Source organism: Youxingia wuxianensis (genome assembly GCF_014385085.1).
Lineage (GTDB): Bacteria > Bacillota > Clostridia > Oscillospirales > Ruminococcaceae > Youxingia > Youxingia wuxianensis.
This window is the reverse complement of record NZ_JACRTD010000001.1, coordinates 115,343-230,685: the sequence shown is the minus strand read 5'-3', so window position 1 is coordinate 230,685 and position 115,343 is coordinate 115,343. Positions and strand designations below refer to the sequence as shown.

At 45.3% G+C, this 115,343-nt stretch carries 106 protein-coding genes and 1 tRNA gene (2 of these 107 running past the window's edge); 32 read left to right on the top strand and 75 right to left on the bottom strand.

The features are described from left to right. From H8705_RS01120 to allB, 4 genes are all read right to left on the bottom strand, one after another. Window positions 1-474, bottom strand: partial view of an ABC transporter permease gene (locus tag H8705_RS01120; protein ID WP_262394038.1) — the 5' portion only. 636 nt of this gene lie to the left of the window's left edge; 474 of the gene's 1,110 nt are visible here — the first part of the coding sequence; its start codon is at window positions 472-474; its stop codon lies beyond the left edge, outside the window. Continuing rightward, window positions 471-2,003: an ABC transporter ATP-binding protein gene (locus tag H8705_RS01115; RefSeq protein ID WP_262394037.1), complete on the bottom strand. Its 1,533-nt coding sequence runs from the start codon at window positions 2,001-2,003 to the stop codon at window positions 471-473. The genes H8705_RS01120 and H8705_RS01115 overlap by 4 nt, the downstream gene beginning before the upstream one ends. Before the next feature lie 25 nt (window positions 2,004-2,028). Further along, entirely contained in the window at window positions 2,029-2,799 is a 771-nt protein-coding gene (locus tag H8705_RS01110) for a FadR/GntR family transcriptional regulator (protein ID WP_262394036.1), read from the bottom strand. An 86-nt stretch (window positions 2,800-2,885) separates the two neighbouring features. Then, window positions 2,886-4,253 (bottom strand): allantoinase AllB, encoded by a 1,368-nt coding sequence (gene allB, locus H8705_RS01105; RefSeq protein WP_262394035.1) that lies wholly within the window; start codon window positions 4,251-4,253, stop codon window positions 2,886-2,888. Window positions 4,254-4,575: 322 nt separating this feature from the next. Here allB and H8705_RS01100 point away from each other — a divergent pair, with 322 nt between their 5' ends. Continuing rightward, window positions 4,576-5,727 carry a sialidase family protein gene (locus tag H8705_RS01100; RefSeq protein WP_262394034.1) on the top strand — a complete coding sequence of 384 codons (1,152 nt, stop codon included), beginning with the start codon at window positions 4,576-4,578 and terminating at the stop codon, window positions 5,725-5,727. A 43-nt stretch (window positions 5,728-5,770) separates the two neighbouring features. Here H8705_RS01100 and H8705_RS01095 read toward each other — a convergent pair whose 3' ends face one another. From H8705_RS01095 to hprK, 16 genes are all read right to left on the bottom strand, one after another. After that, complete coding sequence (locus H8705_RS01095) at window positions 5,771-6,472, bottom strand: hypothetical protein (protein WP_262394033.1); 702 nt, start codon at window positions 6,470-6,472, stop codon at window positions 5,771-5,773. A 92-nt stretch (window positions 6,473-6,564) separates the two neighbouring features. Then, window positions 6,565-8,157 (bottom strand): NAD(P)/FAD-dependent oxidoreductase, encoded by a 1,593-nt coding sequence (locus tag H8705_RS01090; RefSeq protein WP_262394032.1) that lies wholly within the window; start codon window positions 8,155-8,157, stop codon window positions 6,565-6,567. A gap of 58 nt (window positions 8,158-8,215) precedes the next feature. After that, the gene (locus tag H8705_RS01085; RefSeq protein ID WP_262394031.1) at window positions 8,216-9,472 is read right to left on the bottom strand and encodes a CdaR family protein; all 1,257 of its coding nucleotides are present in this window, start codon (window positions 9,470-9,472) and stop codon (window positions 8,216-8,218) included. Then, entirely contained in the window at window positions 9,469-10,338 is an 870-nt protein-coding gene (cdaA, locus tag H8705_RS01080) for a diadenylate cyclase CdaA (RefSeq protein ID WP_262394030.1), read from the bottom strand. Before cdaA ends, H8705_RS01085 begins: the two co-directional genes overlap by 4 nt. Window positions 10,339-10,432: 94 nt before the next feature. Then, window positions 10,433-11,590, bottom strand: a complete 1,158-nt coding sequence (locus H8705_RS01075) for an aminotransferase class V-fold PLP-dependent enzyme (protein WP_262394029.1) — start codon at window positions 11,588-11,590, stop codon at window positions 10,433-10,435. 6 nt (window positions 11,591-11,596) lie between these two features. Continuing rightward, complete coding sequence (locus H8705_RS01070; RefSeq protein ID WP_262394028.1) at window positions 11,597-11,818, bottom strand: putative Se/S carrier-like protein; 222 nt, start codon at window positions 11,816-11,818, stop codon at window positions 11,597-11,599. A gap of 221 nt (window positions 11,819-12,039) precedes the next feature. After that, entirely contained in the window at window positions 12,040-12,516 is a 477-nt protein-coding gene (gene ispF / locus H8705_RS01065) for a 2-C-methyl-D-erythritol 2,4-cyclodiphosphate synthase (RefSeq protein ID WP_262394236.1), read from the bottom strand. Window positions 12,517-12,518: 2 nt separating this feature from the next. Continuing rightward, complete coding sequence (ispD, locus tag H8705_RS01060; RefSeq protein WP_262394027.1) at window positions 12,519-13,247, bottom strand: 2-C-methyl-D-erythritol 4-phosphate cytidylyltransferase; 729 nt, start codon at window positions 13,245-13,247, stop codon at window positions 12,519-12,521. Window positions 13,248-13,379: 132 nt separating this feature from the next. After that, window positions 13,380-14,369 carry a 6-phosphofructokinase gene (pfkA, locus tag H8705_RS01055; RefSeq protein ID WP_262394026.1) on the bottom strand — a complete coding sequence of 330 codons (990 nt, stop codon included), beginning with the start codon at window positions 14,367-14,369 and terminating at the stop codon, window positions 13,380-13,382. Window positions 14,370-14,562: 193 nt separating this feature from the next. Further along, window positions 14,563-18,030, bottom strand: coding sequence for a DNA polymerase III subunit alpha (locus H8705_RS01050; protein ID WP_262394025.1), 3,468 nt, complete (start codon window positions 18,028-18,030; stop codon window positions 14,563-14,565). A 1-nt stretch (window position 18,031) separates the two neighbouring features. Next, a complete protein-coding gene (gene whiA / locus H8705_RS01045) occupies window positions 18,032-18,958 on the bottom strand; it encodes a DNA-binding protein WhiA (protein WP_262394024.1) in 927 nt (308 codons plus the stop codon). Window positions 18,959-18,984: 26 nt separating this feature from the next. Next, on the bottom strand, window positions 18,985-19,845 hold the full coding sequence (rapZ, locus tag H8705_RS01040) for an RNase adapter RapZ (RefSeq protein WP_262394023.1): 861 nt from the start codon (window positions 19,843-19,845) through the stop codon (window positions 18,985-18,987). A gap of 14 nt (window positions 19,846-19,859) precedes the next feature. Further along, on the bottom strand, window positions 19,860-20,768 hold the full coding sequence (gene murB / locus H8705_RS01035; protein WP_262394022.1) for a UDP-N-acetylmuramate dehydrogenase: 909 nt from the start codon (window positions 20,766-20,768) through the stop codon (window positions 19,860-19,862). Window positions 20,769-20,821: 53 nt separating this feature from the next. Further along, window positions 20,822-21,778 (bottom strand): ROK family protein, encoded by a 957-nt coding sequence (locus tag H8705_RS01030; protein ID WP_262394021.1) that lies wholly within the window; start codon window positions 21,776-21,778, stop codon window positions 20,822-20,824. 12 nt (window positions 21,779-21,790) lie between these two features. Continuing rightward, window positions 21,791-22,516: a phosphatase gene (locus tag H8705_RS01025; protein WP_262394020.1), complete on the bottom strand. Its 726-nt coding sequence runs from the start codon at window positions 22,514-22,516 to the stop codon at window positions 21,791-21,793. A gap of 21 nt (window positions 22,517-22,537) precedes the next feature. After that, the gene (hprK, locus tag H8705_RS01020; protein WP_262394019.1) at window positions 22,538-23,497 is read right to left on the bottom strand and encodes an HPr(Ser) kinase/phosphatase; all 960 of its coding nucleotides are present in this window, start codon (window positions 23,495-23,497) and stop codon (window positions 22,538-22,540) included. Between the two features lie 208 nt (window positions 23,498-23,705). Between hprK and H8705_RS01015 the strand changes: the two genes are divergently transcribed. After that, the gene (locus tag H8705_RS01015; RefSeq protein WP_262394018.1) at window positions 23,706-24,848 is read left to right on the top strand and encodes a prenyltransferase/squalene oxidase repeat-containing protein; all 1,143 of its coding nucleotides are present in this window, start codon (window positions 23,706-23,708) and stop codon (window positions 24,846-24,848) included. A gap of 13 nt (window positions 24,849-24,861) precedes the next feature. On the opposite strand, the gene H8705_RS01010 is transcribed toward H8705_RS01015, so the two are convergent. The 11 genes from H8705_RS01010 to H8705_RS00960 all read right to left on the bottom strand — a co-directional run bounded on the left by H8705_RS01010 (window position 24,862) and on the right by H8705_RS00960 (window position 34,641). Then, window positions 24,862-26,040, bottom strand: a complete 1,179-nt coding sequence (locus tag H8705_RS01010) for a DHHW family protein (protein WP_262394017.1) — start codon at window positions 26,038-26,040, stop codon at window positions 24,862-24,864. 14 nt (window positions 26,041-26,054) lie between these two features. Next, on the bottom strand, window positions 26,055-27,434 hold the full coding sequence (locus H8705_RS01005) for an MBOAT family O-acyltransferase (protein WP_262394016.1): 1,380 nt from the start codon (window positions 27,432-27,434) through the stop codon (window positions 26,055-26,057). 131 nt (window positions 27,435-27,565) lie between these two features. Then, window positions 27,566-28,087 (bottom strand): DUF4358 domain-containing protein, encoded by a 522-nt coding sequence (locus H8705_RS01000; RefSeq protein WP_262394015.1) that lies wholly within the window; start codon window positions 28,085-28,087, stop codon window positions 27,566-27,568. Between the two features lie 162 nt (window positions 28,088-28,249). Next, on the bottom strand, window positions 28,250-28,996 hold the full coding sequence (locus H8705_RS00995; RefSeq protein WP_262394014.1) for an amino acid ABC transporter ATP-binding protein: 747 nt from the start codon (window positions 28,994-28,996) through the stop codon (window positions 28,250-28,252). 12 nt (window positions 28,997-29,008) lie between these two features. Then, window positions 29,009-29,665 carry an amino acid ABC transporter permease gene (locus tag H8705_RS00990; RefSeq protein WP_262394013.1) on the bottom strand — a complete coding sequence of 219 codons (657 nt, stop codon included), beginning with the start codon at window positions 29,663-29,665 and terminating at the stop codon, window positions 29,009-29,011. A gap of 126 nt (window positions 29,666-29,791) precedes the next feature. After that, window positions 29,792-30,700, bottom strand: a complete 909-nt coding sequence (locus H8705_RS00985; protein ID WP_262394012.1) for an amino acid ABC transporter substrate-binding protein — start codon at window positions 30,698-30,700, stop codon at window positions 29,792-29,794. A gap of 225 nt (window positions 30,701-30,925) precedes the next feature. Further along, complete coding sequence (locus tag H8705_RS00980; RefSeq protein WP_262394011.1) at window positions 30,926-31,264, bottom strand: DUF805 domain-containing protein; 339 nt, start codon at window positions 31,262-31,264, stop codon at window positions 30,926-30,928. Window positions 31,265-31,302: 38 nt separating this feature from the next. Further along, window positions 31,303-32,331 carry a 5-oxoprolinase subunit C family protein gene (locus H8705_RS00975; RefSeq protein ID WP_262394010.1) on the bottom strand — a complete coding sequence of 343 codons (1,029 nt, stop codon included), beginning with the start codon at window positions 32,329-32,331 and terminating at the stop codon, window positions 31,303-31,305. A gap of 24 nt (window positions 32,332-32,355) precedes the next feature. Next, the gene (pxpB, locus tag H8705_RS00970) at window positions 32,356-33,051 is read right to left on the bottom strand and encodes a 5-oxoprolinase subunit PxpB (protein ID WP_262394009.1); all 696 of its coding nucleotides are present in this window, start codon (window positions 33,049-33,051) and stop codon (window positions 32,356-32,358) included. Window positions 33,052-33,065: 14 nt separating this feature from the next. Beyond that, a complete protein-coding gene (locus H8705_RS00965; protein WP_262394008.1) occupies window positions 33,066-33,836 on the bottom strand; it encodes a LamB/YcsF family protein in 771 nt (256 codons plus the stop codon). Between the two features lie 16 nt (window positions 33,837-33,852). Then, entirely contained in the window at window positions 33,853-34,641 is a 789-nt protein-coding gene (locus H8705_RS00960) for a putative hydro-lyase (protein ID WP_262394007.1), read from the bottom strand. 227 nt (window positions 34,642-34,868) lie between these two features. Between H8705_RS00960 and H8705_RS00955 the strand changes: the two genes are divergently transcribed. Beyond that, window positions 34,869-36,116 (top strand): Nramp family divalent metal transporter, encoded by a 1,248-nt coding sequence (locus H8705_RS00955; protein ID WP_262394006.1) that lies wholly within the window; start codon window positions 34,869-34,871, stop codon window positions 36,114-36,116. A 49-nt stretch (window positions 36,117-36,165) separates the two neighbouring features. Here H8705_RS00955 and H8705_RS00950 read toward each other — a convergent pair whose 3' ends face one another. Then, window positions 36,166-36,942, bottom strand: a complete 777-nt coding sequence (locus H8705_RS00950) for a biotin--[acetyl-CoA-carboxylase] ligase (RefSeq protein WP_262394005.1) — start codon at window positions 36,940-36,942, stop codon at window positions 36,166-36,168. Between the two features lie 20 nt (window positions 36,943-36,962). Further along, window positions 36,963-37,754: a Cof-type HAD-IIB family hydrolase gene (locus tag H8705_RS00945; RefSeq protein ID WP_262394004.1), complete on the bottom strand. Its 792-nt coding sequence runs from the start codon at window positions 37,752-37,754 to the stop codon at window positions 36,963-36,965. Between the two features lie 196 nt (window positions 37,755-37,950). On the opposite strand from H8705_RS00945, the gene H8705_RS00940 reads away from it, so the two are divergent. From H8705_RS00940 to H8705_RS00925, 4 genes are read left to right on the top strand one after another with little or no spacing between them, the layout of a single operon-like run. After that, a complete protein-coding gene (locus H8705_RS00940; protein WP_262394003.1) occupies window positions 37,951-38,454 on the top strand; it encodes an RNA polymerase sigma factor in 504 nt (167 codons plus the stop codon). Between the two features lie 3 nt (window positions 38,455-38,457). Continuing rightward, window positions 38,458-38,940 (top strand): hypothetical protein, encoded by a 483-nt coding sequence (locus H8705_RS00935; protein ID WP_262394002.1) that lies wholly within the window; start codon window positions 38,458-38,460, stop codon window positions 38,938-38,940. Further along, on the top strand, window positions 38,927-39,466 hold the full coding sequence (locus H8705_RS00930; protein ID WP_262394001.1) for a hypothetical protein: 540 nt from the start codon (window positions 38,927-38,929) through the stop codon (window positions 39,464-39,466). Before H8705_RS00935 ends, H8705_RS00930 begins: the two co-directional genes overlap by 14 nt. Next, complete coding sequence (locus H8705_RS00925; RefSeq protein WP_262394000.1) at window positions 39,459-40,538, top strand: hypothetical protein; 1,080 nt, start codon at window positions 39,459-39,461, stop codon at window positions 40,536-40,538. The genes H8705_RS00930 and H8705_RS00925 overlap by 8 nt, the downstream gene beginning before the upstream one ends. Window positions 40,539-40,567: 29 nt before the next feature. On the opposite strand, the gene H8705_RS00920 is transcribed toward H8705_RS00925, so the two are convergent. The 3 genes from H8705_RS00920 to H8705_RS00910 all read right to left on the bottom strand — a co-directional run bounded on the left by H8705_RS00920 (window position 40,568) and on the right by H8705_RS00910 (window position 43,519). Beyond that, window positions 40,568-41,401 (bottom strand): glycosyltransferase family 8 protein, encoded by an 834-nt coding sequence (locus tag H8705_RS00920; RefSeq protein WP_262393999.1) that lies wholly within the window; start codon window positions 41,399-41,401, stop codon window positions 40,568-40,570. Between the two features lie 67 nt (window positions 41,402-41,468). After that, window positions 41,469-41,861 (bottom strand): putative ABC transporter permease, encoded by a 393-nt coding sequence (locus H8705_RS00915; protein ID WP_262393998.1) that lies wholly within the window; start codon window positions 41,859-41,861, stop codon window positions 41,469-41,471. 47 nt (window positions 41,862-41,908) lie between these two features. After that, complete coding sequence (locus tag H8705_RS00910; RefSeq protein WP_262393997.1) at window positions 41,909-43,519, bottom strand: amidohydrolase; 1,611 nt, start codon at window positions 43,517-43,519, stop codon at window positions 41,909-41,911. A gap of 135 nt (window positions 43,520-43,654) precedes the next feature. On the opposite strand from H8705_RS00910, the gene H8705_RS00905 reads away from it, so the two are divergent. Continuing rightward, window positions 43,655-44,332 carry a nitroreductase family protein gene (locus H8705_RS00905; protein WP_262393996.1) on the top strand — a complete coding sequence of 226 codons (678 nt, stop codon included), beginning with the start codon at window positions 43,655-43,657 and terminating at the stop codon, window positions 44,330-44,332. A 280-nt stretch (window positions 44,333-44,612) separates the two neighbouring features. Here the strand turns inward: H8705_RS00905 and H8705_RS00900 are convergent. After that, window positions 44,613-44,705 (bottom strand) — tRNA-Ser (locus tag H8705_RS00900). A gap of 157 nt (window positions 44,706-44,862) precedes the next feature. Between H8705_RS00900 and H8705_RS00895 the strand changes: the two genes are divergently transcribed. The 6 genes from H8705_RS00895 (at window position 44,863) to H8705_RS00870 (ending at window position 49,366) form a co-directional block, all read left to right on the top strand. After that, window positions 44,863-45,339, top strand: coding sequence for a pyridoxamine 5'-phosphate oxidase family protein (locus H8705_RS00895; RefSeq protein WP_262393995.1), 477 nt, complete (start codon window positions 44,863-44,865; stop codon window positions 45,337-45,339). Between the two features lie 99 nt (window positions 45,340-45,438). Then, window positions 45,439-45,672: a hypothetical protein gene (locus H8705_RS00890; protein WP_262393994.1), complete on the top strand. Its 234-nt coding sequence runs from the start codon at window positions 45,439-45,441 to the stop codon at window positions 45,670-45,672. Between the two features lie 268 nt (window positions 45,673-45,940). Next, window positions 45,941-46,789, top strand: a complete 849-nt coding sequence (locus tag H8705_RS00885; protein ID WP_262393993.1) for a pyridoxamine kinase — start codon at window positions 45,941-45,943, stop codon at window positions 46,787-46,789. Continuing rightward, window positions 46,786-47,325: a TIGR04002 family protein gene (locus tag H8705_RS00880; protein ID WP_262393992.1), complete on the top strand. Its 540-nt coding sequence runs from the start codon at window positions 46,786-46,788 to the stop codon at window positions 47,323-47,325. The genes H8705_RS00885 and H8705_RS00880 overlap by 4 nt, the downstream gene beginning before the upstream one ends. 6 nt (window positions 47,326-47,331) lie before the next feature. Next, entirely contained in the window at window positions 47,332-47,934 is a 603-nt protein-coding gene (locus H8705_RS00875) for a TIGR04100 family radical SAM protein (protein ID WP_262393991.1), read from the top strand. 76 nt (window positions 47,935-48,010) lie between these two features. Beyond that, window positions 48,011-49,366, top strand: coding sequence for an aldehyde dehydrogenase (locus H8705_RS00870; RefSeq protein ID WP_262393990.1), 1,356 nt, complete (start codon window positions 48,011-48,013; stop codon window positions 49,364-49,366). Window positions 49,367-49,409: 43 nt separating this feature from the next. On the opposite strand, the gene H8705_RS00865 is transcribed toward H8705_RS00870, so the two are convergent. Next, window positions 49,410-50,504 (bottom strand): DUF4432 family protein, encoded by a 1,095-nt coding sequence (locus tag H8705_RS00865; protein ID WP_262393989.1) that lies wholly within the window; start codon window positions 50,502-50,504, stop codon window positions 49,410-49,412. 168 nt (window positions 50,505-50,672) lie between these two features. Beyond that, window positions 50,673-52,004, bottom strand: a complete 1,332-nt coding sequence (locus tag H8705_RS00860; protein ID WP_262393988.1) for a CCA tRNA nucleotidyltransferase — start codon at window positions 52,002-52,004, stop codon at window positions 50,673-50,675. 79 nt (window positions 52,005-52,083) lie between these two features. On the opposite strand from H8705_RS00860, the gene H8705_RS00855 reads away from it, so the two are divergent. Beyond that, window positions 52,084-52,263 (top strand): hypothetical protein, encoded by a 180-nt coding sequence (locus H8705_RS00855; RefSeq protein WP_262393987.1) that lies wholly within the window; start codon window positions 52,084-52,086, stop codon window positions 52,261-52,263. 43 nt (window positions 52,264-52,306) lie between these two features. Here the strand turns inward: H8705_RS00855 and H8705_RS00850 are convergent, their stop codons facing one another. Continuing rightward, window positions 52,307-52,696 (bottom strand): hypothetical protein, encoded by a 390-nt coding sequence (locus tag H8705_RS00850; protein ID WP_262393986.1) that lies wholly within the window; start codon window positions 52,694-52,696, stop codon window positions 52,307-52,309. Between the two features lie 92 nt (window positions 52,697-52,788). After that, window positions 52,789-53,406, bottom strand: coding sequence for a DUF4364 family protein (locus tag H8705_RS00845; protein ID WP_262393985.1), 618 nt, complete (start codon window positions 53,404-53,406; stop codon window positions 52,789-52,791). 138 nt (window positions 53,407-53,544) lie between these two features. Between H8705_RS00845 and H8705_RS00840 the strand changes: the two genes are divergently transcribed. The 3 genes from H8705_RS00840 to H8705_RS00830 all read left to right on the top strand — a co-directional run bounded on the left by H8705_RS00840 (window position 53,545) and on the right by H8705_RS00830 (window position 56,457). Further along, window positions 53,545-54,258 (top strand): TVP38/TMEM64 family protein, encoded by a 714-nt coding sequence (locus H8705_RS00840; protein WP_262393984.1) that lies wholly within the window; start codon window positions 53,545-53,547, stop codon window positions 54,256-54,258. Window positions 54,259-54,358: 100 nt separating this feature from the next. After that, window positions 54,359-55,660 carry a putative DNA modification/repair radical SAM protein gene (locus H8705_RS00835; protein WP_262393983.1) on the top strand — a complete coding sequence of 434 codons (1,302 nt, stop codon included), beginning with the start codon at window positions 54,359-54,361 and terminating at the stop codon, window positions 55,658-55,660. Next, window positions 55,639-56,457, top strand: coding sequence for a TIGR03915 family putative DNA repair protein (locus H8705_RS00830; RefSeq protein ID WP_262393982.1), 819 nt, complete (start codon window positions 55,639-55,641; stop codon window positions 56,455-56,457). Before H8705_RS00835 ends, H8705_RS00830 begins: the two co-directional genes overlap by 22 nt. 20 nt (window positions 56,458-56,477) lie before the next feature. On the opposite strand, the gene H8705_RS00825 is transcribed toward H8705_RS00830, so the two are convergent. From H8705_RS00825 to spoVG, 9 genes are all read right to left on the bottom strand, one after another. Further along, window positions 56,478-58,436, bottom strand: coding sequence for a GTP-binding protein (locus H8705_RS00825; RefSeq protein ID WP_262393981.1), 1,959 nt, complete (start codon window positions 58,434-58,436; stop codon window positions 56,478-56,480). 149 nt (window positions 58,437-58,585) lie between these two features. Continuing rightward, entirely contained in the window at window positions 58,586-60,121 is a 1,536-nt protein-coding gene (locus H8705_RS00820) for a Na+/H+ antiporter NhaC family protein (protein WP_262393980.1), read from the bottom strand. A gap of 272 nt (window positions 60,122-60,393) precedes the next feature. Next, on the bottom strand, window positions 60,394-61,722 hold the full coding sequence (locus tag H8705_RS00815; protein WP_262393979.1) for an MATE family efflux transporter: 1,329 nt from the start codon (window positions 61,720-61,722) through the stop codon (window positions 60,394-60,396). Between the two features lie 185 nt (window positions 61,723-61,907). Continuing rightward, complete coding sequence (locus tag H8705_RS00810) at window positions 61,908-62,777, bottom strand: DMT family transporter (protein ID WP_262393978.1); 870 nt, start codon at window positions 62,775-62,777, stop codon at window positions 61,908-61,910. Window positions 62,778-62,795: 18 nt separating this feature from the next. Beyond that, a complete protein-coding gene (locus tag H8705_RS00805; RefSeq protein ID WP_262393977.1) occupies window positions 62,796-63,791 on the bottom strand; it encodes a LacI family DNA-binding transcriptional regulator in 996 nt (331 codons plus the stop codon). A 316-nt stretch (window positions 63,792-64,107) separates the two neighbouring features. Next, window positions 64,108-64,677, bottom strand: a complete 570-nt coding sequence (locus H8705_RS00800; RefSeq protein ID WP_262393976.1) for a dipicolinate synthase subunit B — start codon at window positions 64,675-64,677, stop codon at window positions 64,108-64,110. Further along, window positions 64,677-65,558, bottom strand: a complete 882-nt coding sequence (gene dpsA / locus H8705_RS00795) for a dipicolinate synthase subunit DpsA (protein ID WP_262393975.1) — start codon at window positions 65,556-65,558, stop codon at window positions 64,677-64,679. Before dpsA ends, H8705_RS00800 begins: the two co-directional genes overlap by 1 nt. 64 nt (window positions 65,559-65,622) lie before the next feature. Next, a complete protein-coding gene (locus H8705_RS00790; RefSeq protein ID WP_262393974.1) occupies window positions 65,623-67,059 on the bottom strand; it encodes a D-alanyl-D-alanine carboxypeptidase family protein in 1,437 nt (478 codons plus the stop codon). A gap of 154 nt (window positions 67,060-67,213) precedes the next feature. Next, window positions 67,214-67,513 (bottom strand): septation regulator SpoVG, encoded by a 300-nt coding sequence (spoVG, locus tag H8705_RS00785; RefSeq protein ID WP_262393973.1) that lies wholly within the window; start codon window positions 67,511-67,513, stop codon window positions 67,214-67,216. A 165-nt stretch (window positions 67,514-67,678) separates the two neighbouring features. Between spoVG and murC the strand changes: the two genes are divergently transcribed. Together murC and glmS are read left to right on the top strand one after the other, a co-directional pair. After that, window positions 67,679-69,043: a UDP-N-acetylmuramate--L-alanine ligase gene (gene murC, locus H8705_RS00780; RefSeq protein ID WP_262393972.1), complete on the top strand. Its 1,365-nt coding sequence runs from the start codon at window positions 67,679-67,681 to the stop codon at window positions 69,041-69,043. Window positions 69,044-69,608: 565 nt separating this feature from the next. Next, on the top strand, window positions 69,609-71,429 hold the full coding sequence (gene glmS, locus H8705_RS00775; RefSeq protein WP_262393971.1) for a glutamine--fructose-6-phosphate transaminase (isomerizing): 1,821 nt from the start codon (window positions 69,609-69,611) through the stop codon (window positions 71,427-71,429). A gap of 51 nt (window positions 71,430-71,480) precedes the next feature. Here glmS and H8705_RS00770 read toward each other — a convergent pair whose 3' ends face one another. Then, window positions 71,481-72,218 (bottom strand): YitT family protein, encoded by a 738-nt coding sequence (locus tag H8705_RS00770; protein WP_262394235.1) that lies wholly within the window; start codon window positions 72,216-72,218, stop codon window positions 71,481-71,483. 343 nt (window positions 72,219-72,561) lie between these two features. Between H8705_RS00770 and H8705_RS00765 the strand changes: the two genes are divergently transcribed. Both H8705_RS00765 and H8705_RS00760 read left to right on the top strand, forming a co-directional pair. Then, window positions 72,562-73,731, top strand: a complete 1,170-nt coding sequence (locus H8705_RS00765; protein WP_262393970.1) for an iron-containing alcohol dehydrogenase — start codon at window positions 72,562-72,564, stop codon at window positions 73,729-73,731. A 698-nt stretch (window positions 73,732-74,429) separates the two neighbouring features. Then, window positions 74,430-75,104, top strand: a complete 675-nt coding sequence (locus H8705_RS00760) for a CAP domain-containing protein (protein ID WP_262393969.1) — start codon at window positions 74,430-74,432, stop codon at window positions 75,102-75,104. A gap of 73 nt (window positions 75,105-75,177) precedes the next feature. On the opposite strand, the gene H8705_RS00755 is transcribed toward H8705_RS00760, so the two are convergent. From H8705_RS00755 to H8705_RS00735, 5 genes are read right to left on the bottom strand one after another with little or no spacing between them, the layout of a single operon-like run. Beyond that, the gene (locus tag H8705_RS00755) at window positions 75,178-75,597 is read right to left on the bottom strand and encodes a PPC domain-containing DNA-binding protein (protein ID WP_262393968.1); all 420 of its coding nucleotides are present in this window, start codon (window positions 75,595-75,597) and stop codon (window positions 75,178-75,180) included. Window positions 75,598-75,614: 17 nt separating this feature from the next. Continuing rightward, the gene (locus H8705_RS00750) at window positions 75,615-76,043 is read right to left on the bottom strand and encodes an N-acetyltransferase (protein WP_262393967.1); all 429 of its coding nucleotides are present in this window, start codon (window positions 76,041-76,043) and stop codon (window positions 75,615-75,617) included. 4 nt (window positions 76,044-76,047) lie between these two features. Next, window positions 76,048-76,425: a VOC family protein gene (locus tag H8705_RS00745; protein ID WP_262393966.1), complete on the bottom strand. Its 378-nt coding sequence runs from the start codon at window positions 76,423-76,425 to the stop codon at window positions 76,048-76,050. Between the two features lie 3 nt (window positions 76,426-76,428). Then, complete coding sequence (locus tag H8705_RS00740; RefSeq protein WP_262393965.1) at window positions 76,429-77,226, bottom strand: dihydropteroate synthase; 798 nt, start codon at window positions 77,224-77,226, stop codon at window positions 76,429-76,431. Next, entirely contained in the window at window positions 77,223-78,992 is a 1,770-nt protein-coding gene (locus tag H8705_RS00735; RefSeq protein ID WP_262393964.1) for a bifunctional homocysteine S-methyltransferase/methylenetetrahydrofolate reductase, read from the bottom strand. The genes H8705_RS00740 and H8705_RS00735 overlap by 4 nt, the downstream gene beginning before the upstream one ends. A gap of 157 nt (window positions 78,993-79,149) precedes the next feature. On the opposite strand from H8705_RS00735, the gene H8705_RS00730 reads away from it, so the two are divergent. From H8705_RS00730 to H8705_RS00710, 5 genes are all read left to right on the top strand, one after another. Then, window positions 79,150-79,521, top strand: a complete 372-nt coding sequence (locus tag H8705_RS00730; protein WP_262393963.1) for a BlaI/MecI/CopY family transcriptional regulator — start codon at window positions 79,150-79,152, stop codon at window positions 79,519-79,521. Window positions 79,522-79,525: 4 nt separating this feature from the next. Then, entirely contained in the window at window positions 79,526-81,163 is a 1,638-nt protein-coding gene (locus H8705_RS00725; RefSeq protein ID WP_262393962.1) for a M23/M56 family metallopeptidase, read from the top strand. Between the two features lie 149 nt (window positions 81,164-81,312). Further along, window positions 81,313-81,771, top strand: coding sequence for a MarR family winged helix-turn-helix transcriptional regulator (locus tag H8705_RS00720; protein WP_262393961.1), 459 nt, complete (start codon window positions 81,313-81,315; stop codon window positions 81,769-81,771). Continuing rightward, window positions 81,768-83,498, top strand: a complete 1,731-nt coding sequence (locus H8705_RS00715) for an ABC transporter ATP-binding protein (protein WP_262393960.1) — start codon at window positions 81,768-81,770, stop codon at window positions 83,496-83,498. The genes H8705_RS00720 and H8705_RS00715 overlap by 4 nt, the downstream gene beginning before the upstream one ends. Continuing rightward, complete coding sequence (locus tag H8705_RS00710; protein ID WP_262393959.1) at window positions 83,498-85,384, top strand: ABC transporter ATP-binding protein; 1,887 nt, start codon at window positions 83,498-83,500, stop codon at window positions 85,382-85,384. The genes H8705_RS00715 and H8705_RS00710 overlap by 1 nt, the downstream gene beginning before the upstream one ends. Window positions 85,385-85,468: 84 nt before the next feature. On the opposite strand, the gene H8705_RS00705 is transcribed toward H8705_RS00710, so the two are convergent. From H8705_RS00705 to H8705_RS00650, 12 genes are all read right to left on the bottom strand, one after another. Further along, the gene (locus H8705_RS00705) at window positions 85,469-87,076 is read right to left on the bottom strand and encodes a Na+/H+ antiporter NhaC family protein (protein ID WP_262393958.1); all 1,608 of its coding nucleotides are present in this window, start codon (window positions 87,074-87,076) and stop codon (window positions 85,469-85,471) included. A gap of 253 nt (window positions 87,077-87,329) precedes the next feature. Beyond that, window positions 87,330-88,994 carry an amidohydrolase gene (locus H8705_RS00700; RefSeq protein ID WP_262393957.1) on the bottom strand — a complete coding sequence of 555 codons (1,665 nt, stop codon included), beginning with the start codon at window positions 88,992-88,994 and terminating at the stop codon, window positions 87,330-87,332. A gap of 252 nt (window positions 88,995-89,246) precedes the next feature. Continuing rightward, entirely contained in the window at window positions 89,247-90,644 is a 1,398-nt protein-coding gene (locus tag H8705_RS00695; protein WP_262393956.1) for an APC family permease, read from the bottom strand. Between the two features lie 147 nt (window positions 90,645-90,791). After that, window positions 90,792-91,415 (bottom strand): V-type ATP synthase subunit D, encoded by a 624-nt coding sequence (locus H8705_RS00690; RefSeq protein ID WP_262393955.1) that lies wholly within the window; start codon window positions 91,413-91,415, stop codon window positions 90,792-90,794. Window positions 91,416-91,448: 33 nt separating this feature from the next. Next, window positions 91,449-92,852: a V-type ATP synthase subunit B gene (locus H8705_RS00685; RefSeq protein ID WP_262393954.1), complete on the bottom strand. Its 1,404-nt coding sequence runs from the start codon at window positions 92,850-92,852 to the stop codon at window positions 91,449-91,451. Window positions 92,853-92,866: 14 nt separating this feature from the next. After that, window positions 92,867-94,618: a V-type ATP synthase subunit A gene (locus H8705_RS00680; RefSeq protein WP_262393953.1), complete on the bottom strand. Its 1,752-nt coding sequence runs from the start codon at window positions 94,616-94,618 to the stop codon at window positions 92,867-92,869. Then, window positions 94,619-95,227 carry a V-type ATP synthase subunit E gene (locus tag H8705_RS00675; protein ID WP_262393952.1) on the bottom strand — a complete coding sequence of 203 codons (609 nt, stop codon included), beginning with the start codon at window positions 95,225-95,227 and terminating at the stop codon, window positions 94,619-94,621. A gap of 55 nt (window positions 95,228-95,282) precedes the next feature. Further along, complete coding sequence (locus H8705_RS00670) at window positions 95,283-95,591, bottom strand: V-type ATP synthase subunit F (protein WP_262393951.1); 309 nt, start codon at window positions 95,589-95,591, stop codon at window positions 95,283-95,285. A gap of 46 nt (window positions 95,592-95,637) precedes the next feature. Continuing rightward, on the bottom strand, window positions 95,638-96,099 hold the full coding sequence (locus H8705_RS00665; RefSeq protein WP_262393950.1) for an ATP synthase subunit C: 462 nt from the start codon (window positions 96,097-96,099) through the stop codon (window positions 95,638-95,640). Window positions 96,100-96,124: 25 nt separating this feature from the next. After that, the gene (locus tag H8705_RS00660) at window positions 96,125-98,062 is read right to left on the bottom strand and encodes a V-type ATP synthase subunit I (RefSeq protein ID WP_262393949.1); all 1,938 of its coding nucleotides are present in this window, start codon (window positions 98,060-98,062) and stop codon (window positions 96,125-96,127) included. 50 nt (window positions 98,063-98,112) lie between these two features. Continuing rightward, complete coding sequence (locus H8705_RS00655; RefSeq protein WP_262394234.1) at window positions 98,113-99,177, bottom strand: V-type ATPase subunit; 1,065 nt, start codon at window positions 99,175-99,177, stop codon at window positions 98,113-98,115. A gap of 43 nt (window positions 99,178-99,220) precedes the next feature. Beyond that, window positions 99,221-99,532, bottom strand: coding sequence for a hypothetical protein (locus H8705_RS00650; RefSeq protein WP_262393948.1), 312 nt, complete (start codon window positions 99,530-99,532; stop codon window positions 99,221-99,223). A 345-nt stretch (window positions 99,533-99,877) separates the two neighbouring features. Between H8705_RS00650 and H8705_RS00645 the strand changes: the two genes are divergently transcribed. Both H8705_RS00645 and H8705_RS00640 read left to right on the top strand, forming a co-directional pair. Continuing rightward, complete coding sequence (locus H8705_RS00645) at window positions 99,878-100,591, top strand: LytR/AlgR family response regulator transcription factor (protein WP_262393947.1); 714 nt, start codon at window positions 99,878-99,880, stop codon at window positions 100,589-100,591. Further along, window positions 100,588-101,922 (top strand): sensor histidine kinase, encoded by a 1,335-nt coding sequence (locus H8705_RS00640; protein WP_262393946.1) that lies wholly within the window; start codon window positions 100,588-100,590, stop codon window positions 101,920-101,922. The genes H8705_RS00645 and H8705_RS00640 overlap by 4 nt, the downstream gene beginning before the upstream one ends. Window positions 101,923-101,964: 42 nt before the next feature. Here H8705_RS00640 and clpB read toward each other — a convergent pair whose 3' ends face one another. From clpB to fba, 3 genes are all read right to left on the bottom strand, one after another. Beyond that, on the bottom strand, window positions 101,965-104,568 hold the full coding sequence (clpB, locus tag H8705_RS00635) for an ATP-dependent chaperone ClpB (protein WP_262393945.1): 2,604 nt from the start codon (window positions 104,566-104,568) through the stop codon (window positions 101,965-101,967). 34 nt (window positions 104,569-104,602) lie between these two features. Then, complete coding sequence (locus H8705_RS00630) at window positions 104,603-105,271, bottom strand: hypothetical protein (RefSeq protein ID WP_262393944.1); 669 nt, start codon at window positions 105,269-105,271, stop codon at window positions 104,603-104,605. Between the two features lie 140 nt (window positions 105,272-105,411). After that, window positions 105,412-106,275 carry a class II fructose-1,6-bisphosphate aldolase gene (gene fba, locus H8705_RS00625; RefSeq protein ID WP_316248636.1) on the bottom strand — a complete coding sequence of 288 codons (864 nt, stop codon included), beginning with the start codon at window positions 106,273-106,275 and terminating at the stop codon, window positions 105,412-105,414. A gap of 109 nt (window positions 106,276-106,384) precedes the next feature. Here fba and H8705_RS00620 point away from each other — a divergent pair, with 109 nt between their 5' ends. Both H8705_RS00620 and H8705_RS00615 read left to right on the top strand, forming a co-directional pair. Beyond that, window positions 106,385-107,758, top strand: coding sequence for an alanine/glycine:cation symporter family protein (locus H8705_RS00620; protein WP_262393943.1), 1,374 nt, complete (start codon window positions 106,385-106,387; stop codon window positions 107,756-107,758). Window positions 107,759-107,824: 66 nt separating this feature from the next. Continuing rightward, the gene (locus tag H8705_RS00615) at window positions 107,825-108,448 is read left to right on the top strand and encodes an HAD family hydrolase (RefSeq protein WP_262393942.1); all 624 of its coding nucleotides are present in this window, start codon (window positions 107,825-107,827) and stop codon (window positions 108,446-108,448) included. Window positions 108,449-108,486: 38 nt separating this feature from the next. On the opposite strand, the gene pheA is transcribed toward H8705_RS00615, so the two are convergent. From pheA to H8705_RS00595, 4 genes are all read right to left on the bottom strand, one after another. Then, window positions 108,487-109,605 (bottom strand): prephenate dehydratase, encoded by a 1,119-nt coding sequence (gene pheA / locus H8705_RS00610; RefSeq protein ID WP_262393941.1) that lies wholly within the window; start codon window positions 109,603-109,605, stop codon window positions 108,487-108,489. 8 nt (window positions 109,606-109,613) lie between these two features. Continuing rightward, window positions 109,614-110,630: a 3-deoxy-7-phosphoheptulonate synthase gene (gene aroF / locus H8705_RS00605; RefSeq protein WP_262393940.1), complete on the bottom strand. Its 1,017-nt coding sequence runs from the start codon at window positions 110,628-110,630 to the stop codon at window positions 109,614-109,616. 400 nt (window positions 110,631-111,030) lie between these two features. After that, on the bottom strand, window positions 111,031-112,065 hold the full coding sequence (locus tag H8705_RS00600) for a sugar kinase (protein WP_262393939.1): 1,035 nt from the start codon (window positions 112,063-112,065) through the stop codon (window positions 111,031-111,033). Between the two features lie 752 nt (window positions 112,066-112,817). Continuing rightward, on the bottom strand, window positions 112,818-114,092 hold the full coding sequence (locus H8705_RS00595; RefSeq protein WP_392392054.1) for a chloride channel protein: 1,275 nt from the start codon (window positions 114,090-114,092) through the stop codon (window positions 112,818-112,820). A gap of 249 nt (window positions 114,093-114,341) precedes the next feature. On the opposite strand from H8705_RS00595, the gene H8705_RS00590 reads away from it, so the two are divergent. After that, window positions 114,342-115,343: the 5' portion of a hemolysin family protein gene (locus tag H8705_RS00590; RefSeq protein WP_262393937.1), read on the top strand. The gene runs 351 nt beyond the window's last position; 1,002 of the gene's 1,353 nt are visible here — the first part of the coding sequence; the start codon lies at window positions 114,342-114,344; the stop codon falls past the right edge of the window.

Genomic DNA, 115,343 nt, shown 5'->3' with positions numbered 1-115,343 from the left:
AAAATCACAAAGATTCATCGCAACATAATTGAGCATCATGGCTGGGATTGCTTCGTTTCCTCCCAGCTTTACTCGAATGATCGCCGGCAAAATCGCCCATACCAGCCCCGCTGCCATCGCCGCCAGCATACAGGCTAATATATGGATAATTTTAGGAAGCCCTGCGCCGTAAATACCTACCAGCGCGGCGGCCAATGCGCCTACATACAGCTGCCCCTCTACACCGAAGTTGAACATTCCTCCCCGGAAAGCGATCGTAGCCGCAAGTCCCGCATAAAGAAGTGGAGTCGCCCAACGAAGTGTGGAAGCGATAGAGGACGCGCTTCCGAAAGCGCCTTTAAACATATATCCATAAATCACCAACGGATTATTTCCGGTAAACAGAATAAGGACCGCGCCTGCAAGAAGTCCCAGCATAACAGCGAATAACGCGGTTTTTACTTTAATCGGTTTTTGCCTGAAGTCGAAATTCACTGTACTTCCCCCTTGCTGTTGTGAAGTCCTGCCATGAGAAGGCCGATATCTTCCTCTGTACTTTCTTTGGGCGTAGTTTCGCCGATGATACGGCCGTTATACATAACTAAAATCCGGTCGCTTAAAGACATAATCTCCGATAGTTCATAAGAAACCAGCAGAATGGCGGTTCCTTCTCCACGCCTGTCCAGCAGCCGTTCATGGATAAAGATAGTTGCTCCGATATCCACCCCTCGGCTCGGCTGCGCCGCGATAAGAACTTTTGGGCCCATCTCCATCTCCCGGGCTACAATAGATTTTTGTAAATTACCCCCGGAAAGTGAATAAGCGGGGATTTCTACCTTATCAAACTTTACTTTGAAATCATTCAGGCATCTTTCCGCTCGCTTTTTCTGTTTGCCCCAATTGATAAAATACTTTTTCTTTTCTCCTTCTCCTTCAAAGTTTGACATAGTATAGTTTTGTAAAAGAGAAGCGTCCAATGCCGCGCCCCGGGTCTGTCGGTCTTCGGGAATATGAGAAAGCCCTTGCCTGCGCCTCTGGGCCACCCCATTGCTGGGAGAAAATACGGCATCATTAATAACAACCGTACCTTCATAATCTCTTTCAAATCCGGAGATTACATCAATAAGTTCCGTCTGTCCGTTTCCCTGTACTCCGGCAATTCCCACAATTTCTCCCGCTTTTACCTCAAAAGAAACATCATTAAGCATCTTTACGCCAAATTTATTATAATAGTTAAGATTCTCTACCTTGAGTTTCACCTGTCCTGTAGGATTGTCCTGCTTAGTCACAGTAAGCTTAGTATCCTTGCCCACCATCATACGGGCGATTTCTTCTTCGTTGGTTTTTTCTGTTTGCAGATGACCGGTTACGATACCATTGCAAAGAATGGTAATATCATCAGTTACCGACATCATTTCCGCCAGCTTATGAGTAATCAGAATAATGCTTTTCCCTTTATTTTTCAGTTCCGTCAGAGTGAGAAAAAGCTGATTGATCTCCTGGGGGGTTAAAATAGCTGTCGGCTCATCAAGGATGAGGATATCCGCGCCAAGATAAAGCGCTTTGAGGATTTCTACCCGCTGCCGGATGCCCACCGGAAGATCGTCTACAATAGCGTAAGGATCTACTTTCAGGTTATAAGCTTCCGACATCTGAATTACCTGCTGGGCGGCAGCCTTCATATCAATGACATCTCCCGTCTTTTTAGGCGGACGTCCCAGGATGATATTCTGTACCACCGACAGGGACGGAACTAAGGTAAAGTGCTGATGCACCATGCCAATTCCGTATTTAATAGCCGTCTTGGGGCTGGTGAGCTTTACTGGCTCCCCATTTATATGTATTTCACCCTCGTCGGGAGTGTACATTCCGTATAAAATCTTCATCAACGTAGTTTTTCCTGCGCCGTTTTCTCCTATCAGCCCATGGATGTGTCCCGGACTACAAGTAAAATTAACCTGGCTGTTGGCAGTTACATCACCAAAGCGCTTGGTAATTCCAATCATCTGTACACATTTATCCATCTGCTGTTTTCCCCCCTTCTTTTTATTAACTTCTTAAGCTGATTCCTTTCAACGCATTATCCCGCAAAGCTTCCAGATGCTTGCGCATCCTTTTTGCCGCTTTCTCCGCATCCCCTTGCTGCATCGCTTCTAAAATCATTTTATGGTAATGATCGTTAGCTTCATTGTTATAACCTTCCCGCATTTCATGATGATCGGTTTCAATCCCCCACTGTTCATCCATCAGGATATTAATGCTGGAAATTAAAAACTGATTGTCCGCTATACGGGCGATCTCCGTATGAAACTGAGCGTTTAGTTTGGTCACCAGCGGGATATTATCCAGGTTAGCGTTAGCCTCTTCCACAATCTCCTCCAGATACTGTAAATCTTTTTGATCTGCCGCTTGAGTCGCCATTTTTACCACTTCTGTCTCAATAATGATACGGGCCCGAAAAAGATCCATAAGCTGCTTTACGGAAGCGATCTTTACGGAGTCAAGCAGTTGATTGTTAAGCTTTGTCTTTCGTATTTCCTCCACCTTGGCGGTTAAGTAAAGATTTCCTTCAGGAGTAATCACACGTCCTTGCCCATTTTCCTGAAGGGTAAATTCTTCCCCATCCAGTGTCTTTAAAATACGTCCTACTGTAGCCAAACTGGTTTTGACGCCCACTCGGTTGAGCTGGTCGTTTAAAATCCAGCTTCCTACCGCATTTTTTGCTTGTGAAAGATAATAAAGGATTAAAAATTTTATCAATTCCGCATTGGTTTTAAATACACCGCTTTCCTGGATCTCTTTTAAATTTAATTCGTGCATAGTTTTACTCCTCAGTTGTCTGTATTGATGTTTATGAAGAATATTATATCACATACGCAAAATTCTCCAGGTCAGCTTGTCCTCACTTATTTTTCTATCTTACGAGGATTGATATACTGTCCAAACCCCTTATCAGATTTTACCACGCCGTCCTCAAACACTACTGTACCCCGGATAATGGTTTTATCTATTGCTCCTTTGATTTTCCACCCGTCATAAGGACTCCAGCCCTGCTTATAATACAGTTTCTTTCCATCCACTACCCATTCCTTCTCAAGATCCACCAGGGTAAAATCCGCATCCGCACCTGGGCGGATGATTCCTTTTCGGGGGAACAGACCAAACAGCTTCGCAGCATTGGTGGAAAGCAGCTGGGCTACCTTCTGGGCAGGAAATCCTCGTTTATTCATACATTCATCCAAGACCATTGGCGCTAAGGTGGCCACGCCGGTCATACCATTTTCACAGTTCCAGATATCGTCCTTCGCCGCTAATTTTTCTTCATACAGGTAATCTGTGTGGTCGGAAGTAATCATATCGATGGTACCATCTTCCACGTACTCCCATAATTTTTCCGTATTTTCTTTCCTGCGCAAAGGCGGTGTGCATTTTGCAAAACCGGCCCTTTCTTCCAACAGGCTGCAGTCTGCGGCGATAAAATGGGGGCAGGTTTCCGCCGTAATATGTACCCCTCTTTGTTTTGCTTTGCGGATCAGTTCCCCGCCCTTAGCGATGGACATATGTACAATATGCATGTGCCCGCCGGTCTGTTCTGTAAAAAAGATTACCCGGTTGATCGCTTCCAGTTCCACGATCTCATCCCGGCTTTCCATATGGGCCAGAGGGTCCCTTCTGCCCATGGCTTTCATCTTCTCTTCCCCGGTAGCGGCCATTTCCGCATTTTCCGCGTGTACCGCCAGAAGATAGCCTTTTTCTTTGGAGATCTTCAGAGCTTCATAGAGGAGGGAATCCGGTATATGAGGGTAATCCTCGTTGCAGTAAGAAATAAACCCTTTAAACGCTACCGCTCCTTTTGCATGAAGCTCTTCCAATTGATCTAAGTTGCCTGGAACCAATGCTCCCCACAAGGCAAAATCTACGCATGCCTTTTCACTGGCGGTTTTCAGTTTTAAATCAAAAGCAGGTCCATTTTTCACCGGAGGGATGCTCAATGGATGTTCAATAACAGTGGTAATCCCGCCAGCCGCCGCTGCCTGTGTAGCATGAAACCAATCGTCACGGATTGCTTTTCCCGGATCCCACATATGTACATGGGGATCAATAAATCCCGGAAATACATATTTTCCCTGGGCGTCGATCGCTTTTTTCGTTTCCCATAAGCCATCCTCTTCCTGTCCCAACAGTGAAATCTTTCCATCTTTTACTCCCACAGAACCCAGGAATACTCCATCTTCCAATACGACAAAACCATTACGAATAACCAGATCCAACATAACTTATAGTACTCCTTCTCCCGCCATAAAACTTATTCCTTCCACGTGGTATTGCTTACAACCAAAGGATAACTTTCTTCAGGCTTCATTAAATTTACCTCATCATGGATGAGTAGGTTGACTTCAGTATATTCCCCTTTTTTCGCAAAGTCAACTTGCTCAGTCCACTTTTCGTCTAAAAAATAAAATATGAGAAGGTAGTTTTAGGTATTTTATCACAATTATTTTTATAAATTGACAACCGACTTTTTTTCAGATACAATAAAATCGCTTACAACTATTATCATTGTCTGAAGGCTTCTTTTGAAAAGGAGCATTTTTTATGATGTATAATAACGATCCGGCAATGTGTCCGGCGACCATATTCATAAATCCGGAATCCCCCCTGTTTTCTGATTCTGTTCGGAAATGGCAGGCGGCCCCTTCTGTAGAAGTGACCAAGGGAGGCCGGGTTTTTGTTGATTTTTACGGCGGCGATCAGCCGGAGGTTCCTGGGAATTATGTCAAAGCCATTATCAGTGATAACGGTGGAAAATCCTTTGAAGACGGATGTATTGTCGTCTCCCACCCCAGCGCGGAAATTCGCCTTTATGATCCCAATTTATGGATTGATCCTCTGGGACGGTTGTGGCTGCTGTGGAACCAAAGCCGGGGATTTAACGACGGCCGTATTGGAGTTTGGGGATCGATATGTGAAAATCCTGACGCGGATGTCAACGAGCTGTCTTTCTCTTTGCCCAGGCGTCTAGCGAACGGTATTATGATTAATAAGCCTACGGTCCTTTCCAATGGAGATTGGCTGTTCCCCTGTGCAATCTGGTCCTGTGAGAAAGCCACAGAAGACCACGGTTTGCAAAACGAGTTTTTTTCCAATGTTTATATCTCCAAAGACCAGGGGGAAACCTTCTCACTTTTGGGACATGCGGATATTCCCAATCGCAGCTTTGACGAACATATGCTGTATGAGAAAAACGACGGCGTCATCTGGATGCTGGTGAGAAGTTTTGATGGGATCGGAGAAAGCTTTTCTTCCGATGGCGGACGTACCTGGAGTCCGGGAAAAAAATGCCATATTGACGGGCCCTGTTCCCGGTTCTTTATCCGGCGGCTGCGTTCCGGGCGGCTTTTGATGGTAAATCATTACCAGTTTAAAGAGCGAATCGACTTAGAGGATATTAAACGGCAGGGTCCGGTAAAATCCTGGAGAGGACGCACCAACCTGACCGCTATGATCAGCGAGGACGAGGGCCAAACCTGGAAAGGCACTTTGCTGTTGGACCCACGCAACGACGCCGCCTATCCTGACGCCAAAGAAGGCGACGACGGCTTTGTTTATATTACCTACGACTGGCAACGGGTAACCCAGCGGGAGATTTTGCTGGCGAAGGTGACAGAGCAGGAAATCTTGGAAGGCCATCTCTCCCATTCCAATTCTTTTCTACGGCACGTGATTAATAAGGCCACTGGGGTATAGATGCAACAGCCGTGTAAGCGTTTAAGCTTACACGGCTGTTTTTTCAAAACAACAATTTTTCATAAATTTCTGAAATATGCTCCCTTACAAATTGTCGGTTTGCTTCTTCTATTCTGGCAATCCGTTTTCTTTTGGGCGCCGGAAGTGAATAATGCAGATCGGAATTTTTTCCTGTCAGCAGAGAGAGACTGTCCGCGGCCACCTGTACCGGCTGGTATCCGCCGCAAAAGGAAACAGACAAAATTTTTTCCACTCCGGCCATTTTCAGCGGAAAGCAAGGACATCCATACTGTACCGAAAAATCGCACAGAAGCATGTCGTCTAAACACAGTGGCTCCAGCCCCTTATAAGGACTTAAGGTGGAAAGAAGCGCCTGCCTTTCCCTTCCTGCGAGGGGATATGTCTTTAACTTCCAAGCGTCTGAATGTAGCTGGTCGCAATAAACCACCGACACCCCTGTTAGCACATCCACACTGTTCACTGCCAATGGACAACGATATCCTTTTTCTTTTGGAGCAAGCGTAAAATCCAGCTCCTCCCATGAGGGGCTTTTCATCAGCCCGGCCATATATTTTCGAATTTGTCCCTCTTCCTGGCCATAGCTCCAAAGCAGTGAGGATATGGCGGACAGGGATGTCACCGATAATAAATCTATCTTTAAAGAATACTTTTCCAGTTCATCTGCAAACGCCCAAGCACCTAAAGCACTGTCGCCGCAGCCGGAAAATGCTACGCCGATCTTCATGGTAGCCCTCCAATCAATAAGGTTCTACCCTATTATACTCGTGCCGGGAAGCACAGGTGCAAAAGAAACCCGGCATATGCCGGGTTTCTTTTTTATTCCATAGGCCCATACTCTTCTATAATCGACAGAGCCACCCGCAAACCATCTACTGCCGCGCTCATAATACCGCCGGCATAGCCTGCCCCCTCCGCACAAGGGTATATCCCCTGTACCGCGGAAGACTGGAAATTTTCTCCCCGTACTATCCGTACCGGAGAGGATGTCCGGGTTTCCACACCCGTCAGCACCGCATCTGCCGCCGCAAACCCTGGCAGTTTGCGCTCAAATACTGTCAGGCCAATTTTTAGCATTTCAGTTACATAATCAGGAAAAATTTCCGTAAAATCACACCCTTGCACTCCCAGCGCATAGGTCGGTTTTACCGTGCCTAGGGAAAAACCGCCTTTTCCCCGCAAAAAGCTCCCTGCATCCTGTGCGGGCGCCTGATATCCTGTGCCGCCCGCCTGAAAAGCCGCCCGCTCCAAGTCCTGCTGAAATCGTATTCCATCCAAGGGATCCGTTCCAAAATCCTCAGGCGTTACCCCGACGACAAGAGCGCTATTTGCGTTTTCTCCCTCGCGGGAAAAGTAACTCATCCCATTGGTAACCGTCATCCCAGTCTGGGAGGCCGCCGGCACTACCACTCCTCCAGGGCACATGCAAAAGGTGTATACTCCCCGATCATTTATTCGATGGGAAAGCTGATATTCTCCTACCGGAAGGGCTTTATGTCCGGCAAATTCTCCATATAGCCCCCGGTCAATATCCTTTTGCAGATGTTCAATCCGGACTCCCACAGAAAACGGCTTCGCCTGCATTTCCAAACCTCTGGTATGAAACATACCAAACGTATCTCTGGCGCTGTGCCCAGTAGCCAGTATGACAACCTGCGCCGGCAGGTTTCCCATAGGAGTAAGCAGAGAGTCTATCTTTCCATGATGTACAGAAATATCCATCAGCGGCGTATGAAAAAAGACTTCCCCGCCAAGGCGAATGATCTCCTGGCGTATTTTTTTTACAATTCCCCGCAGTTTATCAGTGCCAATATGCGGTTTGGCCTTTTGTAAAATTTCTTTTGGCGCCCCGAAATTCACTAGTTCCCGGAGTACCCAGGAGCATTTTGGATCGCCGATGCGAGTGGTCAGTTTTCCATCGGAAAAAGTGCCCGCTCCGCCTTCTCCAAACTGGACGTTGGTGGTTTCATCCAGCCGACCGGTATCCCAAAATCGCTGCACGGCTTGGATTCGTTCCTCTACCTCCCCGCCCCGTTCCAAAATAATCGGCCGATAACCATATCTTGCTAAAAGCAGTCCCGCAAACATCCCTCCAGGACCGAATCCCACGATCACCGGACGCTTTTCCAGCGGCCGGCTGCCAGGAGTTACTCTCAGCGGCTCCTCCCGACGGACAACCACATTTTTATCTTTGGCCGCCCTGACAACGGCCTCTTCCTCCCCTGCCACCATCAGCGCTACCGAATGGACAAAATGAATATCTGTGCGCTTTCTGGCATCCAGAGATGTTTTCACTATACAGCTGTCTGTTACCTGTCCCATTGTCAACCCGGCCTGACGCACCGCTTTCTCTATTGCGGCAGAACTCTCTTCCGAAAGGGATGTTTTGACAGAATTTACTATGATCGCCATACGTTCCTCCAAAAAAAGAGGACATCCCATTGATGCCCTCTTAGTTATCATGTTAGGGTTATTTTTCCTGAATGGTCACTACCGCCGTGTATTCTCCATTCGCCCATACAAGACCCTTGCCCGGAGCATAAATACTTACCGGCGGGCTATATGGCCCTGGAGTAAGCTCCCAACTGGAAAAATCGATCTCTGCTACCAGATCGCTGGCGGACAGGTTTTGCATGATATCTGCAGGCCCTATCATTTTCACCCCATTAATCTGGGAAGTTTTTACTGTAACCTCAAAGTTTGCCGGAATTTTGACAGGCTTTATGGTTGTAACGTTAAAATACTTTTCTTCCATGTCGGAAAGGTCAAACTCCGCAATTACTTTTTTGAGATTTTCGAGATTTCTAAATTCACTGGGCAGGCTGACGTCAAAGATGAATACATCTCCCTCTTTTCCCACCTCGTTTAAATCCACATACCCCACTTCCAACTTATCGAAAGCGTCTATAGCGCTTTCCGGCCCTGCGATTTCAATCACCGACGGTTCCAGAGTATATTCCAATTCCTCGATTGGGAAGGTGGAGGGCACATTTAAGAAATCAATGGTAATGGGCACCTCTTTTTGCTTTAATACGGGTATAGTGATATCCGCCGTTTCTGAATCCATAACCAGCAGCTCCGTGGACAGCTCATGCCCCTCGCTGTCATACAGAACGATTGGGCTGTTTACTGTGGTGCTTTTTGTCAGCGGCTGATCGAAGGTAGCTGAAACCGCACACCGGTCGATCTTATTCACATCGCCTTCCGGTCCGGTAATCGTTACTTCTTTTGGATTAGTAACCGTTTCTGAACGAATATATTCTTCTGGAGTTAAAAGTCCTTCTACATCCGTGTTGATGACAAATTTTTTCGTCAGCAAACGATCCACGCGAATTTTCATGGTAGGAGGGTTGATGCTTACCACTTCAAATCCTTTTCCATACTTATCCATGCCGGTGAGCTTTACTTCATTATAGGTTCCCGCGCTGGTAATCCCAGAAAGATCTGCGACAATTTCAATATCCGAGCCGGTCACACCGCCTACAATATACCGCTCCCCTTTTACCGCTACGCTTACTTTAGTGGCAGCGCCTTCTACAATACTCAGGCTTAAGGGTTCCAAAATCGACGACTGACTGCTCAAGTCGATAGGAACATCGGAAATATCCGTAGTAGTCTCCGGCTTAATAGCGATAACCACAATAAACCAGGACAAAACAGCCAGTACAATAGAAAAAATAATTAAAAAACGTTTATCATCAAAGAGTTTTCCAAAACTGATTTTCATGCTTTCTTTTTCCCCTTCCTTCGAACTTTACGTTCTGATTTTTTCTCGGAAGGATCGGTAGAATCCGGAATCAAGGCGCCGATAAGCACCTTTGTCAGACTTTCAGCGGTAAATCCCCTATCCAGCTTGCCGTTGCGGCATAGGGTAATCGTACCAGTTTCCTCAGAAACCACAATCACTACCGCATCGCTCAATTCACTCATTCCCAGCGCCGCCCGATGGCGGGTACCAAGCTCACGGCTGATCTGCGAATTATCCGACAAAGGAAGGAAGCAGCCTGCCGCATATAATCTTCCATCACGGATAATCATCGCTCCATCATGTAACGGGGAATTTGGAAAAAATATGTTTCCTATCAGCTCAGCGCTGGCATCACTGTCAATAATTGTACCGGTTTTTATAATATCGCCTAGTTTTGTTTTTTGTTCAACTACAATCAGCGCGCCTATCTTTTGACGGGAAAGGGAGGAACACCCGTCTACAATGGCATTGATCGTATGCATCCAGCGGTCCCGGGTCTGCTGTTCGCTCAGTCCGGAAGAAAATACATTTAAATCCGTAATCCGGGTACGCCCTACCTGCTCCAGCGCTCGCCGAAGTTCCGGCTGGAACACAACTACCAAAGCGAAAAGGCCTATCTGTAAAATATTCTCCATCAAAAAGCCCAAAGTTTTCAGTTCCAATTCCGTAGCAAAAATATTCACCAAAAGCAGCGCTAATATTCCCTTTACCAGCTGGGCCGCGCGGGTCTCGCGCACCAATTTTATACATTGATAAATCAAAAACGCCACAATCACAATGTCCAATATATCATTGGGCGTGATCGTACGAAAGACATCAATTCCGTATTTCAGATCTGTGAACATACCTACTATTCCCCTTCATTTGCGGAGTCAGCGGCTGAAACAGGTTTCAGCCGCATAATTCCCTTCTTATATTTTAACACAGAACTATATTAATTCAATCTTTTTTTTTATTGGCGATGAAAGATTTTACCGCGTTTGCCAATTCTACCGCTTGTTCACAGTTATTAAATGCCCCGATGCTTACTCTTGCCGTCCCTATTTTCTCCGTCCCCATTTTTTTATGGGCTAATGGAGCGCAATGCAGCCCTCCCCGTAAAGCAAACCCTTTTTCATTGAGTAAAGCAGTCGTTTCCTCTGAGGTATACCCTTCCACATTAAAGCTGATTACCGGAAGACTTTTTCCATACTGAGGTTTCGGGGTATACAGGATGACCTCTTCAATTTTGCTTAGATTTTGATAAACCGCTGAAGTCACTTTCATTTCCTGTCTGGCAATATTTTCCACTCCCATTCCCAGTACAAAACCAAGACCCGCTCCCAATCCAATTATTCCCATAGTGTTGACTGTCCCTGCTTCCAGCCGATCAGGCATAAAATCCGGCTGAAAAGGCTCCATTGACATGCTTCCGGTTCCGCCTTCCATCAGGGTGTTTAGCTTTTCGCCATGGGGGGTAATCAGCAGCCCGGTGCCCGTAGGTCCATATAACCCTTTGTGACCGGCGACGGCCAGAAAATCAATCCCCATGTTCTGCATATGGATCGGTTCACAGCCTGCTGTCTGGGCGGCGTCTACCAAGAAATATACCCCATACAGTCTGCTCATTGCCGCCAGTTTTTCTATGGGCATTTTTATCCCAAATACATTGGAGCCGTGAGTAACCGCGATCAATTTCGTGTTTGGACGGATCGCATTACGAAAAGCGGCAACCGTATTTTCTTCGCTGTGAAGGTCCGCCTTCACTACAGTATAAGTGATTGCCCCTTGCGCGGCCATCCCGTGAACCGGACGCAAAACAGCGTTGTGTTCTAAATCTGAGATGATCACATGATCCCCAAATTGTAAAATTCCTTTGATCGCCGCATTCAGCGCATGGGTACAATTCATTGTAAACACCACATGTTCCGGTTCTTTCGCGCCAAAGAGCTTCGCCGCTTTTGTGCGGGTCTCATATAACTGCCGGGCGGTCGCCAGGGACATATCATGCCCGCCTCTTCCCGGATTAGCCCCATATTGGGAAAAATAGCTCATGACTGCAGCCCTTACACACGCCGGTTTTGGATAAGTGGTGGCTCCGTTGTCAAAATAGATCATACTATCTCATCCCCCTATGACTTCCACTACCCTAATTCCTTCATCCGCTAGAATATCTACCGCTCTATCCACCGGAGCATCTATTTTAATTCCAAATCCGCATCCATATCTCCCGCTTACATCAGAATTTCGTACGATATAAGCGGTTACTCCCTGATTTTCCAAAAGCTTTTGCCCACGCATCGCATTTGTAATCGAGCGCACTATCAATACAGGTTTATTTGCCATCTTCTATTGTCCCCTAACATAATTTCTTTATAAATGCTGTGACCATACAAAACAGATGCACCCGACGAAAAATTACCGCCAATCCAGCGTATGCCCAGACCTTGCCGATTTACCGCCGGCGCCTTACATTTTTCTTTTCCAAGCGCGGCTGTAAAAAAATACAGTAACACTTATAAGTGTTACTGTATCATCATATGCTTTTAATCGCCGTTGCGCCCCAATTATTCACTTTTTATCAACAGGCATACACAATGAGCGGCAATTCCTTCCCCGCTCCCGGTAAATCCCATCTTTTCTTCTGTCGTGGCCTTTATACTGACATTTTCCGGCCGAGTATGGCAGGCCCCGGCAAGGTTTTCTTTCATCTGGATAAGATACGGCTTGAGTTTCGGCTCCTGCGCTATCAAAGTAGCGTCCAGGTTTCCCAACTGGTATCCTGCTGCTTCCATCAGACCGTATACCTTTTCCAACAAAACTATGCTGTTCGCATTTTTATACTGTGGATCGCTGTCTGGAAAATGAGCGCCGATATCTTCTAATGCCAGCGCTCCCAAAATACTGTCCATCACCGCATGGGTAAGCACGTCCGCATCCGAATGACCCAAAAGTCCCCTGTCATATTGAATTTTTACCCCGCCCAGAATCAGCGGTCTGTTTTCCACCAGCCGATGAGCGTCATATCCATGTCCTATACGCAGATTCATCCTTGCTCTTCCTCTCTCATTAGAAAGATCGCCTGTACTGTCAGAAGATCTACCGGGGTAGTTAGTTTTATATTTTCGTAATCACCTTTGGAAAGATGGATTCTGCCGCCTAGCTTTTCAATCATCTGGCAGTCGTCAGTATAATCTTCCCCCGCGTCCTTGGCGGCTGCCGCCGCATCGCGATAGAGCTGAGCCTGGAACACCTGGGGAGTCTGTACCATATAAAGTTTACTTCTGTCCGGAGTGCATTCCACCAGACCATCTTCGTCCGCTATTTTTATCGTATTGATCACCGGCACCGCCGCCGCGCACGCCTGATAGCGCACCGCATCGATAACGCAGTCGGCGATTATCTGCTGGGTCACCAGCGGCCGGTCACCATCATGGACGGCAATATACTCCGCCTGGGCGCTTACCGCTTCCAATCCAGCCAGTACGGATTGCTGACGGGAAGAACCACCGCACAAAACAGATTTTACTTTGGTGAGCTCAAACTCCTTAATCAACGCCATCATATCCGCAATATCGCCCTGCCGGACAACCAATACAATCTCATCTATCCAATCGCTCTGCTGAAATGCAGATAGGGTATAGATGATCACAGGGATATCCAAAATTTCCTCAAATAATTTATCGATTCCCTGCATACGGGAAGCCGATCCCGCCGCCGGAATTATCGCTGAAACGTAAGGTTTTTCAAATTCTACCTGATTTTTTTTCCACATATCTCAGCGCCTCCCCTGTTTGCTCAATGATACTAGTATAACATCAAATTCTCCTCCCTACAACCGAGAAAGGGAAAATTATGGCAGTTAAAAAAGCCTTCCGAATTTTTCGGAAGGCTTCTAAATTTGAGATTAGATACTGATCTCATCAGCAATTTGGTACAGCCGTTTATTAAATTCACGCTTCATATTCAAAGCTTCTAAAATATCATAGTCTACAATCTTATTGTCTTTGCTTGCAATTACGCGGTTGCCGATTCCCTGTTCTAAAAGTTCTACCGCATAATGCCCCATTTCACTGGCCAAGACCCTTTCGCGGGCAGTCGGCGCGCCACCCCGCTGAACATGCCCTAAAATAGTAGACCGGGCTTCTACGCCAGTCCTTGCCTGAATTTCATTGGCAATATCCTGAACGCTTCCAATACCGTTTACATTTACAACGCCTTCCGCCACTATGATGATAAAATGCTTTTTCCCTGTACTCAAGGTTCGCTGCATTTTTTCCACAATCGCATCAATAGAGAACGGAACTTCCGGCACCAATATCGCCACCGCTCCACAGGCGATTCCCGAATGTAAGGCGATATCGCCGCAACGACGGCCCATTACCTCTACGATGGTGCACCTGTCATGGGATTGGGAGGTGTCGCGAAGCTTATCCACCATATCCATTACCGTATTTACCGCCGTATCAAATCCGATAGTATAATCGGAACAAGCAATATCATTATCAATGGTTCCCGGGATACCGATACAGGGAATCCCCTTTATAGAAAGATCGCGTGCGCCCCGGAAAGAACCGTCTCCGCCGATGACTACTAAACCGTCAATACCAATTTCTACGCAAACTTCTTTTCCCCGCTCTACCCCAGCGTCATCCCGAAATTCAGGGCAGCGTGCGGAATAAAGCACCGTACCGCCTCTATGAAGCGTATCACAGACACTGCGCAGGTTCATTTCCACCATATCCCTCGCAAGAAGGCCGCTGTAACCGCGCCGAATGCCAATTACACGCATCCCTTTATACAGAGCGGTCCTAACTACCGAACGTACAGCAGCGTTCATCCCCGGAGCATCGCCGCCGCTGGTCAGAATCCCGATTGTCTTCTGCATTTTTTCCATTGTAAAATAGCCCTCCATTTCAGGCTTCCCACTTTGCCTGCATTTCTTCGTTATTTTTTTAACACATTAATGAAATGTCGCAACTTAACTGCATTATTATACCGCATTTTGTCGGGTTGTTCAAGGCTTTGCCAATATTTTTGGTAATAATGTCTATTATCCGTTCCTTGCCTAGTATCGTCTTGTCGATTTTTTAGGGTTTTCGCACTACGTTCTTATCGCCAAGAAGATTTTTTAATTCTTTCTGTAAAACTTCGTTGTAGTCCACCCAATAGGCAGCGGAAGCTACGTTATATTTTCCCGTATCCTCAAAGTAAAAATAAACCGCTTCCTGCCCTTCAAAAATAGACAGCAGATTAAGTACCTTTTTAAACACCGGCGCTTCACTGCTTTCTATGCGCAGATACAGCCCTGCATTGGTACTTTTTTTCTTTTCAGCCGTCTGCGAAGGGGTCGGTGTTTTCATTGCCCGCTCATAATCCTCCGGAGAACTTATCGATTCGCAGATAATTTTTGCCTCTTCCTCCTCGCGCATGGAGACCCGGCCCTTTACCACAACTACCGTACCCTCCGCCAACTGGGAAGAAAAGGAAGAAAGCACCTTGGGAAACACCAGCATTTCAATGGAAGCGCTGGTATCCTCCAGTATGGAAAACGCCATCATTTCTCCGCCCCGAGTAGATTTCAGCTTCTTAGAAGTGATAATTGCCGCCACAGACACAAAACTGCCGTCCGATATATTGCTTCCCCGCTCCTCGGCGGAAACAATATCAGCAATCAAAGTACAGCGGTAACGTTTTATCAACTCTCCATATCTTGCCATGGGATGACCGCTGATATACAATCCGGTAGTCTCTTTTTCCATTGCCAGCAACTGCGCCGGTTCAAATTCCGGCGTCTGAGGCAGTTCATATTCGGTATGCCCAGAGACCTGCGGATTATCAAATAAATTAGTCTGTCCAGCAATATTGCGCTTGTTGGTGGCGTCGATATCATCCAGCACCGCTTCATACCCGGAAAGCATCTGGCGGCGGTTTTTACACAGACAATCCAAAGCGCCGGATTTAATCAAGCTTTCTACTGCTCGCTTGTTCATGTCCTTTCCGTACATCCGTTGACAAAAATCGGTAAAGGTTTTAAACTCTCCATTTTCATTACGTTCTTTGATCAGCTCGCGGATAAAACCGCGTCCAATATTTTTTACAGCTAAAAGCCCAAAACGAATATTTTCTCCGCTTACAGTAAATCCATCGTAACTTACGTTTACATCCGGCGGCAAAACCTTAATTCCAATCCGGTTGCATTCCCCAATATATTCGATCACCTTATCCGTGGAGTCCAGAACACTGGTTAACAGCGCCGCCATAAATTCTTTGGAGTAATGACATTTTAAATAGGCGGTCTGATAGGCGACCAGAGCGTATGCCGCCGCATGGGATTTATTAAAAGCATAGGAAGCAAAGGAGCTCATCTCATCAAAAATCTGATTGGCAATCTCTCGAGAGACCCCGTTTTTTACCGAGCCTTCAATAAAGGTGGTCCGTTCCTTTTCCATAACGTCATGCTTTTTCTTGGACATGGCCCGGCGCACCAAGTCCGCCCGTCCGTAAGAATATCCCGCCATTTCCCGACAGATCTGCATCACCTGTTCCTGATACACAATACAGCCGTAAGTGACGTCCAAGACCGGTTTTAACAGCTCATGCTTGTAGGTGACCAGCTGCGGATTATGGCGGTTACGGATATAGGTGGGGATGGAATCCATCGGCCCCGGCCGGTACAAAGAGATTACCGCGATTAAATCCTCCAATGAGGTAGGTTTTAACTGAGCGATCACCGAACGCATACCAGCGGACTCGAACTGAAACACTCCCACACATTGACCCCGAGTCAGCATCTCTAAGGTATCCAAATCTTCCAAGGAAATGGAATTAATATCAAAATCCGGCTGACGCCTTTTTATCATCTTTTCTGCGTAACTGATTACCGTCAAGGTACGCAGTCCCAAAAAGTCCATTTTCAGAAGTCCCAGCTCTTCTAGGGTAGTCATCGTAAACTGAGTAACAATCGCCTCGTCTGACTTTTGCAATGGAACGTAACTGTCCACTGTATCCCGGGTAATCACTACCCCCGCGGCATGGGTGGAGGCATGCCGCGGCATCCCTTCAATTTTGCGCGCCATGTCCAAGAGCTGTTTGATTTGAGGGGAGCTTTCATAGTATCCCCTCAGTTCAGAGGATACTTTTAAAGCTTTATCCAAGGTCATATGCAGCTCCATGGGCACCAGCTTGGCGATGGTATCCACCTGCTGATAGGGTACGCCCATTACCCGTCCCACATCCCGGATGGCGCCTCTGGCCGCCATGGTACCAAAAGTAATGATCTGCGCTACATGGTCGGAGCCATATTTAGACACAACATAATCGATAACCTCCTGGCGCCGCTCATAGCAAAAATCAATATCAAAATCCGGCATACTGATACGTTCCGGATTAAGAAACCGTTCAAACAGCAGATGATAGCGCATAGGGTCAATACCCGTAATCCCGATACAATAAGCGGCAATACTTCCTGCGCCGGAACCCCGTCCCGGTCCAACAGGAATTCCCTGACTCTTCGCATAATTGATAAAATCAAACACAATAAGGTAATAATCCACATACCCCATTTTTGTGATAATATCCATCTCATAGTCGAGCCTTTCCCGGTAAGCCTTTGGAGGGTTCTCCCCATAATTTCGCCGGAACCCTTCTTCACACAGCCGCTTAAAATAGGCCGTATTGTCCTCTCCATCAGGAGTCACAAACAGCGGAAGCTTCGTTTTTCCAAACTCAAAGGTGACGTTGCACATTTCGGCAATCTTTTGCGTATTAGTCAGCGCTCCTGGATATTTACCGAATAACTCTTTCATTTCCTCGTAGGATTTGATATAAAATTCTTCCGTTTCAAATTCCAAATCCCCCGGCTCGTCCAAGGTATTGTTGGTTTGAATACAGATAAGCACCTTCTGCATCTGAGAATCCGCTTTTTCAATATAATGGGCGTCGTTGGTGGCCACCAGCCCAATTCCAGTTTCCTTGGAAAGTCGCAGAAGATCGGGCAATATCTGCCGCTGCAGAGCAATGCCATGATCCTGAATTTCTATATAATAATTTTCCTCTCCGAAAAGGTCCCGGTAGTAAAGAGCGGTTTCTTTCGCTTTTTCATAATCGCCGGCAGCCAAATTCCGGGGAATTTCCCCCGCCAGGCAGGCGGAAAGACAAATCAGTCCTTCATGATGGCTCTCCAGAAGTGCCCGGTCAATTCTTGGTTTATTGTAAAAGCCCTCCACAAACCCTGCGGAAACCATTTTAATCAGGTTTTGATATCCGGTATTGTTTTTGCACAGCAGCACCAGATGATAAGGGGAAGTGTCAATTTTATGCTGTTTATCAAACCGGGTACGGGGCGCTACATATACTTCGCATCCGATGATCGGCTTTATTCCCTGTTTCAAAGCGTACTTGTAAAAATCGACCACCCCATACATCACCCCATGATCGGTGATGGCCACAGCGCTCTGCCCCAGTTCTTTTACTCGGTCAATAAGCCTTTCCAAACGGCAGGCGCCGTCTAAAAGGCTGTATTCGGTATGTACATGTAAATGAGTAAATCCTTCCATATCAGGCGCCTCCCTGTTTTATTCGTATTTCTTGCGCAAATTGAGCGATTCTCTTAAGCCGGTGGTTTACCCCGGAACGGGAGATTTTTTCGCTCAGGTTCTCCCCCAGTTCTCGCAGAGACATTTCCGGATTTTCCATCCGCAGCCGGGCCAACTCTCTTAAATCCTCGTCCAATGCCTCCAGTCCGCCGTTTTCTGCAATTAATCGAATGTCCTGCGTCTGTTTCATCGAAGCGTCGATGACTTTGGTAATATTGGCGGTTTCGCAGTTCGTTGCCCGATTCACTTTATTGCGAAGTTCTTTCACAATTTTAACCTCCATCATCTCCAAGGAGGCCTTTCCTGCGCCGATATAGGTCAACAGATCCTCTATATGCTCGCTTTCTTTATAATAAAGGATGTAATCGTTTCTTCGTACGGTAATTTTAGGTTCCGCTAAATTTTCACATAATAATCGATACAGATCGTCGCACAGGGATTTCCCCGGAATACAAAATTCTACATGGTAGCTTTTTTCCGGATCGGTCACCGCCGCACATGCCAAAAACGCCCCGCTTAAAAAAGCGGGAATTTCTCCGGCGGACAGGTTGTCCCATAAAATATGGCCGGTATCCTCTCCAGAGACGTAACCGAAAAAGCGAAGGACCGCTTCCCTATCGGACGGGCTGTCCACTGTCACAACAAACATACTGCGTTTTCCATTGCGCTTTACTTCCCGTAAAGTGATGCTGTCGGTAATCCCGACTAGATCGGCGATACTGTCCGCAAACAGCCGCGCCACACTTTTATGCTCTGTGTGGATACTAATCCCCTGCGCATCGAACATTTTTCCATAAAGCAGCAGACCGTAAGCCTGCGCTTTTTTATAATGCTGGCGAAACGGTCTGTTTGAAGCAATTTCATTTTTTATTCTATATGCAAACGACATGGCTTTTCCGGTCCTTTTATGTGTAATTACTGCTTTGGGATATCCCGATGGGAGATCGTATACCTCATTTGAAGTTCCTGCATATGCTCGGCGACCAATTGGGCAAATACTACCGAGCGGTGTTTTCCTCCTGTACAGCCGATAGCGATTGTAAGCTGAGTCTTTCCCTCGTTGCAATACAGGGGCAAAAGATAATCCACCAGATCAAAAAGCTTGGGAATTAAATTCTGCGCCTGTTCCCATTTCAGTACATATTCCCGTACAGGGGCGTCCAAGCCGGTAAGATTTTTCAGTTCCGGCACATAAAACGGGTTAGGCAGACAACGTACGTCAAATACCAAATCCGCTTCTTTCGGTAAACCATATTTAAATCCGAAGGACATACAGTTTACCAGCATGGACTGTTTAGTATCATCCAAGAAAATGCCTACCACTTTTTCCCGAAGCTGGTTTACTGAAAGATAGGTGGTGTCGATAATATAATCCGCACTGCTTCGAATTTTTTTTAACAGTTCCCGTTCCGCCGCAATCGCTTCCTCAATGGAAGTAATCTCCCCATCCATCAAAGGATGGCTTCGCCTTGTTTCCTTATAGCGCTGAATCAGCGTGGCGTCGTCACAGTCCAAAAATAAAATTTTAAAGCCATTCTGCCCGCTGACAAAATCCTCGATTCCCTCAAAAATATTTCCAAAGATTTCTTTGCTTCGGGCGTCGATGACAATGGCTACCTTCTGAATTTTTCCATGAGCCTGCATACACAAGTCAGTAAAGGTTTTTACCAGCTTGGGAGGAATATTATCAACACAGTAATATCCAATATCCTCCATAGCGGCGATCGCCCGGGACTTTCCGGCGCCGGACATTCCTGTGATAATTACAAATTCCAAAGGCAGTTCCCCCTTTAGAGAATTTTCACTTCGCATTCCAATTCATATCCTGTCTTTTCTTTTACTTCTTTTTTGATAAACTCAATTAACTTTAATACGTCTTCACAGGTGGCGTTGTCATAGTTAATTACAAACCCCGCATGTTTTTCACTTACCATCGCCCCGCCGATCCGTTTTCCTTTGAGCGCGCACTGATCGATCAGCGCAGCGGCAAACGCCCCCGGCGGACGTTTAAACGTGCTTCCTGCACTGGGGTATTCCAACGGTTGTTTGGATTTTCTGGCGTCCATAAGTTCATCCATCTTGCGGCGGATCTGTTCTTTTTCTCCTTTTTTTAGGGAAAATACCGCTTCAGTGATGCAATAGCCTGGATAACTGGCATAAAAACTGTGGCGGTAAGACAGCTCCAATTGAGAAACGTCTGCTGTTTCAAACGTTCCCTCAGGCGTAATATGAACGGTTTCTTTTAAGACGTCTTTCATCTCGCCGCCGTAAGCGCCGGCGTTCATATATACCGCCCCCCCTACACAACCGGGAATCCCAAAGGCAAATTCCAGTCCCGTCAGTCCATGCTGGCAGGCAAAGGCGCATAACTGGCTTAATGGCGTCCCAGCACTGCAGCGGATAGTCGTTTCATCCACAAGTTCAACCTTGGCACAAGTAGCGTCAACAGCCACCACTGCACAGTCCAATCCCCTATCGTTTACCAGCAGGTCGGACCCTTTTCCAAGGACCATTACCGGCAGGGAAAGCTCTCTTGCCTTACCTAACACTTTCGCGGCGGTTTCTCCATTTTGAGGGCGGAGAAACAGCCGAGCCGGCCCCCCAATTTTAAAAGAGGTATGCAGTTTCATCGGCTCGTTTTCCAAACAGATACAGCCGATTTCTTCACAGTAGTTTTTTAAAGAGTTAAAATGATCCATTCCCTACTCCCTAGTTTTTATAAATAATACTAGTTTATGTGGAAAACGCTGTATTAGTACTGTTTGCCCAGCAGAGCGGCGCCGATAATTCCGGCGTCGTTTCCCAGCTGCGCCCGTACTATCGCGGTACAGTTGTCTGGGTCATGGTTAAAAGTCTGGGGATAGGCTTTTTCACGCAAAGGGGCGAATAAGGTTTCTCCTTCTTTGCTAATTCCGCCGCCAATGACCAGTGCCTGCGGCTGAAAACCATTGATCAGCCCGCTCACCGCAAAGGCAAGGTAGTCAATATATTGCTCTACCACCCTTTTGGCGGTTTCATCTCCCAAACGCATCGCGTCAAAGGAAGTCCTTCCATTGACCGCATCAAGACTTCCATTTGCTACCTGCCACATTTTTGAGCGGGCATTGAGCTGCATGGCTTCCCGGGTAATCCGGATTAAAGCGGTGACAGAACAGTATGCTTCAATACAGCCCTTTCTTCCGCAGGTGCAGGGGACCCCATGATAAACCATACTCATATGTCCCAGCTCCGCGCCCTTGTAATTAAAGCCGGAATAAATTTTTCCGTCAATAATAATGCCGCCGCCGACGCCCGTACCTAAAGTAATCACAACAACCGAGCTCATTCCCTTAGCCGCTCCCGCCATCATCTCGCCGTAAGCGGCTGCATTGGCATCGTTTTCAAGATAAACCGGTTTATTCATCCGCTTGTACACTAACTGCTTGAGCGGAGTATTTTCAAATCCCAAATTGGCCGCCAAGCCTACTATTCCTGTCTGTGGATTTACTGTTCCAGGGGTTCCTACTCCTATCCAATCCACCTGATCCATTTCAATTCCAGCGTCTTTTACCGCTTCCTGGGCGGTCTGCGCCATATCGTCGGCAATCTCCTGCGCCGGATGGAAAGCCTTGGTGGGCCGGTTGGCTTTCCCTATAATTTGATAGTTTTCATTTACCACCCCAACCGCTACGTTGGTTCCGCCAAGATCTATTCCAATATAATATCCCATAGGTTTTCCCCCTTACACTAAGCGTTTGCCGGATCGTTTCCTTGCCTCCGCCAAAAATCGATCATAGTCGATATTAAGTATCAGTTCCCTTGGATAATCTACTTCCTCCATCATTTTTAAAGACGCCTGGCAGTCTCCCAGGCTTTCAAAAAAATGCGCGTCTGAACTGGCTACTATTTTTACCCCATATTTCTTGCACAGCAATAAGATTTCCCGGCAGTTTTTTTCTGAACCAGGCCGGCACTCAAACGAATGGGCATTAATTTCCACAATCTTATCGTTTTTAGCAAACTCCTTCACGACCATTTCATAATCAAAACGAAACCGTTCATCCCCGCAGTGGCCAATAACATCTACAAGGGGATTTTTAGCAACCGCAAGCCAGCCTTTGGTGTGATCCTCTATTGTAGAAGGCTCGCAGCAGCAAGTATGATAAGAAGCGATTACCCATTCTAAATTCTCCAAAATCTTATCCGAAAGGTCTAACTTTCCTTCATAATTTAAAATATTCACTTCCGCTCCGCGCAGTAAAATGATTCCCTCTAATAGACTGGGCACCACTTTTACAAGATTTTTAAAAAACCAATAGTGAGGAGCGTCCGGAATATCCGGCCCATGTTCCGTAACACAAAGAAAAGGCAATCCCTTTCTTTTGCAGGCCAGTACATTTTCATACAATGTGCTGAAAGCATGGGAACAGGCGTTGGTATGCGAATGAGTTTCTGCTACAACATGCATGCAGTTTTTCCTCCCGATAAATTAAAATCCGCTCCAGTCGGCTTGCGGCTCGTCCTCCGGCTCTACCATACCCAATTTTTCCAGCAGATCCTGCGCCGCATTATATCCCATCTTTTTCTGGCGGTTATTCATCGCAGCTACTTCAATAATAATTGCCAGGTTGCGCCCTGGTTTCACCGGAATAGTCAAAGCAGGCACGGAAATTCCTAAAATATCTATATATTCATCATCCATGCCCATACGGTCATATACCTTATTCTGATCCCATTGTTCCAGCTGGACCACAATATTGATCTTCTCGGTCATTTTAACCGCGCCGATACCAAACAACCGGCGGGCGTTGATGATACCCACTCCCCGCAGCTCCATAAAATGGCGGATATTTTCTGGAGAGGACCCGACCACCGTTTTATTGGAAACTCGGCGGATTTCCACCGCGTCATCCGCAATCAGACGATGGCCTCTTTTTACCAGCTCAATCGCAGTTTCGCTTTTACCGACGCCGCTTTCTCCTAACAGCAGGATGCCTTCGCCGTATACTTCCACTAAAACCCCATGGCGTGTTACACGGGGGGCCAACTCCACGTTTAAAAGGGAAATTAGCCCGGACATAAAAGCGGACGTTCCATCGGAAGTGCGCATAAGGGCCACCCGATTTTTTTTTGCGAGCTCAATAATTTCTTGTGATACGGGAAGGTTTCTGGTAACTACCACCACCGGCGGTTTATGAGCAAAATAATCATCCAGACGTTTCATTTTTTCCTCGTTAGGAAGGTTGTCTAAAAAAGCAAACTCCGTTTTCCCTAAAATCTGAATTCTCTGGTTGTCAAAAAAATCATAAAATCCGCTAAGCGGCAGCCCTGGACGATTAATCTCCACGGTAGAAATATTGATATTGCCGGCATCCTCTGGAAGATATAGCGTTTCCAAATTAAAATCTTCGATAATTCTCTGCAGAGACACAATAAATTTTGTCGCCATATGTCAACACCTTCTTTACACATTATGCACAAGTATACATTTTATATTATACCGTAACTTATCCTATCTTTCAAACATTTATTTTCCTATTTGGAATCATTCCCCAGCCGGGAATGATTGAAAAAAAATGCAAAATGTATTATACTTTACAAATGAATTTAAGACAGAATAAAAACTTCCGATATTTAGATAGGAGTGTGAGTATTACATGCTCAAACGGACTTTATCGGTCCTGCTTTGCCTCTGCGCTCTTTTTTCGGTGTCCGTATCCGCGCAGGATACTGCCGATCCTTTTGAAAACACCTATCATTTTTTAGATAATAATCCCCCCGCTTCCATGAGTATCCCCGTTTATTCCTTGGATGGGCGCCAGCCAAAAAAGGAAGCTAGAAATGAATTATATAACATGTTGGACCGCGGCCTACATTCCGGGTTTTCTAACCCAGCGGATTTAGGAAAAGGGATTGTTTGTCTGCTTAAATTGGAGCAGGATCCCACCAGTTATCAAAAAAATAATCTGATCTCCATTCTTTATACCTATGAAAAATTATACGATGAGGGATTGGACGGCGCTGTCTGGGGGCTGATCGCTTATAACGCTATTGACCTGGAGGTTCCCGCCAATGCCAGAAATTCGGTTTCTTCTCTGATCGACGTTTTGGTCTCCGCCCAGGGAAAAGACGGAGGTTATGCTGTGCGCCTGGACAAGGACCCGGATCCATATTTTACTTCCCAGGTGTTGATGGCCCTTGCTCCAATGAAAGAAAATCAATATGTTTCCGACGCGATTGAAAAAGCGCTGGATTGGCTGGGTAACCAGCAAAATGACGATGGCAGCTTTTCCACCTCCGGCTCCCCTACCTCCCAGGTTACGGCCAGTGTACTTACTAGCATAACCATGTGCGGAGTAAGTTTAGACGACAGCCGGTTTGTAAAAAACGGCTTTACTCTCACAGACGCTTTGGCTCAGTTTAAAAACAGCGACGGAGGTTACTCTTACAAATTGGATGGAGAAAGCGATGTAGCCGCCACCGAGCAGGCGCTGCTTGCTCTGCATACATTAGACAGCGGTCTTTCCCCTATGCTGGCGCCTGCTGTTTATCCCGGTTATGTGAAACCACAGCAGGACCCCATAGTTACTTTTATAAAATTTTTAGGTGGATTTGTCCTGATCTTTGGTCTAATCTATCTCGCACTGATTTTTACCGGCAAGATCGGTAAGAAATTCTCTCCCCCCCAGGATCCCCCGTCTTCCGGGGAAGAAGATACCATGGAGATTAACATTCCTATGAAAGCCCGGGTTCCGGATTTTGATGGCCTGGAAAAAGAAGTGAAAACGCCTGCCGACTGACGGCAGGCGTTTTTTAATACTTGATTTTTGCAATATTGGTATCGCTGGCATAATTCATAAAATTGTACATGATCAGTATATCATCAAATTCATACTGCCCAAGCAGTTCGCTCATCTTCATAGGCAGAGAGCGCAGATCCACTACAAATACCTCGTCAAAATTGTAAGTGAGGAAAGGTACAAAACAGTTTGCATAACTGTCTTTTACCACCAGTACCCGGGAGACTTCTCCCGGCTGGGAATATTGATTATTTTTTGTTTTAATCACAGTAACCCCATGATTTCCATACAGAAACGCCGCATATTTATCCCGTTTTCCCCATTGCTCCTTGTCATAAAGCTCCGGTTTCTCCTCACCTTCGATTGTGACGCTTTCCACCGGGATTTCATAATAATCGATGGTATCCGGCAGTGTGGAAAACAGCTTTGCCTTACTGTAATAGGAGCCGTAAAACCCTTCCTGCTGACGTTTATACCCCTGAAGAAGATCCAGTTCTATCGGTTCCATTCCCAAAGAACGGACGTAATTGGCATAACCGTAATAAGCGCCATAGGTGGTCCAGTGGTGGTCTGTGCGGTAATAGGCCTGTTGTCCATTCTCCCCAAAACCGCTGGGGTTATCTTTTTTCGCATCTGCAACCGCTTGCTCCATGGCTGGAAACATGTCCAGCTTGGTTAAATTTTCACCTTCCAGCCGACTGTAAATCTGATTGATATACGACTGCTGATCAATATTGACAAGCCCTCTGGGCACCAAATCTTTTAGCACTTGATAAGAATTGGGGATCAGCGCAAAAGTAACATTTCCCTCATATCCGGATAAAAACTCATTGAGGTAGCCAGTGTTAGCCTTAATTCCCCGCTCATCGGTGGTACGGTATTTTTCAAACATGTGATGTTCTTTTCCATAGACAATCCCATTGTTTTCAATTTTTCCAAGGACGCTTTCACTAACAGATTTTAAAGTAATCCAGTGGTCGCGCCCTACAAACTGGTCGTTGATATACTTTTCATAATCCAGCGTGTACTGATTGCTCACGAGGGATTTCACCGTAAATTTAGGCCGTTGAGCCAGGTATCGGTTTTCCATTTCGCTGAACTCCCGGCGGGATATAAGCATGTCCGCAATACTGCACACAATCAAAAACGCCGCAAACAGAACCAGCAATGGATATTTTACTAATTTTTTCATTCCACCGCCTCCTGTTAAAATCGGAAATATAGAAATGGGTTGTAGGATGCGTCCACCAAATAAGCAACGCATACCAGAAATACCAGCAGCGTTATCGGAACTGACAGCCATCTCATCTTTTTGGGCGCCATTTCCCCTACTTTTTTGAGCGCCGGCGTGGAAAGCACCGCCCCCAACAAAAGTACCACTCCATAATTTCTTAGGTAAAAGATCCAGTCCTCTCCTCCGGTAAAACTAAACAGGCGGGAGAAATACTGTCCTACTACTGAAATATCTGTAATCGCAAACAACACCCAGCCAAAAATGACAATCAAAATTAAATAAATATGGGAAAGTATCCTGAACTTGTCCAGGTATTTTTTTAAAAACAGCCGTTCTATACTGATAAGAACAAAGAAGTACAGGCCCCATAATACAAAATTCCAATTTGCTCCATGCCAAAGCCCAGTAGAAAACCAAACCACAAACAGATTAAAGTACATTCTTGCCGGTTTTACCCGGTTGCCGCCTAAGGGAATATACAAGTACTCCCGAAACCAACCGCTTAAGGTCATATGCCAGCGGCGCCAAAACTCTGTGACACTGCGGGAAATATACGGATAATTAAAGTTTTGCGGGAAGGTAAACCCCAGCGCCTTGCCAAGTCCGATAGCCATTAAGGAATATCCCGAAAAGTCAAAATAAATCTGCAGGGTAAACGCCAGTATTCCCAGCCAGGCCAAGGGAGTGGAGATATTCGCTGCTCCAAGAGTTTCCACCTCGCTCCACAGCGCGCCGATATTGTTGGCGAGAAGCACCTTGCTGGCAAGTCCCCGAATAAAAATCGCCGTTCCCTCCTGCACCTTATCCAGTGTAACGGTGCGCTCCCGCAGCTCAGAACTGATGTCAGTATATTTTACAATCGGCCCGGCGATCAGCTGGGGAAACAAAACTACAAAGGTACCGAAATTGATGATATTTTTTTCTACCTGACATTTCCCAAAGTAAATATCAATGGTATAGGTCATAATCTGGAAGGTATAAAAACTGATTCCCAAAGGTAGCGTCAGCTTCAAATAAGGAATGGCAGTGCCAAAAAGCAAGTTAATATTTTGCAGCACAAAATCAGAATACTTGAAAAATGCAAGCCATCCCACGCTGAAAATAATAGAAATAATAAGCAGCAGACGGCATTTTGCTTTATTTCCGCGGAAGTGGTCAATTCCAATTCCCGCAGCATAGTTAACTAAAATAGAGACCAGCATCACTGGGAAATAGCGCACCTCTCCCCAAGAGTAGAAGATCAGGCTGGCGATTAATAATACCAGGTTCTTTATCTTTTTAGGGGCAAGGTAGTATACAAGAAAGGTCACTGGTAAAAAACGAAACAAAAATAAAATGCTGCTGAATACCATGCCACCCCTCCTTTTTTGTAAATTACATAATTAAAGTGTACTGAACTTTCTTGGTTATCCAGTACACTTTAACAAATTTTTACAAGAAATACAAGCTCATCTAAGCTAAATTTAAAAACCTTTGCGAGTTTTTAAGACCCAAACGCCTCGTTAATAAATCCCTGCGCCTTTTCCATATCTGAATCGAAAGTATCGTAATCCTGGCCGATAATCACCAAAAATACATAATCGCCCTTCTGGATCACCTGTCCCTTTTTTGCCTTTTCTCCCTGGTCCGGCAGATACTGCTCAAAGGAGGCACGTACGTCTTCCAGACGCTGGTTTAAGCTTTCTGCCACCGCATCCGCTTTTCCCTCTTTGGCCTTTACCGCCACGGCATTGTCCGCGCTGGTCATAGAGCCGCCGAAAATACCATAATACTCTTCGATATCATCCGGGTTTACATGGAAAATATCCTCCAAAACAGCGTCATCTACTGTCATGGGCATCTGAATACCGATTTCTTCATTCATTTTATCAATAATCGACTGCAGGGTATATCCCTCTTGTAATATGACGGTGGAAGCATCCCCTTCCGCTGGTTTTGAATTGCACCCAGCCATTGTCGAAACGATAAGTAGAAGCGCCATACATAGTACTGCTAATTTTTTCATGTGAGAACTCCTTTTAAAAATGAAATATGGGAATTTTTCCTTACCAGCTAAAATTTCCCATTGACAACTATATAGTGCGGATATCTGCTGGTTTTATTTCATTCTATTATAGATCTTCCGATAATTGTACTATTCCCCAGTTTTTTCCCATCTATACGGCGATCATTCTAGAATATTATGAAAGAAATCTGCTGTCCTGCGGTCTTTGGGTTGGCCGAACACCTGGGCCGGCGTCCCGCTTTCCACAATCATTCCATCGCACATAAACAGGATTTTATTTGCTACCTCCCGGGCAAAAGACATCTCATGGGTAACCACGATCATAGTCATATGATCCGCCGCCAGCGCCCGCATAACGCCCAGAACTTCCGAGGTAAGCTGAGGATCTAAAGCAGATGTTGGCTCATCAAACAGCATAATATCCGGATTGAGCATCAATGCTCTCGCGATGGCTACTCGCTGTTTCTGCCCGCCGGATAAGGTGGAGGGCATCGCGTCGATTTTATCCCTCAGTCCAACCTTATCCAAAAGGGATTCACACAAAGCATCGGATTCTTCTTTTGATTTTCCAAAAACGGCGGTAGGCGCGATCGTTAAATTTCTTCTTACAGAAAGATGGGGAAAAAGGTTAAAATTTTGAAACACCATTCCCATCTTTCTAGTGACAGCCTTTATCTGCTCATGGCTGGCATAAACGCCGTCTTTTACAAAGCTCTCTCCTTCTACAGTGATCGTGCCGCCATCTACCTTTTCCAGGTTGATCAGGCATCGCAGCATCGTGCTTTTCCCGGCGCCGGACGGCCCGATAACAGCAATTACGTCTCCTTTTTCCACTTCAAAGTTCACATCTGTAAGTACATTTAAATTTCCAAAGCCTTTTTTTAGGCTGGTTACTTCAATTAACTTCAATCCATTCCCCTCCTAGTAAGCCAACTTTTTCTCAAGCCAGTTGAACACAAGCTGGAGAATGGTATTCATAATCAAGTAGATTACAAAAGCCACAACAAACGCCATGGGATTTGCCGTGCGGCTGACGGCTACCTTAGCATAATGAAGAATTTCCGGCACCGCCACCGCATACATCAAAGCGGTGTCCTTTACCAGGGTAATGGATTCGTTGGTCACCGACGGCAGAGCCACCCGGATCATTTGGGGCATGACAATGCGCACTATCGTCTGCGCCTTGCTGAACCCCAGCACCTGCGCCGCTTCATATTGCCCTTTATCCACCGCCAGCAGTCCGCCGCGGAAAATTTCCGCAAAGTAAGCGGCATAATTCAAGGTATACCCTACCAATGCAGAGGAAAAACCGGAAAGCACCAACATTTTACCGACTACCGGGAGATAGGGAAGCCCGAAATATATGAAAAACAGCTGGAGCATCAAAGGCGTTCCCCGCACTACATAAATATAAGCGTTCACAACCCAGCGTACCGGCGCGATGCGGCAACGGCTTAACAACGTAAGTACAAACCCAAGCGGTATGGAGGCGATCAAAACCACAACAAACAGGATAGTCACTACCTCTACCCCTTGTAAAAGCGCCTTCGTTGTGGTAAGAATCTCACTCATATTCATAATATTTTCCCCCGCACTTTATATTTTCCGGCTCTTTTATGCGCCTCTTTTCAGGGCCGCATAAAACAACCCGCACTCCCGCCTGAAAACAAGCGGGAGTGCAGCTATTCAGCGTGTATATTTCGTTTATCTCAGGATCATGCCTTCCTTACCGAACCACTGGAGGGAAATTTTGTCCAGGGTTCCGTCCGCCTGCATTTCATCCAGAGTCTTATCGATGGCTTCAATCAGATCGGTTCTGCCTTTTTTCGCTGCAATGGCGTACTCTTCCGGAGACAAAGTTTCTTCCAGCACCGTCATGGGCTGAGCATTCTGCTCGATATAATAGCGAGCAACCACTTCGTCCATTACGATAGCGTCAATTCTTCCCAAAGCCAGGTCATTGAGCGCCGTTACATAATCCGCATACTGTTTGTGAGCGCCGTCTTTGATGGAGGCGTAAATTTCATCAGCCATCAAAACGCTTTCGCCGGAGGAGTCTGTCTGAGCGGCAACTACTTTGTCCGCCAAATCCGCTTTGGAAGCAATGGTGGAATCGTTCATGACCACAATTACCTGGGTATTATTCATGTAAGAGCGGCTCAGCTCGAACGCTTCTTTACGCTCGTCAGTTACAGTCATGCCGTTCCAGATAACGTCGATCTTGCCGGTATCCAGTTCCATTTCCTTGGTTGCCCAGTCGATAGGTTTCGCTTCAAATTCAATGCCTAACCGAGTGCAAACTTCTTTCGCCAGGTCGATATCAACACCAATAATGTTATTGTCCTGATCGGTAAAGCCCATAGGCGGGAAGCTGGCATCCAAGCCCAGCACCAGCTTGGTCATTTCTTCTACCGGAACAGTGTCGGAAGGCGCATCTTCCGCAGGAGTCTGCTCCTCTTCTGCAGGGGCTGCGTCGTCCGCAGGAGCTGCATCTTCTGCAGGAGCATCCGTAGACGGGGCATCTGCAGGCTGTGTAGCGTCGTTAGAGCCACAGGCCGCAAATAAAGTAGCGCACATCAGTACCGCTATAAAAATTGCAAGTAGTTTTTTCATTTTCTTTTCTCCCATATAAGTCAAATTTACAGCCGGCCTTTCGCCAAGCTGTCCTGGATATTTTACACTTTATTAAAGTAAATTGCTACTCTTGTAATTCGCTATTATGGCGAATTTTCTTTCATTCCCACGTCTTTTCTCCCAAAACCTTTCTTTTTCACAAATTTTATTAGTAAGGCCCCTTCGTATTTTTACAAAGGGGCCTTTGTATTCTTTTTGTATTTATTATCCGGGGCCTTCTCCCCAGCGGTTATTCCCGTCACTTTTCTGAAGCAGCAGGATCAGAAGTATCCCCCAGCCGACAACAGGCAGCAAAACCCACAAGAGGCTTGCTCCGCTTTTCCCCGCATCATGAACCCGGCGTATGCTCAGCGTGATGACCGGGAGCAAAGAAATTAAAATATACGCCGCCCCAAACACTGCTAAGTACTGATCCAGTCCCGCTAACAGCGTCAGCGCCACCCAAATCAGAAAATGCAGTCCGAAAGCAGGCCAAAACTCTTTTCTGGAAGACCGTCCGCTAAAATTCCCCCTGCAGAACCACATGCGCATATATGCTTTCATTCTCCATAACCTCCCCTTTCCCAGCCGCCTTTCTGTTTTTATCCTATTTCACTGATATCCACATGATATGCGGCGCCGTCCAGAGAAACGTTCATTACCTTGCGGGAAAGGATTGTGCTGCTATCCAGATTGTCCCGAATAAAACGCAGCGTAGTCAATCGTTCCACATACAGCTGCTGTGCCGTTCGGATATCTACAGGTGCGAAGCGCAGAGTATCCCCTGCTTTAAGCTGTGCAATCAGCGGCAGATCCACTGTAATCACTGTAGCAATTTTCGTATATCCGCCTGTAGTCTGCCGATCGGCCATCATAATAATCGGTTTCTTATTCGGGATCTGTATCGCTCCCAAAGAAATACCATCGGAAATAATATTTCCGTCTGTCCCAGGCTGGTACTCAATCTCCGGGCCCTCCAAACGGTAACCCATTCGATCGCTGTTTTGAGTCACTTCATATTCATAGGAAAATAAAGTGTCTATCCCATCCTTTGTAAAATGGTCGTCCTGAGGGCCCAGCACCACCCGAACAGTAGGGTGGGAAGAATATTGGGGCCCGCATTCCTTAGGCACAAACCGGTGTTCCATGTTGGGAAGCCAGGTTTTAGGCGCGCAAAATTTTATTATATCCCCATTTTGCGCCGCTCGGCCATGAATTCCTCCCATTTTCCCTTTGATATAAGTAGATTTGCTGCCCATCACCTCATCTACATCCAGCCCTCCGGCAAAAGCAATGTATGCCCGGCACATCTGCATCCCGCCGCCCAGCGCTAAAATACTCCCCGGCGCAGCGTAGTACGCACGGTTATTTTCAATAGGCACATTATTTAACACAGGAGAAAAATCTCCGCCGCTTAAAGCGAAAATATTTCCTGTATGAAATTTCAGCGTACATCCCAGGCCGGTAACCTCCAACGCCTCCGAGTTGCGATGGTTCCCTACCAGGATATTAGCGATATTCAATGAATACTTATCCATTGCCCCAGCTACCGGGACCCCAAATCTTTGATATCCAAACCGCCCGTTGTCCTGGACGGTGGTCAAAAATCCTTTATTCAAAAATTCAATCAATCCAATGTCTCCCTCCCAGGGCAGCTAGTTCCCCGCCTGTTTTATCCGATCAAACTCTTCCTGGGTGATCGGTACAAACCGGATACGCTGTCCGGCATTTAAAAGAATTGGCTCCTTGCGTCCCACATCAAATAAAGCCAGCGGCGTTTGCCCGATCAGCTGCCAGCCGCCCGGACTGTCAATAGGATAAATTCCTGTTTGGCTCGCGGCAATTCCCACCGATCCCGCCGGGATTAACGTTCTTGGGGTAGAAAGCCGCGGCGTGGCAATACGCTCGTCCATTCCGCCCATATAAGCAAAGCCAGGGGTAAACCCCAGCATATAAATTAAGTAAGTAGGTTTTGTATGGATATCAACAATTTGCTGCGGGGTCATTTTATGATACTGGGCGACATAGTCTAAATCCGGCCCGTACTTTCCACCGTAAAGCACCGGGATATCCATAACCTCGCTTTCCGGAATACTTACATTATGCAGATGCTGAATAATAGTATCCAAAATTTCAATTAGGCTGTCGTAACCGATAATATCCGGCTCATAATGAACAGTCACGGAGCGGTAAGTAGGCACCAGTTCTGTAATTCCCGGCACTCCATATTCCTCGATCATCAAGCAGAACCCTCGGATTTGAGTATTGATCTTTTCGCTGATTTCGTCGCCGAACTCTACCGTCAGCGCCCGATCAGCACATAATAAATAGTTTACTTCTACCTTTTCCAATAACCTGCTCCACCTTACTTACAAATATCATGCAAAGGCGCAATACAAATTCCTTCTTTGATTAGCCGCTCCCGAATGGTGCGGACAAATTCCACCGCGCTGCTGTTGTCCCCATGGACGCAAATAGAATCGCATTTTAAATTGATCTCTTTTCCCGTAAAAGAAACCACTTTTCCCGTCTTAATCATTGTGATCACTCGGGAAATCGCTACATTCGTGTCATGTATAACCGATCCCTCCATGCTTCTTGGAGCAAGGTTGCCGTCGTCGTCATACGCCCGGTCGGCAAAAAATTCTTGCGCCGCCTTCATTCCCAGCTCCTCAGCGGCTTCAATCATCCTGCTCCCCGCCAGCGCCAAAAGGATAATCTCCCGGTCAAAATCATAAATCGCTTTGCAGATAGCCTGCGCCAGCTTTTGGTCCTTCCCAGCCATATTATAAAACGCCCCATGGGGTTTTACATGCTGGATAGTCATACCGTTCGTTTTAGCAAAAGCGTAAAACGCTCCCAGCTGATATTTCGTATAAGCGTACGCTTCTTCTGTAGAAATTGCCATATTCCGCCGGCCGAATCCCAATAAATCCGGAAAGCCGGGATGCGCGCCGACAGCCACGCCGTTTTCCTTGGCCAGACGGATCGTTTTCTCCAGCACTACCGGGTCCCCCGCATGCCAGCCACAGGCAATATTCACAGAAGAAACAGACTGTATCACCTGTTCATCCAAGCCAATTTTATAATTGCCGAAGCTTTCTCCTAAATCACAGTTTAAATCTATCTTTAACATGACCTAATCTCCTTTGTCAATCGGACAGCTGACTGTTCTTCACATCCGTAATAAACATATAGCCAGGCGCGTGGGTAATCACAATGGATGGTTTCACATTCATTACCACCGCCTGCGGCGTAACCCCACAGGCCCAGAAAACAGGGACCTCCCCTTTTCTGATCTCCACGCTGTCGCCAAATTCCGGCTTATTGATATCCTTAATCCCAATATGGGATGGATCGCCTATATGAATAGGAGCCCCATGGACTTTAGGATACCGGGCGGTAGTCTGTACTGCTTTAACTACCTGCTCATAAGGAATAGGGCGCATACTGCACACCGTAGGTCCGCAAAAAATCCCGGCAGTTTTACAGGAAATATTGGTCACATACATAGGAACATTGCACCCCTGCTCTATGTGGCGGATGGATATTCCCTCGTCAATCAGGGCAGATTCAAAAGTGAAGCTGCACCCGATAAGGAAACTGACAAAATCTTCCCGCCAAAACTGTTCCACATTCTTATATTCCCCTGTCATAATCCCATTCTCATATACCCGGTAAAGCGGAAGATCTCTGGCAATGTCGCTGCCGGGCGCGGTCAGCTTAAACTCCCGCGATCCCGCGTCGCTTACCTCCAATACCGGGCAAGGTTTTGGATTGCGCTGGGTAAACAAAAGAAAATCATATGCCAGGTCTTTTGGCAGAATGACCAAATTTCCCTGGGCATAGCCGCCGCACATACCGGCAGTAGGTTTTACCAGAGTTTCCTGTCGGAACATTTCCCTTACCTGTTTTGGGCTGGCCGCGTATAGATTTTCCATCCGTTACCCTCCATAACATCTTTAGAATACCGCATACTTAATTTAATTATTATAGCACATTCTTTCCTAAATTTTAATAGAAAAGTGGCATATTTTACAAAAAATTATTTCTTATTTTTTAATAAATTGTGAAAAAATATTGATATTATCTGCATAAAATGCTATAATTATTTCAACTATTTGCGTGATATTTATGCAAAATTTATAGAAACAGGGGGATTTCAAATTTGAGTAAATTTTTTGAGAAGCTAAAGAACATTGGTCCCGGCGCTTTAGTCGCGGCAGCGTTTATCGGTCCTGGTACTGTTACTACCTGTACCGTTTCCGGCGCCAGCTTCGGTTATACGCTGCTTTGGGCGATGCTTTTTTCTACCATCGCTACCATTATATTTCAGGAAATGGCCGGCCGCCTTGGTGTAGTTACTCAAGAAGGGCTGGGGGAAGCCCTTCGTAAGAAATTCACCAATCCTGCGATAAAAATATTGGTGGCTATTTTAATTATTTCTGCAATCTTTATTGGAAACTGCGCCTACGAAACTGGAAATATTATGGGGGGCACTATGGGGATCAATATTGTGTTTCCATCGGTTCCCGCAAGGATTTGGAGCATTGTGCTGGGCGCGATCGCTTTTCTTCTGCTATGGTCCGGTTCCTACAAAAAAATTGAGAAAATTCTAGTTACCCTGGTGATTGTCATGAGTATCGTGTTTATCACTACCGCTATTGTAACTAAGCCGGATTTAGGCGGTATTATACAAGGGTTGTTTGTTCCCAAAACACCGGATACAGACAAAGCCTGGCTGACTATCGTTGGTCTTATCGGTACTACTGTTGTCCCCTATAACCTGTTTTTGCATGCATCCGCTGTTTCCCAGAAGTGGAAAAACAAGGAGGACGTTAAAACCTGCCGCCTGGACACCGCCGTTTCGATTGGTTTGGGCGGGATTATCTCCATGACCATTATTATTACCGCTGCCGCCGCATTTTACGGTACCAGTACGGAAATTACCAACGCCGGGCAGATGGCTACTCAATTGGAACCTCTGCTTGGTTCCTGGGCAAAATGGTTCTTTGGTATCGGTATTTTCTCCGCCGGTTTCTCTTCTTCCATTACCGCTCCCCTGTCCGCGGCCTTTGCTACTGCTGGTATTTTGGGCTGGAACAGTGATTTAAAAGATAAAAAGTTTAAAGCGGTGTGGGCGATTGTACTTCTTATCGGCGTAGGGCTGGCCGCCGCCGGCATGTCCAGCCCGGTTCAGGTAATTATGTTCGCCCAAGCGGCCAACGCAATTATTCTGCCGATTATCGCCATTTTCCTCACCATCGTTCTTAACGATAAAAAGAGTATGGGAGAATATAAAAACGGTATCCTCTCCAATGTACTTTCCATTGCGGTTATCGCCGTCACTCTGGTTATCAGCTACCGGTCCATGCTTCTCTTTGTAAACCAGCTAAAAGGGATGTTAGGGATGTAATCCGCTGAAATAAAAAGAGCCTTCCAGCTAAGCTGGAAGGCTCTTTGCGCTATTTCCAATCCCCTTGCAGGGTAACTTCCCCGGAACTTATGGTAAGATAGCGTTCATCCGCGGTTTTTACAATCAAATGGGCGTCATTGTCAATATCCACCGCTTTTGCTATGAAAGGTTCGCCCATATTCAGCACGGTTACCTCTTTGCCTATTACACACGACCGGGTCCGATATTCCTCCATAAACGCGCCGGTACCTAACTGGGAATACACCCCGTCCAGGTTATCAAGCACCCGGGCGATAAGCAGATCGCTGTCCACCTGTCCCGCCGCATGGGATAAGCAAGTAGCTTTTTCCTTTAGTTCCTGGGGAAACGTATCGGTCGAAACATTTATTCCAATTCCAACCACCGCATAATCAATCTTACCATTTTCAACGGAAGATTCCGTTAATATCCCACAAAGTTTTTTCCCTTGATAATATACGTCGTTTACCCATTTGATCTGAGTTTCTATTCCGGCGGCGTCCTTTATCCCCCGGCTGACCGCCACCGCGGCGGCGGAGGTAATTTGAAGGGCCTGCTGCACCGGCAGGGTAGGACGCAGGATCGCCGTCATATATATCCCGGTGGCCTCAGGAGAATAAAAACTTCTCCCCAGCCGGCCTTTGCCGCTGGTCTGCTGTAGGGCGATAACCACGCTGCCGTGGGGCGCTGCGTTTTTAGCCAAGAGCTTGGCGGCGTTGTTGGTAGAATCGATTTTGTCATAAATCACCATTTCTTTTCCAATTTCGCCTTTAAGGTAAGATTGGATCCGTTCTTTTGAAACCGCCAAATTCCACGCCCTTCTTTCCGTTATATGTTTAACACAAACTTTTCAATCAGCTCTCCTACGGCACCCTCGTCATTGGTGCGTTCGGTGACATAATCCGCTGCTTGCTTTACCTCTTCCAAGGCATTTTTTACCGCTACACCAAGTCCCGCTCCGCGAATTAGGTCGATATCGTTCATATAATTTCCCGCGGAGACAATGTCTTTTACAGAAATACCAAGGATTTGGGAAAGCTCTTTTACCGCCCCCCATTTACTCACTCCAAGGCTGACAATATCAAAGGTTGACTCCTCCGCCTGGACATACCGAAGGGGGAGGTTTTCCCGATCGATAAAGTCGATTATCCGGTCATGGTTTACATTGGCGACAAAGCCCTCTATCTCTTTAATAGGCACATCCTGAACCGATTGATAACGGCTGAGGGAATAGCCCACTATTTCCTCGTATTCCCGCGTATTTTCGGAAGTAAAGTTGATCCCAGTATAGTTCGGGCAGCACACATACAGGAGCACTTGGTTTTCCAAAGCGAAATTGATCACCTTCCTGGCAAGCTCTTGCTCAATAATCTTATGAGCAAGAATCGAGCGCTCCGGCAGCCGGATGGTCTTTCCTCCGTTATTTAAAATAAGATAATCCGCTACATAACATTGATCGATTACCGCCCCAATCTCTACGTCCTTGCGCCCAGTGACAAAACAAATAACGCATCCAGCGGCTTTTGCCTTTTCCAGCATATCTAAGGTATACGGGCTCATACGGCTGTCATCGCTCAAGGTAGTACCGTCCAAATCCAATGCTAATAACTTTCTCCCCATCGTTCACCCTTTTCCTTTACGCTAATTTTATTAGCTATATCTTACCATTTTTTCTGGATAAAGTATAGCTTCGACTTTTCACAAAAATAAAGTATAATGAAACAAAGAATTTTATTGATATTTTGAAGACAACAGGTATCTTTGTTCGTAATAACTGATGGAAGGCTTCTTAAAGGTGGTGAGCGCAAGGGGATCGATGACTACTGAAAAATTTAAAACGTTAATCTGTCAATATGAAAAGCTTGTGTTTACCATATGCTATCAGATGGTGAGAGATTACCAGGAGGCGGAAAACTTGACGCAGGAAACCTTCGTCTCCGCATTTACTCATATTGATAGCTGCCGGGAAGATACCATGAAGGCCTGGCTCGCGCGAATTGCTACCAACAAAGCAAAGGACCATTTAAAAAGCGCCTACAACCGAAAGGTCGCCCTTTCCCAAGACATGAGCGAAATGGATGTGATCCGTCAGGAAAATTCCCCTGAACAGCTCTATATGGGGGAGGAAGGCGCACAGCGTATTAAAGAAAAAATTCTTACTTTAAAGGAGCCTTATTCCAAAGTATCCATCATGTTTTTCCTAGAGGAAAAATCAATCGATGCCATTTCAGCCGCTTTAGGGCGGCCAAAAAAAACAGTTCAGACACAAATTTACCGGGCGCGCTCAATGCTGCAACAAATGATAAAGGAGGATACATAGGATATGAAAGAGTTATTTTATGCCGATGGGCATTTAACAGATGACGCCTTTCTCGCTTTGGTTCACAATGATGAAAATCTAACAGAACTTGAGCGGCTGGAAATTTCGGAACATCTGTCTTTCTGTGACGAGTGCATTATTCGTTATACCGCCTGTTTAGAGGACGATTCCTTACTGATCGCGCCTATGCTATCTTCCCAGGAAACGATTATCAAACGGATTAAAGAACGTGTGCGTAGAGTCTTTGTAAATAAATATGCTACAATGATTGTGGCCGCGTCTTTCGCCATAATCTTCTGGAGTATAGGGATATTTAATATTGATCTGGAAAATGGTAGCGGCAAAACCTTAAATAGCTTTGTGGGAAGCACCTATTCCATTTCGGAAAAAGCAAACGACTTCACCACGAAATTTTCAAATGCCATTAAAGATATTTTCGGCAGCATAGATTTGAGAGGAGTATCAAACACAAATGAAAAAGAGTAGTTTTTGGACTTTTATATTGGCGTTTATGCCCGGCGCCGCCCACATGTATTTGGGAATGATGAAAAAAGGCGTTCTGTTAATGACGGCATTTTTTCTGCTGATCGCCGTTGGAGGAATGATTCTTCCTCCAGGGTTGTTCCTGCTTCCCGTTATCTGGTTTTATTGCTTCTTTGACGCTTTAAATATGCGACATGTATCCGACGAAGAACGTAAAGTGCTGGATGAAAACTTTGTGGTGAAACTTGACACCATTGTTATTAAAACAGACTGGAAACAGTTTTTGACCAAACGTCATTTAGTTTTAGGAATTATCTTTATTTTCATAGGATTTTATATGATTATCGAGCGGGTATTAGGGGCCTTTTTATTCCAGTACGATTGGGTTTGGGAAATTTTCCACCGTCTGCCTACCCTGATTATTTCCTTTGCAATCATTTTCTTTGGAATTTATCTGATCCGTGGAAAGAAACAGCCTGTAAAAACAGAAGAGGACTTTGTAGAGTTTAAAGGAGAAGAACATGAATAACAAAAACGTAAATATAGAAAATGAGCAGCCCGCCTGCGACCTTAACTGTGAAGAAAATAACGTCTCTTCGTCTTTTGACGAAGAGGCCTCTTCCCCAGAAGATCAAACTCCGCCCCCAGAAGATACGGCGCCCCAAAAAGAACCCTATGTCTATCCGCCCATTGCGCCGAAACAGCCTGTTCGTCGGGTAGGCACGCTTACGATGGGCCTTTCTTTGATCGCTGTAGGTATTGTGGCCCTAATCTGCATGATCGACCCTAACTTTGATCTTACTTTAGTCGTTAAATTCGCCCCGTTAATCTTTGTTTTTTTAGGTATTGAAATCTTAGTAGGCTATTTTTTCGCCCGCAAAGGGGAGAAGCTGAAATATGATTTTCTAAGCGGCTTTGTCTGCTTTTTGCTTATCTGTGGGGCGGCTGGAGTTTCCACCCTGCCGTATCTATGGGACTATTGGGGGCCGCAGGTCTATCAGCAGCAGGAACAGCTAAGCGAGCAGATTGAGGAAACTATGTACAGCCGTCTTTCCTCCAATAAAGGGATCCGCTCCCTTGACGTTTATCTCAACCTAAACGACCGGTATTCCAAAGACACCACTTACGACACTCTGCCGGCCACCGCCAATATCCATATGAATATCGCTCTATTCGGTCCTTTTGAGGATGAAAAAGCCTTTGCGCGGGCGTGCAAAAATATTCTGACAAAAATAGCGGATTATCCGGTGAATTTTACTTCTATTAATTTTTCTTCCGACTGGGAGAACGACGGTTACGCTAACTTGGATATTTCTGATCGGTTCCAGCGGGATATGGATGCGGATACGCTGTCCCAGTTGGTAAACTTCCATCCTCCCTTTACAGAAAATGGGGATGGGGAGCTGTTTTTCGACGGCAAGGACAACATTATGGATTCTAACGGCAATTTAGTATACGGCAATATTGTCATTGGCGAGGATGGCAATATTTATGATGATGACGGAAATATTGTAGGATCTATCCTCCTTCCCTGGAGTGATTACGAGGAAAGCGGCCAATCCTCCGCTTCCTATGAAATTTCTATTTCAACAGAGGAGTAAATACATAATATAAAAAAGCCGCTGCTGGCTCAGTCCAGCGGCGGCTTTTTTTCTGTTTTTGGGAACAGTTTTCCAGCTACCTCACGGTAAAATATGCCCAGCTCTCCCAGATATACCTCATTCCATGGTTTGCTTTTTCCACAGAAATGTACGATCACTGTATTTTTCTTAATCCAGGCCATATCCACCTTTCCCAAAGATCTCACCCGCATAGCGTTATAATAGCGTGCATCGTAATTATAAATCAGAGGGTCTAACAAAATAGTTTTATCATAATATAAAGCGTTGAGCACATCCTGATCCGGAAGGTAGAGTTTTTCTCCCATCCGGCGGATAAATTCCAGCGGCTTTTGCAAATCCTGCGTTCGGCGAAGCTCTTTTAAATTCATAAGCAGAACCCCGGAGTTAAAGTAATTGCTGTCTTCCGGCATATTCAGACGCTTTTTAAATTCCATCTGGGTGACACTATTTACCGCCTGAGCCGCTGCGAAATAATTTTTTCCCATGTCAATATCATAAAGAGAATGGATCGGGTTGATAATCACCATATCCGGATCCAAATACAAGGCTTTCTCCGCTTCCAAAGGTAAAAGCTTTGCACAAAAGATACGATAGTACATCTCTTTTGTGAAGTGAAATAAGACAGGCGCGTCCGACATAAAATCCGCGGGAACGCCGATCTCCTGCAGATAAAAATTCCCCTTCCCTACTATTTGTTTTATGTAGTCGAAATGCTCTTGCGTTAACGAGGAGTGGATTACATATACGGTAAACTCCGTGTCCGGATTTTGATCGAGCAAGGAGCGAAGCATAACGCAAAGGGGTTTTACATAGTTGGTATTGATTGATACGACGATATTCATGCTTATCCTCCCCAAAACAGGCTACTACAATAATACCTCTATCACAAAAAATGTGGTAGAGGTATTATTAATTTTTTGGAAACATTTTTTGTTTTATAAACCGACTGAGCCCAAAAGTAGGAATACACAGAAAAAACCACAAAATAGAATACAATGGACATACCTGTCCCATGATATTTAAAAATTGTTTGGAATAATCCCAAACATTCATATGCAAAAGCCTGTTGACAATACAGCCCACAACAAATTCTATCAAGGTTATGATTGTGCTTCCTGCCAAACATTTTTTCCAAATATTTACTCCGGTCAGCCGAAAATTGGCGATATGGATAAATAAAAAGCAAACCCCACCGGTCAATGCCATCGTCCAATGGGTAAACCCACGCCATAAAATTTCAATCATACTATATCCTACAGAACCAATTGTATAAACAGTAGCATATTCTTTTATTTTTTCCACTGGCATCACCCAACATTAGGATGTGCCGTATTTTAAATAATATTAAGTCAAATATTTCCATTATCTTCTGCGCAATACACCGTTTCACCATCTTTTATGGTGGCCAACACTTGGATGTCCTTGATTTTCCATGGATCCACTTTTAATGGGTTCTCGCTAAGAATGATAAGATCCGCCTGTTTTCCTGCACGTACGGAGCCCTTCTTATCCTCTTCAAAATATTGATACGCTGCGTTGATTGTTACCCCTTTGATCGCATCTAAAGGAGAGATTTTTTCCTGCTCGCCGATAACTATCCCTTCTTTTGTGACACGGTTCACCGCACACCAGATAGTTTGCAGCATGTTGGGCTGGATCACTGGAGTATCTTGATGGAAGGTATACTTGGTTCCCGCCTTTAACGCTGAGGCCACCGGGCTGATTTGAAACGCTCTGCCCCTTCCCAAATTTTTTATATGAATATCTCCCCAATAATAGGTATGATCCACGAAAAAAGAAGCAATCATTCCCAGCCGCTTCATCACAGACAGCTGATCGGGGCGAACCAGCTGGGCGTGAATCATCACCGGACGGATGCTTTTGTGCTGTGGGCAATGTTTCAGCGCGTTTTGATAGGCATCGATCATCTGTTGCGCCGCCGCATCCCCATTGCAATGCACAAGGATTTGCCTGCCTTCTTTTAGTGCGATCCTCATAAAATCTTCTACCTGCTCATCAGAATAAACAGGATAGCCGCAGTAGTTGTCCTGTGTATTTTCATAAGGTTCGGAAAGATAGGCGGTTCTTCCCTGAGGAGAGCCGTCTAAAAAAATTTTATATCCGCCAATTTTCAGATGATTATTATAAACATCTTGATATTGGCGATACTGTTCTATTAAATCATGGTTCCCATCCAGCTGAATATAGGAGATCACGTCCGCCTTTAACTGCTGGTCTTTGGCCATGGTCATCATCAGTTCCCACTCGGCTTTTTTTGTAAAGCCGTCCTGAACCGTGGTAATTCCATTTTGAAAATATACTTTCTGCGCCGTTTTCATTTGGTTGGTTAGTTGTTTTAATGTCCTCTGAGGAATAAAAGGTGTCATTGAAGTAAACGCGGTCTCTTCTAAATATCCATTGGGGATCCCCCCGTCATCCCGTCCGATGACCCCGCCTTTGGGATCTTTCGTTTGTTTTGTAATATCGAATTTTTCCAATGCCGAACTATTTGCAACCCCCATATGTCCGGAAACATGGGAAATAATTATAGGGTTGTCTTTACAAACCTTATCTAACATCTCCTTGTCTGGATGGCGCTTTTCTTTTAAAAAATTGTTATCGTATCCAAATCCGCAAATCCATTCTTTGGGGGACGTATGATTTTGTTTTTTATACTCCCCAATCCGATCAGTTATCTCATCAAAACAGGAAGCCCCGCTTAAGTCCACCATACCAAACGTATTTCCCAAAGCCGTAATATGGCTGTGAGAATCGATAAACGCTGGCATCAAGGTTTTTCCCTTTAAATCCACCATCTCTGTCTGAGGGGTTTTTGAAATAAACACAGTGGAGGCATCGCCTACCTGTTTTATGATTCCATCCTCCACCAATATGGCTTGGGCATAATTTCCTTCTTCCAAGGTTAAAATATCCCCGCCATAATAAATTGTAGATTTCATGGCCGTTCTCCTTTTCCTACATTGAATGATGATTATAGTATAACTCATAATTGGGAAGAAAATATCATTTTCTTGTGAATGACTGGTTAAATATAGAGGAAATATGGTATAATATAAAACAAGGAGGAGTTACATATGGATTTATTAGAAGCGATAAAATGCCGTCATTCCGTCCGCAGCTATATCAGCCAGCCGATCTCCGGTTATGTAAAAGATAGTCTGTCCGATATCATCCGCCAATGTAATGAAGAAAGCGGGCTGCATATACAGCTTTGTCTCAATGAGCCGACGGCTTTCTCCGGAAGAATGGCTCATTATGGCTCCTTTCGAAATGTGAGAAACTATATTGCCCTCATAGGCAAAAAAACACAGGATCTGCAAGAGAAATGCGGCTATTATGGTGAAAAAATTGTTTTAAAAGCCCAGCAGCTGGGACTGAATACCTGCTGGGTAGCGTTAACTTACAGTAAAGGGAAAACTGCCTGTATCATTGAAAAAGACGAAAAACTGTGCTGTGTTATCGCTATCGGGTATGGGGAAACCCAAGGGATGTCCCATAAAACAAAACCGATAAATGAGCTTTACCAAGGGCAGGAACCCGTCCCTGAATGGTTTAAAAACGGTGTGGCCGCGGCGCAGCTGGCGCCGACCGCAGTAAACCAGCAAAAATTTCTATTCATCTTAAAAGGCGACACGGTATCCGCAAAAGCGCTTAACGGATTTTATACCAAGCTGGATCTGGGGATTGTAAAATATCATTTTGAGATTGGCGCGGGCAGCGAAGGCTGGACATGGGCAAGACAAACGGATTAATTGCAAATTTCATAAAAGCGACTAGGGATCAAAACCGTAATGTTTGTAAAAAGGTTCTGGGGTTTTGGTCTCTATTTTCTATATCGGCGCTCGGCAGCACCCTTCTGAGGGACCCGCCTTCGACAAAAAAGTGTCCAGCGCTTTTTAAGGCGCCGGACGTAAAGTATATAGGATCCTCCAATTTATGACCGGCTGATCTTTCCATATTGATCGTTTCGGATCTATTTTATCTTCAACAAAATAAAGCCCCCGCAAACATATTGTTTGCGGAGGCTTTTACTGGCGGAGATGGAGAGATTCGAACTCTCGAGGAGCTTTTGACCCCTACACGATTTCCAGTCGTGCGCCCTCGACCAAACTAGGCGACATCTCCATATAACTATTAAATTCCCAAAATTCATAAGTATATACCAGATAACACCATGTTATTATATAATATCTTTTTATAAAATGCAAGATGTTTTTACAGAAAATATATTTTATTGTATACTAGAAGATAAAGACAAAATTTAAAAGAAAGAAGGATTCCCATGTTTAGAGAAATGCGGCGCAAAAAACAAAACCTATCCAATGACAAGATAACGGATATCCTCCATCGCGGGACATCCGGTGTGCTGGCTGTATTTGGAGATGATGGTTATCCTTATGCCGTTCCTCTCAGTTATGTATACCATGACTCAAAAATCTACTTTCATTGCGCTAAAACCGGCCATAAGCTGGATGGCATAAAGCGAAATAATAAAGTGTCTTTTTGTGTTATTGATCAGGACCAAGTCGTCCCCGAAAAATATACTACTTATTTCAGAAGCGTTATCCTGTTTGGAAAAGCGCGTATTCTAGAAGATAAAATGGAAAAACGAGAAGCTATAGAAATTTTAGCAAAAAAATATTCTCCTGACGATCTGCAAGGCCGGCAAAAAGAAATTGACAAAGGGCTTCCTGCCGTATGTCTTGTGGAAATTCAAATTGACCATATCTCCGGCAAAGAAGCTATTGAATTGGTTTAAACCAGGTCTTGCAGCTAAAAATCATATCGCCTTCTCTTATAATAATTCTTCCCCTTCCGAGGAAAACTAATACCGAAACCTTGGAAAGGAGTTTTTATTATGGATAAAAAAAGGCCCGCTCCTTATGATGAGCAGGATGACCGGGAATTATTTGACGATATATATACGGTGGCTTCCGCAACAGAATGCACCGGGCTCATTCCCGCCGCACCCATCAACGAGGACGCCGTGGATTCCTACAGCGAAATTTACGACGTTCCCCTAGCAGGCAACGCTTCCAGCGCCGTTCATCATTTTCAGGATGCAAATGATAAAAAGAAACGGGGAGATTAATCTCCCCGTTTCTTTTTTTATTTCTACCTTTTTTACAAATCAGTAGCCGACTAAGTTTTTGCTTTCTATATATAATTACTAACGTATAAAAAGTAAAATTTTTTGTGGCTTTTTCAGTTGTATTAAGTGACAAAAAATCAGAAAAAACAATCCCTAAAAATTAGTTAAAAGAAACATATCACTGTCAACTGAAATCCTCTTCTCATTATTTTTTCTTTGTGATAAAAAGAGATACAATAAGCTTAGTAAATCAGGAGGAGGCTTTCCTATGGCAATTCCAAAAGTAGCGGCGATTCATGACCTTTCCGGTCTGGGAAAATGCTCTCTGACCAGCGCTATCCCCATCCTTGCGGCAATGGGAGTTCAGGCCTGCCCCCTGCCGACAGCGGCGCTTAGCAATCAGACCGGTTTTCAAAGTTTTTCCTGCGTTGATCTCACCGACTATATGTCCCCTTTCGCGCATGAATGGAAAAAGCAGGGAGTACAGTTTGACGGGATTTATACTGGGTTCCTTAATGATCTGCGGCAAGTAAAGATTACAGAAGATTTTATCAAGGATTTTCGCACCCCTCATACGTTGGTGCTCATTGATCCTGTATTGGGAGATAATGGACATCTCTATCCTGTGTTTGACCAGGCTATGAGCCAACGGATAAAACAGCTTATCCGATATGGGGATATTATTACCCCCAACCTCACCGAAGCATGCCTGCTTACGGACAGCGATTACAAAATTTACTCCTCTTTTACCGATATCTCCCCTTTTTGGCACCTAGCCCAACAGCTTGCGGAGATCGGGCCAAAAATCGTAGTCATCTCCGGGATTCATCAGGGGGCGAATATCTGTAATTTGGCTTATGATGCCCGGGATAACTCCCGTTTCATTGTAAAAAACCGCCGTATTGGCGCAAACTTTTCCGGCACCGGAGATATCCTGGCCGCTATTCTTTGCGGTGGTCTGGTCCGCAAGCAGCCTTTAAAAACGATCTTGGAAAAGGCTGCCTTGCTTTTAGAAAAAGCGGTGGACGAAACTTGTACAGAACAAACCGATCCCAATGAAGGGATCGCTTTTGAAAATTATCTTTACCTCTTAATGGGAAAGGAGCTGTCCATATGAATACACAAACTTCAGCGGCAATCCGTCACAACAGCAGATTGGTTACATTAAGCGCCCTGTTTGCCGCAATGATCACCTTAACCACCGCCTATCTTTTCCATATCCCCATTGGCTCCAACGGTGGATATATGCACTTCGGAGATGCATTTATCTATCTGGCTGCGAGTATTCTGCCCACGCCTTATGCCTGTGCGGCGGCGGCGATCGGCGGCGGGCTTGCCGATTTCGTATCTGGAGTACCTATCTGGATCATTCCCACGGTGATTATTAAGCCTTTGACCGCTGTATGGTTTACCAATAAGAAAGCTCGTCTGCTATGCAGACAAAATGTAGCCGCATTGTTCCTAGCCGGCATTGTCTCCAATACAGGATATTATCTCGCAGAGGTTTTTTTTACCGGCAACTGGATCGGTCCCCTTGCCGCTCAATGGGGAGGACTGCTGCAATCCGGCGGAAGCGCTATTGTATTTGTAATTCTTGCCGCCGCACTTGATAAACTGAACTTTAAAGACCAGTTTAAATTTATCGGCAGGTGACTATTTATGACAAATATTCTGTATATCTACGATAACAATCTTTATGTTAACCTGACAAACCAATGCCCCTGCCGGTGTACATTCTGCATCCGATCTCAAAAAAACGGCCTGGGGTCCTCGGATAATCTTTGGCTGGAGCATACTCCTACGGCTCATGAGGTTATTGCAGCATTTAAGAAATACTCCCTTTCCGATTTTGAACAGGTTATTTTCTGCGGTTATGGGGAGCCTCTGTGCGCCTTGGATGAGCTGATCAGCGTATGTAATTATATCCGCAGTATCAGCGATATCAAAATTCGTCTCAATACCAATGGGCTAGGCGACCTGATCAACTGTAAACCAACGGCGCCTCTGCTCAAAGGGGTGGTGGACGCCGTATCCATCAGCCTAAACGCCCCTGACGCCGCAAAATATCTTCAGGTCACCCGCCCCTCTTTTGGCGCCGGTGCCTTTGAAAGTATGCTCAAATTTGCTCAGGAATGTAAACAATATATTCCTGAGGTCAAATTTTCGGTGGTGGATGTCATCTCAAAAGAAGATATTCTGGCCTGTCAAAATCTTGCGGATCGGATGGATATCCCTTTGCGTGTACGCCATTTTAACAGCTGAACAACAAGCGGAAAATACAAAAAAGTATTTTCCGCTTGTTTGCTGTGGTATACTAGGAAGTGAGGAGGGATATCCTATGACCTTATTTGAAAAGCAAAAGGAATTTTTCCTAAGCGGAAAAACGCATTCCCTTTCTTTGCGCAAAGCGGCGCTCACACGTCTTTATAAGGCGGTAAGCCTCTATGAGGACCGATTGAGCGACGCATTATATCAGGATCTTGGAAAGTCCGCTTTTGAAAGCTATGAAACTGAAATTGGCTTGATTTTAAGTGAAATTCGTTATACTTTACATCATCTAAAGCGCTGGGCACAACCAAAGTCAGTCCCTACTTCCATTGTTAATTTTCCTGGGAAAAGTACCATTTATCCTCAACCCAAAGGAGTGGTGTTAATCATCTCCCCTTGGAATTATCCTGTGCTGCTGCTTCTTTCTCCTTTAATCGCAGCAATCGCCGCGGGAAATTGCGCATGTTTAAAACCCTCGGAACTGGCTCCTCATACTTCGGCTGTTCTCGGGGAGATGATACGCAGCTTCTTTTCTCCGAAATATATTTCTGTATGCCAGGGGGATGAAAGGGTAAGCGCCCGCCTATTAACATTGCCATTTGATCATATCTTCTTTACTGGCAGCCCCCGGGTCGGAAAAATCGTCATGGAGGCGGCGGCAAAAACTTTGACCCCCGTCACTCTGGAACTGGGGGGAAAAAGCCCCTGTATTGTAGAGGAAACTGCCGATCTTTCTTTGTCCGCCAAACGAATCCTCTGGGGAAAAATAGTAAACGCTGGTCAGACTTGTGTAGCTCCCGATTATTTGTTGGTGCAGGACACAGTAAAGGACAAGCTTCTTACAGAGATGAAAAAGGTTCTTTTTGCCATGTACGGAAACAACCCTGCGGAACATCCTGACTACCCTAAAATTATCAATGAACGTCATTTTCACCGACTGTGCCGCCTAATTACCGGTACCATTCTCTGCGGGGGGCAGATTGACCAGAAAAATTTAAAAATTGCTCCTACCCTGCTAGATCATATCACCCTGGACGATCCTTCAATGAAAGAAGAAATTTTTGGTCCTCTTCTTCCGGTACTGACCTTTTCTCGCCTGGAGGAAGCGATTGAAATTATCCGCCGCTTTGAAAGCCCGTTAGCTCTTTACCTCTTCACCCAAAGCAAAGAGGTAAAGCTTCGAATTTTAAAAGAAATTTCCTTTGGCGGCGGATGTATCAACGATACCATTATGCACCTGGCAAATGAAAATCTTCCCTTTGGAGGAGTGGGCGCCAGCGGAATGGGAGCGTATCATGGGAAGTGTGGGTTTGACCAGTTCACCCATTACAAAAGCGTTTTAGAGAAGGGGCTATTTTATGATAACCATCTTCGTTATCCCCCTTATAAATATAAGCTTCTTCCGCTAAAGTGGATCTTAAAATAACAAACAGCCCCGCTGAGTTCAGCGGGGCTGTTTTCGTTTATGATTATTTTAAAAGTTGGTTGATCTTTGTTTCTACTTTTTCTGCATCCTCTTTCGGGAGATAACCGAATTTCATTTTCATGGTTATGCTGCTATAAGGAGCTACATAACGAAGCATCCCATGATTTTTCGCATAGGTATACCCTAAATGATTGCCAGTACACGGCAGGCAGAAGCCGCAGGCGTCCTCATCCCCTGTCCGGGCAATCCAGCGGTGACCATAAGGCAGTTCGTTTACACGGAAGCTGACGTAACGCGCAGAACCGTCAGGTGCGATCATCATAGAATGAGCATATCCGTTTTCATCCGCCAGATACTTTAAGCTGCAGCACAGTTCCGGGTCGTAACACTGGGCCTTGCGATCCAAAACATCACCCACACTGCGGTCCGCGGCCAATTTGTCTGAAAAGTCGTCAATGGCCTTTTTACGTTCCGGAGAAATATCAAACTCATCCTCTTTGAATACAACGAAATGCTCGTCATCTTTGGGCGCGCTGTAAACCAAACGGGCGCCTTCCACCGGCAGCCAGTTGATATGGCACATATACATGTAATCCATCTCTTCACTGCGCAGGTTGGAAATTTTGGCAGTTACATCCGCTACTGTAGAGTTGCTGTACAGCCTTACTTCCGGTTCGTACGCGTAATGACGCTCCAAACCGTTGCGGTAACGATATTCACCGCCCACAGCGATATATTCACCGTTTTCGTCGCAGCCTACGCCTACATACGCCTTTTCATACGGAATGACAGGCAGTTCGCCATGAGGCGGATGGTCGTCCTCTTCCGCCGGATTTCCCATCGCGGTCAGTCCGCAGTGAAGAAGCAGGCCGCCATAAGTATGCTCGTAATCCGGAGTGTCCTGGGGTTCGTCAAAAATAGATTTCATCGTCATTTCCTGACCGCAGAAATCCGCACGCCATACCTGCTGCCCCTGATAAGGAAGCAGGGTCATAGAACCCTTTTCATTGGTAATTTTCAGGCCGCAAATCCCTGTGGTGTACAGGAACGCAGTAGCGGTGAAAGGGCCGTGAGAAAGAAGCGTGTGGGGACGTTCAGAGAAAAAACTGGGTTTTAAATTAATCCTTGTGAATGACATGATACTTAGATTACTCCTTTCAGCTCTTTTGTTTTCAGCATAGATACTATGCTATTGTTATAATTATTGCATACATTTCAGCAATACGCAATATAAACTGATCGGAAACTTTCGTTTTCTAATAATTTTCCATAAAAGCCACAAATACTTGAAAATATCTTTGTATCCTTATTTAGACAACTCTCTGACATAATTTAAAAGCGCCTGTTTTTCGTTAGGCAGTTCCTCTTCTATCACCTTTTCCAGTAAATCAGATAATAGCTCCCCTATCTTAGGCCCCTGTGGTATTCCTATATCAATCAGATCTGTTCCGCTCACTCTAAGCTCCTTGCGGGAAAAACACTCTTTTTCCGCAAGGAGCTTTTGCAGCACAAAGCGTATTTCTTCCAGCTGGGCCAGCCGCAAGGGCTGTTTGTCCGGGGCCTGAGCTAGGATATCCGCTCTTTTTACTTCCAGCAGCCGCCAAAACTGTTCCTCTCCCATTCGGTTGAGGCGGCGTTTTATGGGTACTGGCTGCGCCGGGAAACAATCACCGTGACGCCCAACTAGCTGGACGACCTTTTCCAGCGTTTCGTTATCATACTTTAGGCGGCGTAAAATCTCTCCTGCCATTTGCGCACTTTTGCGATCATGCCCATAAAAATGCCCTTCCCCTCCTTCTTCGGTGAAACACGATGGCTTTCCTATATCGTGCAGCAGCATCGTCAGCCGCAGTATCCGCTGCGCCTGTACCGACGCCGTACTGCGGGCGGTATGTTCCCAGATATCGTAAACATGGTAAGGACTTCTCTGCTCAAATCCTCGCATTTCCCCTATCTCCGGCAGGATTACCTGCAACACGGGAGAATAAGCCAGCAAAATATCCAGCACGCCCTGCCCGCAGAGCATCTGATCCAGCTCTGTCCGAATACGTTCCGGGGCAATCATCGCCAGCCGCTCTTTGCACAGGTTTACTGCCTGAGCGGTTTCTTTCTCCAGGGAAAAGCCAAATACAGAAGCAAATCGAAGGGCGCGCAATATTCGCAAGGCGTCCTCCTCAAAACGGCGCCGAGCGCTCCCTACACAGCGAATAATCCCACGATGCAGATCCTCTTGCCCGCCGAAAAGATCCTTAAGCCCCTTTCTTGGGTGATAGGCCATTGCGTTGATGGTAAAATCACGCCGCCCCAGATCTTCCTCCAGCTTCCGAACAAACGTTACCTGGTCCGGACGCCTGGCGTCTGAGTAGCCGCTTTCTGTGCGGTAGGTGGTAATCTCCACAGGAAATCCCTGGATGATAACTGTAACGGTCCCGTGCTTAAGTCCAGTTTCAATCACCGGCCAACCATTAAAACAGGAAATCACCTGCGCGGGCAGGGCATCCGTGCATACATCCCAGTCATGGGGTCTTTTCCCCAACAAGCTGTCCCGCACACAACCGCCTACCACAAAGGCTTCAAATCCAGCGGATTCCAGCTTATTTATCACCTGTTCAATGGTTGGAGTAAGCGTAATTTTCATTGCATTTCTTTCCTTTTTTCGCTGTTTTTACTATTTATATTATATCATATTTTGCAGATACTATGGTTGAGGTGATATTATGTTCGAATTTGGAAACTCTTATCCCCTGGCCATGTCCGCTTTACTAGGGGATAACGACAATAGCCGGGACTATTTTTATTCTCTTCCGGAAGAGATCCAAAAAAAAGTTCTTTCCGCCAATCTGCACTCCGAGCAGGAGGTGTACGACTATGTTAACCGGCTTATGGAGAAAAAATAAAAAGGCCGCTTGAAGTCTCAAGCGGCCTTTTATCGTACTATAATTAGTTATCAGCAGAAACTTCCACCATCACGTATCTGCTTTCCTTGAGCAGCATAAGCGTTAACGCAGTATTCACTACTACATCCAGCATTGTGCCGATCACACACAAATCAAGGGCGCTTACCTCGATGGGGCTGAAAAATTTTATAAACAGCAGGTTAAACAACACCGAAACCGAGGCAAGAGGATAATAGGTCGTAAGTTCTTTTTTCCCTAATGGGGTTCTTACGTTCCGTAAGATAAGCATAGCACCTATAATAATCATGGCGGCAACCGAGACGACAACAGGAATCGGCAACCGTTCTACGTCTAAAATTAAAGAAAAGGACAAACTAAAAAATCTAAGCGCTGTTGCTAACATCATCAGATATATCATTAGCTTTCTCAGCAAAGGGCTTCGCCTCCTATGAAAAAAATTTTATTTGTAGAAAAATACAAACTTTATTTTATAATTATAGCATACCTTGTCAAGTCGCGCAAAATTTACCCTTCCACTAGGGGCCCTATATTGTCGAAACTACCCGTTACAAGAGCGACTACTCCTTTGTAAATGACCAAAGGGTCTTCCAGAAAACGCTCCTGCACCTGCCTGCAAACTTCCATGGTGGGAAGCAGCAGTTTTACCGTTAAAAGATCGCTTCCTACATCGGTGATTGTAAGAGTCATCTCGTAACCATCCGGAACCTTTTGAATATTCGTCTTGCTGTACTTTTTATTATGCTCAACTGTAAGATATCGTTTTGCCGCTGCCACCGCTCTTTCCCGTACGGAAAGAGGGATATTTTTTTCAAATGTCTTAGCGGCATTTTTCCCCAGTTTCGTAATTTCGTATCGCTTACATCCGTTTTCATCGGTATCAATGCAAAGATGATTATTTTTCACCAGCTGGCTGGCAGCCGAGGTAACCTCGAAATAATTTCCGATTCCCTGACCGACGAATACTTCTATAAGTGCGGAAATAGGGATAGGCTCCTCTACCTGATCCAAAATATAACAGATCAAAACCTTGATCTCGTAATCCATGGTAAGGCCGCCGGGCGCTACCCCAGCACGAAATACGTCGTTCATCTGTTCACCCGCTTTCCTTACGAACCTAACCATCCTATATCTTCTCCTGTCCCAGTTTACTACATTTTTGTAAAAAAATCAAAATTTACATAAATTCATAATCCGTACACAGAAAATTGTCCTTTGTGTTATACTATATAATTGCAATATTAGTTAGAAAGTGATGCTGTCATGAAAAATCATAAACTCTCCGCTCAAGAAAAAAAGCAATATCGTAAACTGGCGATTGTGGGCTTGTTTTTTGTCCTGCTGATCGGAGCTCTCAGCCTGGCGTTATGGCCTTATTTCAGCAAATTATCCGATCCCGTCTATCAGGAACCATTGCGGGCTTGGATAAATAAATTGGGATTCGCAGGTTGGCTGGCCGTGCTGGGAGTGCAAATGCTTCAAATCATCATCGCCTTTGTTCCCGGCGAGCCGGTAGAAATTCTCGCCGGAGTATTGTATGGTTCCTTCGGCGGCCTGCTCACCTGTCTTTTAGGGATTGTCCTTTCCTCTTCCCTTGTATTTTTTACCGCGCGCAAATTTGGTCACTCCCTTGTCAGTAAAATTTTTGGCCGGGACAAGCTGGAAGAGTTTTCCTTCATCAATAACACAGAAAAGGTAGAAATCACCACCTTTGTCCTTTTTTTAATTCCTGGTACCCCTAAGGATATGCTCACCTATATTGCCGGGATCACCAAAATCAAACCTTCACAGTTTCTTCTGATCTCTACTTTTGCCCGTATTCCTTCTGTGATTACCTCTACTTTGATGGGCGATACCCTTAGCCGAGGCAACTGGGCTTTAACGATTGTGATCTTTTTGATTACTGCCGCAATCGGTTTGGTGGGTATTTTATATAAGAGTAAAATCATCGGACGACTTAAAAAGAATAAATCATAAATGTGTCCCGGCGGTGAAAATCGTCGGGAATATTTTCCCTCTTTACAAGAACATATGTTCTATATTATAATAAAAGTATCTCATAAGGGAGGGTATCTTGATGGATTTACTGGAGAAATTACAGATATTAGCTGATTCTGCAAAATATGACGTGGCCTGTACTTCCAGCGGCGTGGACCGGGGCGGGGTATCCGGTAAACTGGGAAATACCATTTCCTGCGGCATCTGCCACACCTTTTCCTCCGACGGCCGGTGCGTTTCCCTGTTAAAAGTGTTAATGACCAACTATTGCATTTATAACTGCCAATATTGTGTCAACCGCCGGACTAACGACGTTCCCCGGACCGCGTTTTCTCCCCGGGAATTAGCTGATCTGACCATCAATTTTTATAAACGCAATTATATTGAGGGGCTGTTTTTAAGTTCCGGAATTATAAAAAATCCTGATTATACCTGTGAAAAGATGATTAAGGTTCTGCAAATTCTGCGCAGGGAGTATCAATTCAACGGCTATATCCACGTGAAGGCGATTCCCGGCGCGGACAGCGCTTTAATCGAACAGCTGGGGATTCTGGCAGACCGTATGAGTGTCAATATTGAGCTTCCTTCCCAGCAGAGCCTGCGTACCCTGGCGCCGGATAAATCCAAAGAATCTATCCTTACCCCTATGAAACAAATCCGTAACCGCATCTATGAAAATTCTACAGAGATAGTAAAATATCGATATGCCCCCCGTTTTGCCCCCGCTGGGCAAAGTACCCAGATGATTGTGGGCGCTACGCCGGATACAGACTATCAAATTCTTCATCTCACCGAAGGGCTGTACAAAAATTATCGCTTGAAACGGGTGTTTTTTTCCGCCTATGTTCCGGTAGCCGATAACCCTCTTTTGCCTTCGGTGGATACAAAACCTCCTCTTTTACGGGAACATCGGCTGTATCAAGCGGATTGGCTTTTGCGGTTTTACGGGTTTGAAGCCAAAGAACTGCTGGATGAAAAAAATCCAAATTTCAATCCTCTGGTGGATCCAAAGTGTAATTGGGCGCTTAATCATCTGGAGTTATTTCCGGTGGAAATAAATACCGCTCCCAGGGAGATGCTTTTGCGTATACCAGGGATTGGAGTTGCATCAGTAAAAAAAATTTTAACGGCCCGGCGCACAGGAACGATTACCTTTGAAGGTCTGCGAAAAATCGGCGCTGTGCTTAAGCGGGCTCAATACTTTATCACCTGCAACGGAAAGTTGGCCCAAGGGCTGAAAATAACACAAGACGGTATGCTGCGCTGTCTGCTGAGCGGCGGTTTTGAACACTCACAGGAAAATTACGAGCAGCTGTCCCTCTTCTCACCAGCGCAGGTTACCCAGGAGGATGTACGAAAATGCCTGACCGGTCAAATGTAGTATATTTATACGACGGCACCTTCGAGGGGCTGCTTTGCTGTGTGTTTGAAAGCTATGCCGCCAAAGAGCTTCCCATACAGATTTACTGTGGGGAGCAGTTTGCGCCCACTCTCTATCCGGTAAAGCTTATCGAAACCGATCTTGCCAAAGCCCGGCGGGTATATATCTCTCTGCCTAAAAATATCTCCGCCGGCGCGCCGGAGATTATATTCCGCGGTTTTCTTACCTGCCATCCCCAGAAGGAACTGCTGTTATTGGATTTTATCCGACTGGGTATCCAAGAAGGCTCCCGAGCAGTTCATATGCTTACTCACGATACGGTAAGCCAGCTTTATGACGCCATCCGCAGGCTTATTCAGGAAAGCCGCCATTTGATGGGATTTATCCGATTTTCTGTCTACGACGGAAAGATGGTTTCCGTCATTGAGCCAAAAAACTGTGTCCTTCCCTTGATTTGCGATCACTTTGTTTCCCGCCTGCCAGAGGAAACTTTCCTTATTTTCGATAAACCCCACAAACTTGGATTTTTTTACCATCCAGGCCAAAAACAAGGAGAATTTTTATCTATGGATGATATCGTTCTGCCCTCTCCAGAGGATCAGGAGCTGGAATACCGCCGATTATGGCGGGGATTTTTTCAAGCTATCGGTATTCAAGAGCGCCTTAATCCCTGCTGCCAGAGAAATCATTTGCCCAAGCGTTTCCGGCCGCGGCTAACTGAATTTTACGAACCGGAAACGCTCCTGCCGGCAGAACCTCCTCATGTTCTATTAAAACACCGGCCGCCCCAGGAATAGCTCCTGGGCGGCCGGTGTTTTTATTTACAATGAATATAATTGTGCACCTCATACCATTTTACATTGTATCCCGCCCCCTTGGCACAGAATACGGAATCTGAAGTAGCTTCCGGGTCATGATCCTTTTCATAGCCTGATTGCTCTATTACCTGCTGTGAATTATGACAGGGTTCATATCCGTCAAATGAAAGGCTTAATATCCCCTTTCCCTGGGTGAAGGAAACCAGCTCCTGATGGTAATTCATCATCGTCTGGGCAGGAGCCCTGCCTACAATGGTCACTTGCTGCCCTTCTATCTGTGGAGGCTGGAAACTTCCGTGTCTTTGCTGAATATCAGAAATCACCCGGCCCATATATTGAGAACTCACCTTAATACGAAAGGCGTACATAGGCTCCAACAAGACATTTTCCGCCTGTTCCAGTCCCTGTCGTACCGCCCGGTAAACAGCTTCCCGGAAATCGCCGCCTTCCGTATGTTTCTCATGGGCCCGGCCATTAATCAAAGTAATTGCAACATCTGTCAAAGGAGAACCGGTTAAAACTCCTTTGTGCTGTTTTTCCAGCACATGAGTACGCACCAGATGCCGATAATTGCTATCCAGGATATCCCCGGAACATTCATCAAAAAACACAACTCCGCTTCCTCTTTCTCCCGGAGAAAGTTTGAGATGTACCTCAGCATAATGGCGCAAAGGTTCAAAGTGGCCGTATCCGATTACGGTGGAGGCGATCGTCTCTTTATACATAATCTGACATTCGCCAAACTCTACCGGAAGATTAAAACGTTCCTTTACCAATTCTTTCAGCACTTCCAGCTGTATGGCCCCCATAATATGCACTTGCATCTCCTGTAGCGCTTCATTCCAAACTACTTCCAGCATAGGGTCCTCATCTTCCAGCTGTTTAAAATATCCCCATACGGTTTTTGCAGGGAGAGACGAGGGATAGATCACCTTCGCCATAAGCAGCGGCGCTATTTGAAACCCGTCCGGCTGCCCCTCTAAATTAATCCCGTCCCCAGCTCTTAAGCCGCTAATTCCCGCTACTGCACACAAATCCCCAGCCCGCGCTTCTTCTGCGGCCTGATATTTCTTTCCATTATAAAAGCGGATTTCGTTAACCTTTTCCATCACATTTTCTTCTTTTACAAGATAGCTTACTATATCCTTTACCCGAAGTACTCCAGAAAGAATTTTTAAAAAGGTTAACCGTTTCCCCTGTTCATCATAGCGCACTTTATATACCCGGGCGCAAAGGTCTTGCGGCTGCTTTTCTTCATAGCTTGTTTGCGTCAGCAGCGAAAGCCCGTCTAAAAATTCCTGTATTCCCTGGTCCAAAAGCGCGGAGCCTTGAAAACTAAGAAATAATTTTCGCTCTGTTATCTGATTTCGCAAGACAGGCAGCCACCGAGTGAAGTCATATCCTGTTTCTAAGTAATATTGCAGCAGGGAACTATCCTGCTCCGCTATCCCTTCTATCAGCTCTTCCGGCAGTTCTCCCTTAAAGAAACCTTCCCCCGCCGGATAGATATCCTTTGAAAACTGTTTTTTCATCTGTGCGAGTATCTGAAGGGGGGCCGCCCCTTCCCGATCGGTTTTGTTTAAAAAGAAAACTAGCGGAACTTTATATTTTTTCAAAAGATTCCATACAGTGAGAGTGTGTCCCTGTACCCCTTCCACACAGCTTACCACTACAATGGCATAATCCATGATTTGAATAACCCGCTCCATTTCTGCGGAGAAATCCACATGACCCGGGGTATCCACCAGATAATATTCATCTCCTTGGTATTCAAAAGACGCTTGATCAGAAAAGATCGTTATTCCCCTCTGTTTCTCTAACGGATGGTTGTCCAAAAACGTATCTTTATGATCCACTCGTCCCCGGGTACGGATTCGCTTGGTATGATAGAGCAGTTGTTCTGATAAGGTAGTTTTTCCTGCATCCACGTGCGCTAATATTCCAATCGTTTTTTTCACCGAGCTTTTCCCCCTGTTTGGTTTTCGGTATTCATTTTAACACCTGGAGCCTAAAAATCCTAGTGTTTCCTATAAAGAAGAGGGGAATTTGTATTTAAAATAAAATACAAATTCCCCTCTTGCTGAGTTAGCAGAAGTCAGTCAATTTATTATTCGCTGTCCGCTTTTGGCATGTATACTTTGTGAAGAACTACCATCACCACATACATGGCTACCAAAGCGGTTCCTAGGGTCAGCCAAACATTGGCATTGGAAAGACCCGCCACAAGATATCCCACAAAGCAACACCCTGCGGTTACAATGGCGTATATCATCTGAGTGGAAACATGCTGGATATGATTGCATCCGGCGCCAGTCGAGGAGAGGATGGTAGTATCAGAGATAGGCGAGCAATGGTCACCGAACACGGAACCAGCCAACGTCGCCGACAAGGATACGACCAGCAGCTGAGGCGCTACTGCCGCACACACCGGAACAACAATGGGAATTAAAATTCCAAATGTTCCCCAAGCAGTCCCCATCGCAAAGGATAAAAACGCGGCGATAGCAAAGATAATCGCTGGAATGAGTGCCGCCGGTATATTACTATGCTCCACAACATCCCTTACAAATTCTCCGGTCATCAAAAGATCACGGCATACGCCGCTGATAGTCCAGGCCAAAATCAGGATAATATCCGCAGGAACCATAGATTTTACGCCTTCGCCGATTCCTCCCATAAAATCCTTAAATCCAATAACACCTCTGGGAACAAATAACAAAAACGCTACCACAAGAGCGGCAAAGCCCCCCAGCACCAGCGCTTCCGCGGCAACACAGTTACCAAAAGCGGCGCCAATCGTGTGGTAAGCGGGGTCGTCTCCCCAGTATCCACCGTTATAAAGCATCGCAAGAATAGAAAATAGGATCAGCGCCCCAATGGGAATGAGCATATCAAATACCCGGCCTTTATCGGAAACCTTGGTGGTTTCCTCAATCTTAGTATCGATCGCGCCTAAGTCCCCTTTGGAGGCAGCGATTTCAGCCTTTACCATAGGTCCAAAATCCAGGTTAGTAACACTCAAGGTAATTACCATAACAATCGAAAGAATCGCATAAAGGTTGTACGGAATAGTCGCTACAAAAGCAGACAGATCGCTTTCAAAAGCTCCCGTAGCCTGCAGGCTGGAGCCGACGGCCGCAGCCCAGCTGGAGATCGGGGCAATGATACATACCGGGGCCGCAGTAGCATCGATAATATATGCCAGCTTCGCGCGGGAAACTCCATATTTATCCGTAACCGGCTTCATCACCGTACCAACGGTCAAACAGTTAAAATAGTCGTCAATGAAAATCAGCGCGCCCAAAGCACTTGTAGCTAACTGAGCGCTGCGCTTGGACTTTAGCTTGGAACTGGCCCATCTTCCATACGCCCTGGAACCTCCGGCCATAGTAACTACTACCACCAGGGCTCCCAACAAAGCTAAGAATAGGAGGATATTAATATCCATCCGGCTTGCCATCAGCTTGAAAGTAGTATCTACAGTGCCAACAATTGGGTTTGCCCCTACTCCAATCGAATAAATCAAAGTACCTGACAAAATACCAATCATCAGGGAGGAAATAACCTCTTTGGTGATGAGTGCAAGCCCGATTGCGATTACCGGCGGCAAAATTGATAGCCACCCTACTGAAATTGGATCCATAACATTCTCTCCATTCTGCCATACTACGGCATTTCCTTTTTTATGCATAAATGTAAAATTTATACATAGAAATTAACAGTTTCTTCACAATTAACGTTATAGTAACACATTTTTATCCAGTAATCAATATGTCGAACCTTGCCGAATAAAAAAATCTGGATTTTCTTTCAACGCATGCAAAACCCTGCTTTTCCTCTTTTGGAATATTTTTAGCTATTTCGGCTTTTTCTATTCTTGTAATAAAAAAGGTCGGGATCTCCCGACCTTTTTCTTTATTCAATAGAGCGTTTGTTCATCCATCTTCCGCTGAAAAATCTCCACCAGAAAGCCAGCATTCGAAACACCCAGTCGATTGTCATTGCCACCCAAGTGCCAAGCACTCCCATCTGAAAATAACTTCCCAACAGATAGCTGAACCCTATACGGAACACCCACATGGAAAAAATCGAAATTCCCATGGTAAACTTCACATCACTGGCAGCGCGCAGCCCATTGGGAAGGGTAAAAGATGACGGCCAGATAAAGATCATACAAACACAACAGTAAAAACAGATTTCATAAGCAAGCCGGTCGGTTTCGGCGCTTAAGCCGTAAAATCCGACAATTGGATGTAAGAAAATAATAAACAGAATATTCAGCGCCGCCATCATCGCATACGCGGCGCCCGTAAGTTTGAGTATGTATTTTCTAGCCTGCTTGTAATCCCCTGCTCCTACACACTGGCCAATAACTGTAATCATAGAAAGGCCAATAGCGGAACCGGGCATCTGGGCAAAGGCGCTTAGACTGTTCGCAACGGCGTTGGCCGCAATAGACGCCGTTCCAAAGGAGGTAATCAGCCCCTGCACCATAATCTTTCCTATATGAAATATTCCATTCTCAATACCGGTAGGAACCCCTATTCCTAAGATGTTTTTTACCATCTTCGGGTGCAGCTTCAGCGGAAGAAGCGTATGCAGACGTATTCTGCCCGTACTGCGCCGGAGCATAATCATCAGCATCCCCGCGCCTGCCGCCCTGGCGATAAGCGAACCCAACGCGGCGCCTGCAACTCCCATTTTAAACCCGTAGATAAAAATAGCGTTAAAGGAGATATTTGTCACATTCATTACAAAAGAAGCCGCCATAGAGATCCGGGAATTTCCCATAGCACGGAAAAGCGCAGCCTCCGCATTATACAGGGAAATAAACGGATAAGAAAGGGCGGAAAGCCAAAAGTAAGTATTCGCGTTTTCCATAACTGCCTTTTCCGCCGAACCAAACAAAGCATTCAAAATCCACGGACGACCAATCAGGCAGACGCCCATGATCACACCCGCCAGTATTGTAGTTACCAGCAGCAGCTGTTTTGCTGCGGTATTCGCGTTTTCGTCCTCTTCCCTGCCCAGATATTGGGAAGAAACAATAGCGCCGCCAGTAGCCAGCGCCGCAAATACATTGATTAACAAAATATTGATACTGTCCACCAGCGATACGCCGGAAACCGCTACCTCTCCCACCTGAGCAACCATCAGGGTATCGGCAATGCCGATAGTGGCATTCAGCACCTGTTCAACGATCAGCGGTATAATCAGACGCACTAATTCTCCCGTTGTAAACAAATTTTCATCAACCTCATCTTCCTACCCTCATATTGCACCTTTCCACAGGCAAGTGCAAGCTTTTTTTATATTATCTTTACAATTCTCGAATTTACACAAATCCTAGAACTATTCCTTTGGAAATTTTATGTCAAATCGCCCATAGAAACAGGATAAGGATGTCCGATTTCTCAGACATCCTTATTTTATACTGCAGTCTCTTGCCGCACCTTTTTTTGCTGTAGCGTGGTGAGAATATTATATCCTGCAATAGTCAGAATGACTACGGCAGCGCCGCATAGAGCCAACGGCCCAGGCGCTTCCCTGACCACAAAAAATACCCATAAAGGATTTAAAATCGGTTCGATGGCAGCGGCAATAACCGCCACAATAGGAGAGGTTGTCCTTATCCCTTTGGAAAATAGTATTCCAGACATGCCATACTGGAAAATGGCCAAAAAGAGCACTACTGCCCATACTTTTAAATCAAACATACTGCCGTGGAAACCTTCATCTACAAAAAACATGGGCAGCCAGATAATATTTCCCAAACAACCGATATAAATCGCTTCCAAAGGATCCGCTTCCGGCAGACTGCTAAAGAAATAAATTCCCGCGCAGGTAACGCCGCTTAAAAGCGCCAGTATATCTCCCGCCAAAGCGCCATGACCCAAGTGCTCAATAAAGAATAGCGACATCCCACAAAGCACTATCACCGCTGTTATCAAATCCAACAGCTTTGGACGCATTTTATAATATAAAGCTACAATTACTATTACATAGATAGGAGCTGTAAATTCCAACACGATAGCATTGGCGGCGGTAGTCATTTTATTGGCCAGCATAAAAAGAGCTCCGGTCAACAGATAGCATATACCGCATAAAAGCGTCTGTTTTGTGGGGCGCATCTTCCACTGTTTTCTTACTAAACACAGAAATAAAGCACAAATGACCCCCCGGGCACAGGCGATGCTCAACGAATGCCAAGGAATTAACTTGGTACAAAGGCCTCCCGTACTACCAAAAATAGAACCTAAAAAAATGAACATCACGCCGTTGATATTGCGCTTTTTCAACACAGCCCCTCCTGCATATTAGAATTTAAACGTCTCCCTCTGAATGACTTTTGCTGATATCATCATTTTGGAAGTCGCACTTTTTCCGCTTAATACATCCATTAAAAGATTCACTGCCGCGTTGCACTGTACTTCGATCATATTATCAATGGTAGTAAGCTCTGGATTGGATGTGCGGCCATGCATCGAATTATTAAACCCGATGATAGGCATCGCCTCCATTTTATGGATCCGCAAAGCTTTGAGCGCACCGATGGCCAACAGATCATCCGCCGCCAGCACCGCGGAAAAATTGACTTTAGAACAGATCAGGTCGTTTACAGAAGCTTTTACCATATCCATACTATCGTATAAATCTTCCACTTTTAAGATTAATTCTGGATCCGCTTCGATGCCGCAAAGCCCAACTCCTTTATAATACCCCTGCAGTTTTTGATATCCGCTGTAAGTGGCCGTATCATAAATATATAAGATTTTCTCATATCCCTGCCGATACAGCGTCTGAACCATCTCGCAGGTGGCGGTTTCTTCATCACACAATACGCAATAAACATTGTCCACTGGAACAAATCCATTGACGATTACAATGGGAATATGCTTTGCCGCCGCCACAAAATGTTCGTTTTCTGACAGTTCTTTTTCAGTGGAGCCAATAACAAAAATCGCATCCACACGTTTATTCAGCAACAATTCCAGATATTTGGTTTTATCCTCTTCATTGCTCCCACTGCATGTAAGCAGTGTATCAAATCCATTCTGGCGAAGCAGTCTTTCTAAAAAAGATACAGGAAGCGCATGGTTGATATCTGAAATGACCGGGCATAAAATGCCAACCGTCTTAATAGTATTCAGACTCAGCCCTCTGGCAAACACATTTGGGATATAGCCTTCCTGTTCAATTACATCCAAAATCTTTTTTCTGGATTTTTCACTTACATTGGTGTTTCCATTGATCACACGGGACACAGTAGCAGTAGAAACACCTGCTTTTTTAGCAATATCGTAAATATTCATATTCTCCCTCAATTATTTCTTTTATATCAAAAGTAACTGCTTACAGAGCCATTCTAACAATAAGCACCAAAAAAGTCAACCATTGTTATTTTTCGATGGAAATACAGAAAGTTTACCTGTATTTTTTCTATTTTTCTAAATATCATTAGATTTAATTAACAAAAAGAATTACTAGATTGAGGGAATTTTTTTTGATTTCCAGACTACAATTAATTATTTGTAACCATTTACAAATTTCGAAATCATAGACAGACATCAGCGGGCAAAGCCCAGGCCCCGTACCAAATTTAGTACGGGGCCTGGCAGCATTACTATTTCAGCAGTAAATCGGTTGGATTTGTTTTCCCTGCAATGCCTCCTCTATCGTAGGACCAATCTGTAAAAAATCCGCTACCAAAGAGTTGGGCTTATTTCTATAATCATCCTGGCGCATGGGAACAAAATAAATATTCTTAGTATTCATCAGTAAACCGATATTTTTGGCGGAACCGCTAAGAGCGTCGTTGGTGGATACCGCTAATATGAGAGGATTGTCGTTGCGCAGGTTGGCCTTGGCCGCCATTGTGACCGGCGTATCCGTAATGGCGTTAGCAAGTTTTCCGATAGTATTACCGGTACAGGGCGCGATTACCATCACATCAAATAAATTTTTTGGACCTACCGGCTCCGCTTGTTGAATCGTATGAATAATCGATTTTCCACAGATCTCCTCCACCTGTTTATTCCAGTAGGCGCAATCTCCGAAACGGGTATCCGCAGAATAAGAAAATGCCGACATCATCGGCGTAATATCATAGGTTTTCGTTAATTCTTTTAAAACCGGGACTACTTTATCCCAAGTACAAAAGGAGCCTGTCATGGCAAACCCCACTTTTATTTTTTCCATCACAGTTCCCCCTTTTCATCTAAACAGTTAAATATAGTCGATAGTACAATTTCTCCCGCAGTAATCGGCGCAACCTTTCCTGGAAGGGACAAGGCCCAGATAGTTTTGACGCCAAGTTCGCTGGCGTCATCTAAATCTACCCCCCCTGGCTTCGAAGCAAGATCAATTACCAAGGCGTCCGTTTTTAGATGGGATAGCACTTCTCTGTTTAAAATGTGAGCGGGAACGGTATTAAACAGCACATCCGCTTCACGCACAACTGCGCTCAGCTGGCGAATATGTACCGCTTTGCAGTTTTCCGCAGAAATCCAGGCAAGATCGCTGTATTTCCTTGCCGCTACTGTTACCTGCGCCCCCATCGCTTTTAAATATCTAGCCAAGACTTTGGCAATTCGTCCGTGACCAACCACCACGCACCGGCTTTGGAAAATAGAAATTGGAAGCTCTTCCATAGCAATCGCCAAGGCGCCTTCTGCCGTAATGACGCCGTTGAGAACCGCCAGTTCTTCCCTTTCCAGATAATCTACCAATTCAATTCCTGTCTTTTCCGCCAAATCTTTCGTTCTTTGATTAATCTTTCCTCCGAATACCGACGACTTTTTATTTAAATGTTTTATACAATCTTCCACCCGAACCTTATAGCTGGTAAATGGGGCGTTAATGTTCACATCATCTGTAGTTACCGGCATAGGTAAAATAACTACGTCACATTTTGGAAGAATTCCCGATATATCATTGGTACAGCGCACACTTTCATCTAAAGCCATATTTGTTTCCAGGAGCATTCCATATACCTGATAGCCTTCTCCGCTTAACCGGTTGGCCACATGCACCTGTCGTAAATCTCCGCCGACCACGGCAAAGGTTTTCTGTTTGTTCATAAAGATAACCCCCATAGGATTTTCTTTTATATCCTATGAGGGTTTTTCTATTTGGGTGATAACTTTATTCTTCTTCTACACTGATTATTTCTATTTTGGGTTTCTTCTTCTGCGGCAGGGTTTCCGCTGGATTTAACGGCCGGGGGATTGGCGCGGCACGGGTGCGCATCTTCAGTTTTTGCAGACGTACTTTGCGCATTTTACGGCGTCTGGCCTTCACATATATACGTACGGCAAACAAAAGAATCCCAATAAGTATAATCGCAGCCGCGCCCCATTTTAATACAGCAAGTCCCAAAGCCAACCATTGGGGCCTACCTTCTTTTTGGGCCGTTTCTTCCTGAAGCGCCGCTACAGGAGTCTCCTGCTTTTGCACAACCAGGGGAAATTCTCCTACGGTTAAATCCATTTTCCCTGTATATTCTTTGGGAGCGCTCAATATAACTTTCGCCTGCTGCACAGTATCCTGTGACAGCGTCTGGGGCAAAACTTCCTCTATGGTAAGTTGCTGCGCCGTCAGTCCTGCGGGCAGCATCACCTGCATATCCTCTTCCAGACCTAAGATTTGTTGAGTTGGTTCCCCGTCTTCCCCGGTGAGCTCCACCGTTTTAGGCTGCACGGCAGTTTTGGGGATCGTTTCACGATGAAAGTTATCATAACAGTAATCCAAAAGATTGGTGGAGTCTACAAATTCCGCGTCTACAATTCCTTTGGATTTCATCACCACACAGATCAATTTTACTCCGTCCCGTTCCACGCAGGTAACCAAGGTCTTGGCCGCTTCTTCCGTCCAGCCGGTTTTTCCTGCGAAAGCCCCCTCGTAAATATACTGAGGCCAGAGCATATACTGGCGGTTGCTCAGGATCCTAGTCTCCGGCTGCTTATTTGTTGGGGGAATTTCATAACTGAGAGTCCCTGCCAGAGAGGCAAACTGAGGATATTCCATCGCCTCCTTGGTGAACAGGGCCATATCATAAACTGTAGTATAATGGCCGCTGTCCGGCAGTCCGTTGGCGTTGGTGAAATGAGAATTTACCGCTCCGATCTCCTGAGCTTTCTCGTTCATCATCTGAGCGAACTTCTCGATAGAACCAGCCAAGTGAATTGCTATCCCATTTGCAGCGTCGTTGGCGGATTCTACCATCATAGCGTATTCCAACTGCTCCAAACGGATCTTTTCTCCAGTGGTCAAAGCAATATGGGTCGTTCCTCTAGGAACAGAAAACACCCCTTCGTCCGTCATGGTGACAATATCGTTTGGGTCTCCCTTTTCCATAGCCAAAAGCAGGGTGACGATCTTGGTAATACTGGCGGGATATAACTGGGTATGAATATTCTGTCCATAGAGCACCTGCCCTGTATCCGCGTCCATGACGATCCCCGCCGCCGAGTGAAGCTGAGGTGGGGATAATTCATTCGCTGTCTCCTGCGCGTATACGGAAACTGTATTTATAAAAAGCAGGCAGGCCGCTGTGAAAACTAAAAGGGATTTTTTGAGCATATAAAAAATCAATCCTTATCATAAGCGTTTAAACATCCATTATTTTATCATAGTTCACAATCTACCGTGTGAAGAAAAAGTGAAATATCTTCCAAAAATCAAAGAGAAGGACAGAACGAATGTCTGCCCTTCTCTTATTATAGAAAATTCTGGTTTAATTTTCAACCTCTTGCTGGGATTCATGCGGCTGGGACATATTGGAAAGAAATTCGTGATAGGCGTCCAAAATCGCCCCTTCCATTTGCTTTCTGGCGGCGGAAGTAATCGGATGACAGATGTCGCGAAACACCCCGTTATCATCCCGGCGGCTGGGCATCGCCACAAATAGCCTTTCCGGACCTTCGATCACTTTAATATCATGTACCGCCAGCTCCCCGTCAATGGTAAGGGATACCAAAGCGCGCAGCCGGGTATCCTGGTAGGTACGCCTAATTTTTATATCGGTGATGATCAAAATGTATTCCTCCCCCTTTGTTTGTCAAGAATAGTATTCAGCAAAAGGTTAAAAGTTATTCATCTCATTCATCGGTTCTTCTTGAAATTTTAACGAAAACCGCCTATACTACATAATGTATATACAGCGACTGAAATACGGCTGTTTTTTGGAGTGATTATAAAAATGTTTGATGAAAATATACTTAAAAATGCCCGACGGATTCATTTTATCGGAATCGGCGGTTCCGGAATGTTTCCTATCGTTCAAATTCTTCACACCAAAGGGTACCATATCACCGGTTCAGACAACAACGAAACAGATACCCTAAAAACAGAACGGGAAATGGGGATTGAAATCTTTTTAGGCCATAACCCGGAAAATGTCAAAGGGGCGGATTTAGTGGTATATACTGCCGCTATCATGAAGGATAATCCAGAGCTGTGCGCCGCCTTGGAAAGCGGTATTCCTACGATTGAGCGCTCGATAATGCTGGGATATCTCACCACAAAATATTCCGACTGTATCTGCGTGTGCGGTACCCATGGAAAAACCACTACCACCGCCATGCTCACCCAAATGCTTTTAGGAGCCGGTTTGGATCCTACCGCCGTGATCGGCGGAAAACTCCCCGCTATCGGCGGCAGCGGCCGGGTTGGAAAAAGTGATATCATGGTCTGCGAAGCCTGTGAATTTGTGGATACCTTTTTAAAGCTCTCCCCGGATGCGGCGGTGATCCTCAACATCGACGCCGATCATCTGGATTATTTTGGTACTTTGGAGAATATCATCAAATCCTTTCACAAATTCGCCCAGATGGCCACCAAAGCTATTATTGTCAACGGCGACGATTCAAATTCCATGAAAGCGCTGGAAGGTGTGACCGAAAAAGAGATCATCACCTTCGGCTGGAGCGAAAAAAACGACTATTATCCGGTAAATATTCTCAATCTTCAAGGGGCGCAGTCCACCTTTGAATTGATGTATCGTGGAAAACTCCTGCAGAAGATGACGCTGCATGTTCCCGGGCGGCATAATATTTTAAACGCCGTAGCCGCCTGTGCCGGTGCGATCTACGCCGGCGTCTCCCCCGAGCAGGCAGCCGAGCATCTGGAAAAATTCCGCGGTGCGGGGCGTCGGTTCGAGGTGTTGGGACAAGTGCGGGGAGTTACCATTGCCGACGACTACGCCCATCATCCAGCAGAGCTGGCAGTCACGCTGAAAACCGCCAAAGAGATGAAGTTTCGAAAAGTGTGGGCGGTATTCCAGCCGTTTACTTATTCCCGCACGTATATGCTCATGGACGATTTTGCAAAAGCATTATCCATTGCGGATCATGTGGTCATGTCAGAGATCATGGGTTCCCGGGAGAAAAACACCTACGGCGTATACACCAGCCATCTGGCAGAAAAAATTCCCGGCTCGGTATGGTTTCCTGAGTTTGAGGAGATCGCCGATTACGTGATGAAAAATGCCCAGGAGGGGGATTTGGTGATCACCTTAGGATGCGGGGACGTATACAAATGCGCTAAGCTGATGCTTAATAAATAGAAAGATGGCCGCGGCAAGGTTCCGCGGCCATCTTTCTATTCTTCATATAATATATGAGGAAATCCCTCCCCAAAAACTGGAGATAGACTTTTTCTTTTTTAAAAGGACTTTTTTGTATCAAACTCTCCCCTTTTTTCATATCTTATAACAAAACGCCAAAATTTCGTCATATTGATTAAACGGAAATTAACTGGTATAATTGGCGTAACAAAAGAGAAAGGAGGCGTCAATACTGCTTTTTAGGGAGGTGAAAATATCCTGACAGCGGTTATAAAAAGCGCCAGAACCGTGGAGACTTTTCACGGTTGACGAGGTGGGAGGTTAATCGAAAATTCGGCGGGTACCTCCCCGCTTTCTTCCAAGCGCAGTATGTCTGAAAACTTCCGGGTAACCGGATCGACAGCCAGATATATGGGAAGTGTGAAACAGTATCTTTTTCGCTTATCATTTTCCTCACGGCGATGATAGGTATTCTTTATATACATTCCCAAGCAATTTGCTGGCGAGCAAACTGCTTGGTTTGTTATGAAAAATTTTGGCCGTGAGGAGAAATGAAGGTTAGAATATGTGTGGAATCGTAGGTTACACCGGCAGCAAAAATGCTGTTGATGTTCTTCTGGACGGTTTATCCAGCCTGGAGTACCGCGGATATGACTCGGCTGGGATTTCGGTAGTATGCGGGGAAAAACTCACTACTATAAAAACCAAAGGCCGTCTGCAAAACTTGGCGGACCTTATAAAGGAGCAAGGCAAACCTCAGTGCCACTGCGGTATCGGGCACACCCGCTGGGCGACTCACGGGGAGCCCTCGGATTTAAACGCTCATCCCCATGTAACGGAAAAACTTTCTTTGGTACATAACGGCATCATCGAAAACTACCAGCAGATCAAGGGAAAGCTTTTGTCCCAGGGATATGAGTTTTCCTCTCAAACGGATACCGAATGTGCCGCCAAACTAATCGATTCTCTTTACAGCGGCGATCCTATGGATACTATCCGCAAAGCTATCAGCCAGATGGAAGGCTCGTATGCCTTTGGTATTGTGTTCGCTGATCATCCGGACAAAATCTACGCTGTACGCCAGGGCAGTCCTCTCATTGTCGCCAAAGGCGAGGGAGAAAACTTTATCGCTTCCGATGTTCCTGCTATTTTGAAATATACCCGGCAGTATTATCTTATTGAGGAGAAGGAGATCGCGGAAGTCTCCGCCCAGGAGATCAATATCTACTCCCCGGAAGGCGAAAAGGTACAAAAGCCCCTTCTCACTGCCTCCTGGACAGTGGAGCAGGCACAAAAGGGCGGTTACGACCATTTTATGCTCAAGGAAATTTACGAGCAGCCACGGGCCCTCCGCGACACGGTCCACCCTCGAATTTCCGACGGGTTGCCCTCCTTTGAGATGGACGACGTACCGGAAGGGTTCTTTAAGCGATTTGAAAAGATAAGCATCGTGGCCTGCGGAACTGCTATGCACGCGGGAATGTTGGGAAAAGCCCTGATTGAAAAGCTGGCCCGGATCCCGGTAGAGACAGATATCGCTTCCGAATTTCGGTACCGCAATCCTATTATGGATAAAACCACCCTGGTAATTGTCATTTCCCAGTCCGGGGAAACCGCCGATACTCTGGCGGCTCTCCGCCTGGCAAAGCAGCATGGAGTAACCACCTTAGCTATTGTCAATGTGACCGGTTCTTCCATCGCCAGAGAAGCGGACTATATTATCCATACCTATGCCGGGCCGGAAATTGCTGTGGCAAGTACAAAAGCGTATTCTGTGCAGCTTTCGGTAATGTATATGATCGCCATTAAAATGGCCCTGGCCAAACAGGAGATCACTACCAATCAGGCGCGGGAGCTCACCAGCAGCTTAATGCACGCTATCGAAACCACTGAAAAATCCATCCTGCTGGATGAACAAATTAAGGCTTATATTAAACGGTACGAAAATTTAAACGATTTGTTCTTTTTAGGCCGAGGGTTAGATTATGCCTTGGGGCTGGAAGGCTCTCTTAAACTTAAAGAGATCAGTTATATTCACTGTGAGGCATATGCCGCTGGCGAACTAAAACACGGTACGATTTCCCTGATCACCGACGGGGTTCCGGTGGTGGCGTTAGCCACCCAGGAGATATTGCTTCCCAAGATGGTAAGCAATATTCGGGAGGTCCGTTCCCGGGGAGCAGATGTGCTTTTGATCTGCAAAAAAGGGATGCGTATTGACCGGGACGTCTATGGGGAAAAGTTGGAGCTTCCGGCTATAGACGACCTGTTTATGCCAATTGTAGGCGTGATCCCCTTGCAGCTGATCGCTTATCATACCGCGGTTCTGCGGGGATGCGATGTGGATAAACCCAGGAACCTGGCTAAAAGTGTAACTGTAGAATAACAAATACCAAAAAAGCTTCCCTTTTAAAAGGGAAGCTTTTTTATATTCGTTTTACCCTCGGTGAAACCCTTTTCCAATAATCTCACTGGTGTCAGTAATCATAATAAAGGCGCTGGGTTCCGCCCGCTTGATAAACTGGCGCAGCGCCACTGCCTGCGGGCGGTTGACTACTGTAAAGATAATATATTTTTCACCATTGGTAAAAGCGCCCTTTGCCGAGGCGACTGTCGCGCCTCGGTGAAGTTTGTCCACAATAAAATCGCAGATTATTTTCGGCTCGCCGCACACCACATTAAAGTATTTGCACAAATTGATGCTTTCAATCACGCTGTCTACCATAAGGGACTTAATTAATAATCCTAACAATGAAAACAGACCCGTGGTAAAGTTAAAGACAAAGAAAGCGCTTAAAGTCACCAACAGATCGCATAGGAACAAGGCTTTTCCATTGTCAATATTGGTATATTTTTGCAGGATCATCGCCACAATTTCCGTCCCGCCATTGGAGGCTCCCATATTGAATAAAATCGCTGTGCCAAATGCCGGCAGAGCGATGCCGAAGGCCAGTTCCAGCATGGGCTGGTCGGTTAGCGGCCTGGACATCGGATATATGAGCTCAAGAAGGGAGAATAAAATTGAGGACAACATGCTGGAATAAGCGGTCATTATTCCCAAACCCTTCCCCAACAGAAGGAACCCCAAAAGGATTAAAACCGCATTGAGCACAAAATTTACCGTAGAAGCAGGCACCGGGAGGAAGTTGGCCGCCACAACAGCAACATCAGTAATCCCACCGATGGAGAAACAGATTTATTTTATCATAAGGGCTATCCAACTTCTACCGATATTTGATATTTTTCATCTTAGAAGCCATCTATTTCTATATTCAGGAGGCGTGGTATTTCTTTTTAGGGGTAAAAAAAGCTCTACGTCTTTCTTTTTTATCAAAGGCATCAATTTTACAAATTGCACAAAAAATATCTTTTAAATTTATGAAAATATTTATCAAAAAACTATTGATTTTGTAGTTAGTAAGTGATATTATATAGGCAGAAAAAAGATTGTTAGATATTTAACAAACAATCTTTCAGCCAAATTATTCTCTCTTATTTTATTAACTGGAGGTTTTTATATGCCACGCTTTACCTTACCGAGAGATTTATACTATGGCCCAGATGCTATTAGTGAATTGAAAAATCTGAAAGGCTACAAAAAAGCCATTATCGTTACCGGCGGCAGTTCTATGAAAAAAGGCGGCTTTTTGCAGAAAACCGAAGCTGTTCTCAAAGAAGCCGGACTGGAAACCATGCTTTTTGAAGGTGTTGAACCGGATCCCTCCATTGAAACTGTATTTAAAGGCGCTAAGGCCATGCGCGACTTTGAGCCGGATGTGATCGTAGCCATCGGCGGCGGTTCCCCTATCGATGCGGCAAAAGCCATGTGGGTATTTTATGAATATCCGGAAAAGTCCTTTGAAGATATCAAAGATCCTTTCACTATGCCTAAACTTAGACAGAAAGCTATCTTCGTTGCCATTCCTTCCACTAGCGGCACCGCTTCGGAAGTAACCGCTTTTTCTGTTATCACCGATTACTCCACTAATATTAAGTATCCTTTAGCGGACTTTGAAATTACTCCGGATATTGCTATTCTGGATACCAGCATCCCTCAGACCATGCCTAAAAAGCTTACTGCGCATACCGGTATGGATGCTTTGACCCATGCGATTGAAGCGTATGTGGCCACTGCCCGTTCTGATTTCTCTGATCCTTTAGCTATCAAAGCGATCTCCGATATTTATGACAGTCTGGTAGATTCGTATAACGGTGATAAAGACGCCCGTGCAAAAATGCACATCGCCCAATGTTTGGCCGGTATGTCTTTTTCCAATGCATTATTGGGTATCGCTCACAGCCTTGCACATAAAACTGGTGCAGTTTTTGATATTCCCCATGGCTGCTGTAACGCTATTCTCCTGCCCTTCGTAATTCAGTACAATTCCAAAGTATGTATGGAAAGATATGCACAAATCGCCAAAGCGATCGGCCTTGCAGGATATACCGACAAACAGCTGGTGAACTCTTTGGTTGACTCTATCAAAGAGATGAATAAGAAACTGAACATTGCGCAGACTTATAAGGAAAACGGTGTATCAGAAGAACTGCTCAATGCTAATATCGACAAAATTGCCGCGAATGCGGTTCTGGATCCTTGCACCGCTTCCAATCCACGTCCTATTGATGTGGAAAACATGAAGAAAGTCCTGATGTGCGCTTATACTGGTGAAGATGTAACTTTCTAATCGATACATTTCTCTCCTTTGAAAAAAGCTTTCGGCCAAGTGCCGGAAGCTTTTTCAATTTGTTTACACTTTATGTTTTGAACTTAAGATAAAAGTATGATATGCTATAAAAAAATAATAGCAAAACATCGTTTTGCTCCCGGACTTCGTCCGGGCATGGTTTCGTCTTTTACGAAACCATAATATCCCTTTTGCAGCCTGCGCCCCAAAACGCACAGCGTTTTGCCGCCAACGGCGGGGGGCAAATCTTCTATTTGCCATGGCGCGACTATAAAAAAATAACAGCAAAACATCGTTTTGCTCCCGGACTTCGTCCGGGTATGGTTTCGTCTTTTACGAAACCATAGTATCCCTTTTGCAGCCTGCGCCCCAAAACGCACAGCGTTTTGCCGCCAACGGCGGGGGCTAATCTTCTATTTGCCATGGCGCGGCTATAAAAAATAACAGCAAAACATCGTTTTTCTCCCGGACTTCGTCCGGGTATGGCTTCGTCTTTTACGAAACCATAGTATCCCTTTTGCAGCCTGCGCCCCAAAACGCACAGCGTTTTGCCGCCAACGGCGGGGGCTAATCTTCTATTTGCCATGGCGCGGCTATAAAAATTATTTAAGAAAGCTGTGATCTTCTTGAATAAAATCCTAATATTATTTTTAGCGGCCGCTTTTGCCGTTTCTGGTTTTTTCAACGAGGAGGAACCTATGGATATAGTTTCTCCTTCTTCCCCCTCTTCTTTTTTGGAAGCGTTTCTCTCACAAGCTGATGCTGCTGCAGAATCCTCTTCATCCCAGGAGTCCTTGCCTCAAACAACTCCTGAGGAGCAAAGTACTCCCGCAGCTTCATCATCTTCTTCTGAACCGGAAGAGGCTCCCTCCAGTCAAGCCCCGTCCCAACCAGAAGTATCCCAATCTCAAGAAGATATTCCCATAATCACCGGAGATAATTTTTTAAGCCGGGTAGAGCAGGGAATCATCGACGAAATCAATGCGGAAAGGGCTTCCCTTGGGCTGGGCCAGCTTACCTATGACGTTAATCTTCGTTCTGCCGCCCGTATCCGGGTAAGAGAGCTTTATAAAAATAACTATTTTGACCATACTCGTCCTAACGGAGACCCTTGGCAGACCGTGCTGCGGGATGAGATTCCTGTGAGCTATGCCGCGGCCGGAGAAAATCTGGCATCGCTGGAATATAACGATCCTGGACTATCTTATCACACGGATCCTCATTGGTGGTTTATGGAATGGAAAAACAGCCCTTCTCATTACGAGTTGATCTGTAAGCCTGAGATTGAAAATATTGGCGTAGGAGTCTACTATGTAAAAAAAGATGGGGTAAAATATGCATTTGCCGCGGCAATTATGACCAAAAATAAATAAAAAATAAAAAAAGATGGGCCATCAGCAGTAAGCTGATGGCCCATCTTTTTGATGAAAAAGGATACCGCCTTTTTTACATCTTAATTACATTCAAACCAGTATGATCGTCTACAATTCGATCCACCTCGCCGTGGATGATATGAAGAAAGATTTCTGCTGTAGCGCTTACCTTGGCCTCGTTGAGGTGACCGCCGATCACCTTTCCGTCCGCACCGGCAAAGGTAGCGTGAAAATGCAAATAGGTGTTTCCTTCTTTTGTAGTAACATTTCCCACAAGAGAAGACATTTCCATTTCTCCATCAAAAGTATTAGAGTAGTATTTTTTTTCAGCTACCTTATAAAGCCCTACTACCACATGATCCACAGCTCCAAGACCGGTCACCGAGCCTAATTTCACCTTTTCCGCATCGCACACCTTGGCGACACTGGTTACTACATCCTCCCCTATTTCCAGCCGAATAACAATGTCATCTCCAAATTTTTTGTAAAACATAACTTATTCCTCCTACTTTATTTTTTCCAGCTCATGAGATATTCAGTACAGCCGGTATCTTCCTCAGCTTGTTTTTTCAGCTTTATAAAGCCGCTTTTTGTATAAAAATTAACCGCCTGTTTATTTTGGGCGTACACTCCCAGCATAAGCAAGGGATAGTTTCGTTGGCAATACGCTAATAATTTACTCCCTATTCCCTGCCGCTGGCAAAAAGGCGCTACAAACAATCCGCCGATATAGTCGCCATTCAAAATACTAATAAATCCTCTAACCTGGCCCTCTTGTACAAAAACATAAGTTTCACTGACGGGGAGGAATTCCTCTTTTACCTTTTGATAATTAGACAGCCAATAAGATTTATTAATAAAATCATGGGCCTGTATATTGGCAGAAAGCCAAATTTCCATAACAGCGTCAATTTGCTCTTCCTTCAGACGCTCAATCATATATTTACTCCTCCTGCTTTTTCAGCCGCACGATCTCCAACCAGTATCCATCCGGGTCTTCAATGAAATAAACCCCCATTTTAGGATTTTCATAACAAATAATCCCCATCTTTTTATGGCGTTCATAAGTATTTTCAAAATCATCCGTACGAAACGCCAGATGAAATTCTTTTTCCCCCAGATCATATGCTCCAGGATGATCTCGCAGCCAGGTAAGTTCCAGATAAAACCCGCTGATTCCATCTCCCAAGTAGACAATTTTGTAAGAACCGTCTGAAGCATCTTTTTCCCGCATCGGATGAAGATTTAACGCCTCCTTATAGAAGGCAAGGCTTTTTTCCATATTTTTAACGTTAAAATTAAAATGGTCAAATTTGATCAAAATTTATCCCTCTTCTTCCTGACTTCGAATATAAGTAATGTAATTCATGCAGTAATCGTCCTGCCCAGCGACTGCCAGTGACGCGTAAAGGGTGTTCTGTACGGATTCGCTGGCAATATTGATGATTGCGCTTTTTAGCCCCGCCTCTACTGCGGCTGCAAGAAACGCTGTATTAATATATCCTCGTTTTGGAAGTCCAAAGGAAATATTACTTAATCCGCAGGTAGTATTCATTTCAGGGTATTTTTTACTAATATACCGGATAGCCTCCAGAGTGTCCCGGGCACTTTTTCCATTGGTAGCCAAGGTTTCCACTAATACGTCCAAGTAAATCTTATCGTCCGCAATATCGTTTTCCCGAAGCTTGTTTGCTAATTTGTCCAGCTTCTCCAACTTTTCCTCCAGAGTATGAGGCATTCCCTCATCATCAATAGGAAGCCCGACAACGGCGGCGTTATATTCTTTCGCCAAGGGAATTATCTGGTCGAAGCGGCTGGTAATCGTGGTGGAATTGATGATTACTTCTCGGGTAGAAGCTGCGGGCAGCGCTTTAGCGATGACCTGTGTGTCGGTAGAATCCAGCATAATTCCACAATCGCAGTTTTCTTTTACCAGATGAATCAGCCACAGCATATTTTCCAATTCTTTATCCGCACACATTGCAGTGTTGATATCTAAAAAGTCGGCCCCGCAAGCATCCTGCTTTTTTATCAGTTCCTTTATATACCCTTCATTATGATTTTCCAGCGCCTTCATCGTCCGCGGAATAGAACTGTTGAGCTTTTCCCCTATAATAATCATTGCTCTCTTCTCCTTAACACATTAATTATACTGGTCACAATTTCCACCTTTTTTAAAGGTGTCATAATATAAAAACCATCCGCCTTCTCATATACCTGATCGATAAATCCCATGCTGAACTCCAAAGAAATCTTCCGGGTCTCTTCCGGCGATTTTTCCTTTAACTGATCTAAAATATGAGAAGGAATTTCTATTCCAGATACCTCGTTAATTAAAAACAGGGCGTTTTTATAACCAGCTACTGGTAATATTCCCGCTAAAATGGAGCAGCTCAGCGTTTCCTTCGCTAAAAGGTAATTGTCCACCGCCTGTCTGCTGAAAATCGGTTGGGTTAGTAAAATAGAAGCTCCCCGGTCAATTTTCTTTTTGGCGCGGGCAAGCTCCGAAGAAAAATTTTTTGCGTTTATATTTAACGCGCCGCCAATCGTAAAGGGAGAATCGACAAATACTTGTGAGTTCATACTATTGATATAAGCGATCAAATCAAAGGAATTAAAAGTAAATACTCCGGCGGTTTTCCGTTGATCTACCTGCATCAGCGGATCTCCGGTAACTACCAGCACCTTATTGATTCCTTCAAAAGCAGCCCCCAACAGCCCCGCTTTGATAGCGATATGGTTTTTATCCCGACAGGAAAGATGCGGCAAAACATCTATCCCTATTTCCCGCTTAACTCTGGCAGCGGTCATAATACTATCCGCCCGCACCCGGGAAAGAGGAGAATCTGCAAGAGTAATCATATCCGCATCGTAAAACTTCAGCTGCTCGGCCGCCTGGAGCAGCCAGCCGCAATCATAGTCTGCCGGAGGGTCCAGCTCCACCGCAATCAGTTTGCGGGAAGACGCGGGGCCGCCGGCGCCGGCCGTCTTTGCGGCCGGCACTGCAGCCAAAGGCTGCCCGCCGCTTTTTAAAGCGGCTCCGGCGGCCGGAGACTGCCGTAAACCGCTTTGTTTGATCTGTTGGATCGCAAGCCGGAGATGTTCAGGTGTGGTGCCGCAGCAACCGCCTACAATATCCACTCCGCAGGCATACATCTCCACTAGTTTTCCTGCAAAATACTGGGCGTTACTTTCAAATACCACCCTCCCGTTAATGGAAGATGGATATCCGGCATTAGGCATCGCGGACAAAATTTTTATTGTCGCGCCAACTTGCTTCATCAGATTGCAAAGGTGGCTGGGACCACACACACAGTTAAGCCCTATAGCGTCGATATCCTTATTTTCCGCGCTTTGAGCTAACAGGTCTTTATAATAATATCCCCGTTTAGAGTATCCATCCTGGGAAACGGCAAAGGATACAATGACAAACGCCTCCGGCAGTCTGCGCTTTATTTCAGCGATTGCTTTTATAATAGGAGTATACTCACCTAAGGTCTCAAACAAAAAATTTTCAGCGCCCAGGGAAATAAACTTTCTGACAATACGAAGATATTCCTGTTCCACATCATCGTTGTCCGTGCGGATATAGCCAATATCAGCAAACACCTGTATATCCGTGCCCCGCACCGCATCACAAGCAATCTCATACCCAGCCTGAATAACCTGATCTATCATATGCGTGTCATCGCACAGCAAATAATTCGCACCGAACGTATTCGTTTTAATTGCATCGCACCCCGCGGCGATATATTCTTTATGAATCGCCCGTACGCATTCCGGGTGATTTAAATTAGCAAATTCACAAGGTGCCTCATCGCTAGTACGGCTTAAATAGTAAGTGCCAAAGGCTCCGTCAAAGAATAAAGGCAGCTTTTTTTTGCTCAAATTTTTGTCCCCCTTACTGTGTTTGTGCTTTGAACAGTTTACCATAATTTTAAAAAAATTTCCATCTTTTTTAAATACCAGGGGTTGACACATACTACATAATGTAGTATATTGTTATTACTACACGATGTAGTAATGATAGGAGGTGCACATTCCTATGGCAAAATTTCAATCTCTTTCGGATTCTGAAATGGCAGTAATGAAGGTAATATGGCGCTCCCCGCATCCTGTAACTTCCAGCGAACTTTTAAAAGTATTCTCTGAGAGTAAAGGCTGGAAAAGTCAGACAATTTCCACTTTTCTTTCTCGTCTGACAGAAAAAGGCATGCTTAAGGTTGTAAAAAAGGGCGCGGCAAATTATTATCAGGTAGCGGTAACTCAAGAGGAATATCGTAAACAAGAAACCCAATCCTTTTTGGAAAATATTCATGGCGGTTCTGTCCAAAGCTTTATCGCTACCCTTTATGATTTAAATGATATTACCCCCGAGGACATTGAAGAGTTAAAACATTGGCTGGATAAGAGGTAATCCTATGAAATTATTCTTTTTTGAGCACTTGCTTCCTTTATCCTTTTCCGGAGCAGGCGTTGTATTTGTAATCTTGCTCTTACTCCCCCTCACCCGGAAAATGTTCAGCAATACCTGGCATTATTATCTTTGGTCGGTGCCTCTTGTCATCTTTGCCATCCCCTTTTCTTTGCCTGTAGAGGCGCTGTTATGGTGGAATAAAACAACCGGCTCTCCTGTATCGGAGGCCCTTCCGCCTATTATAATGCAGATGCAGGAACTAATGGAAGTTCCCTTGTCTTGCTCTGTGCGCCCGGTGATCGATGGCAGACAGCTGACTGCCTTTCTTTGGCTGGCAGGAGTCTTTCTATTTTTCGGATATAAGTTCTGGAGCTGGGCCCGTTTTTGCTATCAGCTGCGAAAAAACCGCCGTTGTTTCGATGATTCTCAAATCTTAGCTATTTTTGAGCAAGTCAAACAAACCAAGCATATCAAGCGTAAAATTCCTCTTTACTACAGTGATAAGGTAGGTACGCCTATGCTTATAGGTATTTTGTTTCCAAAGATTATCCTGCCCAAAGCCTCTTTGTCCCCGGAAGAGTTCACGATGGTATTTCTGCATGAATTAACTCACTATTCCCGCTGTGATCTGATATATAAGCTGGCGGCCCTTCTAGTGAACGGGTTTCATTGGTTTAACCCCTTGGCTTACGTTGCCGCCGGACAGATTAACCGGCTGTGCGAGCTGTCATGTGACGAGGCCTTGGTAAAAACTATGGACCCCCTCCAGCGCAAAGATTACGGCAAAGCAATCCTTAACGTTTTGCAGGAAACCAAAGTAAAAACGCCTTCTGTTTCCTCTTCTTTCAGTTTGGGGAAACAGGACTTGATACGGAGGTTACATTTGATTATGGATTTTAAAAAGACCAAAAAAATTATTTTAGCTGGTGGAATTTGCACTATCGTTTTGATCACTTTTGTAGGCGCATCCCTGTCTAGTGCTATTTCTCTCCAGTCTTCAAAGCCTGATAATCCGTCCCTTGTGGATCAAGCTTATGTTTCTGTTCCAGACCTTACCGGGATTTCTTTGGCAGAGGCACAAAAAGTTTTAAGCGATTTGGGATTAAAGCTGAATTATTCTGAAACTTCCGCCGGAGGAGTTACGGTAGCGATTTCACAGGAACCGGCAGCGGGCAGTCAGCTTTTGGCAGGGGGCGTGGTCAAAGCTTATTTTTCTGAACCTGAAGCCCAGCCTTCCCCGGAAACGCCCCCAATCGAACTTTATGACGGCGAGAAATTGGATATTTCCTTACTGATACCAGTATCCGGCCATGTATCCGCGCAGGTAAACGCTTATCCAGGCCATTCCGGAACGGATATTATAGCGCCGGAAGGAACAGATATCACAGCCGCCGCGGATGGCACCGTCATTTACAGCGATTTTACCACCGGCTACGGCAACTGTGTCATCCTGGACCATGGCAATGGTATTCGCACCGTTTACGGTCACTGCAAAGAACTGCTGGTTTCAGTGGATGACACGCCAGCGCAAGGAGAGGTCATCGCCACAGTGGGGAAAACTGGACTTGCTACGGGAAACCACTGTCATTTTGAACTCCGATATAACGATCAATATGTCGATCCTACCCCATATTTTAATTAATTCCTACAAATAAATTGCTAATTCTTTGTGAACAATTACAGATTTGTATTGATTTTCCAAAAGCAATCTCTTATAATAGTTAGGCGGTTAACAGTTAACCGCCTAACTATTTTTTTGTGTTTAAATGGAAATGATAGGAGTTGAGGCAGTTGGATAAGCTGGCTAAAATGATTACGCTGGATTGGGAAATCGCATGTCTCCATCGAAAATGCACCATGAAACTATTGACCGAACAAGATATTCATGGAGGTCAGCCTCCGATTTTACGCTCGTTATTAAAGCTTGGAAACTGCAGTCAGCGTGATTTAGCAAAAGATCTGCATTGTTCCCCCGCCTCTATCGCCGTCTCTATAAAACGGCTGGAAAAATCGGGAATGATAATGAAACAGGCAGATCAAAGCGACCTTAGGTATAACACTATCACTCTGACAGAAAAAGGCAAAAAAGCGGCTCTCACAGCAAAGGATATTTTAGACAAAGTTACAAAGCAGAAATTCAACGGTTTCTCCCCAGAAGAAATCGAAAAACTACAGGAATTTCTTGAACGAATGAAAAACAATTTAACTTCCTTGAAGGAAACTCTTTATGAATCGGAGGGAACTATGTGAAATACTTAATAGGGTATATTAAGCCCTATAAAAAATCGATCGGCTTGGCGGTATGCTTTATGTTATTGGATGTCATATGCGCCGTATTTGAGCCGACTTTGATGGCGAATATCGTAGGAAAAGGAATTGAGAGCGGTGATATTGCTTATATCATCCGTACTGGACTTTTAATGATTGGATTGGCGGCTATGGCGATTATCGCCGGTTTTGGAAATGCCAAAAACTCCGCTGCGGCAGGGGTTGGCTTTGCATCCAAGCTGCGGCAGGGATTGTTTACAAAAGTACAGTCTTTTTCATTTAAAAACATTGATGATTTTTCTACCGCATCCCTGTCTACCCGCCTTACCAACGACGTCACTATACTGCAAAATACTGTAATTATGGGAATGAGGGTAATGCTGCGGGCCCCGTTAATGTTTATCTTTGCCATTTTTATGGCCATCCGCTTAAATGGAGAGTTGGCAATTATCTTAGCTGTAATTATCCCTATTCTCATTATCTCCCTCTCCATTGTCATTTACCACGCCATGCCTATGTTCCAGAAAATGCAGGAGAAGGTCGACGGACTTAACAGCAGCGTTCAGGAAAATCTTACCAATGTCCGTGTGGTAAAATCCTTTGTACGGCAGGACTACGAAAAAGAAAAGTTTAAAAATTCCAATAACGCTTTGATGGACGCGTCGCTGCGCGCCATGAACGTTGTTATTGTCAACATGCCCTTGTTGATGCTGGTGATGAATGTTTCTATTCTTTGCGTAGTATGGCTTGGCGGTTCCCAGGTCATTAACGGACGTTTGGATGTGGCCTCTATGACCGCATTTATCAATTATATTTTCCAAATTTTGATGTCCCTCATGATGCTTTCTATGATGTTTGTTCTTCTTTCCCGCGCAAGCGCATCTTATCGGCGTGTATTAGAGGTTCTTAAAACAGAAGTGGATTTAACAGACAGTCAGCACGCCCAAAATGTCACCCACATTAAAGGGGATGTGGAATTTAAAAACGTCTGCTTTAAATATGACCGCTCCCATGAGGAGTATGTCTTAAAAAATATTAGTTTCACTGCTAAAGCTGGGCAAGTAGTTGCGATTATCGGCGGTACCGGCGCTGGGAAAAGTTCCTTGGTGCAGCTGCTTCCCAGGCTGTACGACGCTACGGAAGGCCAGGTGCTCATCGATGGAAGGGATGTCAAAGAGTATACTCTGCATTCCCTGCGGGATCAGGTGGGAATGGTTCTGCAAAAAAACACCTTGTTTTCCGGTACAATCCGTGACAATTTAAAATGGGGAAACATGGAAGCGACCGACGAACAAATTATCGAGGCTGCTAAGGCAGCCCAGGCCCATGAGTTTATTATGAGCTTTCCCAACGGATACGACACCTGGATAGAACAAGGAGGCGTCAATGTCTCCGGCGGACAAAAACAGCGTCTTTGTATCGCAAGGGCAATACTGAAAAAGCCTCCTATCCTGATTTTGGATGACAGCACCAGCGCAGTGGATACCGCAACAGAAGGAAAAATTCGCGGAGCGTTTGATTCTGTGCTCAAGGATACCACTACCTTTATTATCGCCCAGCGAATTAGCTCTGTGATGGATGCGGATGAAATTATCATTCTCAGCGATGGTAAAATTTCCGCTATCGGTACTCACGAGCAGCTGCTTGCCAACAATGAGGAATATCAGGAGATTTATTACTCCCAGCAGGAAAAGGAGGCGAGCGCATAATGGCAAATCAATCGACAATGGGCGGCGGCCACGGCCCGGGAAGAGCGCGGGCAATTCAAAAGCCAAAGGACTTTAAAGGTACTGTAAAGTTTGTATGGGGATATCTCAAGCAGCGCAAGGTTCTTCTGTTTTTAGCAGGCGCTATGGTGCTTATCAACATTGCCGCCTCTTTAGCCGGCACCTCCTATCTGCAGCCAATTATCGATAATTTTCTTGACCCTATTTACGGTAATCCTACTGTTGCCCAGCGGTTCGCAGGGCTGTTTCGCGGGATTATCACTTTGGGATGCATCTATCTGGTATCGGTTGCCGCTTCGTACCTCCAAAGCAGACTGATGGTAAGCGTTACCCAGCGTTCAATTAATACTTTGCGCCGGGATTTATTTGACCACCTGCAGGATCTATCCGTGCAGTATTACGATACCCATACCCATGGGGAGATGATGAGCCGATTTTCCAACGATGTGGACACCCTAAACGACGCTTTAAGCAACAGTCTTACCTCTCTATTTTCCAGTGCAATTACCTTGGGAGGAATTTTAGGAATCATGATCAGCAAAAGCTGGGTGCTCACCATCCTCACCTTAGCTATGACTCCGGTCATGTTTTTTATCGCTGGACGGCTGATGAAAGTCAGCAGCAAATTCTTTATCGCCCAGCAGTCCGACTTGGGTAGCGTAAACGGTTATGTGGAAGAGATGATCAGCGGACAGAAGGTTGTGAAGGTATTCTGCCATGAAGAGAATGCCATTGAGGAATTTAACCAGTTGAATGATCGGCTGTGCCAGACGGCAACCACAGCTCAAGGTTATTCCGGCTTAATGATGCCGGTAATGCAGAACATCAATAATGTAAACTACGCTTTAGTTGCGGTGATCGGCGGTATCCTTTCCATCTTCGGTTCTCTGAGCGTAGGCGCCCTGGTAGTATTCTTACAGCTTACCCGCCAGTTTGCCCGGCCGATTAACGAGGCCTCCAGTCAGTACAATGCGGTAATTACCGCTATGGCCGGAGCGGAACGCATTTATGAGGTAATGTGTGAACCGGCGGAAAAGGCGGACCCAGAAAATGCGGCCCAGCTGATACAGCAAGGCCGTGAATGTTATTGGCAAACCTACGATCAACAAGGCAATCCCGGTGAGAAAATCCCTGTACGCGGGGATGTTCGGTTTGAAAACGTTATATTTGGATATCGCCCGGATAAAACCATTTTGAAAAATATCTCCCTATATGCCAAGCCCGGACAGAAAATTGCTTTTGTGGGATCCACCGGCGCAGGAAAAACTACTATTATTAACCTGCTGACCCGGTTTTATGATATCAGCGAAGGTAAGATTACTATTGATGGGCTGGATATCCGCAATATCAAAAAAGACAGTCTGCGCCACGCAATGTCTGTCGTTCTTCAGGATACGCATCTGTTTACCGGCACCGTACGGGAAAATATTCGTTACGGACGGCTGGATGCCACCGACGATGAGGTTATCCAGGCCGCCAAGCTGGCAAGCGCTCATTCCTTTATCTGCCGTCTTCCCCACGGTTACGATACTATCATCGAAGGGGACGGCGCCAACCTAAGCCAGGGGCAGCGTCAGCTTCTTAATATCGCCAGAGCGGCGGTGGCCAATGCGCCTATTCTGATCCTGGATGAGGCTACCAGCTCGGTAGACACCCGTACTGAACGGCATATTGAACATGGCCTTGATCGGTTGATGAATGGCCGTACTACCTTTGTTATCGCTCATCGTTTATCTACTGTACGCAACTCTAACGCTATTATGGTAATGGAACAGGGCGAAATTATTGAACGCGGTACCCATGACGACTTATTGAAAGAAAAAGGCCGATACTATCAGCTTTATAAAGGAATCGTTGAATTGGATTGATCCGCAAGAAACGTAAAGCCCGCTGTGCCTTTGGCACAGCGGGCTTCTTTTCTTTCACTTTTCTCCCATAGACGCAAGTAGCCTTCAAAAATCTGAAGACTGCCGAAGCAACCGAGCGTCGCGTTTCTGTATCCGGTAATGGATAACCAGCATCACAGTTGTTATCAGCAGGACACAAACAGCCATTGGTATCCACGGATTAAAGGTAAGTCCTGCAACTAAAAAACCGACCAGGCTGATCCCCGCCACAACATTGGCATAAGGCAGCTGAGACATCACATGGTCTAAATGTACGCAGGACGCCCCCGCAGAGGACAGAATGGTAGTATCCGCCAGAGGGGAACAATGATCTCCGTAAACCGATCCTGCAAGAGTAGCGCCAAGGACCGCCGCAATGTGCTCCGGGGCTACCACCGCGCATACTGCGATAGAAGTGGGCAGCATAATCGCCATAGCGCCCCAGGATACGCCGGTGGTAAAGGCAATAAATGCGGAAAGCAGGAAGATAATCACTGGAAGGATAAATCCAGGAATATTGCCTGCAACCATACCAGCCACGAAACTGCCGGTACTAAGCACACCCTCACTGAGCACACTGGCAAATGTCCACGCCAAAATAAGCATGAAGATGGCGGAAACCATAGATTTTATTCCTTGCACAAATGCCTCAATAAACTGCTTAATCGTCATCAATTTCCGCGGCACAAATAAAAACAAGGTAAAAATTAAAGTCCCTGTCCCCGCATATACCAGGGAAATGGAAGAATCGCAGTTGGACAAAGCCGCCGCAGCGGGTACTCCGTCAAAAAATCCTCCGGTGTATAACATTGACAGCAGAGCTAAAGCTACAAGGACCACAATGGACAATATTAAATCCCATGCGGTCCCCTTGTCCGACACATCCAGAACCTCCATCTCATCATCTGGGGAATCCTGGGCACTGACAGCATCAGAACCTTGTTCCTGAGAGATTCGTTCAAACCTTGCCATAGGACCAAAATCTACATTTAACGTCGCCACTAACACTACCATCAGCAGTGTCAGCCACGCATAATAGTTAAACGGACAGGCGGACATAAACGCTCCCAGGCCCTGTTCTTTAAACCCATATTGCTGCAAGCTGGGATTAATCAGGGAAATTACCGTCGCCACCCAGCTGGAAACTGGAAACAAAATAGTCACCGGAGCCGCCGTACTATCGATAATATACGCCAGCTTTGCCCGGGAAATTTTATAGCGGTCGGTAATCGGGCGCATGACATTGCCTACAGTCAAAGCATTGAAATAGTCATCGATAAAGATGACACAGCCCAAGGCAAAAGTCGCCAGCTGCGCAGCTCGTTTGCTTTTTATCTTTGTAGTCGCCCATTTGGCGAATGCCTTCGATCCCCCGGCCGCAGTAAGTATTGCTACCAGTCCGCCCAGCATGGCCAGGAAAAACAGCAGCGCCAGGTTATCTCTGTTACTTGTAGCGCCCAGCATGGCGTTTACAGTTTCGTTTAATGGTCCTAAAACCGGATTTGTAATTTCAAGCGTCGCCAGGATGCTTGGTGGTGCGAAATTTACATAAATTGCATACCCAGAAATAATCCCTACCAACAGGGAACCAAATACTTCTTTGGTAGTAACCGCTAAGGTAATAGCGATTAGAGGCGGTATAATAGACAACCACCCGTATGCATGCTCCAACATAATGTCATCTTCTTTCACTTAAGAATGAAGTTATCCGGGACACGATGAAACCGGATAGAGCCATTGCAATTAAACGCGCTATCGTAGTAACAGGCGGGTATTTATAGTAAACAAATTATCAATACTAATAAAACTTCTGCCCCATTCAATTTGTTTTTCCATCCCCTACATTATCCACCTCCTTGAAACATTTAGGTAAGCCGATAGGGAGAACAAGCGGCAACCTGTTCTCCCTATGTAATTATAAAACCTCTTACGCTTCGTATACGGTTTTACCCATAAACAGTGTTTTCTCAACAACTGCAGTACCAATATCTTCCGGTTTAACTTCCAGAATATTCTTGTCTACTACAATCATGTCTGCATTCTTACCAACTTCAATAGAACCGCTGATGTCATCAACAAAGTTGGCATAAGCCTGGTTAATAGTAAAGCTGTCGATCATATCCTTGATGTCCGCGCGTTCTTCTGGCCACAGCGGCTCATGGAACTTCGGATCATCATAGTTAAATATCCAAGGATGATAGTTGTCAGGAGCGATACGGGTAACACCGATTTCGATACCAACAAATGGGTTGGGAACCGCAGTAATCGGATAATCGCTGGCATTAGCAACGATACAGCCTTCTTTGAAGAAGCAGTTTACCGGGAAGGTATGAGCGATACGGTCCATACCAGTATAAGTACCGTTTACAAAGTAGGTCTCATCGATCTGAGCCCAGTAGGAGTTGAGCATCGCTACAACACCCATGTCTTTGAAACGTTTTACATCTGCAGGATCAACCAGGAAGATGTGGGTGATACAATGTCTTGCGTCACGTTTTCCATTTTCTTTCTGAGCGTATTCAATCGCATCCAAGGACTGTTTTACCGCAGCGTCGCCTGCGCAGTGTACATGGATACCCATGCCAGCTTTATCGATTGCGGCTACACATTTATTCATGTTATCAGGATCCCAGATCTGGTCGCCTCTCCAGCCTTCCGGTCTGCCTTCCGCCTTCTCATATGGTTTAAGCAAGAAACCAGTCAGACTCTCCAGAACACCGTCCATAAATAATTTAACCGCACAGATTCTGAACAGATCGCCCTTATCATCGCGTTCTCTTGCATCAACAATTTCTTTTACCTGTTCCGGTCCGCGATGAGGATTCATCCAGTAAGCGCCTCTGAAATGCATGGTCAGCTTACCTTCTTTATCCAGCTCTTTCAGAGCTTCGATAGCGTTGCTGCCTGCGTTGAGCCAAGGATCATAAGCGCCGGTAAAGCCATATTTATGAGCCATTTCCTGGAAGGAAAGGATACCTTTTTTATAATCTTCTACTGTGTAGTCCGGCAGAGCGTCAAGGATCAAATCCTGCGCGCTTTCTCTGAAACAGCCGTGAGCGCTTCCGTCAGGATTTCTTTCAATACGTCCATTTTCCGGATCCGGAGTATCATTGGTTACGCCAGCCACTTCAATGGCTTTGGAGTTACACCACAAAGAGTGGAGGGTTTCCGCCTGCACAACGATGGGGATCTCAGTAGACACTGCATCCAGCGCTTCTTTACGAGGGCCGATCCCTGGGAAGCAAGCTTCCAGATAACCCTGACCGCGAAGCGCGGTGATGTTCGGATTGTCCGCTAAGAATTTCTTCATTGCATTTACATACTGTTCTTCGGTATCCATACCAGCAAGGTTGATACCTACTACAGTAGAAGTTGCTTTGGTGTAGTGAACATGGCCTTCAAAGAAAGAAGGCATTAACATTTTGCCGGCCAGGTCGGTTACTTGTGTATCCGGACCGATAAATGCCTCTACGCCGGCATTATCGCCTACATATACGATTTTTCCGCCAGCAATGGCTACAGCCTGTGCCATTGTACGATTTTTGTCTGCGGTATAGACGCAGCCATTCTTAAATACTAACTCAGCTTTCATAGTAACTGCCTTTCTCCAGCATGAATATTTTTTGCTATAACCATTGCTGCTGGTTCAATAGTTATTTAAAGTGTCCCATTATTTATCTACTGACTGCGTTATCACGGCGTCATACCGTCTCTGCGCTGCCAGAAAATCCACAAACCTAAGTACACTTATTCAAAGGGGTTGATGCCGGCGGCGGTGGGTGGCCGCCGCCTTGCATCATAGGGGGATGATATAAGTGGGTCAAGTAAGTGGTGTCAGGTAAAATTATTTTCCTCTTTGTTTTTCAGCCACTTTGAGCAAAACTTCGCCCAGTGCCAAAACAATAATAACACCGATGACTACAAACAGGAATTGAGTCATATTCAGAGGCACGCCCGGAGTCCATACGAACAGAACCATAGTAGCTAAAACGATAAACTGACCAACTCTGGTGAAGAATACCGCCAGCCAGGAAGGACCTGGGAATACGTACGGACGAGGAGTAGTTTTATCCGTTTTCTTTAGTTTCAGGTAAGCCTGGAAGTTAATCAGATATGGGATCAACAGCAGGAAGCTGGTACAAGAGAAGATCGCCCAGAACATTTCTTCCGCAGAACCAGACATCAAACTTCCCATGAAGGTCATAGCCGTACCCATAAAGCCGGAGATGATCAGCACGTTGGAAGGCTGGCCGTGTTTATTTCTCTTCTGGAATACTTTAGGCAGGTCGCCGGTTTCCGCTGCAACCGCCGCAGTGTTACACGGAGCAGCTACCCACAGCATACCCTGAATGAACAGTACGGAAAGGAACAGAATACCAACCAGGTAAATCAAAGCGGTTACCACAGGGCTGCTACCCAAACCAGTACGGAACGCGTCAATGATACCGCGAATAATGCTGATATTATCAGTCGGCAGTACGCACAGCATAGCAGAAACAGATACGATGTACAAAGCACAAACCAAAATTACGTTTTTCAAAGCAGCTTTCGGTACGTCACGTCCAGGATTTTCCATGGTACCGTTAGCAGATGCAGTTTCAAATCCTAAGAAGTTGTAAACCAATGCAGGAATAAACGCGATAGAGCTTCCTAATGTAGGCTTCATAGCAGCCAAAGAAGGCGGATTCGCAGGAGCGCCATTCTTCATCAGGAATGCAATCGCGGAAACTACCAAGCCGATACCGATGATCATTTTTACAATAGCGCCGTAATTGAACATTGCAGTAGTACCTTTCGCCGGACGCATAAGCAGGAAAACGATCGCCCAGATAATCGCCAGGTTAAAAATCGTGTTTGCCCAGGAGCTCAATTCAAGATTGAATACCTGACAAAATACGTTTACAAACAGGGTGGAGTTAGAGGAAAGCCACAGCGCATTACAAGCCCAGTAAATGTAACCCATACGGGCGCCCATTTTAGGTCCGAAAGCTCTGGCAATCCAGCCGGCCATACCGCCGTCGTCCGGATATGCAGAACCAAGTTCAGCAACAGTCAAGCTGCCTGGGAAGAAGAATACCAATCCAACGATAATATAGAAAGTAACCGACGCCCACCCCATGGTAGCGGTAGAAGCAATTGTATCAAGGAAAAAGATTGCACAAACCAAGCTAAGAAGCATGTCTAACTGGCTCATACCGCCGCCAGTCTGTTCTGCCGTAGTAGTTTTCTTTTCTTCACTCATTTAAATAAATACCTCCTCATTTTAAGTGTTAAACTTTTTGCCGTAAGATCGGCAGCAATACCCACTGCCGAAAGAGCCCCAAGTTTTCCTCTTATCCCCCTCTCCCTTATTTAACTTGCACAAAAGCTGTTGTGCCGCCGGGGTAATCTAAGCCGTTTTGCCGTTTGATTTATTGGCCTTAATTACCTTCAACCTTGAAAACTCTTCCCTTTCCTTCTCCTCCAGTGCATCCGCAATATATTTTACTGTGTACTCGAATTGAGGGATAATGATGTTTTTCAAGGCGTTAGCCCTGCCCTGTGTCTTTTTCACAGCGACGGCAAGACGGTAAACACTGTTTTCAATCTCCGCCAGCTGGGCCATCATCAGCTTTACTTTATGGAAGGACAGATAAGCCTGGTCCATCTGGGAGTTCGTCCCCCAGAACCCATAATAAGCCCCGACTTTGCTGTCCTGCTGAGTCACCGATGGAATTTCAACTCCCATTACGCTTCGGTATGTGATTTCCACCGTTTCCTCTTCCGGTATCATTTTGGCGATCTTTTCACAGACGCCTAAGGTGATGTTCGCTTTCTGAAGAGCCATATACGCTTCAGAAAAGGTTTTATCCACCTTATCCCTTAGCTGGTTGGCCTGATCAATCAGGCTCATCATCTCACGAATGAGGATGTTTCTTTTCCGATCCATCAGATCGAAGCCCAACCGCGCCAATTTTAGGGATTTTTTGGTATTAATTAAATTACCCTTTGTTGGGAATATGGTATTATTCATAGCTAATCCTCATTTTCCATTGGTGAGTGACGGCTATCTCTGATTGCGAAGCTCCTGTCCTTTTTCCGGGTCGTAGTACTGGGAAATCAGCTTACTGTTGAGCCTATCCAATACTTCTACCGGCAATAAAGAGAGCAACTGCCATCCAAGATCCAAGGTTTCTTCAATCGAACGGTTGTCAGTGAACCCCTGGGTGATAAAATGCTTTTCAAATAATTCCCCAAACTCCAAATAGTTTTTATCCTGTTTGGAAAGTTCCTCTTCACCGATAACCGACGCCAAGCTTCTGGCGTCCTGCACTTTGGCGTAACAGGCAAATAACTGGTCCGCCAAGGGCGCATGATCACCGCGAGTATACCCTTCGCCTATTCCATCCTTCATCAATCGGGATAAAGATGGGAGCACCGCTACCGGCGGATAAATCCCCTTCTGGTCCAAGTTTCGGTCCAAAGCGATCTGCCCCTCGGTAATGTATCCGGTGAGGTCCGGTACTGGGTGGGTAATATCATCATTGGGCATCGTAAGGATTGGAATCTGAGTTACCGAGCCTTTATGTCCATGTACTACCCCGGCCCTTTCATAAATAGATGCAAGGTCTGAATACAAGTACCCTGGATATCCTTTTCTCCCTGGGATTTCTTCCTTCGAAGAAGAGAACTCACGAAGCGCTTCCGCATAAGAAGTCATATCTGTCATAATAACCAGAATGTGCATATCATGCTCAAACGCCAGATATTCTGCAACGGTCAAAGCACATCGCGGGGTCAGGATACGTTCAATGATCGGGTCGTTGGAAAGATTGATAAACATGGTTACGTTTTTAATCGCACCCGACTGCTCAAAAGAGGTTCTAAAATAATCGGCAACGTCATTTTTTACGCCCATAGCGGCGAATACGATACCGAACTGCTGCCCATTTTCTTCCGCGATTTTCGCCTGGCGTACAATCTGAACCGCCAGTTTATTATGGTTCATACCAGAGCCGGAAAAGATGGGAAGCTTTTGCCCACGGATCAGAGTCATCAAACAGTCGATCGAGGAAATACCGGTATTTATGTAGTTTCTGGGGTAGGTCCTCGCCACTGGGTTGAGCGCTTTACCATTGATATCCACATACTTATCCGGATGGATCGCACCCAAATCATCAATCGGCTCGCCGCTTCCGCTGAACACACGTCCCAGCATTTCTTTGGAAAGCGGGATTTCCATGGGATGGCCTAACAAGTTAGTAACTGTATTTGTAAGGGAAAGCCCTCTTGTACCTTCAAATACCTGAATTACGACTTTTTCGCCTTCAATCTGTACAATTCGCCCCATACGGGTGGAACCGTCATCCAAATTGATCTGGACCATTTCATCGTAACTGGCTGAGGATACATGGTCGATTACCACCAACGGTCCGTTAATTTCCTTCAGACCGATATACTGTAATTTCATTGTAGCCTCCCCCCTTATCGTATTTTGGCCAGCTTGGTATCAATCGCAGACATGTAATCCTGGAACATGGCCAGATTATCGTTGGGGATATCATATTTCATCTTAATGACATCTTCCATCAAGCCTGTTTCCATTACCGCCGAAATCGGAATGCCTCTGGCAATAACCTCTTTCGCTTTATCATACAGATGAAGTATTACCAGCATCATCTTATACTGCTTTTCCAAAGGAACATAAGTATCATCTTTGTGGAACGCGTTCTGCTGTAAGAAACCGGTACGGATTACCCGTGCGATTTCAATCACCAGCTTCTGATCATCCGGCAGTACGTCGGAGCCGATCAGTTTAACGATTTCCATTAACTGGCTTTCATCCTGAAGCAAAGCGGAAATTCTCTGTCTAACCGCCATAAATTCATTGTCAATATTCTGACGGTACCATTTGCTAAGATCATCTAAGTATTCACTGTAACTGGTAGTCCAGTTGATGGACGGATAATGCCGGGCATATGCCAGGGATTTATCCAGCGTCCAGAAACAGCGTACAAAACGTTTTGTGTTTTGGGTAACCGGCTCGGAGAAGTCGCCACCGGCGGGAGAAACCGCGCCAATGATAGAAACGGAACCTTCCGCACCGCATAAGGTAACCATATAACCTGCACGTTCATAAAATTCTGACAAGCGGGATGGCAGGTATGCGGGGAAACCTTCTTCCGCTGGCATTTCCTCCAAACGTCCGGAAATTTCACGCAGAGCCTCTGCCCAACGAGAAGTACTATCCGCCATAACCGCTACATGGTAACCCATGTCACGGAAATATTCTGCGATGGTAATCCCGGTATAAATGGACGCTTCACGAGCCGCCACCGGCATATTGGATGTATTGGCGATGAGTACGGTTCGATCGGTCAGCGCTTTCCCGGATTTTGGGTCGATCAGGTCAGTAAACTCTTCCAAAACCTGGGTCATTTCGTTCCCGCGCTCGCCGCAGCCGATATATACGATAATGTCAGCGTCGCACCATTTGGCCAGCTGATGCTGGGTAACGGTTTTCCCGGTTCCAAATCCCCCCGGCACCGCGGCGGTACCGCCTTTGGCAATTGGGAACAGGCTGTCGATAACGCGCTGGCCTGTAATCAGCGGAGTATTGGCAGGAAGGCGTTTTCCACAGGGACGCTCCTGCCGGATAGGCCATTTCTGGCAAAGAGTCAATTCATGCTCTTTTCCAAACTTATCCTGTACTTTCGCGATAACATCGTTCAGCTTATATTTTCCGTTTGGCGCCGTATATGTAATCGAGCCGTTTAACGAAGGGGGCACCAATAGGCGGTGAACGATCAGTTCTGTTTCAGGGCAGGTGGCGTACACTTGGCCGCCAAGCACTTTGTCCCCCACCTGCACCTTCAATGTAATATCCCATTCCCGGGTTTCGTCCAAGGCGTTGATACTAACGCCTTCATCCGCATAAAGCCCGGAGATTTCATATATTTTTGAAAGAGGACGCTGAATTCCATCGAATATCCCAGTCAGCATTCCAGGCCCTAATGTAACGCACATCGGGCTTCCGGTTGCATATACCGGTTCCCCCGGCATAAGACCGGTCGTTCCCTCATACACCTGGATGGTGGTAAACGCATCGTTTACGGAAATAACCTCTCCAATTAATTTTTTATTTCCTACATACACCATCTCCAACATGGAAAATGCCTTGGTATTTTTTACGGTGATTACAGGCCCGTTAATGGAATGAATTAAATTTTCTTTCATTTACTTCACTCCTTCCGTTACACCTAAATCACAATTCTGATAGAACCAGCGTTTTTGCTCCTGCAGCCGGTTGTCTAAAGTTTCATCAATCAGGATACCTTGCTGTAGGTTCACCAGTTTGAACCCTCCGATTTCAACAGTAACATCGGATTTCACCTCGCAGGGCATGCCAAACGCTTCCTTGATCTTTTCATAAAGCGCGCTGTCCCGCTTAGTCATTTGAAATATACTGTTTTCCAAGCTGTGGTTCGCACCGGCTTCTGTTACCTTGGCGAGTATTTCCTGTTCATATTTATCTGTATAGGTATACTCGGATAGTTTTTTTCCTACGGTAGCGAATACCCGCTGGATTAGTTCTTCACGATGATTAAGCAGCTTTTGCTTTTGATCGTTGTCAAACTGCGCTATCTGCTTTTTAGCGGATTCTATGATTTCATCCATATCATCCTGGATTTTTCTCTCAGCGCCTTGTTCGATGCTTTCTTTCACCCTGGACAGCTCTTTTTCCTGGAAATCTTCCGCCTGTTTGCTAATAGCCAATCTTTCTTCTTGGGCCAAAGAGGATATTTCGTCAAGAATAAGATTGATATTGTTTTCTAAAGTATCCAAATGTTAACCTCCTATCCGCCCAAAGGCTAAGGTAAGTGCGCTTTCCCGCCTGACGTTAGATCTTTATTCCTATGGATTCTCTTACATATCGGGTAAGAGAATCGGAAAGCTGTCCTTCGCCATGTCGATCTGCCACTTCCACGATCAGGGGGCGTTTATAATTGAGTTTGATGTCGTATACCAAATCGGGGCAAAGCTTGATCAATTTGTGGGTCATAAGTACAACGCCTATTTCTTCGTCTGCACAGGCTTTTTCCAACTGCTGACGCACTTCCTGTGCTGTATGTACCACAACGCCTGTAATTCCGGCAAGCCTCATACCGACACTGGTATCCACATTATCGCTTATAAGAAAGTATTTCATCCGTTCCTCCCCCTAAACTTAGAACTCTTGGGGTACCCTGTCATTATTACAGTTTATTGATAATCAGGATGGAGATCAAAAGGCCATAAATAGCGATACCTTCACCAAGTACAACGAAGATAATAACTTTACCGAAGGATTTGGGGTCTTCCGAAACAGCGCCGATAGCGGCAGGAGCGGCAGCGGCAATCGCCTTCGCAGAAGCGATAGCGGCAATACTAGTAACCAAAGCGGCGGAGATAAATCCAAACGCCTGCGCCCAGCTTCCAGGGAAACTAACAGCTGCTGTAGCAGCGGCGGCAGCGGCAGGCTCCGCGGATGCGTTTACTATCAAACTGCCGATAGGGGTAGCGACGCCAGCGACGCACACCAAGGCAAATACACAGATATTAGCAATAATTCTTCTTTTTGCCTGTTGCGGGGTCAAGGTGCCTTTCATGCCTTTAAGCAGGGGAAGCGCCAAAAGAGCTACTACAACCGCAGGAATAATAAATGTCATGTAATTCATAATTTCTACCTCCAAAAATTAATTGTTAATCATTATCCGCATATACAGACACCGGTCTGTAAGGTTCGCCGCCGCCATTATAATATCTGCTGAACATTTCATAAAACTCCAGCCTCAGGCCGGCGATACCAACAATAAATCCTTCCAGACACATTACGAAGATGTTTCCAAAAATCAGCATGACAATACCGCCCACACTGTTCATCATTTCGGTCAGTGTCATAACTACCGCCATCATACCGGCGTGGCTGATAATAAATCCGCCTACACGCAGGAAAGACATGGTATTGGTAGCATAGCTAAGCAGAATTTCAAACATTTCAAATCCGCTTTCTGATAAATAGCCGCCTGCGCCCTCTTCACCAAAGAGATGATCGTTTTTGGAGAGCAGGTTGGCAAGGGGATGTTTTAGGAAGATCAAAAGTACCGGAAGAACGATCAATCCAACAATATAAGGAATGGTAAACAGATTGATATCTAAAAGCATCAAACACGCTGCTCCGACCAAAATGGACCCGTAAAGCACAATACCCGCCAAACCATTGTGGGAGAAGAGCGCCTTTTCATAGTCTTTTTGTTTGATACCCAGCGCCACATTCATCAGCATAGAGGCTAAGATCATAATCGCGCCCACGGCAATCGCCGCAATAAGCAGCATGGAAATGGTATCTGGATCCATAACATGGATCGGTTTTCCCGACATTCCTAATACGTTGATATAGAAAGGATCCAGAAGAGTTTCTATTCCGAACACCGAACCATACAAAAATCCGAATATCGCGGAGGAAAATCCGATTCTTACCAATATCTTTCCGAAGTTACCCCCATTTTTACGGCTCATAAACCAGCCAACCAGAGACATAACCAGCCCTTGCCCCAGATCGCCGAACATGATACCGAACAAAATGGTGTATGTAAGCGCCACAAACGGAGTGGGGTCCATCTCGTTGTAACCGGGCAATCCGTACATGTCGATAAACATTTCAAAAGGTTTTACCAGCCGGTTGCTTTTCAGCTTTACAGGCGCTTGAATTTCCTGTTCCTGTTCCGCTGGGGTAGCGGTCACTTCCACCGTATCGATCAATTCCATCTGAAGCACAAAGCGGTTTATCTCGTCTGTAGGAACAAACCCAATCAGATGGAACTCATCCCTTATGTACACCGCGTATCTACGCACATCCAAACTTTTCATTGCCGCTTTCAAACGGGCATAGATTTTGCATAACCGTTGTTTTTCGCTGCAAACCGTATCGTTGAGCTCGGTTTCTACCAGCTTGAGCTTTTCCTCTACTTGTTTACTGTCGCTTTCCAGTTGGGTCACCAGTTCTTTGGGTGTGTTATCCAAAGTCATATCCAAAGGAGAAGCTTGAAATCCCACACTGGAAAGTGTTTCCTGAGTTAGCGAAAGTTCTTTTTTAAGAGTGATACACAGTCCCCATGTCCGCTCTTCCTCTTTCTCACACTCGAAAAACACAAAGGGCCCGATACTTTCTTCCGTCAATTTTTTCGCATTGGACGAGGGGATGCTTCCATAAAGGGTAGTCAAATATTTCCCTTCCCCCAGCTGCTTTAACGGAAGATCCAACTCCATGAGATGTTTTAAGTCCTGGGACGCAGTTTTTAGTTTTTTAAGCTCGCTTTGGTACTCATCCCTCTGGCCCGCTAAACGGAGTGTTCTCTCATGCAGCTGCTCAATGTGCTGAACAATATTATCAACATCCAGCCCGTCAAAGTCCTCATAGGTGAGTTCTACTTTGCAGCAATCTGCAATCTCCGTCAGCTTCTGCATACTGGTCTGATAAGTATTCACACTTTGCGCCGCGCTGATACCTCTGGCATATTTTGTTAAGGCAGAGGCCTGCTCCGGATTAAAAACGCCTGTTCCAATACATTTCAGTAGCACTTCATCCAATTTGGACTTGTTGCCTTTGATATCCACCAGCGTCATTTTGGTAATTGCCAAGGAATTACACCGCCTTTCTACTGAAATTAAATGCAAACGGGAAATACACCCTAGAATATTAAAAGTTTTTCTATTTCATCTGCTGGTATTTCGTATTTTTTACCTTCTATGATGTTAATGATATTTTCTACTTCGATATTCAGCAGCATGATATAGGAAACAAATACAACTGGAACCTCAATAGAACCGCGGATAAATTTTTTAGCCATACGGTTTTTTGCCAATTGAGAAAACCGTTCCGCATACTGGATTCCTTTATGCTCAAAGTCCTTTCTGTAATCGGTGCGCTGTAAGATTTCCACCACTTGTTGTGGACTTGTACTGGCGATCAAGTCGTCCAATATCTTTCGGTCCATAGAAGTATGCGCGGAGATAATACTGTTTCTTATAAAATCATCGTCACAGTTAAAAAATGTTTTCATCCGGTAGATTAAGGAAATATTCATAATATCAATCTCGGTATAAAACATCTCTTCCAACTGCTCTTTCGCCATCCCGTCAAATTGACTGCGGATCAGTCCGAAAATCTTGTCGTAATAAAACTCAATCAAATCCGCTTCCACCATGGTCAGCCGGGTAGGATCGCTGTGGATCTCCTCCAGGTCCTGAGATTCCAAAATCGGATAATAATCGGTATAGCGCAGTACCGACAAAAGTTCTTCAAAGGTTTGAGCGGTAGCTACTGCCTTTAAATCGATTTTGGAATAATCCAAAAGGGTTTGTGGAAATACCACGTCATAAGGCTCTTTTGAATTGGTAGCAATCAGACGTACACAGGTGAGAATTTCATCTACCTCGCTTTTTAATACAAGGAAGCTGAAAAAATCCTCCTTATCATCGGTAAAACGGAAACGAAGCATCTTGCCGCATTTTTCATACACGCTCGCGCGCAATAAGTGTTCTACATGAACTCTGTGGTCCGCCGCCCCTTTTAAATCTTGTACAGGTTCCAGTGCATTGCCGTAATAAGTTTCATTTTTTAAGTAGGTGACCACATCAGCGATTGTTGGTTTTGCCAGAAGGTCGCGGTAGTTGTTTTCCCTCAGGCGCCTGCCATACATGGAACGGGCGATTGCCAGTATTGCATTGCTGGCCTGTAGGTTTGTTTCTTTCATATTTAGCAACAGCTACTCCCCCTCCAGATATTATTTTCGTATATCAGAGCATACATCTGACGTACAGTTCTTCCTCCCAACGTTTATGGTTGCGCTCATATTTCTGATCCAGGCTCTCCATTAAAACGTTGTATTGCCGCTGGCATTCGCTTGTAGCCTGCTCCACTTGTTTTTGCTGCTGCTGCCTGACGGCGGCAGCTTTTTCTTCAACCATGTGCAGGCTGGCTTCCCGCAGCATATTTTTCTGTTGTTCAATGCTGGCAATTACATGGTCTAATTTGTTTTGTTCGCTCTCCACGGAATCCGCCGCCATACGATCCGCCGCCAACAGTTGGTCTAGCGCCTTACGGTTCATATTTTCCCTCCTTACTTGTCTACCCGTTTCGACAGGATCTTCTATTTTCACGCAAGAATAAATGATCTTTTATAGTTATTTTTAATAGTTTTCATTTGTATTCATAAAAATTTTATTGGAGTTTCACTATCTCTTAACATAATTTATAACCAAATCTAAGGCCTGTTTCCACCAAGTTTTAAAAAAAGGGAATTTTTGTGTTAAAATCGGGAGTTTACATTTCTCCTGATTTTCCCCCTTGTTAAATTGAAAATTTTGTATATAATTGAAAGTAGTGCGTTTTTGGGATGATTGCTTTTGGGGTGTTTTGCAGTTTAGTTTAAGGGGTAAGAGGTGGTAGTTTATATGTTTTATGTCGCACTGTGCGATGACAGTAAAATAGATCTTCAAATATTGACGACCTATCTGAGTGAACTGAAAAAATCAAACTATCACATGGAAGTTTTAACGTTTAATGACGGCTATGAGCTTGTTAAAACCTATAAAAACGGCAGACGGTTTGATCTTTTAGTGTTGGATATGTGTATGGATTCCATCAATGGAATTGAAACCGCCAAGCTCATCCGGGAATATGACAGTTCGGTGCCTATCCTAATCGTTACTTCTACCATTCAGTTCGCTATGGACGGCTACCGGGTAAATGCATACCGATATATTTTAAAGCCGGTGGAAAAAGAAAGTTTTCTAACAGAGGTAAGAAATATTCTCGATCAGGCTGGACAAACAACCCAGGAATATTTCACTGTCAGTAATGAAAGCGGTATTACAAAAATAAAGATGGACGACATTTATTACTTTGAATCCGATGTGCGTACCATCAATCTTCACACAAAGGATATGCAGTATTCTTTTACCGGCAAAATAAGCGAAATAGCGCAGCGGTTGGAGGCCTTTGATTTCGTCCGTGCACACAAAAGTTATGTGGTAAACCTGAAAAATGTGAAAAATATTTTTAAAGGGATTATTACCATGGAGAATAATGATACGGTTTTTATGAGCAAACACCGTTCAAAAGAAATTTATGAGCGGTTTTTGTCATATACAGAGAAGATGCCATGACCTACGAAGTTGTTAAAATTATAACGATTGTACTGATTTGTGTTACGGAAACCGCTATGCTCTACCATGCTTTTGCCACTTTTCTTAACCGCAACTTGGTAAAAAAGAAATATTATGTCCTTGCTCTGATTGGTTATTTCTGCTGTGTTATCTTTACTTCAGTCAATGATTTTTCTGTCTATTTTGTTTCCAGCTTTTGTTTTTTCCTGATTGTTATTATCGCTTTTCTGTTTTTTAACGATATCGCTGAAGTTAAAATTACTGTATCCTTTATGTTTGTGGCCTTAAACTATGCCTGTACCATATTGGCTTCCACAATGCACTGGCGAATACAGCAACAATCGGTCTGGGATTATCCCGTAACTTTAAAGCAAACTATTCTCACTCAAATTTTCCTGTATACAATATTTTCCCTTCTAGTGTATATCATCGATAAGCTGCGGGGATTGCAGGAAAAACATCGGGCGGTGTTTAATGGAATTTATGTGTTCACGGTCCCTTTGTGCATGTTATTACTTATCTTTAAGCTGTTCATCTTCACTTCTACGATACAAAGCTCTTCCTACTTTTTTGTCTATCACCTGACGATCAGCGGACTTTTATTTCTGACTTCCCTGTCTCTCTATTTTTTAACCGACCGTACATCTACGCTGGACAATGTGAACCGTCAGAAAATGATGGTAGAGCAGATGCTGGCTATGCAAAATAACTATTACAGCGCTTTGGATTCCCAGCAGAAGGAGATTCAAAGTATTTTCCACGACTTAAAAAACCACATGCGCTATATTAAAACCATGCTGGATAGCCAGCAGTATGACGAGGCTTCTCAATACATCAATAGGGTGTATAACGACACCGTTCAGCTTCAGTCTTCCTGTCAAAGCGGCAACCGGGTGTTTGATTCGATTTTAAATCAGAAGCTTTCTGTCGCTTCCCGCAATGAAATTCCTGTAAAGCTTAGCCTGATTATTCCTCCTATACTTACCATTGACGATGTGGATATCTGTATCCTGCTGGGAAATTTAATGGACAACGCTATTGAAGCTTGTAACCGCATCGAAGAGGACGGCCCAAAAAAATTTATTGATGTAAAGGCCAGCATTAAAAAAGAGTATTTATACGTAAATATTTCCAACGCTTATAACGGTCAGGTAAAAATCGAAAACCACGTATATCAGACGGTAAAAACCGGCGCCCGCTACAGTGGTATCGGATTGTCTAATGTTCAGCGGGTGGTGGAAAAATATAACGGAAAAGTTTCCATTACCCATGAAGACAATGTATTTACCGTTTCCTGCCTGTTAGGTTTGGATCTGCCTCAAAATAAATAAAAAGCACAGACAAATTTGTCTGTGCTTTTTTATTTTGGGATTTTATTTTCTTTTTAGAACCAATTTTTCCCCGTCGTAGTCAACTTCTAAGTGTGTGTTCGGGGAAGGGTCCTCCGCGATAATCATACGCGCAAGCAAAGTTTCCACCTTATGCTGTAAGAAACGTTTCAGGGGGCGGGCGCCGTATACCGGGTCATATCCCTGATCGATCACATATTCTTTGGCCGCCGGAGTCATCGACAAGCTAAGTTGTTTGTCAGAAAGCCGTTTCTGCAGATCCGCCAGCAGCAAATCCACAATCGAAGCGATTTCCTTTTTGGTCAGCGGTTTATAGAATACGATCTCATCCAGCCGGTTTAAAAACTCGGGACGGAACTGCTGGCGAAGTAACCCTTCCACCGCTTCTTTCGTTTCCTGAGTAATTTCGCCTTTGTCATTAATCCCTTCCAAAATGTAGCTGGAGCCCAAATTGGAAGTCAGGATAATGATAGTATTTTTAAAGTCTACCGTTCGGCCCTGGCTATCCGTAATACGGCCGTCGTCCAGTACCTGAAGCAGGATATTAAACACATCCGGATGCGCTTTTTCCACCTCATCGAACAATACAACAGAGTAAGGTTTCCGCCGTACCGCTTCGGTTAGTTGGCCGCCTTCCTCATACCCCACATATCCTGGAGGCGCTCCTACCAGACGGCTGACGGAATATTTCTCCATGTATTCGCTCATATCAATACGCACAATACTATGCTCATCGTCAAATAACGCCTGAGCCAACGCCTTGGCCAGCTCAGTTTTCCCCACTCCAGTAGGTCCTAAGAATAAGAAAGAACCGATGGGACGGTTTCTGTCCTGGATACCCGCACGGGACCGAAGAATCGCTTCAGAAACTTTTTCTACCGCTTCCTGCTGGCCGATCACCCGCTGGTGAAGAATATTTTCCATATTAAGCAGTTTCTCCCGTTCCCCCTCCATCAGACGGGCAACCGGAATCCCAGTCCAGCGGCCGACAATACGGGCGATTTCTTCCTCAGTCACCTTATCCCGCAAAAGGGTACTATCCTTCTCCGCCTGTTCGGCAAGCTTCTCTTCTTCCTGCAGTTCTTTCTGGAGCGCCGGCATTTTTCCATATTTTAACTCTGCCGCTTTATTCAGATCGTAATTGCGCTCGGCCTTTTCAATTTCCGCGCCAAGCTGTTCCATCTCTTCCCTGAGCTTCTGAACCTTGGTAATCGCCTGTTTCTCATTTTCCCAGCGGGCTTTCATCTCATTAAATTGAGAACGCATTTCCGCCAGTTCCTTCTGAATCTCTTTGAGATGTTCTTTGGAAAGCTGGTCAGTCTCTTTTTTCAAGGCCGCTTCTTCTATTTCATGCTGCATAATTTTACGGGAAATCTCATCCAATTCTGTGGGCATGCTATCCATTTCCGTACGGATCATGGCACAAGCTTCATCCACCAGATCGATCGCTTTATCCGGCAGAAACCGGTCGGAAATATATCGATTGGAAAGTACCGCCGCTGCAATCAGCGCCTGATCTTGAATTTTAACTCCATGGTAAACCTCATACCGTTCCTTAAGTCCCCGCAGAATGGAAATGGTATCTTCCACCGTAGGCTCGTTGACCATTACCGGCTGGAACCGGCGTTCCAAGGCAGCGTCTTTTTCAATATACTGACGGTACTCGTTTAAGGTCGTCGCCCCGATGCAATGCAGTTCCCCTCTTGCCAGCATAGGCTTTAAGAGATTTCCCGCATCCATGGATCCCTCTGTTTTGCCCGCGCCCACAATAGTATGCAGTTCATCAATGAACAGAATAATTTTCCCTTCGCTTTTTTTGATCTCCTGAAGGACCGCTTTCAGTCGTTCCTCAAATTCTCCCCGGAATTTGGCGCCTGCGATCAGCGCCCCCATATCCAAAGAAAAAATTCGACGGTCTTTTAAGTTTTCCGGCACATCCCCCCGGACAATCCGAAGGGCCAGCCCTTCGGCGATAGCGGTCTTACCAACACCCGGCTCGCCGATAAGCACCGGATTGTTTTTGGTTTTTCGGGACAATATCCGTATTACATTTCGAATTTCGTTATCCCGGCCGATTACCGGGTCCAATTTTTGATTTCTGGCAAGCTCCACCAAGTCCTGGCCGTATTTTGCCAGGACGTCGTAGGTTTCTTCCGGGTTATCGCTGGTTACCCGTGCATTTCCCCTTACGCTCATCAAAGCGCCGAGGAATTTATTTTTATCCAGACTGTATGCGGAAAAAATCCGCTTTAACGCAGAGTTAGGCGTTTCCAGCAGCGAAAGCATAATATGCTCTACCGATACATATTCGTCTTTCATCTGCTGGGCCTGTTTTTCCGCCTGTACCAGTGTCCGGTCCACTTCTTGGGAAACATAAATTTTATCGCTTTCCCGGCCCGGTCCGCTCACTCTGGAAATTTTACCTATTTCTGTCTGCAGGGTGGAGAGCAGCATCGCCTGATCTACCCCTATCTTTTTCAGAAGCTGGGCAATCAGCCCTCCCTCCTGGTCAACCAAAGCATAGAGCAGATGTTCCTGCTCCACCTGCATATTTTGGTTTTCTATAGCGAGATTTTGGGCGCTGCCAATCGCCTCCAATGATTTTTGTGTGAATTTCTGAGCGTTCATATACTTCACGCCTCCTCTATCGTTTGAACTTATCTTATATAACTACAATCCCGTTTTTTAAACAGGAGATATAAGCTTTTTCCATCTTTTCGATTGCCGTGGGTAAATCTTCCAGATTGGCAAAATAAATCTTCAGGATATGGTCTAATATCCGGATATACTCTGTCACCGCTTCAGCAATTTTTTCATTGGTTTGATTTTCCGTCTTTTGCGGCAACAAAAACTGCCGGAAATAGCGGCCGTTGTCAATTTCATATGGAATTTCATTTCCTTCAAAAAACCGTGAAAGATACTTTTCCTCCAGCTTTGCCCAAAGGGTAAAAAATCGGGTAATGCTCGCGATAAGCGCCTGGCTTTGGGTGCGGATGGATACCCGCAATTCTCCCACCTCATCCCCTGAACTTCGATACAGCTGTACCGCGTAGCGGATTACAGGCTTATATTTATAGCTTAAAGCGCTTCGGATAGAAAGCATGGCATCCGAAGGCTGAGGTTGGATTTGGAAGGTGGTTTCTCCATGGATCAGTTGTTCCATTTTTTCAAAGATTTCCTTCATCCGTTTTTCCGGCGTATCAAAAGAAACAAACTCCGCCAAAATCTGATTGATCAGGTTCGACCGGCTGGTCCCCAACTGGTATGCTTCACGGTCGATCGCCTGTACCACATCGTCCATGAGCACCAAACTATATACGCTTTTATTCATTGGTGATCCCTCCGTTCTTTACATCAATTATTGTAACTTAAATATAATAATTTGTCAATAGTATTATATAATTTTAATTACAAATTAATAATTTATACATAAAAAAACGCCCGCATACCGCGGTCGCTTTTCATTTAAATTTACGCTTTATTGACGGAACCGAACAGTTCCATTTTTTCCTTTACTGTCTGACGGATAGCCTCGCAGCCAGGGGCCAGGAGTTTGCGGGGATCAAAGCCCTTCCCCTGCAGATCCTTGCCCTGCTCAATATACTTGCGGGTCGCCGCCGCGAAGGTCAACTGACATTCTGTGTTTACATTAATTTTGGAAACACCCAGAGAAATAGCGGTTTTGATCATATCCTGCGGGATTCCCGTACCTCCATGAAGAACCAGCGGCATGCCGGAAGTAAGCTTCTGAATCTCGGCGAGAACTTCAAAGTTAAGTCCCTTCCAATTTTCCGGATATTTCCCATGGACATTGCCAATACCAGCGGCCAGCATAGTAACGCCCAGATCAGCGATCCGTTTGCACTCTGCAGGATCGGCAACTTCTCCGGCTCCAATCACGCCGTCCTCTTCCCCGCCGATAGATCCTACTTCCGCTTCTACAGAAATGCCTTTAGCAAAGGCGATGCGAATGATTTCTTTTGTTTTTTCAATATTTTCATCGATCCCATAATGGGACCCGTCAAACATAACCGAAGAAAATCCCGCTTCGATACATTTCAAAGCGCCCTCATAAGAACCATGATCCAAATGCAGCGCTACCGGTACGGTAATTTTCATCTCTTCCAGCATACCGTTTACCATTCCTACAATGGTTTTATAACCGCACATATATTTTCCCGCTCCCTCGGATACGCCGAGGATCACTGGAGAATTATTCTCCTGGGCGGTGGTCAGAACCATCTTTGTCCATTCCAAGTTGTTGATATTAAACTGACCGACAGCATATTTTCCTTCTTTGGCTTTTGTGAGCATTTCTTTTGCAGATACTAGCATGATACCCCGTACCCCCTACATATTTTTTTAGTATGCTTCTTATATTATATGACATTGATAATAAAAAATCAATCTTTTTCCCTGAGGAAAAAAGTGAAGGAGAATTGTTATGGAAGGCGTTATTTCTTCAGTTGCTGGAATAAATAAAATAGTAAATGACTTTGTTTGGGGGCCAGGGATGCTGCTGTTTTTGGTCCTTACTGGAGTTTACTTTACCATAGGCACCGGGTTCTTCCAAATCCGCCGGTTTAAGCTATGGTTCGGCGAAACATTTATCGCTATTTTTAGAAATAAAGCAGTTACACAAAATAAGGATCCAAACGCTATTTCTCAGTTTCAAGCCCTGTCCACCGCCCTTGCAGGAACCATCGGCACCGGGAATATCGTAGGGGTGGCCACCGCTTTAACTGCCGGCGGTCCAGGGGCAATCTTCTGGATGTGGATTTCTTCTTTTTTCGGAATGATGACTAACTATGCAGAAAATGTACTGGGTATCCGTTACCGCTATAAAAATGAAAAGGGCGCTTGGATTGGGGGACCTATGGTTTATTTGGAGCGGGGGCTTGGCTGCAAGGGACTGGCCGTGCTGTTTGCCTGTTTATGCGTACTAGCCTCCCTTGGCATGGGAAATATGACCCAGGCAAATTCTATCGCCGGAGCGCTAAAAGGATCTTTGAACCTCTCCCCTTTAGTTACAGGCGTCATTGTCGCTATATTAGTTTCTTTAGTGATCTTGGGAGGCATTAAACGCATTGGTAAAGTCGCTGAACGTTTTGTTCCTTTTATGGCTGTTTTTTACATTCTGGGAGGGATTGCTTTAATTATTCTCCATCGGGAAAACGTTCCAGACGCCTTCCGGTTAATTTTCAGCGAGGCGTTTGATTTTCGCTGCGTAGGCGGCGGAATCGGAGGCTACATAATGAGTAACGCTGTGCGTTATGGAATTGCCCGGGGCGTATTCACCAACGAAGCCGGTTTGGGCACTTCCTGTATCGTTCATTCCGCCTCCAATGTCACCGATCCGGCAAAACAAGGTATGTGGGGCATGTTCGAGGTGTTTTTCGACACCATCATCATGTGTACCATTACTGCCGTAGCCATGCTCTCTTCCGGTGTGGTAGGCTGCGGGGCGGACGGCGTGGAATTGGCAATGGCCGCCTTCGAGACCGGTTTTGGAGAAGTTGGGAAAAGTTTTATCACCATCGCTATTTTGTTCTTTGCCTTTGCCACTATGCTGGGATGGTCCTACTATGGAGAGAGGGCGGTAGAGTACTTATTTGGCGCCAAGCATCTTATTGTCTATCGTGTGGTATTTATCCTGGCGATTATTCTTGGCTGTGTCGCCAAGCTGGAATTGGTATGGGATATTTCCGATACCTTTAACGGACTGATGGCCACCCCAAATTTGGTAGGACTGATATTTCTCTCTGGAGATGTGTTTCACGCTACAAAAAACTACCTCAAAAAGCTCAAAAATTCCTAAGCGGGCTTGCATCCCCTCCTAAAAAATGCTACTGTATAGAAAGTAAAAAAATAAAGGAGAGGCAAATTGATCACTCATATTGTATTCGATATTGACGGCACCTTGATTGATACGGAAAAATATGTGCTTCAAGCTTTTCAAAAGAGCGTTTTAGAGATAGAAAACCGCCTTATTCCTTTAGAAAAGCTGCAATGTGTTTTCGGCGTCCCCAATCAGGAGGCCATGGAAAAAATGGAGATTTTAAAAACGCGGCAGGTGGAAAAGCGCTGGGATGAGCTTTACCGTCAAGCGTTCTGCAACGTTGCTCTCTTTGACGGGATTCGGGAAAGCTTGCAGGCATTAAAGGACAGCGGCCGGTGTACGCTGGGGATTATTACTTCTAAACTTGATATCGAGCTGAGATTGGATTTTGATTATCAGAAAATGTGGCCCTATTTTTCTCATTTTGTTTGCGCCAGCGATACCAAGCTTCATAAGCCATATCCAGATCCTATGCTTAAATATCTGGAGAAAAGCGGCGCAAATCCAAAAGAAACTATTTATATCGGGGATACCGTGTATGATAAGCAGTGTGCGCATGGCGCGGGGACATTATTTGGCCTGGCGGTTTGGGGCGCCCATAATAAAAACACGGTGGAAGCGGATTACTATTTTGATCATCCAAAAGATATTTTACAGCTGATAAAATAAAAAGAGCTTCGTAAGAAAATTCTTACGAAGCTCTTCTTTTAATTTAACCGGTCCGCTTTATAAGCGCCTAATAGTTTAAAATACCCCGCATCCTTTTTAATCAGTTCCAGCGCCGTTTTCGATTGTGGACTCTCCACATTCCCTTCAAAATCCACATAGAGAAAATATCGCCAAGAAACATCCTTCATTGGGCGCGATTCGATCTTTACCATATTGATATGGTTGGCGGCGAAATAACTGAGCAGACGGTATAGTGTTCCCGCTTCGTCCTCCAGAGAGAAAACAACGCTTACCTTATCCCCCTCTTTGGGCTCCAGCTCCCGTCCGATAATGATAAAACGGGTGGAATTTCCAGTCTGGTTGTTGATACAAGGTTTTATCAGATCAAGGCCATACAGTTGGGCCGCACACTCGCTGCAGATCGCCGCCTTGCCTGTATCTTTGGCATCGCTTACAAATTTTGCAGCGATTGCCGTATTATGGAACGGGATCAGTTTCCACTCCTTGTGAGATTTTAAGAACTCACTGCACTGTTCCAGCCCCTGGGCGTGGGAATATACCTCCCGGATTGTGTCCAGGGAACCCCCTCGGACGCATGCCAAGTGCTGATCCACACGGATACTCTTTTCTCCTACAATATAAAATCCATATTTTCTTAAAAGATCGTAGGATTCGCTTACCGCTCCGGTAAAAGAGTTCTCAATCGGCACAATCCCATATTGGATTTCCCCGCGTTTAATTGCCTTAAACACATCCTCAAATTCCTCATAGGCCACCCGGTCGCACTCTTTCCCGAAATATTCGATCAGCGCCTGCTCGGAAAAGGAACCAGCTACCCCGGGATAGCCTAATTTCCCCTGGGGAGGAGCCGGTAAATCTTCCTGTCCTGCAGCAAGTTTCTTCTTCTGCAAATCCCGGCTGATTGACATGATGTTGCTCATGAACCGTATCGCCGCATCTGCGTATTCTTTAGTGTTTAAATGTTCCACCGCCAGGTTTAGCACTTGCTGCTCTCTACCGCCTTGGAGCACTTGAAGATGGTTTTCCTGCTTGTAACGGGCTACTTGAAGAGCTAGATCCATCCTCTTTTCAAACAGGGGAATCAGTTGAGAGTCAATCTCATCAATCTGCCTGCGATAATCTGTCAAATCTCCCATAGTTCACCTTATACTTCCCTGCCAACCGCTTTGGCAATCAATTTGATCTGTTCCATCAATTCCCCGAACACATGGGGTTTGATCGACTGCTGACCATCGCATAAAGCATTGGCCGGGTCGTTATGCACTTCGATAATAAGGCCGTCGCTGCCCACGGCCACTGCCGCTCTGGCCAAAGGTTCTACCATCCACCATTTACCTGTGGCATGGCTTGGATCCACCACTACCGGCAAATGACTTAGATTTTTCACCGCGGGGATAGCGGAAAGATCCAAGGTGTTTCTAGTGTAGGTTTCAAAGGTGCGGATTCCTCTCTCGCACAGAATAATTTTCTCATTTCCCCCAGACATGATATATTCCGCCGACATCAGCCATTCTTCAATGGTAGCGGAAAGACCCCGTTTAAGAAGAATGGGTTTGGAAGTACGTCCCAATTCTTTAAGCAGCTCAAAATTCTGCATATTACGGGCGCCTACCTGAATAATATCTACTTTTTCCACAAAAGTTTCAATATCATACGGCGACATAATTTCAGTTACAATAGGCAATTCGGTTTTTTCTCGTGCTTCCATTAAAAGCTCCAAACCTTCATATTGCAGTCCCTGGAATGCGTAAGGAGAGGTTCTTGGTTTAAATGCGCCGCCACGCAAGAAGTTTGCTCCCATTTTTTTCACTTCCTGGGCAATGCCTACAATTTGTTCTTCTGATTCTACGGAGCAGGGTCCCGCCATTAATGCAAGTCTGCTGTCTCCGCCGATCTTTTGTCCGTTTACCTCAATGACGGTAGGTTTGGGATGGAACATTTTATTGGCTTTTTTAAAGGGTTCCGCCACATGCATTACCTTGGTAACATTCCGATTGGCCTCAATTTGGGTGGGATCAATTTTGCTGGTATCGCCTACCAGCCCCAGAATAATCAGGTCTGTACCAATTACCGGATTGACCTGAACCCCTTGTTTTATCAGCGAGTCTGATAACGTATCAATCTCTTTCTGAGAAGTACCAGGTTTTAAAATAACTATCATGGTTTTCACTCTCCTAAAAGTGTACGGACAGTTTCCGCGTATAAAATTTCCGGGACAAAACAAAAAAGAGAACTCAGTTTATGAGTTCTCTTTGCATAATCCCTTTGGGCTATTACCCTATACCTTTAGAATTATTCACTCAATAAACTGAAATTATGACACACGCCAAAATAACCGAAGCTAAAAAAGAAGCCCCAGCTAATAAAGTAAAAAAAGCTATTTAATTTTTCCGCAAGCTTTTTCATAATTTCGTTCATGGTTTCCTCCAAAAGATACAGGTATTAACTGACACTATTATAGCAAATGACAGAAAACTGTCAAGTACTTTTTGCAAAGTTTACAACAATGATTTAAATCGTTAAATGCCGCACAAGGCACCACACCATCCCATTACGCAAATTTACCTGTTCATTTCTCCGCTGTCTCTCCCAGAATTATGCACTGAAATCATATGGCTGATCTCAGCATAATCGCTGGCCGGCATATCCCCTGGAATAGTATTCTTCACTGCCGAGCTGGCGTTTCCAAAATCAATCGCCGCCTGAGGGTTCCCGGTTTTCAATAGGCCGAACAGCGCCCCCGCTACATAAGCGTCGCCGCTTCCGATACGGTCGATCACATCGATATTCTCATAAGGAACGCCTGTATAATATTTGTCCTCTTCGTGGACATATAAAGTGGAATTAAACGAATGGCATTTGGGACTTTTTACTACCCGATGAGTACTGGCTACTATTTTTACTCCAAAATCTTCACAATACCCCTTCATAATTTCCTGCATAGTACCGGTACGCTGCATCATCCGGCGGGAAGTTTCCTCCGAAACAAACAGGATATCAATCAAAGGAAGAATATCATAAATTGTTTTTCTGGCAGTTTCTTCATCCCACAGATTAGCTCGGTAATTCACATCAAAAGATAAAATCGCTCCCTGTTTTTTAAACCGTTTGATCATCTCGATGGCAGTATTTCTGACTTGTTCCCCCAATGCCAGGCTGATCCCGCTGGTATGGAACACGTTGACCGAGGAGTAAATCTTCGGATCAATCTCATCGATCGATATGCTATTAATAGAAGAAAATCTCCTGTCATACGTAACCGACGGTTTTCTGGGATAAGCTCCGCTTTCATAATAATAGATACCGATACGACCGGTTTGCGATTTGTCGTAAATGAGATAATCATCGCTTACCCCGTAAAAACGGATTTTATTTTTAATAAACTGTCCCATAGTGTTGTCCGGCACCTTTGTGACAATACCAGTGCGAAGCCCTAAAAGAGAAATTCCTGAAACCACGTTTAGTTCCGATCCGCCCGGGCAGTTTTCCAACAGTTCCGACTGAGACAGTCTTTGCGCTCCCAAGGGGGAAAGGCGCAGCATGACCTCTCCAAAGCCCACAACATCGAATTCTTTCTTTCTGTTTAAAAAATCCATAAAACCACTCCCAAATAAAATGAAATAAAAATAGAGGCAAAACCGTGTTTTGCTCCCGGACGATGTCCGGGGTTGGTTTCGCTTGCCTGCGAAACCATGCTCTCCTTTTGCAGCCTGCGCCCCTAAACGCAAAGCGTTTTTCGCCAACCGCGAAGGCAAATCTTCAATTTGCCGGGCGCGGTTATAAAAATAGAGGCAAAACCGTGTTTTGCTCCCGGACGGTGTCCGGCGTTGGTTTCGCTTGCTTGCGAAACCATGCTCTCCTTTTGCAGCCTGCGCCCCTAAACGCAAAGCGTTTTTCGCCAACCGCGAAGGCAAATCTTCAATTTGCCGGGCGCGGCTATAAAAATAGGGGCAAAACCGTGTTTTGCACCCGGACGGTGTCCGGGGTTGGTTTCGCTTGCTTGCGAAACCATACTCTCCTTTTGCAGCCTGCGCCTCTAAACGCAAAGCGTTTTTCGCCAACCGCGAAGGCAAATCTTCAATTTGCCGGGCGCGGCTATAAAAATAGAGGCAAAACCGTGTTTTGCACCCGGACACCGTCCGGGGTTGGTTTCGCTTGCTTGCGAAACCATGCTCTCCTTTTGTAGCCTGTACCCCTAAACGCAAAGCGTTTTTTCGCCAACCGCGAAGGCAAATCTTCAATTTGTCGGGCGCGGCTATAAAAATATTTAATAATAAAGTAATTATACCATTATTTCCCCAAACCGCAAGCATGAAAAAGGCCCTTATCAAGCTAAGGGCCTTTTTCTTTAGTGGGTTTTTTGATTGACATATTTTGGCTTTGTCTTGGCATATACAATCCTCTGGGCGCTATAAAGACTGTAATACCCAGAAAGCATATAGCTGATGGGAATCGCAATTAGGAAAAAACTTGGAGTGGTAAAACCAAACAACTCAAAGCTCATCATCAAAGCGGTCACTGGACAGTTGGTCACACCGCAGAAAACAGTCATCATTCCTATCGCTGCCGCCAGAGATGGTTCCAGCCCAATCAGTTGCCCCATCACACATCCGAAGGTAGCCCCGACAAAGAAAGAAGGAACAATTTCTCCCCCTTTGAACCCAGCACCCAGAGTGACGGCGGTAAATAAGATTTTTAGTAAGAACGCCTGCGGGCGCACGTCCCCTTGGAGGCTTTCTTCGATGATATTCATCCCCGCGCCCAAATAGTCCTGTGTTCTGAAAACAAACGCCAAAGCAACGACTAAAAGCCCCCCTGCCATTGCTCGTACATATTGATTGGGAAGATATTTTTTATATAGCTTCCCGGCGGTATGCAGAGAGTAGCAGAGTAAAATACTGACCCCTGCGCATACTACTCCCAGCGCCGCCACTTTCACAATACTGACGGCCGTAATTCCCGGAGTATGTATAATAGTAAACGATTCCGGTACAATCCCACAGTGTTTGGCCAGCAAAGACGCAATTATGGAGGAAATGGCACAGGGGACCAGCGCTGTATAATACATCACCCCCACGCTTACCAACTCCATAGCGAAGATGGTAGCCGCTACCGGGGTTCCGAACAAAGCGGAAAACGCCGCGCTCATGCCGCACATAATCGCTACGTTTTTATATTCTTCCTTTACCCGGCAAACTTTCGCTATCCACTCCCCCAAACTCCCACCTAACTGGAGGGCCGCTCCTTCCCGTCCGGCGGAACCGCCGCACAGATGAGTCAGGGCAGTGGAAATAAAAATAAGGGGAGCCATCCGTGCGGGGATCTGTTCCTCTGAACGGACGGCCGTAATTACCAGATTTGTACCTTTGGGTTCGTTTATTTTACAAATATGATATAAGAAAACAATTACTAAACCCGCCGCCGGCAAAAAGAATACCATCCAAGGATGTTCTCCCCGAAAACTGGTTACAAATCGCAGGACAAAATAAAATAGGCATCCTACTCCGCCTACGATAAATCCAATGGCAACAGAAGTAAGCACCCATTTACAAAAAATTTTCAAATTTTTTAGTACCTGCCGATAAATCCGATAAAACCAGACAACCTTTGTCACAAAACACATCTCCTAAAACAATCTATTATTATTTTAACACAATTTTTATATAAGCAAAAGGATCATTTTTCCCATGTAGCCCCACCCCACAATAAATTAGGGGTTGTAGGTCCCTTAAACGTATTTGTACGTTTAATTTATGCCCAAAGCGCGGCAAATCTTCTTCTTGGGTGATTTCTACCTGATTGACAAGATTTTTAAAATCCGATATCATTTAATAAACATTATTTTAAAACGTTTCATTAAAGGAGAGTGTTTATGGAACCCGACGGTAGTCTATGGATTTACCTTTTACTGCTGTTAATTCTAATTGCAACCAACGCTTTTTTTGCTATGTCTGAGATTGCAGTAATCTCACTTAACGACAACAAATTAAGAAAAATGGCGGAGGAAGGCAATAAAGCGGCCGGCATTCTTACAAAATTTGTCGGCGCGCCATCCAAGTTTCTCGCTACAATTCAAGTAGGCGTGACTTTATCCGGCTTTCTCGCTTCGGCGGTTGCGGCGGATACCTTTGTAGAGTATGTAGTCTATGCCCTGCGAAACGTAGCAATCTCCCCGGAGGTTATTCGGGTGGTTTCTTTGATTGGCATTACCCTTATTCTTTCTTTTTTTACTTTGGTCTTTGGCGAGCTGGTTCCAAAAAGGTTGGCTATGAGCAATTTTGAAAAGATTTCTTTTGCTATTGCCCGCCCCCTGTCGATAATTTATAAGCTGGAAAAGCCGTTTGTCGCTTTGCTTTCCATGTCTACTAACGGCGTTCTCCGCCTTTTGGGGATCGATCCTCATCAGAAGCCGGAGGAGGTCACGGAAGAGGAAATCCGTATGATGGTGGATGTAGGAAACGAAAGCGGTACGATCGAACAAAGTGAAAAGGAAATGATTAATAATATTTTTGAGTTCGATGACCGCACTGTTGGGGAGATTATGACCCATCGTACAGAAATTGTAGCGGTAGAAATAAACGAGCCTCTATCCCAGGTAATTACCCGGGCAGTAGAGGAAGGCTGTTCCCGTATTCCCGTTTACGCCGGCTCGCTGGACAATATTGTGGGGATTTTGTATGTAAAAGATCTTTTGGGGCTGGTAATGGAAAATCCCAACGCTCAATTCAATATGGCGGATTATATGCGGGAAGCTCTTTATGTCCCGGAAAGCAACCGGTGTAAAGTACTGTTTCATCTGTTTAAGGAAAAGAAAATCCAGATGGCCATTGTGGTGGATGAATATGGCGGCACCTCCGGACTGGTTACCATGGAG

Coding starts and splice junctions, on each gene's coding strand:
- allB (WP_262394035.1), bottom strand. CDS start 4,253: ATGTTGGATCTGGTTATTCGTAATGGTTTTGTCGTATTGGAAGATGGA.
- H8705_RS00665 (WP_262393950.1), bottom strand. CDS start 96,099: ATGAATTACATGACATTTATTATTCCTGCGGTTGTAGTAGCTCTTTTG.
- H8705_RS00940 (WP_262394003.1), top strand. CDS start 37,951: ATGACTACTGAAAAATTTAAAACGTTAATCTGTCAATATGAAAAGCTT.
- H8705_RS00935 (WP_262394002.1), top strand. CDS start 38,458: ATGAAAGAGTTATTTTATGCCGATGGGCATTTAACAGATGACGCCTTT.
- H8705_RS00755 (WP_262393968.1), bottom strand. CDS start 75,597: ATGTTTTACAAAAAATTTGGAGATGACATTGTTATTCGGCTGGAAATA.
- H8705_RS00805 (WP_262393977.1), bottom strand. CDS start 63,791: ATGAATATTTACGATATTGCTAAAAAAGCAGGTGTTTCTACTGCTACT.
- H8705_RS00855 (WP_262393987.1), top strand. CDS start 52,084: ATGTTCGAATTTGGAAACTCTTATCCCCTGGCCATGTCCGCTTTACTA.
- H8705_RS00685 (WP_262393954.1), bottom strand. CDS start 92,852: ATGAAATTACAGTATATCGGTCTGAAGGAAATTAACGGACCGTTGGTG.
- H8705_RS00680 (WP_262393953.1), bottom strand. CDS start 94,618: ATGAAAGAAAATTTAATTCATTCCATTAACGGGCCTGTAATCACCGTA.
- H8705_RS00890 (WP_262393994.1), top strand. CDS start 45,439: ATGGATAAAAAAAGGCCCGCTCCTTATGATGAGCAGGATGACCGGGAA.
- H8705_RS01000 (WP_262394015.1), bottom strand. CDS start 28,087: ATGAAAAAATTAGCAGTACTATGTATGGCGCTTCTACTTATCGTTTCG.
- H8705_RS00990 (WP_262394013.1), bottom strand. CDS start 29,665: ATGAATATGAGTGAGATTCTTACCACAACGAAGGCGCTTTTACAAGGG.
- H8705_RS00960 (WP_262394007.1), bottom strand. CDS start 34,641: ATGGAAAATCTATACGCGGCCAGCCCAAAACAGGTAAGGGAAATGTTC.
- H8705_RS00980 (WP_262394011.1), bottom strand. CDS start 31,264: ATGAAAGCATATATGCGCATGTGGTTCTGCAGGGGGAATTTTAGCGGA.
- H8705_RS00820 (WP_262393980.1), bottom strand. CDS start 60,121: ATGGATCCAATTTCAGTAGGGTGGCTATCAATTTTGCCGCCGGTAATC.
- H8705_RS00790 (WP_262393974.1), bottom strand. CDS start 67,059: ATGCTCAAAAAATCCCTTTTAGTTTTCACAGCGGCCTGCCTGCTTTTT.
- H8705_RS00695 (WP_262393956.1), bottom strand. CDS start 90,644: ATGAGTGAAGAAAAGAAAACTACTACGGCAGAACAGACTGGCGGCGGT.
- H8705_RS00725 (WP_262393962.1), top strand. CDS start 79,526: ATGAAATTATTCTTTTTTGAGCACTTGCTTCCTTTATCCTTTTCCGGA.
- H8705_RS00765 (WP_262393970.1), top strand. CDS start 72,562: ATGCCACGCTTTACCTTACCGAGAGATTTATACTATGGCCCAGATGCT.
- fba (WP_316248636.1), bottom strand. CDS start 106,275: ATGCTAGTATCTGCAAAAGAAATGCTCACAAAAGCCAAAGAAGGAAAA.
- H8705_RS00710 (WP_262393959.1), top strand. CDS start 83,498: ATGGCAAATCAATCGACAATGGGCGGCGGCCACGGCCCGGGAAGAGCG.
- H8705_RS00905 (WP_262393996.1), top strand. CDS start 43,655: ATGGATTTATTAGAAGCGATAAAATGCCGTCATTCCGTCCGCAGCTAT.
- H8705_RS00690 (WP_262393955.1), bottom strand. CDS start 91,415: ATGAATAATACCATATTCCCAACAAAGGGTAATTTAATTAATACCAAA.
- H8705_RS00965 (WP_262394008.1), bottom strand. CDS start 33,836: ATGTTAAAGATAGATTTAAACTGTGATTTAGGAGAAAGCTTCGGCAAT.
- H8705_RS00895 (WP_262393995.1), top strand. CDS start 44,863: ATGTTTAGAGAAATGCGGCGCAAAAAACAAAACCTATCCAATGACAAG.
- hprK (WP_262394019.1), bottom strand. CDS start 23,497: ATGGCGACAAAATTTATTGTGTCTCTGCAGAGAATTATCGAAGATTTT.
- H8705_RS00925 (WP_262394000.1), top strand. CDS start 39,459: ATGAATAACAAAAACGTAAATATAGAAAATGAGCAGCCCGCCTGCGAC.
- H8705_RS00600 (WP_262393939.1), bottom strand. CDS start 112,065: ATGGATTTTTTAAACAGAAAGAAAGAATTCGATGTTGTGGGCTTTGGA.
- H8705_RS01090 (WP_262394032.1), bottom strand. CDS start 8,157: ATGGCGATCATAGTAAATTCTGTCAAAACATCCCTTTCGGAAGAGAGT.
- H8705_RS00630 (WP_262393944.1), bottom strand. CDS start 105,271: ATGAATAAAAGCGTATATAGTTTGGTGCTCATGGACGATGTGGTACAG.
- H8705_RS00880 (WP_262393992.1), top strand. CDS start 46,786: ATGAATACACAAACTTCAGCGGCAATCCGTCACAACAGCAGATTGGTT.
- clpB (WP_262393945.1), bottom strand. CDS start 104,568: ATGAACGCTCAGAAATTCACACAAAAATCATTGGAGGCGATTGGCAGC.
- H8705_RS00655 (WP_262394234.1), bottom strand. CDS start 99,177: ATGAAAGAAACAAACCTACAGGCCAGCAATGCAATACTGGCAATCGCC.
- H8705_RS00740 (WP_262393965.1), bottom strand. CDS start 77,226: ATGATTATTATAGGGGAAAAGCTCAACAGTTCTATTCCGCGGACGATG.
- pheA (WP_262393941.1), bottom strand. CDS start 109,605: ATGGGAGATTTGACAGATTATCGCAGGCAGATTGATGAGATTGACTCT.
- H8705_RS00835 (WP_262393983.1), top strand. CDS start 54,359: ATGGATTTACTGGAGAAATTACAGATATTAGCTGATTCTGCAAAATAT.
- H8705_RS00705 (WP_262393958.1), bottom strand. CDS start 87,076: ATGTTGGAGCATGCATACGGGTGGTTGTCTATTATACCGCCTCTAATC.
- H8705_RS00875 (WP_262393991.1), top strand. CDS start 47,332: ATGACAAATATTCTGTATATCTACGATAACAATCTTTATGTTAACCTG.
- H8705_RS01095 (WP_262394033.1), bottom strand. CDS start 6,472: ATGAAGATCGGCGTAGCATTTTCCGGCTGCGGCGACAGTGCTTTAGGT.
- ispD (WP_262394027.1), bottom strand. CDS start 13,247: ATGTGGAAAAAAAATCAGGTAGAATTTGAAAAACCTTACGTTTCAGCG.
- H8705_RS00860 (WP_262393988.1), bottom strand. CDS start 52,004: ATGAAAATTACGCTTACTCCAACCATTGAACAGGTGATAAATAAGCTG.
- H8705_RS01010 (WP_262394017.1), bottom strand. CDS start 26,040: ATGAAAAAATTAGTAAAATATCCATTGCTGGTTCTGTTTGCGGCGTTT.
- aroF (WP_262393940.1), bottom strand. CDS start 110,630: ATGATAGTTATTTTAAAACCTGGTACTTCTCAGAAAGAGATTGATACG.
- H8705_RS00800 (WP_262393976.1), bottom strand. CDS start 64,677: ATGGAAAAAATAAAAGTGGGGTTTGCCATGACAGGCTCCTTTTGTACT.
- H8705_RS00730 (WP_262393963.1), top strand. CDS start 79,150: ATGGCAAAATTTCAATCTCTTTCGGATTCTGAAATGGCAGTAATGAAG.
- H8705_RS01115 (WP_262394037.1), bottom strand. CDS start 2,003: ATGGATAAATGTGTACAGATGATTGGAATTACCAAGCGCTTTGGTGAT.
- H8705_RS00840 (WP_262393984.1), top strand. CDS start 53,545: ATGAAAAATCATAAACTCTCCGCTCAAGAAAAAAAGCAATATCGTAAA.
- H8705_RS00750 (WP_262393967.1), bottom strand. CDS start 76,043: ATGATTGAGCGTCTGAAGGAAGAGCAAATTGACGCTGTTATGGAAATT.
- H8705_RS00885 (WP_262393993.1), top strand. CDS start 45,941: ATGGCAATTCCAAAAGTAGCGGCGATTCATGACCTTTCCGGTCTGGGA.
- H8705_RS01030 (WP_262394021.1), bottom strand. CDS start 21,778: ATGGGATATTATATTGGAATAGATCTTGGCGGAACCAACGTAGCGGTT.
- cdaA (WP_262394030.1), bottom strand. CDS start 10,338: ATGTTCACAGATCTGAAATACGGAATTGATGTCTTTCGTACGATCACG.
- H8705_RS00645 (WP_262393947.1), top strand. CDS start 99,878: ATGTTTTATGTCGCACTGTGCGATGACAGTAAAATAGATCTTCAAATA.
- H8705_RS00920 (WP_262393999.1), bottom strand. CDS start 41,401: ATGAATATCGTCGTATCAATCAATACCAACTATGTAAAACCCCTTTGC.
- H8705_RS01005 (WP_262394016.1), bottom strand. CDS start 27,434: ATGGTATTCAGCAGCATTTTATTTTTGTTTCGTTTTTTACCAGTGACC.
- H8705_RS01025 (WP_262394020.1), bottom strand. CDS start 22,516: ATGCATGTTGTAGCAGAAACTCATTCGCATACCAACGCCTGTTCCCAT.
- murC (WP_262393972.1), top strand. CDS start 67,679: ATGTTTGATGAAAATATACTTAAAAATGCCCGACGGATTCATTTTATC.
- H8705_RS01050 (WP_262394025.1), bottom strand. CDS start 18,030: ATGGAAGGATTTACTCATTTACATGTACATACCGAATACAGCCTTTTA.
- H8705_RS00865 (WP_262393989.1), bottom strand. CDS start 50,504: ATGTCATTCACAAGGATTAATTTAAAACCCAGTTTTTTCTCTGAACGT.
- H8705_RS01110 (WP_262394036.1), bottom strand. CDS start 2,799: ATGCACGAATTAAATTTAAAAGAGATCCAGGAAAGCGGTGTATTTAAA.
- H8705_RS00845 (WP_262393985.1), bottom strand. CDS start 53,406: ATGGTTAGGTTCGTAAGGAAAGCGGGTGAACAGATGAACGACGTATTT.
- H8705_RS00760 (WP_262393969.1), top strand. CDS start 74,430: ATGGATATAGTTTCTCCTTCTTCCCCCTCTTCTTTTTTGGAAGCGTTT.
- H8705_RS00700 (WP_262393957.1), bottom strand. CDS start 88,994: ATGAAAGCTGAGTTAGTATTTAAGAATGGCTGCGTCTATACCGCAGAC.
- H8705_RS01075 (WP_262394029.1), bottom strand. CDS start 11,590: ATGATCTATTTTGACAACGGAGCCACCACTTATCCAAAACCGGCGTGT.
- pfkA (WP_262394026.1), bottom strand. CDS start 14,369: ATGGAAAAAATGCAGAAGACAATCGGGATTCTGACCAGCGGCGGCGAT.
- H8705_RS00620 (WP_262393943.1), top strand. CDS start 106,385: ATGGAAGGCGTTATTTCTTCAGTTGCTGGAATAAATAAAATAGTAAAT.
- glmS (WP_262393971.1), top strand. CDS start 69,609: ATGTGTGGAATCGTAGGTTACACCGGCAGCAAAAATGCTGTTGATGTT.
- H8705_RS00830 (WP_262393982.1), top strand. CDS start 55,639: ATGCCTGACCGGTCAAATGTAGTATATTTATACGACGGCACCTTCGAG.
- H8705_RS00870 (WP_262393990.1), top strand. CDS start 48,011: ATGACCTTATTTGAAAAGCAAAAGGAATTTTTCCTAAGCGGAAAAACG.
- murB (WP_262394022.1), bottom strand. CDS start 20,768: ATGGATCATTTTAACTCTTTAAAAAACTACTGTGAAGAAATCGGCTGT.
- H8705_RS01085 (WP_262394031.1), bottom strand. CDS start 9,472: ATGAAAATCAGTTTTGGAAAACTCTTTGATGATAAACGTTTTTTAATT.
- H8705_RS00910 (WP_262393997.1), bottom strand. CDS start 43,519: ATGAAATCTACAATTTATTATGGCGGGGATATTTTAACCTTGGAAGAA.
- H8705_RS00640 (WP_262393946.1), top strand. CDS start 100,588: ATGACCTACGAAGTTGTTAAAATTATAACGATTGTACTGATTTGTGTT.
- H8705_RS01015 (WP_262394018.1), top strand. CDS start 23,706: ATGCTCAAACGGACTTTATCGGTCCTGCTTTGCCTCTGCGCTCTTTTT.
- H8705_RS00595 (WP_392392054.1), bottom strand. CDS start 114,092: ATGTGTTTTGTGACAAAGGTTGTCTGGTTTTATCGGATTTATCGGCAG.
- whiA (WP_262394024.1), bottom strand. CDS start 18,958: ATGTCGTTTGCATATAGAATAAAAAATGAAATTGCTTCAAACAGACCG.
- H8705_RS01070 (WP_262394028.1), bottom strand. CDS start 11,818: ATGGCAAATAAACCTGTATTGATAGTGCGCTCGATTACAAATGCGATG.
- dpsA (WP_262393975.1), bottom strand. CDS start 65,558: ATGAACAAACAGAAAACCTTTGCCGTGGTCGGCGGAGATTTACGACAG.
- H8705_RS00670 (WP_262393951.1), bottom strand. CDS start 95,591: ATGAAATACTTTCTTATAAGCGATAATGTGGATACCAGTGTCGGTATG.
- H8705_RS00650 (WP_262393948.1), bottom strand. CDS start 99,532: ATGAACCGTAAGGCGCTAGACCAACTGTTGGCGGCGGATCGTATGGCG.
- H8705_RS00985 (WP_262394012.1), bottom strand. CDS start 30,700: ATGAAAAAACTACTTGCAATTTTTATAGCGGTACTGATGTGCGCTACT.
- H8705_RS00930 (WP_262394001.1), top strand. CDS start 38,927: ATGAAAAAGAGTAGTTTTTGGACTTTTATATTGGCGTTTATGCCCGGC.
- H8705_RS00945 (WP_262394004.1), bottom strand. CDS start 37,754: ATGGGGAGAAAGTTATTAGCATTGGATTTGGACGGTACTACCTTGAGC.
- H8705_RS01100 (WP_262394034.1), top strand. CDS start 4,576: ATGATGTATAATAACGATCCGGCAATGTGTCCGGCGACCATATTCATA.